The 115343-nt window shown below is 50.9% G+C and carries 101 protein-coding genes, 2 tRNA genes and 7 pseudogenes (1 of these 110 only partly in view); 85 read left to right on the plus strand and 25 right to left on the minus strand.

Going from position 1 to position 115343, the window contains the following annotated elements; translation table 11 throughout:
• Positions 1-69 precede the first annotated feature (69 nt).
• The 10 genes and pseudogenes from IG609_RS20590 to cml all read left to right on the plus strand — a co-directional run.
• Positions 70-191 (plus strand): annotated as a pseudogene (locus IG609_RS20590) (LysR family transcriptional regulator); the annotation flags it as partial.
• Positions 187-381 (plus strand): annotated as a pseudogene (locus IG609_RS06050) (LysR substrate-binding domain-containing protein); the annotation flags it as partial. The pseudogenes IG609_RS20590 and IG609_RS06050, both read left to right, overlap by 5 nt.
• A gap of 90 nt (positions 382-471) precedes the next feature.
• The gene (locus IG609_RS06055) at positions 472-858 is read left to right on the plus strand and encodes a hypothetical protein (protein WP_193399334.1); all 387 of its coding nucleotides are present in this window, start codon (positions 472-474) and stop codon (positions 856-858) included.
• Between the two features lie 362 nt (positions 859-1220).
• Entirely contained in the window at positions 1221-2357 is a 1137-nt protein-coding gene (locus IG609_RS06060) for a D-alanyl-lipoteichoic acid biosynthesis protein DltD (protein ID WP_193399333.1), read from the plus strand.
• 129 nt (positions 2358-2486) lie between these two features.
• On the plus strand, positions 2487-3605 hold the full coding sequence (locus tag IG609_RS06065; RefSeq protein WP_193399343.1) for a membrane-bound O-acyltransferase family protein: 1119 nt from the start codon (positions 2487-2489) through the stop codon (positions 3603-3605).
• The gene (locus tag IG609_RS06070; RefSeq protein WP_180785144.1) at positions 3602-5035 is read left to right on the plus strand and encodes an AMP-binding protein; all 1434 of its coding nucleotides are present in this window, start codon (positions 3602-3604) and stop codon (positions 5033-5035) included. The genes IG609_RS06065 and IG609_RS06070 overlap by 4 nt, the downstream gene beginning before the upstream one ends.
• 17 nt (positions 5036-5052) lie before the next feature.
• Entirely contained in the window at positions 5053-5274 is a 222-nt protein-coding gene (locus tag IG609_RS06075) for an acyl carrier protein (protein ID WP_010300175.1), read from the plus strand.
• Between the two features lie 241 nt (positions 5275-5515).
• Positions 5516-6394 carry a TauD/TfdA family dioxygenase gene (locus tag IG609_RS06080; protein ID WP_039316352.1) on the plus strand — a complete coding sequence of 293 codons (879 nt, stop codon included), beginning with the start codon at positions 5516-5518 and terminating at the stop codon, positions 6392-6394.
• Positions 6391-7815 carry an FAD-binding protein gene (locus tag IG609_RS06085; protein WP_193399332.1) on the plus strand — a complete coding sequence of 475 codons (1425 nt, stop codon included), beginning with the start codon at positions 6391-6393 and terminating at the stop codon, positions 7813-7815. Before IG609_RS06080 ends, IG609_RS06085 begins: the two co-directional genes overlap by 4 nt.
• A gap of 276 nt (positions 7816-8091) precedes the next feature.
• Complete coding sequence (gene cml / locus IG609_RS06090; protein ID WP_193399331.1) at positions 8092-9294, plus strand: CmlA/FloR family chloramphenicol efflux MFS transporter; 1203 nt, start codon at positions 8092-8094, stop codon at positions 9292-9294.
• A gap of 104 nt (positions 9295-9398) precedes the next feature.
• On the opposite strand, the pseudogene IG609_RS06095 reads toward cml, so the two are convergent.
• Positions 9399-9524: pseudogene (locus IG609_RS06095) on the minus strand (Arm DNA-binding domain-containing protein); the annotation flags it as partial.
• 452 nt (positions 9525-9976) lie between these two features.
• On the opposite strand from IG609_RS06095, the gene IG609_RS06100 reads away from it, so the two are divergent.
• A complete protein-coding gene (locus IG609_RS06100; protein ID WP_193399330.1) occupies positions 9977-11239 on the plus strand; it encodes an N-6 DNA methylase in 1263 nt (420 codons plus the stop codon).
• Between the two features lie 45 nt (positions 11240-11284).
• Here IG609_RS06100 and IG609_RS06105 read toward each other — a convergent pair whose 3' ends face one another.
• The 5 genes and pseudogenes from IG609_RS06105 to IG609_RS06125 all read right to left on the minus strand — a co-directional run bounded on the left by IG609_RS06105 (position 11285) and on the right by IG609_RS06125 (position 15328).
• A complete protein-coding gene (locus IG609_RS06105; RefSeq protein ID WP_095700131.1) occupies positions 11285-11935 on the minus strand; it encodes an MAE_28990/MAE_18760 family HEPN-like nuclease in 651 nt (216 codons plus the stop codon).
• Positions 11932-13053, minus strand: coding sequence for a DUF262 domain-containing protein (locus tag IG609_RS06110; protein WP_193399329.1), 1122 nt, complete (start codon positions 13051-13053; stop codon positions 11932-11934). The genes IG609_RS06105 and IG609_RS06110 overlap by 4 nt, the downstream gene beginning before the upstream one ends.
• A gap of 187 nt (positions 13054-13240) precedes the next feature.
• A protein-coding gene (locus IG609_RS06115) for an IS5 family transposase (RefSeq protein WP_250116837.1) occupies positions 13241-14085 on the minus strand; the annotation gives its coding sequence in 2 pieces (ribosomal slippage) (positions 13241-13740 and positions 13740-14085; 846 coding nt in all).
• A gap of 248 nt (positions 14086-14333) precedes the next feature.
• A pseudogene (locus IG609_RS06120) lies at positions 14334-15074 on the minus strand (tyrosine-type recombinase/integrase); the annotation flags it as partial.
• Positions 15075-15251: 177 nt separating this feature from the next.
• A tRNA-Arg gene (locus tag IG609_RS06125) sits at positions 15252-15328 on the minus strand.
• A gap of 396 nt (positions 15329-15724) precedes the next feature.
• Between IG609_RS06125 and IG609_RS06130 the strand changes: the two genes are divergently transcribed.
• Positions 15725-18178: a DUF3772 domain-containing protein gene (locus IG609_RS06130; protein ID WP_193398561.1), complete on the plus strand. Its 2454-nt coding sequence runs from the start codon at positions 15725-15727 to the stop codon at positions 18176-18178.
• Between the two features lie 80 nt (positions 18179-18258).
• Here IG609_RS06130 and IG609_RS06135 read toward each other — a convergent pair whose 3' ends face one another.
• A complete protein-coding gene (locus IG609_RS06135; RefSeq protein WP_193398560.1) occupies positions 18259-19119 on the minus strand; it encodes a D-amino-acid transaminase in 861 nt (286 codons plus the stop codon).
• A gap of 42 nt (positions 19120-19161) precedes the next feature.
• Positions 19162-20142: an N-acetyl-D-Glu racemase DgcA gene (gene dgcA, locus IG609_RS06140; protein ID WP_193398559.1), complete on the minus strand. Its 981-nt coding sequence runs from the start codon at positions 20140-20142 to the stop codon at positions 19162-19164.
• A 382-nt stretch (positions 20143-20524) separates the two neighbouring features.
• Here dgcA and alaC point away from each other — a divergent pair, with 382 nt between their 5' ends.
• On the plus strand, positions 20525-21766 hold the full coding sequence (alaC, locus tag IG609_RS06145) for an alanine transaminase (RefSeq protein ID WP_193400296.1): 1242 nt from the start codon (positions 20525-20527) through the stop codon (positions 21764-21766).
• Positions 21767-21883: 117 nt separating this feature from the next.
• Positions 21884-22297, plus strand: a complete 414-nt coding sequence (gspS, locus tag IG609_RS06150) for a type II secretion system pilot lipoprotein GspS (RefSeq protein WP_116227303.1) — start codon at positions 21884-21886, stop codon at positions 22295-22297.
• Here gspS and gspB read toward each other — a convergent pair.
• Positions 22294-22863, minus strand: a complete 570-nt coding sequence (gene gspB / locus IG609_RS06155; protein WP_193400294.1) for a type II secretion system assembly factor GspB — start codon at positions 22861-22863, stop codon at positions 22294-22296. The genes gspS and gspB overlap by 4 nt on opposite strands.
• A gap of 522 nt (positions 22864-23385) precedes the next feature.
• On the opposite strand from gspB, the gene IG609_RS06160 reads away from it, so the two are divergent.
• The 15 genes from IG609_RS06160 to IG609_RS06230 all read left to right on the plus strand — a co-directional run bounded on the left by IG609_RS06160 (position 23386) and on the right by IG609_RS06230 (position 39354).
• Positions 23386-24954 carry a pectate lyase family protein gene (locus tag IG609_RS06160; protein WP_193398556.1) on the plus strand — a complete coding sequence of 523 codons (1569 nt, stop codon included), beginning with the start codon at positions 23386-23388 and terminating at the stop codon, positions 24952-24954.
• 143 nt (positions 24955-25097) lie between these two features.
• Positions 25098-27077: a glycosyl hydrolase family 28 protein gene (locus IG609_RS06165; protein WP_193400292.1), complete on the plus strand. Its 1980-nt coding sequence runs from the start codon at positions 25098-25100 to the stop codon at positions 27075-27077.
• 50 nt (positions 27078-27127) lie between these two features.
• Positions 27128-28006, plus strand: a complete 879-nt coding sequence (gene gspC / locus IG609_RS06170) for a type II secretion system protein GspC (protein ID WP_193400289.1) — start codon at positions 27128-27130, stop codon at positions 28004-28006.
• Positions 28007-28094: 88 nt separating this feature from the next.
• On the plus strand, positions 28095-30047 hold the full coding sequence (gene gspD / locus IG609_RS06175; RefSeq protein WP_193398553.1) for a type II secretion system secretin GspD: 1953 nt from the start codon (positions 28095-28097) through the stop codon (positions 30045-30047).
• On the plus strand, positions 30044-31540 hold the full coding sequence (gene gspE, locus IG609_RS06180; protein ID WP_193400287.1) for a type II secretion system ATPase GspE: 1497 nt from the start codon (positions 30044-30046) through the stop codon (positions 31538-31540). Before gspD ends, gspE begins: the two co-directional genes overlap by 4 nt.
• Position 31541: 1 nt before the next feature.
• Entirely contained in the window at positions 31542-32768 is a 1227-nt protein-coding gene (gspF, locus tag IG609_RS06185) for a type II secretion system inner membrane protein GspF (protein ID WP_039284723.1), read from the plus strand.
• Between the two features lie 32 nt (positions 32769-32800).
• Positions 32801-33256, plus strand: coding sequence for a type II secretion system major pseudopilin GspG (gspG, locus tag IG609_RS06190; RefSeq protein ID WP_193398551.1), 456 nt, complete (start codon positions 32801-32803; stop codon positions 33254-33256).
• A gap of 100 nt (positions 33257-33356) precedes the next feature.
• The gene (gene gspH, locus IG609_RS06195) at positions 33357-33923 is read left to right on the plus strand and encodes a type II secretion system minor pseudopilin GspH (RefSeq protein WP_193398550.1); all 567 of its coding nucleotides are present in this window, start codon (positions 33357-33359) and stop codon (positions 33921-33923) included.
• Positions 33920-34285 carry a type II secretion system minor pseudopilin GspI gene (gspI, locus tag IG609_RS06200; protein ID WP_039284733.1) on the plus strand — a complete coding sequence of 122 codons (366 nt, stop codon included), beginning with the start codon at positions 33920-33922 and terminating at the stop codon, positions 34283-34285. Before gspH ends, gspI begins: the two co-directional genes overlap by 4 nt.
• An 89-nt stretch (positions 34286-34374) precedes the next feature.
• The gene (gspJ, locus tag IG609_RS06205; protein ID WP_240348976.1) at positions 34375-34935 is read left to right on the plus strand and encodes a type II secretion system minor pseudopilin GspJ; all 561 of its coding nucleotides are present in this window, start codon (positions 34375-34377) and stop codon (positions 34933-34935) included.
• Entirely contained in the window at positions 34932-35918 is a 987-nt protein-coding gene (gene gspK, locus IG609_RS06210; RefSeq protein ID WP_193398548.1) for a type II secretion system minor pseudopilin GspK, read from the plus strand. The genes gspJ and gspK overlap by 4 nt, the downstream gene beginning before the upstream one ends.
• The gene (gene gspL / locus IG609_RS06215) at positions 35915-37192 is read left to right on the plus strand and encodes a type II secretion system protein GspL (RefSeq protein WP_193398547.1); all 1278 of its coding nucleotides are present in this window, start codon (positions 35915-35917) and stop codon (positions 37190-37192) included. The genes gspK and gspL overlap by 4 nt, the downstream gene beginning before the upstream one ends.
• Complete coding sequence (locus IG609_RS06220; protein ID WP_193398546.1) at positions 37189-37683, plus strand: type II secretion system protein M; 495 nt, start codon at positions 37189-37191, stop codon at positions 37681-37683. The genes gspL and IG609_RS06220 overlap by 4 nt, the downstream gene beginning before the upstream one ends.
• On the plus strand, positions 37673-38419 hold the full coding sequence (locus tag IG609_RS06225) for a type II secretion system protein N (RefSeq protein WP_193398545.1): 747 nt from the start codon (positions 37673-37675) through the stop codon (positions 38417-38419). Before IG609_RS06220 ends, IG609_RS06225 begins: the two co-directional genes overlap by 11 nt.
• 89 nt (positions 38420-38508) lie before the next feature.
• Entirely contained in the window at positions 38509-39354 is an 846-nt protein-coding gene (locus tag IG609_RS06230; RefSeq protein WP_193398544.1) for a prepilin peptidase, read from the plus strand.
• Between the two features lie 139 nt (positions 39355-39493).
• Here the strand turns inward: IG609_RS06230 and IG609_RS20595 are convergent, their stop codons facing one another.
• Together IG609_RS20595 and IG609_RS06235 are read right to left on the minus strand one after the other, a co-directional pair.
• Complete coding sequence (locus IG609_RS20595) at positions 39494-39553, minus strand: membrane protein YpdK (RefSeq protein WP_226373383.1); 60 nt, start codon at positions 39551-39553, stop codon at positions 39494-39496.
• A 398-nt stretch (positions 39554-39951) separates the two neighbouring features.
• Positions 39952-40144: pseudogene (locus IG609_RS06235) on the minus strand (LLM class flavin-dependent oxidoreductase); the annotation flags it as partial.
• 129 nt (positions 40145-40273) lie between these two features.
• On the opposite strand from IG609_RS06235, the gene dbpA reads away from it, so the two are divergent.
• A complete protein-coding gene (dbpA, locus tag IG609_RS06240) occupies positions 40274-41656 on the plus strand; it encodes an ATP-dependent RNA helicase DbpA (protein WP_193398542.1) in 1383 nt (460 codons plus the stop codon).
• Positions 41657-41716: 60 nt separating this feature from the next.
• Positions 41717-42289, plus strand: coding sequence for an alpha/beta hydrolase (locus IG609_RS06245; RefSeq protein WP_193398541.1), 573 nt, complete (start codon positions 41717-41719; stop codon positions 42287-42289).
• Between the two features lie 104 nt (positions 42290-42393).
• On the opposite strand, the gene IG609_RS06250 is transcribed toward IG609_RS06245, so the two are convergent.
• On the minus strand, positions 42394-42933 hold the full coding sequence (locus tag IG609_RS06250) for a hypothetical protein (RefSeq protein WP_193398540.1): 540 nt from the start codon (positions 42931-42933) through the stop codon (positions 42394-42396).
• A gap of 522 nt (positions 42934-43455) precedes the next feature.
• Between IG609_RS06250 and IG609_RS06255 the strand changes: the two genes are divergently transcribed.
• The 4 genes and pseudogenes from IG609_RS06255 to IG609_RS06270 form a co-directional block, all read left to right on the plus strand.
• Entirely contained in the window at positions 43456-43722 is a 267-nt protein-coding gene (locus IG609_RS06255; RefSeq protein ID WP_193398539.1) for a hypothetical protein, read from the plus strand.
• A 124-nt stretch (positions 43723-43846) separates the two neighbouring features.
• Entirely contained in the window at positions 43847-44608 is a 762-nt protein-coding gene (locus IG609_RS06260) for a hypothetical protein (RefSeq protein ID WP_193398538.1), read from the plus strand.
• A 246-nt stretch (positions 44609-44854) separates the two neighbouring features.
• Entirely contained in the window at positions 44855-45646 is a 792-nt protein-coding gene (locus IG609_RS06265; protein WP_193398537.1) for an NPP1 family protein, read from the plus strand.
• Between the two features lie 38 nt (positions 45647-45684).
• Positions 45685-45922: pseudogene (locus IG609_RS06270) on the plus strand (IS5/IS1182 family transposase); the annotation flags it as partial.
• A gap of 46 nt (positions 45923-45968) precedes the next feature.
• Here the strand turns inward: IG609_RS06270 and IG609_RS06275 are convergent.
• Positions 45969-46043, minus strand: a tRNA-Arg gene (locus IG609_RS06275).
• 724 nt (positions 46044-46767) lie between these two features.
• Between IG609_RS06275 and mlaA the strand changes: the two genes are divergently transcribed.
• From mlaA to mqo, 3 genes and pseudogenes are all read left to right on the plus strand, one after another.
• Positions 46768-47529, plus strand: coding sequence for a phospholipid-binding lipoprotein MlaA (gene mlaA, locus IG609_RS06280; protein ID WP_193398536.1), 762 nt, complete (start codon positions 46768-46770; stop codon positions 47527-47529).
• A 121-nt stretch (positions 47530-47650) separates the two neighbouring features.
• Positions 47651-48651 (plus strand): annotated as a pseudogene (locus IG609_RS06285) (transposase domain-containing protein).
• 358 nt (positions 48652-49009) lie between these two features.
• The gene (gene mqo / locus IG609_RS06290; protein ID WP_193398535.1) at positions 49010-50593 is read left to right on the plus strand and encodes a malate dehydrogenase (quinone); all 1584 of its coding nucleotides are present in this window, start codon (positions 49010-49012) and stop codon (positions 50591-50593) included.
• 72 nt (positions 50594-50665) lie between these two features.
• On the opposite strand, the gene IG609_RS06295 is transcribed toward mqo, so the two are convergent.
• Entirely contained in the window at positions 50666-51568 is a 903-nt protein-coding gene (locus IG609_RS06295; RefSeq protein ID WP_116162661.1) for a LysR family transcriptional regulator, read from the minus strand.
• A gap of 142 nt (positions 51569-51710) precedes the next feature.
• Here IG609_RS06295 and IG609_RS06300 point away from each other — a divergent pair, with 142 nt between their 5' ends.
• The gene (locus tag IG609_RS06300; protein ID WP_116162659.1) at positions 51711-52463 is read left to right on the plus strand and encodes an SDR family oxidoreductase; all 753 of its coding nucleotides are present in this window, start codon (positions 51711-51713) and stop codon (positions 52461-52463) included.
• Positions 52464-52671: 208 nt separating this feature from the next.
• On the opposite strand, the gene fadL is transcribed toward IG609_RS06300, so the two are convergent.
• Entirely contained in the window at positions 52672-53973 is a 1302-nt protein-coding gene (fadL, locus tag IG609_RS06305) for a long-chain fatty acid transporter FadL (RefSeq protein WP_193398534.1), read from the minus strand.
• A 382-nt stretch (positions 53974-54355) separates the two neighbouring features.
• Between fadL and IG609_RS06310 the strand changes: the two genes are divergently transcribed.
• From IG609_RS06310 to sixA, 5 genes are all read left to right on the plus strand, one after another.
• Positions 54356-54652, plus strand: a complete 297-nt coding sequence (locus IG609_RS06310) for a YfcZ/YiiS family protein (protein ID WP_193398533.1) — start codon at positions 54356-54358, stop codon at positions 54650-54652.
• A 266-nt stretch (positions 54653-54918) separates the two neighbouring features.
• The gene (fadI, locus tag IG609_RS06315; RefSeq protein WP_193398532.1) at positions 54919-56232 is read left to right on the plus strand and encodes an acetyl-CoA C-acyltransferase FadI; all 1314 of its coding nucleotides are present in this window, start codon (positions 54919-54921) and stop codon (positions 56230-56232) included.
• Positions 56229-58445: a fatty acid oxidation complex subunit alpha FadJ gene (gene fadJ / locus IG609_RS06320; protein ID WP_404825833.1), complete on the plus strand. Its 2217-nt coding sequence runs from the start codon at positions 56229-56231 to the stop codon at positions 58443-58445. Before fadI ends, fadJ begins: the two co-directional genes overlap by 4 nt.
• A 178-nt stretch (positions 58446-58623) precedes the next feature.
• A complete protein-coding gene (locus IG609_RS06325) occupies positions 58624-59325 on the plus strand; it encodes a GNAT family N-acetyltransferase (RefSeq protein WP_193398531.1) in 702 nt (233 codons plus the stop codon).
• A 489-nt stretch (positions 59326-59814) separates the two neighbouring features.
• A complete protein-coding gene (gene sixA, locus IG609_RS06330) occupies positions 59815-60297 on the plus strand; it encodes a phosphohistidine phosphatase SixA (protein WP_116162653.1) in 483 nt (160 codons plus the stop codon).
• 89 nt (positions 60298-60386) lie between these two features.
• Here the strand turns inward: sixA and smrB are convergent, their stop codons facing one another.
• Positions 60387-60929 (minus strand): endonuclease SmrB, encoded by a 543-nt coding sequence (gene smrB / locus IG609_RS06335; RefSeq protein ID WP_180785552.1) that lies wholly within the window; start codon positions 60927-60929, stop codon positions 60387-60389.
• Between the two features lie 171 nt (positions 60930-61100).
• Between smrB and prmB the strand changes: the two genes are divergently transcribed.
• From prmB to IG609_RS06365, 6 genes are all read left to right on the plus strand, one after another.
• Positions 61101-62042: a 50S ribosomal protein L3 N(5)-glutamine methyltransferase gene (gene prmB, locus IG609_RS06340; protein WP_116162649.1), complete on the plus strand. Its 942-nt coding sequence runs from the start codon at positions 61101-61103 to the stop codon at positions 62040-62042.
• A gap of 234 nt (positions 62043-62276) precedes the next feature.
• A complete protein-coding gene (gene aroC, locus IG609_RS06345; protein WP_039471277.1) occupies positions 62277-63362 on the plus strand; it encodes a chorismate synthase in 1086 nt (361 codons plus the stop codon).
• A 5-nt stretch (positions 63363-63367) separates the two neighbouring features.
• On the plus strand, positions 63368-64213 hold the full coding sequence (mepA, locus tag IG609_RS06350; protein WP_193398530.1) for a penicillin-insensitive murein endopeptidase: 846 nt from the start codon (positions 63368-63370) through the stop codon (positions 64211-64213).
• A gap of 9 nt (positions 64214-64222) precedes the next feature.
• Complete coding sequence (locus tag IG609_RS06355; RefSeq protein WP_193398529.1) at positions 64223-65023, plus strand: sulfite exporter TauE/SafE family protein; 801 nt, start codon at positions 64223-64225, stop codon at positions 65021-65023.
• Between the two features lie 27 nt (positions 65024-65050).
• Entirely contained in the window at positions 65051-65596 is a 546-nt protein-coding gene (locus IG609_RS06360) for an elongation factor P hydroxylase (protein ID WP_193398528.1), read from the plus strand.
• Between the two features lie 34 nt (positions 65597-65630).
• Positions 65631-65915, plus strand: a complete 285-nt coding sequence (locus IG609_RS06365; RefSeq protein WP_193398527.1) for a YfcL family protein — start codon at positions 65631-65633, stop codon at positions 65913-65915.
• A gap of 89 nt (positions 65916-66004) precedes the next feature.
• Here the strand turns inward: IG609_RS06365 and mnmC are convergent, their stop codons facing one another.
• The gene (gene mnmC, locus IG609_RS06370) at positions 66005-68032 is read right to left on the minus strand and encodes a bifunctional tRNA (5-methylaminomethyl-2-thiouridine)(34)-methyltransferase MnmC2/FAD-dependent 5-carboxymethylaminomethyl-2-thiouridine(34) oxidoreductase MnmC1 (protein ID WP_193398526.1); all 2028 of its coding nucleotides are present in this window, start codon (positions 68030-68032) and stop codon (positions 66005-66007) included.
• A 173-nt stretch (positions 68033-68205) separates the two neighbouring features.
• Here mnmC and fabB point away from each other — a divergent pair, with 173 nt between their 5' ends.
• The gene (gene fabB / locus IG609_RS06375) at positions 68206-69423 is read left to right on the plus strand and encodes a beta-ketoacyl-ACP synthase I (RefSeq protein ID WP_039532308.1); all 1218 of its coding nucleotides are present in this window, start codon (positions 68206-68208) and stop codon (positions 69421-69423) included.
• A 159-nt stretch (positions 69424-69582) separates the two neighbouring features.
• On the opposite strand, the gene flk is transcribed toward fabB, so the two are convergent.
• Complete coding sequence (flk, locus tag IG609_RS06380) at positions 69583-70842, minus strand: flagella biosynthesis regulator Flk (protein ID WP_193398525.1); 1260 nt, start codon at positions 70840-70842, stop codon at positions 69583-69585.
• Positions 70843-71155: 313 nt separating this feature from the next.
• Between flk and pdxB the strand changes: the two genes are divergently transcribed.
• The 14 genes from pdxB (at position 71156) to hisP (ending at position 84957) form a co-directional block, all read left to right on the plus strand.
• Positions 71156-72292 (plus strand): 4-phosphoerythronate dehydrogenase PdxB, encoded by a 1137-nt coding sequence (gene pdxB / locus IG609_RS06385; RefSeq protein WP_193398524.1) that lies wholly within the window; start codon positions 71156-71158, stop codon positions 72290-72292.
• A 113-nt stretch (positions 72293-72405) separates the two neighbouring features.
• On the plus strand, positions 72406-73416 hold the full coding sequence (locus IG609_RS06390) for an aspartate-semialdehyde dehydrogenase (protein WP_102117703.1): 1011 nt from the start codon (positions 72406-72408) through the stop codon (positions 73414-73416).
• Positions 73416-74267, plus strand: a complete 852-nt coding sequence (gene truA, locus IG609_RS06395) for a tRNA pseudouridine(38-40) synthase TruA (RefSeq protein WP_193398523.1) — start codon at positions 73416-73418, stop codon at positions 74265-74267. Before IG609_RS06390 ends, truA begins: the two co-directional genes overlap by 1 nt.
• A gap of 194 nt (positions 74268-74461) precedes the next feature.
• Positions 74462-75124 (plus strand): DedA family protein, encoded by a 663-nt coding sequence (locus tag IG609_RS06400; protein ID WP_193398568.1) that lies wholly within the window; start codon positions 74462-74464, stop codon positions 75122-75124.
• A 224-nt stretch (positions 75125-75348) separates the two neighbouring features.
• The gene (gene accD / locus IG609_RS06405; RefSeq protein ID WP_193398522.1) at positions 75349-76266 is read left to right on the plus strand and encodes an acetyl-CoA carboxylase, carboxyltransferase subunit beta; all 918 of its coding nucleotides are present in this window, start codon (positions 75349-75351) and stop codon (positions 76264-76266) included.
• 92 nt (positions 76267-76358) lie between these two features.
• Positions 76359-77627 carry a bifunctional tetrahydrofolate synthase/dihydrofolate synthase gene (folC, locus tag IG609_RS06410; protein WP_193398521.1) on the plus strand — a complete coding sequence of 423 codons (1269 nt, stop codon included), beginning with the start codon at positions 76359-76361 and terminating at the stop codon, positions 77625-77627.
• Positions 77617-78396: a cell division protein DedD gene (dedD, locus tag IG609_RS06415; RefSeq protein ID WP_193398520.1), complete on the plus strand. Its 780-nt coding sequence runs from the start codon at positions 77617-77619 to the stop codon at positions 78394-78396. The genes folC and dedD overlap by 11 nt, the downstream gene beginning before the upstream one ends.
• Before the next feature lie 176 nt (positions 78397-78572).
• Positions 78573-79073: a colicin V production protein gene (gene cvpA, locus IG609_RS06420; protein WP_193398519.1), complete on the plus strand. Its 501-nt coding sequence runs from the start codon at positions 78573-78575 to the stop codon at positions 79071-79073.
• Positions 79074-79094: 21 nt separating this feature from the next.
• A complete protein-coding gene (gene purF / locus IG609_RS06425; RefSeq protein ID WP_010285044.1) occupies positions 79095-80612 on the plus strand; it encodes an amidophosphoribosyltransferase in 1518 nt (505 codons plus the stop codon).
• Positions 80613-80865: 253 nt separating this feature from the next.
• Positions 80866-81438, plus strand: a complete 573-nt coding sequence (locus tag IG609_RS06430) for a UbiX family flavin prenyltransferase (RefSeq protein WP_193398518.1) — start codon at positions 80866-80868, stop codon at positions 81436-81438.
• Between the two features lie 410 nt (positions 81439-81848).
• On the plus strand, positions 81849-82628 hold the full coding sequence (locus IG609_RS06435) for a lysine/arginine/ornithine ABC transporter substrate-binding protein (protein ID WP_193398517.1): 780 nt from the start codon (positions 81849-81851) through the stop codon (positions 82626-82628).
• 140 nt (positions 82629-82768) lie between these two features.
• Complete coding sequence (hisQ, locus tag IG609_RS06440; protein ID WP_193398516.1) at positions 82769-83458, plus strand: histidine ABC transporter permease HisQ; 690 nt, start codon at positions 82769-82771, stop codon at positions 83456-83458.
• Positions 83451-84167, plus strand: a complete 717-nt coding sequence (locus IG609_RS06445; protein WP_014916041.1) for an ABC transporter permease — start codon at positions 83451-83453, stop codon at positions 84165-84167. Before hisQ ends, IG609_RS06445 begins: the two co-directional genes overlap by 8 nt.
• A 16-nt stretch (positions 84168-84183) precedes the next feature.
• The gene (gene hisP / locus IG609_RS06450; RefSeq protein ID WP_010278951.1) at positions 84184-84957 is read left to right on the plus strand and encodes a histidine ABC transporter ATP-binding protein HisP; all 774 of its coding nucleotides are present in this window, start codon (positions 84184-84186) and stop codon (positions 84955-84957) included.
• Between the two features lie 179 nt (positions 84958-85136).
• Here hisP and IG609_RS06455 read toward each other — a convergent pair whose 3' ends face one another.
• The 3 genes from IG609_RS06455 to yfcG all read right to left on the minus strand — a co-directional run bounded on the left by IG609_RS06455 (position 85137) and on the right by yfcG (position 87181).
• Positions 85137-86042: a TIGR01777 family oxidoreductase gene (locus tag IG609_RS06455; RefSeq protein ID WP_193398515.1), complete on the minus strand. Its 906-nt coding sequence runs from the start codon at positions 86040-86042 to the stop codon at positions 85137-85139.
• A 15-nt stretch (positions 86043-86057) separates the two neighbouring features.
• A complete protein-coding gene (gene folX, locus IG609_RS06460; protein WP_010278945.1) occupies positions 86058-86429 on the minus strand; it encodes a dihydroneopterin triphosphate 2'-epimerase in 372 nt (123 codons plus the stop codon).
• 125 nt (positions 86430-86554) lie between these two features.
• Positions 86555-87181: a GSH-dependent disulfide bond oxidoreductase gene (gene yfcG, locus IG609_RS06465; RefSeq protein ID WP_193398514.1), complete on the minus strand. Its 627-nt coding sequence runs from the start codon at positions 87179-87181 to the stop codon at positions 86555-86557.
• 262 nt (positions 87182-87443) lie between these two features.
• On the opposite strand from yfcG, the gene yfcE reads away from it, so the two are divergent.
• Complete coding sequence (yfcE, locus tag IG609_RS06470) at positions 87444-87995, plus strand: phosphodiesterase (RefSeq protein WP_193398513.1); 552 nt, start codon at positions 87444-87446, stop codon at positions 87993-87995.
• Between the two features lie 248 nt (positions 87996-88243).
• Entirely contained in the window at positions 88244-88897 is a 654-nt protein-coding gene (yfcD, locus tag IG609_RS06475; RefSeq protein WP_193398512.1) for an NUDIX hydrolase YfcD, read from the plus strand.
• Between the two features lie 109 nt (positions 88898-89006).
• Here the strand turns inward: yfcD and pta are convergent, their stop codons facing one another.
• A complete protein-coding gene (gene pta, locus IG609_RS06480; RefSeq protein WP_102117717.1) occupies positions 89007-91145 on the minus strand; it encodes a phosphate acetyltransferase in 2139 nt (712 codons plus the stop codon).
• A 79-nt stretch (positions 91146-91224) separates the two neighbouring features.
• Entirely contained in the window at positions 91225-92427 is a 1203-nt protein-coding gene (gene ackA, locus IG609_RS06485; protein WP_116166183.1) for an acetate kinase, read from the minus strand.
• A 458-nt stretch (positions 92428-92885) separates the two neighbouring features.
• On the opposite strand from ackA, the gene yfbV reads away from it, so the two are divergent.
• The 4 genes from yfbV to IG609_RS06505 all read left to right on the plus strand — a co-directional run bounded on the left by yfbV (position 92886) and on the right by IG609_RS06505 (position 96708).
• Positions 92886-93341: a terminus macrodomain insulation protein YfbV gene (gene yfbV / locus IG609_RS06490; RefSeq protein WP_102117719.1), complete on the plus strand. Its 456-nt coding sequence runs from the start codon at positions 92886-92888 to the stop codon at positions 93339-93341.
• A 165-nt stretch (positions 93342-93506) separates the two neighbouring features.
• The gene (locus tag IG609_RS06495) at positions 93507-94001 is read left to right on the plus strand and encodes a YfbU family protein (RefSeq protein ID WP_010295396.1); all 495 of its coding nucleotides are present in this window, start codon (positions 93507-93509) and stop codon (positions 93999-94001) included.
• A gap of 21 nt (positions 94002-94022) precedes the next feature.
• Complete coding sequence (locus IG609_RS06500; RefSeq protein ID WP_193398511.1) at positions 94023-94679, plus strand: sugar phosphatase; 657 nt, start codon at positions 94023-94025, stop codon at positions 94677-94679.
• A gap of 196 nt (positions 94680-94875) precedes the next feature.
• Positions 94876-96708: an SLC13 family permease gene (locus IG609_RS06505; protein WP_193400285.1), complete on the plus strand. Its 1833-nt coding sequence runs from the start codon at positions 94876-94878 to the stop codon at positions 96706-96708.
• 13 nt (positions 96709-96721) lie between these two features.
• Here IG609_RS06505 and yfbR read toward each other — a convergent pair whose 3' ends face one another.
• A complete protein-coding gene (gene yfbR, locus IG609_RS06510) occupies positions 96722-97321 on the minus strand; it encodes a 5'-deoxynucleotidase (RefSeq protein WP_116166186.1) in 600 nt (199 codons plus the stop codon).
• Between the two features lie 133 nt (positions 97322-97454).
• Positions 97455-98669 carry a pyridoxal phosphate-dependent aminotransferase gene (locus tag IG609_RS06515; protein ID WP_039491522.1) on the minus strand — a complete coding sequence of 405 codons (1215 nt, stop codon included), beginning with the start codon at positions 98667-98669 and terminating at the stop codon, positions 97455-97457.
• Between the two features lie 502 nt (positions 98670-99171).
• Between IG609_RS06515 and lrhA the strand changes: the two genes are divergently transcribed.
• From lrhA to nuoN, 14 genes are all read left to right on the plus strand, one after another.
• A complete protein-coding gene (gene lrhA / locus IG609_RS06520; protein ID WP_193400302.1) occupies positions 99172-100122 on the plus strand; it encodes a transcriptional regulator LrhA in 951 nt (316 codons plus the stop codon).
• A 676-nt stretch (positions 100123-100798) separates the two neighbouring features.
• On the plus strand, positions 100799-101239 hold the full coding sequence (locus IG609_RS06525) for an NADH-quinone oxidoreductase subunit A (RefSeq protein ID WP_010278904.1): 441 nt from the start codon (positions 100799-100801) through the stop codon (positions 101237-101239).
• A 17-nt stretch (positions 101240-101256) separates the two neighbouring features.
• The gene (locus tag IG609_RS06530; protein ID WP_005969846.1) at positions 101257-101931 is read left to right on the plus strand and encodes a NuoB/complex I 20 kDa subunit family protein; all 675 of its coding nucleotides are present in this window, start codon (positions 101257-101259) and stop codon (positions 101929-101931) included.
• Between the two features lie 98 nt (positions 101932-102029).
• A complete protein-coding gene (nuoC, locus tag IG609_RS06535) occupies positions 102030-103829 on the plus strand; it encodes an NADH-quinone oxidoreductase subunit C/D (RefSeq protein WP_039484051.1) in 1800 nt (599 codons plus the stop codon).
• A gap of 2 nt (positions 103830-103831) precedes the next feature.
• Positions 103832-104377, plus strand: a complete 546-nt coding sequence (nuoE, locus tag IG609_RS06540; protein WP_226373369.1) for an NADH-quinone oxidoreductase subunit NuoE — start codon at positions 103832-103834, stop codon at positions 104375-104377.
• The gene (gene nuoF, locus IG609_RS06545; RefSeq protein WP_193398509.1) at positions 104374-105723 is read left to right on the plus strand and encodes an NADH-quinone oxidoreductase subunit NuoF; all 1350 of its coding nucleotides are present in this window, start codon (positions 104374-104376) and stop codon (positions 105721-105723) included. Before nuoE ends, nuoF begins: the two co-directional genes overlap by 4 nt.
• A 187-nt stretch (positions 105724-105910) precedes the next feature.
• On the plus strand, positions 105911-108637 hold the full coding sequence (nuoG, locus tag IG609_RS06550; RefSeq protein WP_193398508.1) for an NADH-quinone oxidoreductase subunit NuoG: 2727 nt from the start codon (positions 105911-105913) through the stop codon (positions 108635-108637).
• The gene (nuoH, locus tag IG609_RS06555) at positions 108634-109608 is read left to right on the plus strand and encodes an NADH-quinone oxidoreductase subunit NuoH (protein ID WP_102117728.1); all 975 of its coding nucleotides are present in this window, start codon (positions 108634-108636) and stop codon (positions 109606-109608) included. The genes nuoG and nuoH overlap by 4 nt, the downstream gene beginning before the upstream one ends.
• A gap of 17 nt (positions 109609-109625) precedes the next feature.
• Positions 109626-110168, plus strand: a complete 543-nt coding sequence (gene nuoI, locus IG609_RS06560) for an NADH-quinone oxidoreductase subunit NuoI (RefSeq protein WP_010278884.1) — start codon at positions 109626-109628, stop codon at positions 110166-110168.
• A gap of 9 nt (positions 110169-110177) precedes the next feature.
• Positions 110178-110738, plus strand: a complete 561-nt coding sequence (nuoJ, locus tag IG609_RS06565) for an NADH-quinone oxidoreductase subunit J (RefSeq protein ID WP_193400283.1) — start codon at positions 110178-110180, stop codon at positions 110736-110738.
• Complete coding sequence (gene nuoK / locus IG609_RS06570; protein ID WP_005969835.1) at positions 110735-111037, plus strand: NADH-quinone oxidoreductase subunit NuoK; 303 nt, start codon at positions 110735-110737, stop codon at positions 111035-111037. Before nuoJ ends, nuoK begins: the two co-directional genes overlap by 4 nt.
• A complete protein-coding gene (nuoL, locus tag IG609_RS06575) occupies positions 111034-112881 on the plus strand; it encodes an NADH-quinone oxidoreductase subunit L (RefSeq protein WP_193400281.1) in 1848 nt (615 codons plus the stop codon). Before nuoK ends, nuoL begins: the two co-directional genes overlap by 4 nt.
• A 100-nt stretch (positions 112882-112981) precedes the next feature.
• On the plus strand, positions 112982-114517 hold the full coding sequence (nuoM, locus tag IG609_RS06580; protein ID WP_039484058.1) for an NADH-quinone oxidoreductase subunit M: 1536 nt from the start codon (positions 112982-112984) through the stop codon (positions 114515-114517).
• Positions 114518-114523: 6 nt separating this feature from the next.
• Positions 114524-115343 carry the 5' portion of an NADH-quinone oxidoreductase subunit NuoN gene (nuoN, locus tag IG609_RS06585; protein WP_039280199.1) on the plus strand. The gene runs 638 nt beyond the window's last position, so only the first 820 of its 1458 coding nucleotides appear in the window; the start codon lies at positions 114524-114526; its stop codon lies beyond the right edge, outside the window.

Consider the following 115343-nt stretch of genomic DNA (forward strand, 5'->3'; position numbering starts at 1 on the left):
GCGTGGCTTAATGAGCGATTGACCGTTTCACATGGACATCATTCATGACACCACTCTTCGGACACGTAGATGTTAAAAGGAAACTTTAATGGCCTCATTTCATTCCTTGTGGTGGCAAGAGAACGTAGTTTACCAAAGCGGCGGCGAAGCTCGGGCTTTCCCAGTCGGCACTAAGCCATTCGATTAGCGGCACTTATCGGGCTCGGTCTGGCCTATGTACCGGAAGATTCGGTACGAGATGACATTGCCAGCGGGCGCCTGATGCGGGTACTAACGGAATGGTGTCCGCCGTTCCCTGGTTACTACCTGTATTATCCCAGCAGCAAACAGCATACCACTGCCTTCTCACTGTTTGTGGAAGTGCTGCGCTACCCGCGTTAGGATTGAGTTCTTGGGCTGTAAGTCAGGCGATTAAAAAGCGTTTGAGATAATCGGTTCCACCGACAAATTTTGAATATTCAAGGAAATGAAATGTGTTCTGATAATAATGACGCGCTTTTAGCGATTTTTTCTGGTGAGTTTTGCGTCAGCGACGATGTCTGGACGTTGGATGCCGTGCGGTGGGGTTTTGTTGAGAACAAAAAGATTATCGCCAGCTTGAAAGGGAAAATGGGGAGCGGCCCGTTTAATGCAGAGATAGAGTTATTATGGCGGGAAGAACTCAAAGACTATTTCGGCAGAGGCGAGATTACCTATGATAATTTCCGCTCGGAATACAAAACTAATGGTTTCGCAATAAAAATAATGGCATCAGATATTTATGTAGAAGATGATGTTTGTGTTATTGACGATGCTGAATGGCTGGAAAATGGCCATCCATATTCATTTTATGGCGATCTAGAGCGGGTAGCGAACTGAAGTAAATAGCGGTTGTTTTCAAAAGTGATCCCTATTCACATAACGTCTAAAGCGCTTGAGCCCCATCCCTACAGTCACGAGTAAACGCAGCTTCACGGCGTTGCTGCCTCCGAACCTTGCTACCTCATATTTTGGTCGTGTAAGCAAGTGCGGATGCCTTAGAACCCTTCTCCTGTCTCGATCTCGTGGGGCTCGTCAGCCTTATTCTGTGACGGACATAAACACTGTACATACCGTTACACAGCAACGCTCATCATCCAAGATAAGCCTGGTATATAATCCGAAAATACGGGGATAGATTTACTGTGAACATAAAAATTCACAAATTTCAAACAATAAATATCATGTAGTCTTACTTTATAATGAAAATCAAAAATACTCTCTGCCTACATATCCTGATGGCTACCCTCGCCATCCTGTTTCTTAGCGTTCCCCCGCTGGTGAAGAGCATTGATCCGGCGCTAACGTTCCAGCCTCTGATTAACACAATGGAAGGGACGACAAAGGAACAAAAGGAAAAGATAGCCACCATTTCCCATGCGTTACAGGGGAATGCGATTTTCTTTCTCGGTGCTTCTGAGGTCTCTACCTCTGAAGATGAACATTACGCAGTCTATAATTACTTTAATAACCAGTTACATCGTCCGGTAGTGGCGTATGGCGATAGTTATGTCGATAGTGTCACACATTTTTTACTGCTCTCACGCTTTAAAAACGAGCTTAATGCTAACAGTAAGGTTGTTTTGCTGCTGGCACCGGATAGCTTTTATTCAGACGGTATTCCCCCAGCTATTTTTGCCAACAATTTCCCGGCATCTATTTTTGATCCGCTGATGCAGGATGATCAGGCGCGCCCCTTTTTGGTCAATTACTTACAAGATATCGATAAAGAAGAGATAAGCCATTTAACGTTCGGCCAAATGAAAGTCTATGGCTGGCACCCGCAAATTATCTGGCAGGAAGTGAGTTATCAATTTGCTAATTTCTGCGAGCTGATAAAAAACGACTGGCTGGCAATGTTACGTATTGTTCCTCAGCCCACACAACCGTGGCCTCAGCAACCCGCCTCCAACATGATTCCAGACTGGAATCGTGAGTTGGCGCAGGCTCATGTGCTGAACCAGTCTCGCCAGCAAAGTGCAGAGACATTGTGGATGGATAAAGCTGTGTTTGCAGACGATCAAACGCCGGAAGAGTGGGATAACGCGCCGATTGTTCCGGCGCAGATGGAGGCCTTAAGGGCGACGGTCAAGCTGCTGAAAGCGCGCAACGTCCAGTTTGTGGTCATTGTCGATCCGATTAATCCATGGGCGATTAATAACTCCCAGAAATTTCAGCCAGTCGACAGACAAATCAGGTCGATGCTGGAAGAAAATCAGGTGCGCTATTTTGATATGTATGCGCAGCCTTATCAGAACGGTTGGAATTGGGATCGCCTGCATCCAACTGAACCGGCATGGGTCGCCATGGATCAATTTATTGCGGAGAGTTTTAAATGATGAAAACTGCCATTCGCCTTTTTTTCCTTTATCTCTTTCTGGCAGTCACCATTGTCGCGTGGACCTCTGTTGATGAAAGCATGAGTTTAAAAGTGCATTTTGAATATCAAAAATTCTGAAGGATGAATGATGTACAGCTCCGGAATGTTTTTTTTCCTTCTGTTTTCATCAGCATTACTGTTTGCGCTGGTTAATCGCGTATTCCGTTATCGGCTGACGTATTTATCTGCCTTCTCCGTATTGGCGGTGTTCGGCTGGGGATATATTTTCCAGGGTGACTACGTTGTTCCCGTGGCGGTGTTCCTGAGCTTTTATCTTCTCGTCACCTTAAAAGAGAAAGGGTGGTTAAAAACTTGGCAGGCGGTCAGCCTGACGTTGCTCCCGTTGTTTTTGGTGAAATTACACCTTAATAACCACTGGGGCATGATCGGTCTGTCCTTTATGACCTTCCGCGCCATTGATGTCCTGCTTTATCGCAGCAAAAAGGATGGTCGGAATATCTTGCACTACTTCTGCTACCTCTTTATGCCTTTTATTATTCTGGCTGGCCCGATGTATCGCTGGCGGACGTGGCTTAGCGACATTAATAAACCTGTATTCACGATGACCCGTGAGCAGTTTTTAGTGGCGATGGAGCAGATTTTCACCGGCATTATTCAAAAATTTTTATTCGCCATGCTGATCAATAACCTGGTGATTGAGTCGTGGAGCCAGCGCCCGTTTACGTTAAGTGTGGGTGTCGTGATGTCGCTGGCTTACAGCGCTTACCTTTACTTTGATTTTGCTGGCTACAGCAATATGGCTATCGGGGCTGGGCGCTTATTTGGTCTGAATATCCCAGAGAACTTCAATATGCCTATTCTGGCGAAAAACCCGCAGGATTTCTGGCGACGGTTCCACATCAGCTTGTCTGAATGGCTGAGGGATGTGGTCTTTATGCCGATTTATATGAATCTGATGAAGCTCGATTTTTTCCGACAAAACAAAACGTTGGCACAGAATGTTGGCATCTTCTGCACCCTGTTTTGTATGGGGGCATGGAACGGGCTTGAACGACACTATGTTATCAGCGGCGCGCTGTTTGGCGCCATTTCGGTTGCTCACAACATGCTGCAGTGGTCAGCCAAACGCAGTCCGGCACTGAGCAATTGTCTACACCATCCGGTTATTGTGTTCATCGGTCGAATTCTGACGCTGGCAAGCGCCGCGGCCTCCCTCTACATCTTTAGCGGAATGTCCCCACTATGAACCTTCACTCAGAGCTTCAGGAACTACAAGATTTCCTCCGGGCGGCATTACTCGATCCCGCGAACCCACAGCAGTTGGCGATTAGTGGCAGCGATGACGTGATGACCTGGCAACAGCTCTCCGTCGCCGTGACAGACTGGTCGCATCGTTATCAGCACTACCAGCAGCCTGATGGCGCGCCGGTCGTGTTATATGGTCATCAGCAGGCCGAGTTTGCCGTGGCAATCTATAGCTGCCTGCTGCACAATATTCCGTATATCCCGGTGGATTGCATCTATCCACAGGAGCGGCTCAACGAGATTTGTCATCTGGCGAGCGCCCCTTATTATTACGATGTGGCGACCCGACAGTTCATTGCGACCGGTGAGGAAGGGCAGGCGCTGGTCGAGCAAGATCTTGCCTATATTATGTTTACCTCCGGCAGTACCGGAAAGCCGAAAGGGGTGCAGATCGGGCGTGAAAGCCTGTGGCACTTTATGAAGTGGGTGCGTCAGGACTTTTCGCTGCCAGACGTGCCGGTGCTGATGAACCATGCCGTGTTCAGCTTCGATCTCTCCTTGATTCCGCTGCTGGCGAATCTGGCAACGGGAGGGCATATCGTCCTGAATGCGAAAGAGGATATCGCGGCAGAAAACTGGCTCGATCGCCTGAAAGACAATGGCGTTTCCGTCTGGGTGTCAACGCCCTCTTTCGCCTACCAGAGGCTGCTTTCCCCTCAGTTCAACAGTGAATATTTACCTGAACTTAACGTCTTCGTGTTCATTGGCGAAGTGCTCAACAAAGCGCTGGTCAAACAGTTACGCCGTCGCTTCCCGCATGCCAAAATTCTCAACTCCTATGGCCCAACGGAAGCGACCATCGCGACCACCGTCATCGAAATTACCGATGAAATCCTGCACAGCGAAAATGATCTGCTGCCGGTGGGTACGATGATGCCGGACTCCAGAATGGAAATTACGTCTGAGGGCGAATTGATCATTTGGGGCAAAAATGTGATGCGCGGTTACCTTGGGCTGGCGAAAGAGAATGCGGAAAAATTGCTGCATCGGGAGAGCGAAGCATTCCGAGGCTACAGAACTGGCGATCTGGGATACGAGGACGGACTGCTATACTGTCAGGGTCGCAATGACAGCCAGATCAAACTGAATGGCTATCGTATTGAAATCAATGAGATTGAAAATCGTCTGCTGGCGATATCCGACATCAGCGAAGCGGTAGTTCTGCCGTTGATGAAATCGGGCGGTGGTGTTCTGCGCATCGCAGCGTTCTGTGTGACGAACTTAGCGCCAGAAGCGATTAAAACATCGCTCTCGAAGGTGATTCCGCCTTACATGGTGCCTTCCCAAATTATTATAAAAGATGCGTTGCCGCTTAACCCTAACGGCAAAATTGATCGTAAACTGCTGGACAGCCATGCCCGAACGATCTAATGACTCAGGAAAAAATGATGGAACAAGAAATACTCGCGCTGTTTGAAAAGATCTTATCCCGTAAAGTGGGCTTTAACGACGAGCTGATTGAGTCTGATATTCTCGACTCTATTCTGGCGGTCGACTTGGTGCTGGAAGTGCAGGACGTTTACGGCTGCGTGATCCCGCCAACCGAAGTCGCCACCGTTCTGAAAACCCCAGCAGATTTGGCTCGCTACATTGAAGAGAACCGCGGCTAAGCCTGAAACGGCGACGATTTTTTCTCGTTATTTAAAGACCCCAGATAGGTTTATCTGGGGTTTTTTAATTGGGGGGAGTATCAAGGTCCATTACATCATTAGATAGTAGTGAAAAGAGGAGGGCAGTGATTCTCTATTCAAACCCTCCTAATTATTAAAATTGTATCCGTGGTGTTGAATATTTGTTGCCGATATTATCTGAAAAGATCTTTCAGCAATGGATAATACACGGAGAAGTAAAATGGACTCATTCACTTTAGAAGATCGCTTTGATTATCAGCCTTTAACCCATTCCCAAGGTGAAACCTGTCATTTTGGTGTGCGTATTGAGCCTAAACAGTCAGGCGTGCATATTGGTGAATTATCACCTACCTGGCTGCGTACATTAGTAGAGAATGAACAATTAGTGGTACTGAGAGGCTTTGATAGCTTTACGAGTGCAGAAAATTTAACAACATACTGCGCAGCCATTGGTGACATTATGCAATGGCCATTTGGTGCCGTGTTGGAGCTGGTTGAACAACCCGATGCGACCGACCATATCTTTGCTAATAACTATGTTCCCTTGCACTGGGACGGCATGTACCTTAAAACCGTGCCGGAACTACAAGTCTTTCAATGTGTCTCAGCCGTTGGCGAAGGGCAGGGTGGGCGAACCACGTTTTCGAGTACCACTACGGCGTTACGTCTGGCGTCACCCGAAACCAAAGCGCTGTGGCAGCGTGCCACAGGTCAGTATCAGCGCGCCGTCGAGCTATACAGCAGTACCGCGCAGGCTCCTATTATCGAGCAACACCCTTACCGCACTCATCCCGTCATTCGTTTTTGTGAGCCACCGATTGCTGGTGATAAAGAATTCTTGAACCCGTCCACTTATCACTTCTCCGGTATTGAACCTGAAGAGCAAGAGCAATTACTCAGCAGCTTGCAGCATGCCTTATATGATCCACGTGTTCAGTATGCTCACCAATGGCAAAGCGGCGACATTGTCATTGCAGATAATTACTCGTTATTACATGGCCGTGAATCTTATGCCAGCCAGAGTGGCCGTCATCTGCGCCGAGTGCATATCCATGCTAAACAGCCGCTGACTAACCCACATTTGGTGCAGCCGTCATGAAACCACAGCATGTTGATCTCATGATTATCGGCGCTGGGCCTGTTGGCCTGGCCTGTGCCTATCTTGCTCAGCTGTCAGGTTTAAGTACCGTCATTATCGATAAATCATCAGGGCCACTAACGGTAGGCCGTGCTGATGCGCTAAACGCCCGCAGCTTACAGCTGTTTGAAATTATCGGTTTATTCGACGAGCTTTATCCCTTGGGCAAAACCTGCAATACCAGCTCAGTCTGGTCAAAAGGTCAATTTATTTCACGCCAATCTACCTGGTGGGATGCTTTAGAAGGCTGTTTCCACAAGCATTTTTTAATGATTGGTCAGGCTTATGTAGAACAAGCGCTCGATAATAAGCTCACCGCGCTAAATAGCGCTGTGCGCCGTAATACTTCTGTGGAAGATATTGTGCTGGAGGACGACGGCTGTCTCACCACGCTCACCAGCGGTGAGACCGTGCGTTCCCGGTATTTGATTGGTGCAGATGGTTCACGATCGTTTGTGCGCCAACACTTTGCTATCCCGTTTGAGATCACGCGGCCACAAATTACCTGGGCAGTGATTGATGGCGAAATAGAAACTGATTTCCCAAAAGTACCGGAAATTATTGTTTTCCAAGCAGAAACCGCGGATGTCGCCTGGATACCACGTGAAGGTAAGATTGATCGTTTCTATATCCAGATGGAGAGTGAGGACTTCACGCAACAGCAGGCGATAGATAAAATTAACCATGCTCTGCAACCACACCGTCTGTGCTTCAAGTCTATTGAGTGGTATTCACAATTCTCGGTTAAAGAGTCTGTAGCAGAACACTACATCCTTGAAAATAAATTATTTATCGCTGGTGATGCGAGCCATATTCACTCGGTAAATGGTGGGCAAGGGTTAAATACGGGGTTGGCCGATGCATTTAACCTCATCTGGAAAATGGCGATGATTACCCATCATCATGCGCCCCAAACGCTATTACAGAGTTACGAAACGGAGCGAAAAGCGGTCGCGCTGGAAGTGGTAAAAACGTCAGCGGAGCTCGTGCGTTCAACCAAAACCTCAGAGACAGGCACCCATGCCGATGATTACGTCAAGATTGTCGAAAAACGTGCGGGTTACATCACGGGGATGGGCGTTCGCTATGGAACAGACGGGCGTGTTGGCGAAAGGTTGCATGATTTTATGTGGCGTGATTCTCAATCTAGTCAGCCAGGCAGAATTTACTCACATTTAAATTATCGCAATTACAGTTTGCTCATCATTGGTGCGGCGATTGTCCCTGCATCACTGCCTGATATCGTCAATGTCCTGCACGTTGAAACGGGAAGTAGCCCCTATTCCGATCAATACCTATTAGTGCGGCCAGATGGCTATATCGCCGCCACCGCTCCTCTCGACCAACCTTCAGTCATCAGTCATTACTTTAGCGGCTGGTGAGTTCAATAGCGTAAACGTTGCCGGCTCAGTGATTGTTGCACTGAGCTGGTTTTTCTCTGTCGAATATGATGTATGCGCGCCTGTTACAGCCTATTATCGCCAACAATCACCCAATTCGTTACTATACGAAGCTGCCCCTGAATAATGAAAACTGAGAGCATGACCAAAAAAGCAGATAACTAAGCCGCAACAACTCCCATTTACGTTGTTGCGGCGTTCTCAACGCTCCCTTTGCTCTTAGAGCGCCGCTAAATCCTTTATTCAGGAGATAATCTGGTGCGCTCAAATCACACTATCTGGCCTTATTCGCTTACCGCAACGTTATTACTGCTATCCCCCTTTGATCTGTTGGCTTCACTGGGCATGGATATGTATCTGCCCGTTGTACCCTATATGCCGGATGCTATAGGTACGACCCCGGAAGTGATTCAGTTAACATTATCGATTTATCTTGTCATGATCGGTGCTGGGCAGTTGTTATTCGGTCCGCTGTCTGACCGTTTTGGCCGTCGCCCAATATTGCTGTGGGGCAGTTTTGTTTACCTGCTTGCGTCATTTGGGCTTGCTGTCTCGTCTTCAACAAATCTATTTTTGGTCTGTCGTTTCGCGCAGGCATGTGGGGCCTCAGCTTGCTTGGTAGCGATGTTTGCAACTGTGCGCGACATCTACGCAGGCCGTGAGGAAAGTCATGTTATCTATGGAATTCTGGGATCAATGCTCGCCATTGTACCGGCGGTTGGACCTATTATCGGGGCATTAATCGATATGTGGATGGGATGGCGGCTAATTTTTGCCATCCTTGGTATTTTGATGACAATTGCTTATGTATCTGCATGGCGATTTTGGCCTGAAACCCGACATCAGCGAACCGCTGATTTACGCTGGTCACAGCTTTTACTCCCGCTGAAAAAAATGAACTTCTGGCTTTATACCTTTTGTTACAGCGCAGGGATGGGGAGCTTTTTTGTTTTTTTCTCAACCGCACCACAAATAATGATGGGTAGACAAGGCCTGTCACCGCTTTTATTCAGCATGGTTTTTGCTACTGTCGCTATCGCAATGATGATCGCGGCTCGAATGATGGGGAAATTAATTCCTGTCTTGGGAAGTCTTAAAGTCATGCGAATAGCGATGGGATGTCTTATTTTAGGCGGAGTGGTGCTGATAATCAGTGAATTATTGTTTCCATCTTCGGTGCCTGGCTTTATTACGCCAATGTGGATAATAGGAGTAGGTATTGCTATGTCGGTTTCCATTGCCCCTAATGGTGCCTTACAGGGATTCGATGAGATTGCAGGAACGGTTACTGCGGTTTATTTCTGTTTAGGTGGAATAATATTAGGGATTATTGGGTCGCTCATCATCTCTATTTTCCCGGTTGGCACAAGTTGGCCGATTGTCACTTTTTGCTTCATACTCGCGGCGATTGTCATCGTGTTGTCCAGCATACTTGCGTCAGCTAATCGTATTGGCAATTAAGACCCTGTTAGCTATTTGATTTTTATCCTTGTACGCAATGGAAATATCTTTGCGTACAAGGTGTCATCGATAACTACCTGGAATGTTAATATTCCCGGATAGCTTTTTTCTATTTCCAATACACAATACTTCAAACGCCAATATTTTTCGCCGTTAGGCTTAATCAACAGATATAGTCCTCCGTTATCCGCCAGTTTGTATTCTCTTTCTCTTGATTTGGTAGTCTCGATCTACCGTGCATCGAGTGGCAGGATAATTCTCAATTTCTATTGAGTGAGAAGCAGTCTGCAAGTCCCCTAGAGTCCATTTATTTGGGTAAAACGGTTGAGCTTTCGACAAAAAAACCAGCAATATTAGGGGGTAAAGCAGAGGAAACCGAAATGACTTGATCTCTTAGCTCTGAAACCTTGCTAAAGTTGGTACTGAATAAAGGGAAGATCTCACTTTCTTCTCCGTAAACAGAGCATCAGTTCGCCACTATAGGTTATATGGGCTATTTATAGAGTGAGCCTGATAAGCTATTAATTCTTAGAACGCTGGTCTAAGTCTATGTTTTATCTGCAGAATAAGGTTGTTTTTGGATTGAACTAATCCTTTTATATCAGTGCGTTATGATGTTTTCTATAGAGTTTTTTTAAAAAAAAAGCTATAGTGAGCATAATTCACTATATAGATTAAGATTATGAATCAGTTAGCCCCTTACAATAATAAATTAAAGCAGAGTATAGATTCATTTAAGGAAAATAAATCATTTTCAAACATTGATTTAGACTCTATGGATAGTGTATTGCGAGATTTATTGTCTATTGAAGTAATGAGACAGGCAGGTGCATTCTTTACAGGGCGAAAGTTGGCAACGGAAGCAATTAGTTCGTTTCCGTTGGAAATCACATCAAAATCGGTGATTTTGGATCCTACTTGTGGTGCCGGTAATTTATTGGTTGAGTGTTCGAGAAAATTAAAAGTAGAAGAAAAACTCTCTGACACACTTAGACTATGGGGGAACATATTAAGGGGATATGATTTATATGATGAGTTTGTAGAGGCGTCGAAGCTTAGAATAATAACCGAAGCATTATCTCGAGGCGCGATAAAAGATTGTCCTCTTGATGAGGCTCTAGGGTATTTAAGGCATTTTAAAGTAAAAGATGCTATGGACGTAACAATTGATGAGTTATGTGACGTTACGCATGCAATCATGAATCCTCCATTTATAGGTTGGGATTCCCCCCAAGAAAATTATTGGAAAAAGGGGAAAGTAAACTCGGCAGGAGTTATCTTTGACCATTTTATTCGTTTACTGCCAGTTAATTGTAATATAAGTATAATTCTTCCTGATGTGTTAAGGTCAGGAAGCCGATATCATGATTTTAGAACATTTATTTCTTCAGAAATGAATGCTAAATGTCGGGTGTGGGGAAGGTTTAACGATCAAACTGATGTTGATGTATTTATTCTTTCAGGAACAAAAGGAAATTTTTATAAAAAATCAATAGGTTGGTATACTGATCTGGGTAAGTATACTAAGCTATCGGAATATTTTCATGTTCGAGTCGGCCCATTGGTTGCATATAGAGACCCTGATTCTGGGCCCAAGTATCCTTATTTTCATCCAAAAAACAGTCCTGTTTGGTGCACAATAACTGTTGCAACAGAATATCGCTGCTTTGAGGGAGTAGTACTTACACCACCTTTTATTTTAATTAAAAGGACTTCTAGTCCTTCTGACAGGTATCGTGCATCAGGAACTATTATAAATATAAATGAACCTGTGGCTGTTGAGAATCATATGATTATCTTAATGCCTAAGAGTGGGAAATTATTTGACTGTAAGAAATTGTTGAAAGTATTAAAGTTAGAACGGACTAATGATTTTTTAAATGATCGCGCTAGAATGAGGCATCTTACAGTTGGAGTGGTAAAAGATATTCCTTTATCTTGGTAGGAAATACTAACTATAGCTGCTTTAGCTATAGTTAGTATATTGTTTTTAACTCGACTTCAAAAACCCACTATTTGATGCTGTAGCTTTAATCATATTGTGAACTGTTTGAATCATAGATAATAAATTATTTGAAATATCATCATACGCTTCTTCTAGTTCCCGTTCACTTACTTTTTCTCCGTGAGCAATTGCATTTCTATTCTTTATTAGTTTTTGGTCAATAAAGTTTTTCCTTAATTCAAACGGCGTGGTATCTAAACCCAGTTGATACATCAGATTTAAGAAAACTTGAGATTTTAAATTTGACTCTGTATCGACAACTTTATCGCAATTAACTTTAAAATTGCAATTTAGCCCAGAGGATATATATTCAAATATTTCTTTTTGTGATGTATATCTTTTAATTGAAAAACCCTCTTCGAATTTTTCATATAAACTAATGTGACAAAAATTATCCTTCATTTCTGAGTATTTTGGTGCTTTATGATTTAAAAACGTAAGGTAAATCTGTGCAGATTTTTTTACATGCCCCTCCCAGTGAGCATACATTAAAGTTATAGCGGCTCTAATTAAGGTTGATCTGATCTTATTTTTAGACTTAGATACTTGGCCTGTAATTAGCGATATCTCATGCTTTCTCCATGCAAGATCGTTATCTAGAGCCTCTTCTAGTTCGAGTAGGCTTCTAATCTTCACTTAATGAGCTCCTTCCCAATGGATATCATCGCTATCATTCTGTCTAGAGGGCGAACAGACTTATCTATCACATCCAAAAACTCTTGTGTTTGAGTCAATAATTTGCTGGCAGTATTAATCTTCTGGATGGTTTGCGTTTCATCGTGTTCGGGGTTGGCTTCAATATATAGTGACAATGCGGTGGCCAAAGCCTCGTAGACAGGAATTGAAATAGCACCTTCTAAGCGATTTTTCTGGTGGTTGAATTTTTTAAATGAATTATCCTCTAAAGCTAAATTAAATAGTTTAAATGTTTTTTCAAAAACAGCTCTTTCGTTTCCGTAATCAATAATAGGTTTTTCCTGAGAGAAAATACGACCTAATTCAGCATTAAGGTAAGGGCCAACATCTGAATGAGCTTTGCGCAGTTCTTCATCATAATGACGCTGTACAATCAGGCGAAAAGCGAGTTCTTGCGCATAGCATTCTTGTATTTGTTTACTTGATAATGGAGTTGTAATACGGAAATTATCATCTTGTGCAATAGTTTGTAGCCATTCAAATGCTTCTGCATTAAGCATCAAAAGCATACAGTTACGTACTTCTTGATCTGAAAGTTTTGAACCTCCAGTGTTCAATCGTTGAAAAAGTTCAAACTTAGTATCTCCCTCGCTTTCTCGTTTTATTATTTTTATATCAAGTTTTTCGCGTTTAAAAACGCGTTTTATTTCCATATCAACTTCACGTGCAGGGTTTTGTGGATCATCCCATACCTTCCCCTCCAATGATGGTAGGTATTTAGTAGCTCTTAACTCTAAGGGTTTTGCTAAAGAGCCATCTGTTTTTTTTAACTCTCCAAGAAAAGAAAAAATTGTTGACAATCTTTGCAAACCGTCAACAACATCCCATACTCCATCTGGGCGCTGTGAAACAAATATTGAAGGTAATGGGATACCTAACAAAATGGATTCTATAAGTTTACTTTTTTGCTCTTCACTCCACCTATAAACTCGCTGAAATTCTGGATGTATATCTAAATCGCCATCTCTGTATAAGTTGACCATTTCGCCTATCGACATAGGGTATGAATCGGTGTGTACTTGCAGTCTAGCTTTGTTTATTTCATCGATCAGAGACATTTTATATCCTTGAAAAGTAGATGATACTAATATGCTATAGGTTTTTATGATTTATAAAATACGACGTATTTTTACGAGTGGTCATACAGATAAGTGTTGTCTGACTAAACCAATTGCATCTACATCTTTTTATTATCAGCTTAAAACCACCTCTTGAAGAAGTGGTTTTAAGGCTAGGGTGTGTCCCTTAACTTAACAACCGCTTCAAAAATAACCTGATCGCCGCCAGTTTTAGCATACTCAGGTAGTTTCTGGCTGTTTTCTCCGAACGGGTAGCGATACGGCGATTTTCTTTGAGTATCGCAAAGCAACGCTCCACGACATTGCGTTTTTTGTACAGACTCGTATTGAGAGGCCGACGTCCGTCCTGACTGGCCTTCTCATTCGATTTAAACGGAATAACCGCTTTTATTCCTTTTATTTTCAAATAAATGCGAATACGTCTACTGGAGTAACCCTTATCCGCCAGTACTGCTTTCGGACGTGATTTCAGGTTCCCGCTTTTTCGGATAACCCCGACTCGGTTAAGCAAGCTTTCCGCATATCGGCTTTCGTGGGCTTGTCCACCGCTCAGGCAAAAACTCAGCGGTAATCCTGTGCCATCTGTCGCCAGATGGATTTTGGTGCCAAAGCCGCCGCGAGAGCGACCCAGCCCATGGTCCTCGTGTTCATCGGGATGTTTTTTTTCGCACCGGCCGCCGCTTTCAGGGCGCGAACGTTACTGCCATCCAGCGCGATAACATCCCAGTCAATCAGTGCTTTTTCATCCAAGAGTTGGAGTAATTTATTGAAAATACTGTTCATTACTCCGGCTTTAGACCACCGGTTAAAGCGGTTGTAAATGGTTTTCCATTGACCATAACGCTCTGGTAAATCCCGCCACGGCGCGCCGGAGCAAAGTACCCAAAATATGCCATTCATGACATGCCTGTGAGCAAAGTAAGGACGCCCGCCTCGGGAAGAGCCTCTTTCAGGCGGCAGCATAGGAGAAATCAGTGCCCATGCATCATCGGGAAAATCGTAACGAGCCAAATTGAAGCACTTTTTATGGTGAAATCATGCTCCTGATTGTACAAAAAATAGTTACGGGACACAGCTTAACTAAAATTTACGATAATGAAGTGTGGATTTCAATTATCCATATTTTTATAGAGTTGAAACGAAATCCTAAGCTAGCATTGACATTTGTCGATATCATGATCTTATGCTTTTTTTCATCGTTATGACACTCTCATTACTGTCCAATCTATCCACATGAGCAAGCTGCAATTCGTATTGCCTTGTCGTAATTCGATGGTGCGAACGCCGGTAAGCATCAGGATACGTGTAGCCAGTTGTGTGACCTTACTACCTGAGTAAGTTGATAACGCGCGTAGAAAATCCGGCAGTTCATCAGGCAACAGGTGAGGGTAGTGTGTAGCTTTTGGTGGGGGAAGGGCGCTTGCCAGTTCTGATGCTGGGTTGTTTTCCGCCCGGCCAGTGACAATCGCATAACGGAACACCTGGTTACAGGCTTGGCGGATTTTACGCAACTTGTCGAGTACGCCGCGTTTTTCCAGCTTGCGCAGTGAGGTTAGCATCTCCAGTGGTTTGATCTCAGCAATAGGGCGTTTGCCGATATCAGGGAAGATGTCGTTCTCAAAGGCTTCCATCAGGTCTTCAGCGTAACCCTTCGACCAGTTAGGGCGTTTGTATTCATGCCATTCGAGAGCAATGGCTTTGAAGGTGTTATCGATGTTGATTTTCTTAGCCTGTCTTTCGACCTGCTTTTGTTCACTAGGATCGCCACCTGAGGCGCCGATTTTTCGAGCCTCTTCCTGTTTTAATCTCGCTTCTGCCAGCGAGATATCAGGATAAACACCGATAGATAATTTTTTCTCTTTACCTGCAACGCGGTACTTCAAGCGCCAATATTTGGCTCCATTCGGCTTTATCAGAAGATAAAGGCCTGCGCCGTCAGTGAGTTTGTACTCTTTGTCTTGTGGCTTGGCGGTTTCTATCTGTCGAGCATTAAGTGGCATGGTGGGGGCCCCTAATAGTCATTGAACAAGAAGAGCCCCCATAGAGGCCCCCAACATCGACTTGATTTCCGGTATGCTGGGTTGACCTCGGTAGAGCTCAGCGACAGAAAATCCTAGTGGTATCAATGAATATAACGGGGTTTTGTTGAATTCGGTAGAGTCTGGGAGAACTTAAAATGGTACGCCCTACAGGGCTCGAACCTGTGACCTACGGCTTAGAAGGCCGTTGCTCTATCCAACTGAGCTAAGGGCGCATTTCAAAAAGAAATGGCTGTTGCGTGTTACAACAGTGGGCTGGATTATACCCACACGTCCCAGTGAGTCAACGGGTTGGCGCTGGATTTACGCTATACGGTGAATCCCTGTACAACTTTGGTGAATGTCGCTTTCTCTTTGTGTGACTTTTTGCACAATTGCGAGCCTCGTTCACATGAACTACACGTAGCAATGAAAATTTCAATTTTATCTGCTAAATGCGTTCAGTAATTCTTTTCAAGTTATGATCGGACGTATTCTGCATCCTGTGCTGTTGGTACACTATGCCTGCATTCATGGGTTTTGGATGAATGTGGGCTGCTTTCACGTGCTGGGTTTGTCGCTCGGTTATTTGTGGATCCGCTATCTTGTCGAACTTTGGAACTTTTTGATTTATGAACATTCTTTCATCCGCATTCTTGCGCGTTTGTCTGCTGGCAATGTTGATGCTGCCTGTTGGATATGCATCGGCGGCGAGTGCGGATTCTGATCCTGTCCCACAGCCTGCGCAGACCGATGCGCTCGTAAAAATTAATGTTGATGCTGAGTTGATCAAGCTGCAAAAACAGTTAGATAACATTAAGCAGCAGGTTTCAGGTATAAATAACGACAGCAAATTTGGCGCATTGAATGACACAACGCAGGAACTGATGAATAGCGCCAACGAGCTTGCTAATGCGGTGGCACCGCAGCGGGCTCAAATTCAGGCTCAGTTAGATGTATTAGGGCCCGCGCCAGAACCCGGCTCCATTATTAATGAAACCAATGAAGTGACGCGTAAGCGCAACAGCCTGAATGCGCAAAAAGCAAAAATGGACGCGCAGATTGAACAGGTTCAGGCTTTACGCACCAGCGTGGCTAATTTGTCGGCGCAAATCGTTACCTTGCGACGTAGTGCGCTAAAAACGCAGTTGGCATTGAATTCCGGCAGTATTCTGGGTGGCCGTTTCTGGGCCCCCCTTGCCACACCGTTGGCCGAGGATGTTCGTCGTCTGAATGCTTTTCAGGCGCAATTAAGCGACGCTTTTATTGTTTCTTGGGAGCCCGACTGGCGTTATGGTTCTGCATTTCTTATTCTGATTGCAATCGCTATGAGTTCGGCAGGGCGTCGGTATCTGGAGAAATGTCTCGCCTGGGCAGGAATTCACTGGCTGCCAGAAGGGCGGTTGCGGCGGAGTTTTTTAGCCACGGCGTCGGTTATCTCAACCGTGGTCACGATCGGTATTGCAGCGAATTTGATTGACTTTACCTTTACGCGTCATGCTGAGGCTTCGGAACGCGTGGTGTCATTTCTTGATGCGCTGGTGAGACAGGCAATTTTCTGCTCAATGATCGCTGGATTGGGGCGCGCATTCCTTTCGAATCAGCGCCCTTCATGGCGCTTGCCCGCGATTGCTAACCCTGTTGCAAAAGCGATGAAGCCGTTTCCCGTGGTTGCCGCTGGCATTATTCTGATCTTCGGTTTTATTGAACAAATCACGGCGACGGTAGGGACATCGGTCGCCGCAACCATTATGGTGAACGGCTTATCTGCACTGTTCCTGGCCTTTACTGCGGGGACGATAACGCTGAAAAGCGATCAGATCCGTCGGCAGATGGTGCACTCAGGGGAACAGCCGGAAGCGCGTTCGACATTATCTGGTATTATTCATCTTGCGGTATTGGCGACAGCGTTTGCTATTTTGGTGTCGCTGATCATCGGTTATATCTCACTGGCTCGCTTCCTGGCGTTCGAACTGGTGTGGATTGGTATGGTGTTCTCCTGCCTGTATTTGTTCTCAACGTTTATTACCGATATCTGCGAAAGCCTCTTTTCTCCCAACAATGCCTGCGGCAAGCGAATGAAAAATTCGCTTAATCTGGACGATCGGCATTTGGCTCAGGCCACATTGATTCTGTCGGCCGGTGGTAAAGTCCTGTTAATTTTAATGGCAGCCGTCGCCTTACTGAACGGGACGTTTGGCACCACTACTCCGCTGGAACTGGTGCAAAAAGCCGTTGAAATCTGGGGCGGAAAAGGGCTTGAAACCTTAAGTATCGTGCCAGCGCATCTGGTCAATGCTGTTCTCTTTCTGGTTGTGGGGGTTTATGTTTTACGCTCATCAAAACGCTGGCTGGAAGATGAATTCCTTCCTAAAACGACGTTAGAACGCGGAATCCGAGCGTCTCTTGTGACGCTGTTCAGCAATATCGGCTACATCCTGATTATCCTGCTGACGTTGGCGACATTAGGGATTGAATGGAACAAACTGGCATGGATTGTCAGCGCGCTGTCGGTGGGTATCGGTTTTGGTTTACAGGAGATCGTGAAGAACTTTATCTCTGGCCTGATTTTGTTGACAGAGCGCCCGGTGAAAGTAGGCGACTCGGTCAGTATCAGCGGGGTTGAAGGGGATATCCGGCGGATTAATGTGCGTGCAACGGAAATTCAGCTGGGCGATCGTTCGACGGTGATCGTGCCGAATTCCCAATTTATTTCGCAGAATGTGCGCAATATTACGATGGGGAATCCGTTTGGGGTTGCCACGCTGGCGCTGACGTTCCCGCTGGATATCGACCCTGAAGAAGTTCGGACGCTTTTGCTGGATGCTTATATCAGCCATGAGGCGATTCTGGAAACACCCGCACCGTCAGTGAAGTTCAGTCAGTTGAACCCAACGGGCATGGTGCTGAGCGTCACGGGCTATGTCAGTAGCCCGAGAATGGTATCGGAAGCGAAGAGCGATCTGCTGTTTGAGATTATCAAGCGGTTACGGGCATCAAACATTCCGCTGGCCGTACCGCAGAAGATGGTGCTGGAAAACTCAGGGCTTACGCTGCCTGATAGCATTTCGGGTGAGGATAAATAATATGCTCAGCCATCCGTTATCCGGCTGTGAACGGGTAACGGATGAACATCGAAGCCGTGCTTACAGAGCGTGAGGCGCGGCTATTCTCCCTGCTGTTTAATCATATCGAGATAAATTTCACGTAACCGCTGAGTAATTTTTCCAGGCTTGCCGTCGCCGATTGTTTTTCCATCGAGCATCACGACGGGGAGAACAAGCATGGTGGCTGAACTGACAAAAATCTCTTTGGCGTGATACGCCTCTTCCGGCGTAAAAAAGCGTTCTTCCAGCACAATGCCATCCTTTTCTGCCAGCTTGAGCAGAGACTGACGTGTAATGCCGTGCAGAATAGCGTTGCTCAGTGGGCGGGTCACAACCGTATTGTCATGCAGGACGATGTAGCAGTTGCAGGAACTGCCTTCGGTAATGAAACCTTCTTCAACAAAGAAAGCATCGTCGGCTTGGTTGGCATGGGCATACTCTTTTGCCAGGCTGGCGGCGAGCAGGCTGACGGTTTTGATGTCCCGACGCTGCCAGCGAATATCCTCGGTGGTGACAACGTGCAGGCCGGTTGTGGCCTTCGGATTGCCGACCAGCGAACGTGCCTGAGTGAATAACACCAGCGTGGATTTGACGTCGGCAGAAGGGAAATAGAAGTCACGATCGCCGGTATTGCCGCGGCTAAGTTGTAAATAGATCGCACCTTCTTTCAGATCGTTTTTATTGATCAGCTCATCGTGAATGGTTTTGAGTGCCTCAGGAGTGACGGGCAACGTGAGCGACAGCTCGCGGCAGGAGCGTTGCAGGCGAGTAATATGATCGGGGAAATCAACCAGCTTGCCATCGATGACCGCCGTCACTTCATAGACGGCATCGGCAAACAGGAAACCACGGTCAAATACAGAAATTTTTGCTTCATTTTCTTCCAGATACTGTCCATCAACATAAACAAGACGTTGCATCACAACACTCCTTAATAGTTGCTCAATGCAGGTTAACACGCGTTATCCCCACAATAATGCGTTGGGCGGTAATATTTCGCTACCGTTATAGTGCAACCCGTTAGGGCGATCGCGCTGCAAGAGCAGCGGGCCATCCAAATCGACCACGGCGGCACCTTGTGCCACGACAAATGCAGGTGCCATCGAGAGCGATGTACTCACCATGCAGCCGACCATAATTTTTAAACTTTGTTCCTGCGCATATTGTCGCAGACGCAGGGCTTCCGTTAGCCCGCCGGTTTTATCCAGCTTGATGTTGATCATGTCATAGCGACCGACCAGAGCGGCCAGCGACTGACTGTCATGGCAGGATTCGTCGGCACAGACAGGAATCGGGCGGGGCAAGTCTGCCAGCACATCATCTTTGCCTGCTGGGAAAGGTTGTTCGATCATCGTTACGCCAAACGCGGCGAGTTTAGGAACCAGTGCCAGATAGCGCTCGATATCCCATCCTTCATTGGCGTCCACAATCAGACGTGACAATGGCGCGCCTTCGCGCACGGCAGCAACTCTGGCCAGATCGTCTGCATCAGCCAGCTTTAGTTTGAGAAGAGGGCGAGTAGCATGATGTATTGCGGCGTGGCGCATACGGTCTGGCGTATCCAGAGATAGCGTATAGGCCGTCTCCAACGCCGTAGGCGAAGGGAGATTCAAACGCTGCCAAATGCGCTGTTGGTGCTGTTTGCAGTCCAGATCCCAGAATGCGCAATCGAGCGCATTGCGCGCTGCGCCTGCAGGCAAGATGGTTTGCAGCGTCTCCCGATCTAAACCGTTACGGATGTCGCTGTGCAGTGAGGCAATCTGTGCCATCACGCTGTCGAGGGATTCGCCGTAGCGTGAATAAGGAACGCATTCGCCGTAGCCTGTCACGTTGCCGTACTGGAGTGCCACCACAACGATATCAGCCTGACGTTTGCTGCCGCGTGAAATGGTAAATGCGCCTTCTATTGGCCAACTCTCGGTGAAATATCGCATCTCAGTCATAAGCTAATTCTCGGATTAACTATCTTGTGCCTCACTGGCATCAGTGCCTTATTTACAAGGCCTGAGCGGGTCATAAAGTGTAATGCTTCTTTCGGTGCGTATTCTCCATTTTTCGCGATCTTAGCCAGAAATAGGTGAGGCTTAATTCCGAGCTGGAAAAATTTATGAGCACGGTATCGACAGGGCGAATTATCTGAGATAGCTTGAATAAGCTCATCACGCTTCAGGTCGCCTGTACCCCTGTGGTTAACGAAAGTTGTGGTTAACGAAAGCTGTCGTCAACAAAACGGGTTCCTGCGATTTGAATGATGTTGAGTAGAGTGCCTCTACAGGCACTGCGTCGCTCGGACGGTCCGGGCGCTCACGTTAATTCGAGGATGTTATGGCTGATTCACCTTCTACGCGCCGTTTTACGCGCATCGATCGTCTTCCCCCGTATGTGTTTAATATTACTGCTGAATTAAAAATGGCTGCGCGTCGTCGCGGCGAAGATATTATTGATTTCAGCATGGGTAACCCTGACGGCCCGACACCTCCTCATATCGTGGAAAAACTCTGTACGGTTGCACAACGCGAAGATACTCACGGATATTCGACATCCCGAGGCATTCCGCGCTTACGCCGTGCGATCTCCCGCTGGTACGCCGATCGTTATGAAGTTGATATCGATCCTGAAAGCGAAGCTATCGTCACGATTGGTTCCAAAGAGGGGCTGGCGCACCTGATGCTGGCAACGTTGGATCATGGCGATACGGTACTGGTGCCTAACCCCAGCTACCCGATTCACATTTATGGTGCGGTGATTGCTGGGGCGCAGGTGCGTTCTGTGCCGCTGGTAGAAGGCGTCGATTTCTTCAATGAATTAGAGCGCGCTATCCGCGAGAGTATCCCGAAGCCGAAAATGATGATTCTCGGTTTTCCGTCGAACCCGACAGCGCAGTGTGTCGAGCTGGATTTCTTTGAACGCGTTGTGGCGTTGGCGAAACAGTACGGCGTGTTGGTGATCCACGATCTGGCTTATGCCGATATCGTGTATGACGGCTGGAAAGCGCCGTCGATCATGCAGGTTCCCGGCGCGAAGGACATCGCGGTAGAGTTCTTCACCCTATCAAAAAGCTACAATATGGCGGGCTGGCGCATCGGCTTTATGGTCGGCAACCCAGAGTTGGTTAACGCGTTGGCGCGGATTAAGAGCTACCACGATTACGGCACGTTTACGCCGTTGCAGGTGGCAGCGATTGCTGCGCTGGAAGGCGATCAGCAATGTGTACGGGATATTGCCGAGCAGTATCGCCAGCGCCGTAACGTTTTGGTACGTGGTTTGCACGAGGCTGGCTGGATGGTTGATGAGCCGAAAGCGTCAATGTACGTCTGGGCGAAAATTCCTGAAGCCTATGCGCATATGGGGTCGTTGGAGTTTGCCAAGCGACTGCTGTCGGAAGCGAAGGTTTGCGTCTCCCCCGGTATTGGCTTTGGCGATTATGGCGATACCCATGTTCGGTTCGCCTTAATTGAGAATCAGGATCGTATTCGGCAAGCGGTGCGCGGTATTAAAGCTATGTTCCGTGCTGACGGTCTCTTACCGACCACCAAATCCTTATCCGGCAAGGGTACGGCTGCCTGACGGTGATTTCTTGATAACTGCGGCTCCCGGCTGACTGGGAGCTCATAAACATGCCGTGACAGCAGCTTATCATTTGCTAGAATGCCTACCGTTAATCTCAATCAGGATGAGTTTGTCATGTCATTATCTCTGTCTAAAATTTCTGCATTAACGCTGCTTTGCGTCACGCTGGCCGGGTGCCAACAAACAGGAACGTCTGCCCAAAAAGGAACGGTGGCTGGTCAGTCTTCTGCGGTAACGGTTTCTCCTAACGATCAAATGAATCAACTGGCGTCGCTGGTTGCTGCCACCCGCTATCTCAAATTGAAGTGTAACCGCAGCGATCTGCCCGATGATGCGACGATTGCTAATGTCGCATTGGCTGTAGCGAAACAACGAGGCTGGAATATCGCGAGCTATCAGGCTTTACCGCAGCGCAGTGAAAGCCTGTATCAAGGGTTATTGAAAGACAGTACGCCAAAAGAGGCGCAGTGTTCGGAATTTAACCGTACGCTGACGCCATTTATTGACGCCATTCGCAGCCGGGGCTAAGGTGTAGCGTTTCCACTTTCATCGTCGGCGGAACGTTCATTCTCGTTGAATTTTCCGCCCGGCCAATCTTCCAGTGCTTCTAGAATAAACACCTCACCCTCTACGCTGAAAATGGACATATCCTGCTGGACCTGCTCTAGGGTCAGTCCTTCTACTGGCGAATCCCCTTCACGGAATTGCAGACCGTTGAGCGTGATGCTGCGCTTTGCTTCATCCGACGTATAGACGTGCGCGCTGTAGGTCAGCGGTGGAATCTCACCATGGCTGACGGCGGGTAACGGCAGTGTGGTCCTTTTCTCTGTGGGAACAGGTGTATCGGTATGGGGCGCTTCTTGATGAGGCGGAATCGCAGGAACCGTTGGCGTTTGTTCCTCTGCCGTAGGCAAGGTAGCCGCTTGAGCCGCTAAAGTGGTTGTCGGAGACGTGAGGCTCCCCCATCGCTGGTGGCTGAACCAGCCGAGTGTGATAAACAGTAGAGCATAAATAACCATCAGATAACCGGGCATCGGGTATCTGGCAAGCAGCGCTGGCTGTGGGGGTGTCGGTGCGTCCGGTGCGTTATCCACGCGCTCATCCTTAATTATTTAGGGGGGCTTAGGTCGTGTAGCATCCATCATAAACCAAAGTCGGGTGGCTAGGATGGTGCCATCTGCCTTATTTTGCAAAAAATAGAAAGAGCCAGAAAACTGATTCTTTCGGTTATGTGACAGTTCCTCCATTTTGATTAAAAACTATTACAGTCAAAATAATCACAGATGGAATCTTGATGCGAGTCGCAAAAAAAACGTGTGAATTTGCTTTAATGAAACCATGTTTTACCATTGTAGGTATTGCGTTTCTTTTTGGTGCTCGATAATCAATCATTGTGGGGGGCATCATCATTTAATGAACAGTCCCGAGCGTTAAATAAGCAGTACTATTATGTGGTTTTTACTACAGATAGTGCCCTGCTTTTTTATCAATAAGGGACGAGCCAATCTGCCACGACATTAAAAATAAAAGTACTTTTAAAGTATGCGATTAATATTGCAGGGTTTTGTGCGGATTTATTTTTCTATTTTAATAATTAAGAAATACTAAGGGATAACATGTTTAGAACGGTTATTAGTACTGGTCGTTTACGCACCTGTGCGGTAGCTATCGCCCTTTCCGGATTCGTGCTTTCTGGGTGTGATAATAGCCAGCAGCCAGTGGAAGAAACAGCTCCGCCAGATTTGCAGGTGAAAACAGCACCGTTTGGCTGGGCTGCGCAATATCAGAATACGGATGGTAAATTTTATGCGACAACAGGGGGCGAGGGCGCGCATGAAAATAGCATTTATGTCGTCACTAATCGTCAGGAATTAAAAGACGCATTAAATAATATCCGCAGCCCTCGTTATATTGCCGGTGATGCCGATGCGGAATTGAAGGCAAAGTTAGAACCCAAGATTATCTACTGGCAAGGGACTATCCGTGGCGATGATTTAGGCAATGGACGCTATGCCAATGCTGAGGATTATAAAACCAAACCGAATAAAACGACATTTGATTTTGATTTATATGTCAAAGCGTTCGATCAGGATTACATGGCGCAGTTGAAAGCGACGGCGGATGCCGGTGGAAGCGATGCAGCGACGGCCAGTACACAGCTTAACCTGTTGAAAAAACAGAATGGTCAACGTTCGCAGTATGCCAACAACCAGAAGGCGCAGATTCAATTTCAGGTACCGCCAAATACCACGATTTTAGGTGTGGGTAGCGAAGCAAAATTGGTGGAAGGCTATTTATCCCTCAATACCCTGAGCCACACGTTCGGCAAAACGGATAACAGCAACATCATTATCCGTAATATTACGTTTCAGGCACCGCGTGACTTTGCCCCAGCCTGGGATGCGGGCGACGGTGATAAAGGTAACTGGAATGCGCGTTATGATTCCGTGTCGATTAATGCCAGTAAAAATGTCTGGATCGATCACTGCACGTTTACGGACGGTGACTATCCAGATCATTTAGAACCAGTGTTATTTGGCAAGCCTATCCAGCGCCACGACGGCTTACTGGATATCGAAGACGGTGCTGACTACCTGACGATTTCCTACAACATTTTCTCCCAACATGACAAAACGGTATTAATTGGCTCTGGCGATGGTGATAAGGGGGAATACCGAATCACTTTTGAAGGCAATTTATGGGACAACAGCGTGCAGCGTTCGCCGCGTGTACGGTTTGGTCAGGTGCATTTGCTGAATAACTACCATCGTGGGGCAACGGATACGAATTACCCCATTCTGTATGCCATTGGAATGGGCTTCGATTCATCCATTCTTTCCGAAAGTAACGTCTTTAATTTCCAGGGCGGCGGGGCGGATGAAACTCTGAGCATCGGTGCCTACAAGGGAAGCAAATTTAAAGACAACGGCTCTTGGTTCAATGGCAATCCGGCAAGCAATTTGAATCAAATCGCAGTAGATAAATGTGTCGCATTGCAAGAAGCCGAGAAGGCCACAGCTACAAACTCTGGGAAAGCCGTACCAGCGTGGGCGCTGGAAACCTGCACCAATGAACTGGAATGGAGCCCGCCTTATGCGTATAGCGCAGGGAAATCCATTGCTGCCGTTGAGAAATACGTCCTGGAGAATGCCGGCGCGGGGAAACTGGATATTGCTCTGCCGTAGATCGTCTGATTCAACCCGTTATTTTTTTATTTGATTTTTATCTGTAAACCCTCTGCCGATGTGTTTCGCCTTGTGGCAAGGCTCCTGCCACGGGGGAAATTCATCGAGCGAAATAAAATAATAGTAAAAATACAGGAAATGCTATGACTGACTTTTTACCTCGTACTCGTCTTACGCTCTGCGCGACATTAGTCCTGAGCGGCCTGATTGCCGGATGCAGCGATAATGACTCAACGCCCGATGTTGGTGTTGATCGTTCCGCCGCACCACAAAATCTTAAAGTGCCGACGTTGGCTTATGATGACAGTAGCGTGGTACTTGCCTGGGAAAAACCAACCCAACCTGCTGCTGGCATTAAGGATTACCGCGTCTACATGAATGGAACCTTACTGGGTGGAACCATTGATAACCAGAACACCCACTCGCCAGCCAAGCCCTATATCGATAACTTCTACAATTCGATTGATACCGATAACTGGCATGTCCGCGTCAGTTTCCATAATTTCAAGGTGGCTAATCTGTCGCCGGAAACGGAATACCGCTTCACGGTGCGTGCGCTTTATGACGACGGCAAAGAATCCGTTGATAGCGAAACCGTCGTGCAGAAAACGACGGCGACGCCAGCTTCACTGAATGTGACCAACTACGGTGCGAAAGGCGATGGCTTAACCAACGACACGGTGGCGATTCAGAAGGCGATTGATGACTGTACGCCAGCAGCGTACCCGAAAGGGTGTAAAGTCGTGGTTGACGGTGGAACGTTTAAAACGGGGGCGCTGTTCCTGCACAGCGATATGACGTTTGAAGTCGCGAAAGGCGCCATATTGCTGGGGTCAGCAAGCGGTGACGATTATCCGCTCGCCCGCGGCTACTATCTCTACCCTTACAGCTCACCTAAGTTGCCGAAGCGTCCGCCTTCTCTGATTAACGTACTGGAAGCGGACGATCAGGGCAGTAGCCATGCAGGCACCTTTAAAAATATTCGTATCGTCGGGCAAGGCACGATTGATGGCAACGGCTGGATGCGTGGCATTAAAGCCAGCGATACAAACATTACTGAAATTGATGAATTAAAGAATGAATTGCCGCTCTACCGTGCGAGCAAAGCAGCTAATGTCAGCAGTGACGGTATTCTGGCAAAAGACCAAACGGCAAAAGCCGTTGCTGAAGGAATGCTACTGGATGAGGCGTACAAAAACCGACGCTCCAGCCTGATGACGCTGCGTGGTGTGAGCAACATGTACTTGGAGGGGCTGACGATTCTGAACCCAGCTTACCACGGTGTGATGGTGCTGGAATCCGAGAATGTGGCAATGAATGCGCTGGTACACACGACGTATGATGCCAATAATGCGGATGGTATTGAATTCGGTAACAGCCAGAACGTCATGGTATTCAATAACTTTTTTGACACAGGTGATGACAGCGTAAACTTTGCAGCGGGATACGGTGCCGAAGTGGCAACGCTGGGGCAAAAAGCGCAGAGCGGTGCCTGGATCTTCAATAACTACTTCCGCCGTGGGCATGGTGCGGTGGTAACGGGTAGCCACACGGGTGCCTGGATTGAAAAAATTGTTGCTGAAGATAACGTAATGAATAAGACGGATGTTGGCCTGCGCATGAAGAGTCGACCCTATTATGGGGGTGGCTCGCGTGACGTGGTATTCCGTAATAACGCGATGCGTGATATTGTCAACGAGCCGTTTGTGTTCACGATTAAATATAAAGCGGACGTGAACGATACCCAGCCAGCGGCAGAACCCGCGCAGTTCCGTGATGTAACTGTTTCTAACGTGACAGTTGATGGTTCACCGAAGAAAAACAGCATCATGGTCGATGGGATGACCGTGGCTGAAATGGCTGATGCATATAAGTTCTCTTTTGGACGTGATGCCTATCACCAAGGCTTACATTTTGAGAATGTAAAATTCAAAAATGTAAAAGCTACTGACATCACATTCCTGAAGAACAGTGAATTTAAAAATGTCATTTTTGAGAATGTACCGGGAGCCTGGAATTTCGGTCATATTGAAAATATCAGGCTCGAAGACCGTGTAAATAATGATGCCGCGCTGACGACCAGCGGTGATGAGACCATCACCCGGGAAGCCGCAACGGAATAAGGCATTTTCCCCACGCTAATCGGCGTGGGGAGTATTATGGATGATTACCTATGGCTCGATTGCAAGTTTTCAAAGATTCGTCTTTTAATTCGTTGGTTGCCACTTTTCGGTCACTGCCTGCTCCACTGATCCGACGTATCGTATTGGGGCTGATTTTGTTGCTGATTTGTCAGCAGTTGGCCGTATTGACATGGCGCTTTATCCTACCTGAAGACTCACGCTTTGCTGGCGTGTCGGTTGCGCCTGCCCAAGCGAAAGAAAAACCCACTACGCTTGGTGATTTTACCTTATTTGGCCATGCCCCCGATGACGATGCCTCTGTGGTTAACGACGCTGCATTATCCGGCGATATTCCGCTGACCTCGTTAAACATCAGCTTGACTGGGGTGTTGGCGAGTGGCGATGCCAAGCGGTCGATTGCCATTATCGCTAAAGATAGTCAGCAATACAGTCGCAACGTCGGCGATGCCATTCCAGGCTATGAAGCTAAAATTGTGACTATCTCTGCCGATCGTGTCGTGCTCCAGTATCAGGGGCGCTACGAGGCATTGCATTTGTATCAGGAAGACTTATCTCAGGAAAGAAAAGCGACTGATACGCCGTCGTCTTCTGGCGCATTTAATCAGGTGAAAGATGAGATACAAAAAGATCCCTTCTCGGCGCAGGACTACCTGACTATTTCTCCCGTCACCGAAGAAGAAGTCCTGAAAGGATATCAGTTAAACCCCGGCAAAAATCCCGATCTTTTCTACCGCGCAGGCTTGCAGGATAACGATCTCGCTGTGTCATTAAACGGCATGGATTTACGCGATGCGGATCAGGCACAGCAGGCGATGGCGCAACTGGCAGGGATGAGCAAATTTAATTTGACCGTCGTACGTGATGGTCAACAGCAGGATATATATCTGGCACTGGATGGAGACCACTAATTTGTTTAGCAAGGGACAGGGATTTTTTAAGCGTCAGGTTTTTTCGAAGAATAAAAACCAGTGGCTTGATCATTTACGCCGCAAGAGCATGTTGTTGCTCAGCGGGAGTGTTTTGCTGATGGCGTCATCATTGGCGTGGAGCGCCGAATTTTCCGCCAGTTTTAAAGGCACGGATATTCAGGAGTTTATTAATACCGTCAGTAAGAATCTGAATAAGACGGTTATTATCGATCCGTCGGTCAGCGGAACGATTACCGTACGCAGTTATGACATGATGAACGAAGAACAGTATTACCAGTTCTTCCTAAGCGTGCTGGATGTCTATGGATTTACTGTGATTCCGATGGATAACCACGTCCTGAAAATTATTCGCTCGAAGGATGCGAAATCGACGTCTATGCCGCTGGCCACTGATGAACAGCCTGGTATTGGCGATGAAGTGGTGACGCGTGTTGTACCCGTCAACAACGTCGCCGCACGTGATTTGGCACCGCTGCTGCGCCAGTTGAATGACAACGCCGGTGCCGGGAGTGTGGTGCATTACGAACCGTCGAACGTGTTGCTGATGACCGGCCGCGCGGGGGTGATCCAACGGCTGATGACGATTGTCGAACGGGTTGATCAGACGGGCGATCGGAATGTGACCAGCATACCGCTGTCTTATGCTTCCTCAACGGAAGTGGTTAAGATGGTGAATGAATTGAACAAGATGGATGAGAAATCCGCTTTGCCCGGCATGTTGACTGCCAACGTGGTGGCTGACGAGCGAACCAACTCGGTGCTGGTGCGCGGCGAGCCGAATTCACGCCAGCGTGTGATTGATATGATCAAACAGCTCGATCGTCAGCAGGCGGTGCAGGGCAACACCAAAGTTATCTACCTCAAATACGCCAAGGCTGCCGATCTGGTCGAAGTGCTCACCGGTGTCGGCGACAGTATCCAAACCGATCAGCAAAATGCGTTGCCTGCTCTGCGTAAAGACATCTCGATTAAGGCACATGAGCAAACCAACTCCCTGATTGTGAATGCGGCACCGGACATCATGCGCGATCTGGAACAGGTGATTGCCCAGTTGGATATCCGCCGTCCACAGGTCTTGGTCGAAGCGATTATCGCGGAAGTACAAGATGCTGATGGGATGAATCTCGGTGTGCAGTGGGCCAATAAAAATGCAGGGGTAACACAGTTCACCAATACAGGATTACCGATCACGACAATGATGGCGGGAGCAGATCAGTACCGACGTAATGGTACGCCTGGTACGGCAGCAACAAATGCGCTTGGTAGCTTCAACGGGATTGCCGCAGGTTTCTATCAGGGTAACTGGAGCATGCTGATGACCGCGCTGTCCAGCAACAGTAAGAACGACATTCTGGCGACGCCCAGCATCGTGACGCTGGATAATATGGAAGCAACGTTTAACGTTGGTCAGGAAGTGCCCGTATTGGCGGGTTCGCAGACGACATCCGGCGATAACGTTTTCCAAACGGTGGAACGTAAAACGGTCGGTATCAAGCTGAAGGTGAAACCTCAAATCAACGAAGGTGACTCCGTTCTGCTAGAAATTGAGCAGGAAGTCTCCAGCGTGGCAGATGCGGCCTCCAGCAGCAGCACAGAATTGGGGGCAACATTCAATACGCGTACCGTCAATAACGCGGTGTTGGTCAGCAGCGGCGAAACCGTGGTAGTGGGTGGCTTGCTGGATAAAAGTACCAATGAGTCGGCAAGTAAAGTGCCTTTGTTGGGCGATATTCCTGTGCTGGGACACCTGTTCCGTTCCAACAGTCAGGAAACGAAAAAGCGTAACCTGATGCTGTTTATCCGTCCTTCCATTATTCGCGATCGCAGCCAATACCAGAGTGCCTCTGCTGGTAAGTATCATTCGTTCAATGCTGAAGAAGAGAAACAGCGAAATGTGAACGGCAGCGAAGGAGGGCTTTTGAATAACGACTTACTGCGCTTGCCGGAAGGCGGAAACGCCTACACGTTCCGTCAGGTGCAGTCCTCCATAGTGGCGTTTTATCCGGCGGGCGGGAAATGAGTGACGTTGCCTCCCAGATGATAGAACTACGCCCCATACTCCCTTTTGCCTATGCGCGATCGCAGCAAATTCTGCTGTTGCAGAGGGAAAATGATGCGAGCCTGCAGACGATTTGCGTCGCGCAAACGCCGCCAGCCGCTTTGCTGGAAGCCCGTCGGATTGCGGGCTGTTCGCTCAAGATTGAGCGCGTTACGGATGAAGAATTTGAGCGGCAATTAGTCATTAGCTATCAGCGCGACTCGGAAGAGGCACGTCGTATGATGGAGGACATCGGTAATGAGATGGACTTCTATACGCTGGTGGAGGAATTGCCAGACAGCGACGATCTGCTTGATGCCGACGACGATGCGCCGATTATCCGCCTCATCAACGCCATGTTGACCGAAGCGATTAAAAATAAAGCGTCAGATATTCATATCGAAACCTATGAGCGTTATTTGCTGATCCGCTTCCGCGTTGACGGCGTATTGCGTGAAATTTTGCGTCCACAGCGTAAGCTGGCTTCGCTGCTGGTGTCGCGTATCAAAGTGATGGCAAAGCTGGATATTGCCGAAAAGCGTGTCCCGCAGGATGGACGTATGGCGCTGCGAGTGGGGGGGCGGGCGATTGACGTTCGTGTCTCCACGCTGCCGTCGAACTACGGTGAGCGCGTCGTGCTGCGTTTGCTGGATAAAAACAGCGTTAAGCTCGATCTTGAACTACTGGGGATGTCGGAACGCAATCGACAACTGCTGGACAGCCTGATCCATCGTCCCCATGGGATTATTCTGGTGACCGGCCCGACAGGATCGGGGAAGAGTACCACGCTTTACGCCGCGCTCAGCCGCCTGAATGCCTCGGAACGTAACATCATGACGGTGGAAGATCCCATCGAGTATGAACTGGAAGGTATCGGGCAAACGCAGGTCAATGCCAAGGTCGATATGACGTTTGCCCGCGGGCTACGTGCCATTCTGCGTCAGGATCCGGACGTCGTGCTGGTGGGGGAAATTCGTGATGGTGAAACGGCACAGATTGCCGTGCAGGCCTCGCTGACCGGTCACCTCGTGTTATCCACGCTGCATACCAATAGTGCGCTGGGTGCACTGTCCCGTTTGCAGGATATGGGCGTCGAGCCATTCCTGCTGTCAACTTCTCTGCTGGGCGTACTCGCGCAGCGTCTGGTCAGGACGCTGTGTTCTGACTGTAGTCAACCGCAGCCGGTCGATCCGGTTCAGGCTGAACAGATGGGGATCGCGCCTGGTACGCTACTGCATAATCCCGTTGGCTGTCCGCAGTGTAGCTTTACTGGCTACCGGGGACGTATCGGCATTCATGAGTTGGTGCTGATCAATGACGACGTCCGCGCTGCGATCCATCGCAGTGACGGTGAAATGGCGATTGCGCAGATTTTGGGGAGGAGTCGAACCACCATCCGTCAGGACGGGTTGGACAAGGTACTGGCGGGGCTCACAACTTGGGAAGAAGTGATCCGCGTAACCAAAGAGGAATGATATGGCACAGTACCACTATCAGGCGCTGGATGCGCAGGGGAAAAAATGCCGTGGCGCTCAGGAGGCCGACTCTGCCAGACAGGCGCGTCAGCTATTGCGGGAGCGTGGGCTGGTGCCACTGTCGGTTGATGAAAACCGAGGCGACCAGCAAAAATCCGGTTCTACAGGATTCTCCCTCCGTCGCAAAATTCGGATCAGCACCTCAGATTTGGCGCTACTGACTCGCCAGTTGGCCACGCTGGTGGCCGCGTCGTTGCCGCTGGAAGAAGCGCTGGATGCGGTGGCGAAACAGAGCGAAAAGCCACAGCTGAGCCAACTGATGGCGGCGGTGCGCAGCAAAGTCATGGAAGGTCACTCGCTGGCCGATGCCATGAAATGCTTCCCCAGCAGCTTTGAACGGCTGTATTGCGCGATGGTCGCCGCAGGCGAGACGTCCGGTCATCTTGATGCCGTGTTGAACCGGTTAGCGGACTACACCGAACAGCGCCAGCAGATGCGCAGCCGCATCCAGCAGGCAATGATTTATCCGTGTGTGTTAACCGTGGTTGCGATTGCGGTGGTCAGCATTTTGCTGTCCGTCGTGGTGCCGAAAGTCGTTGAGCAATTTATTCATATGAAGCAGGCGCTGCCGCTTTCAACCCGCGTTTTGATGGGGATGAGCGATGCCGTACGCACGTTTGGGCCGTGGATGCTACTGGCATTGCTGGCTGGGTTTATGGCATTCCGAGTGATGCTGCGGCAGGAAAAGCGGCGCATCAGTTTTCATCGCCGCTTGCTGCATTTACCGCTGATCGGCCGCATAGCGCGCGGCTTAAATACGGCACGCTACGCGCGGACGCTCAGTATTCTTAACGCCAGTGCGGTGCCGCTGTTACAGGCGATGCGCATTAGCGGCGATGTGATGAGCAATGACTATGCCCGCCATCGGCTTTCTCTAGCGACGGATGCGGTGCGAGAGGGGGTTAGCCTGCACAAAGCGCTGGAACAGACGGCGCTCTTTCCCCCCATGATGCGCCATATGATCGCTAGCGGTGAACGCAGCGGTGAGTTGGACAGCATGCTGGAGCGGGCGGCGGATAATCAGGATCGGGAATTCAGTTCGCAGATGACGCTGGCGCTGGGGCTATTTGAGCCTCTGTTAGTGGTCAGCATGGCGGCGGTGGTGTTGTTTATCGTACTCGCGATTTTACAACCGATTCTGCAACTGAATACGTTAATGAGTTCGTAAGAGAACCAACAATTGAATGAGGAAAAGTAAGGATGCAACAGTCTCAGCGTGGTTATGGTCAGCGTAGTTGTGGTCAGCGTGGTTTTACCCTGTTGGAAATTATGGTGGTCATCGTCATTCTCGGCGTACTGGCGAGCTTGGTCGTGCCTAATCTGATGGGAAATAAGGAAAAGGCGGATCGGCAAAAAGCCGTCAGCGATATTGTGTCTCTGGAAAGCGCACTCGACATGTACAAGCTGGATAACAACCGCTATCCGTCCACAGAGCAGGGACTGAAGGCGCTGGTGACGAAGCCGACGGTACAACCGGAACCGCGTAACTACCCAGCCGATGGCTATATTCGTCGCCTGCCGCAGGATCCGTGGGGTACGGACTATCAACTGCTAAACCCCGGCCAGCACGGTAAACTGGATATCTTCTCTCTGGGGCCTGATGGTATGCCGGGAACGGAAGATGACATCGGTAACTGGAATCTTGATAAGAAATAAATGCATGCGGTGCTCTGCCTGTCTTTATTGATGACGGCTGTGGATGACTGTTGTGGGTAGTTGATATCAATGGCGGCGGGAAAAGGACGGCAAAAGCGCAATGAAGCGATCAACGAGGAAGCAGCAGGGGTTCACCCTGCTGGAAATGATGCTGGTCGTGTTACTGGCGGGCATCGCAGCTAGCATGGTCGTCATGGCGTTTCCTCCCGAGCGCCAGAATGACAGCGCCTGGCAGTTGGCTCGTTTTCAGGCGCAGCTAGAGTTTGCCGCTGAAAGCAGCCAGGTGAACGAATACATGCTGGGTGTTCGTATCTATTCCGATCGCTGGCAGTTTTATCAACTCCAGCGACCCGCTGCATCGGAAGGGACGCCGATCCCGAGTGGCGATCGCTGGCAGGGCTACAAGTGGCAGCCGTGGCAACCGCATCGGGTGAGCGCATCGGCGTCGCTGCCCGAGGCATTACGACTTGAGCTACTGCAAGCCGATGGGAAAAAAGTGGATAAAACGCAGAGCGGTGACGATCCGGATATCCTGATTTTGCCCGGTGGCGAAATCACGCCTTTCCGTCTGCTCGTTAAATCTGAAAACAAAGCGCTCTCGAATTGGCTCCAGGTGGATAACACCGGACGATTTGTGACGTCGATGAGTCAGGGTAAGAAACGATGAGACGACAGAAAGGGATGACGCTGGTGGAGGTGCTGGTCGCGCTGAGTGTTTTTGCGCTGGCAGGTATTGCCGTTTTGCAAACGACAGCCAGACAGGCAAGCAGCCTGAGCCGGCTGGAAGAGAAGACGTTTGCAGGCTGGGTGGCGGAAAACCAGCAGGTTCAACTGCGACTGGAACAACGCTGGCCGGAAGCGTCGTGGGTGAGAGGCGAGACGCAGTTCGCTGGCCTGCGCTGGCATTGGCGTTGGCAGGGCGTAGAGACCGGTGACCCTCAGACCAAAGCGCTGGATGTGGAAGTGCGACGTAATAAAGACGCCTTTGCCGCCGATGCTTCCCTGCGCACCTATGTGGTGAAACAATAATGTTTAGTAAAACAAGGATGTGTAGCCAAATACGAAGGGGGCGAGAGCCCGCGCGACAGAAGCGCCAGCGGGGGTTTACGTTGCTGGAGATGATTCTAGCGATCGCTATTTTTGCGGCGCTGAGCCTCAGCGCGTTTCAGGTGCTGAACGGCGTGATGCGTAATGATGACATTTCGCAGCGTAAAGCCGAGCGTCTGGCTGAAATACAGCGCGCATTTTCACAAATGGACAACGATTTCTCCCAGATGATCGCTCGTGGCAGCAGAGGAAGTACCTCAATGTTTTACGCTGGTCGCGATCAATTAAAAAGTGATGACTGGGGCGTTAGCTTTATGCGCAATGGGTGGCAGAACCCGTTTGGCATTCTGCCTCGCTCTGAACTTCAGCCCGTGGCCTATCGGTTGCGGGAACACACGCTGGAACGGTTAACGCATGTGACTCCCGACCCAATTGAAGGTCTTGAACCTGGCGTAAAGCCGCTTCTCACACAGGTTGACGGTTTCCGCCTGCGCTTTTTCAGCAATAAAACCTGGCGCGATCGCTGGGACAACAGTACGCAATTGCCACAAGGGATTGAAGTGGTGCTGACCTTAAGGGATTACGGCGAGATGTCGCGTATATTTTTGATTACCACTGGGCCGGTTAAATGAGGTCGCGTCAGCGCGGTGCGGCGCTGCTGGTGGTGCTCCTTATTCTGGCATTAATGGTGACGATTGCCGCAGTGATTACGGAGCGTACAGGCAAAGCGTTTTTGCGCACCGAAAGTCATTTGAGCCGTCAGCAGGCGAAATGGTACGCATTAGGCGCGGAAACGCTAAGTGGGCAGATATTACAGCGCGATGCGCGGAGTATGCCGGGGCGCACGTTTGCTGGACAGAACTGGTCGCAGCCGGAGCAGCGTTTTCCCGTGGACGGTGGCGAAATCACTGGCCAGATTAGCGATGCGCGTACCTGCTTTAATGTGAATGCGATCAACCAAGGTGTAGATAACGAAAGTACGCTGGTGAAAACGCCTTATCCGGCGCAGGTTTTCCGTTTGCTATTGAAAAATCTGGGTGAGGAAACGGATCGTGCAGAAAAAATTACCGCGGCGGTGCGTGACTGGATTGATGCAGATAACTATCCGTCGGCGAACGGTGCGGAAGACGATGTCTATGCCACGCTGCCGGTGCCTTATCGTACGGCCAATCAGAGAATGAGTGAGATCAGCGAATTGCGTTCAGTGTATGGCATTGACAGCGATCTCTATCGTCGACTATTGCCCTACGTCTGTGCGCTGCCGGTGGATGCGATGTCCATTAATATCAACACGCTAACCGAATTTGATGCCCCGCTGTTGTCCGCTGTGTTCCTGAACGAAATGACGATGTCGCAGGCAAAAGCGCTGGTGCAGCAGCGGCCACGTATGGGGTGGGCAAGTATTGAAGTTCTGCAACAAACTGGGCTATTGCCCCCGAATAGTAAAAATACCGCGCAGCGAGTGCTGGCAGTAAAAAGTGAATGGTTTTTTGTAAAACTCCAGGTGCGTGTCGGCGACAGCGATTTCCATCAACGTAGCTTGCTTCATCTGAGTGGACAAAAGATAGAGGTCGTGCAGCGGCAATATGGAGGATATAGGACGGTGAATCCATGAAAATAGCGGGAAGATGGAAGCGAAAAGCCGCAAAAAAACCATTAAATCGAGGCGCGGTCGTTCGACATCCGTGCCTCATTGTTCGTCTTCCGGTGGAAGAGCAGGGAGAGATCGAATGGCAGGTGCGTTCATCTAATGGGGAAAGTTTACTGAGTCAGGGTTGCGGTAGCATCGAACAGGTTCGTCAGGCGCTGGTAGCTTATCCGTCTGTGGTATTTACCCGCATTCTGGTTCCGGCCACTGACGTAACGTTCTATACCCTGACGTTGCCCCGACAGGCCCGGCGTCAGCTGACGCAAGTCGTGCCGTTTATGCTGGAAGACCAACTAGCGACGGAAATTGAAAAGCTGCATTTTGCTGTGCTGGAAATTCATGGCGATGACGGTACGGTTGCTGTGGTGGAAAAAAGCCGGATGCAGCGTTGGTTGGCACAGTGTGATGCGTTGGGGCTCAGCGTCGATACGTTATTGCCTGACGCCCGCGTATTGCCGAAACATCAGGATGGCTGGAGCGCGTTGCAGCATGATGACATGTGGTTGTTTCGCCAGCCGACGGGCTATGCCATGGCGGCGGAGTCTTCCTGGTGTGGTGATCTGCTGAAAGCCGCTATGCCGCTGCCTGCGATATACAGCTACAGCGCGACATCGGTTGGTGGTGAACTGGCGCAATATGAATGGCAGGAGGAGGGCGAGTGGAAGGTACAACCGGAAACGGATCTCTTCACGCTGGCGGCAACGGCGCAGCTACCTGCTTCGGTCGATCTGCGGCAAGGCGATTATGCGCCGGAGAAAGCCTGGCAAAATACTCTGCTGCCGTGGCGCGGCGTCGGGATCGCGTTTGCCTGTTATCTCCTATTGGTTATGGCGGATGCTGGCTGGGCGCATTACCAGCTTTATCAACAGGCCGAGCATTGGCGACAGGAAAGTGTACGCGTCTATCGACAAATTTTCCCGTCTGAGACGAATGTCGTTAACCCGCGCGCGCAGATGCAGCAGCACCTGCAACGTACGGCAGCCGGAGGCACAGGGAAAGCACTGCTGGATCAATTGAACCCCTTACAGCAGCTCATGACGCAGAATAGCGCGATCAAAATTCAGTCGCTGTCTTACGATGGCGCAGCGGGTGAATTTCGGCTGGCGTTGCAGGGCACGTCATATCAGGAACTCGAGCAATTTCAGCAGCAGGCTGCCGCTTATTATCAGGTACAGGCGGGAGAGATGCGGCAGGAAAACGATCGGGTTGAAGGCCGCTTAACGTTAAGGAGCCAGCAATGAATGAATTACGGCAACGCTGGCAGGCGATGAGCCCACGCGAGCGTCAGCTTATGGTCGTGTGCGCAGTGCTGCTTCTGCTCTGTCTGGTGTATTACGCTATTATCCAGCCTTGGCAGGCGCGGGAAGATCTGTGGGAGCGCACAATTTCCCGCGAGCAGCAGACTGTCAACTGGATGCAGAAACAAGCTTCATTGATTCCGCAGGGAAATCAGGCGCAAGGGGACAATAGTCAGCGCGACGTCAGTCTGCCGATTTTGATTTCGCAAAGTACCAAGCGTTACGGACTCAGCGTTGTTCGTTTGCAGCCGCAGGGCAGTCAGGCATCGGTGACGCTGGGGCAGAGTGATTTTAATAGTCTGCTGCGTTGGCTTGGCGAACTGGAACAGAAAAATGGCGTAAAAGTGATGTCGCTGGATGTGAATGCCGTCGAGCAAAGCCCCGGAATGGTGGATGTTACCAGACTGATGCTGGAACGGGCAGATGAAGCTTAAGTCCGGTATTGGCGCAGGTATCGCTATGGTTCTGGCCTACGGACTGTTCCTGGCGAGCTATGTGCCTGCCCGCTTGCTCACCGCCGTGCCACTGCCAACTGGAATGGTGGTTGCAGAGGCAGCCGGAACGCTGTGGCAGGGGAACCTGCAACGGTTTAGCTGGCGCACGTTAACGCTGGACGATGTGCACTGGAACCTCACCTTCTCGGATTTTATGCCCGCGCTGGAGATTGCGTTTAAAAACCCGGAAGGTATTGCAGGCCGCGGGATCATTCGCGGCTGGCAGCAGCCGCAGTTTTATCAATGGCAGCTTTCTGTGCCTGCGGGCTATTTATTCAGCCATCTGCGTTTTATCGTGCCAATTGGGGCTGAAGGAAACGTGCAGCTCAATCTGCAAGAGGCGACGGTCGACCGTTCAGGCTGCCAGTCGTTGGATGCCCATGTAACCTGGCCGGGGGCGCGGGTGAAAACGCCGCTGGGTGGGCTGGTACTTGCTACGCCGCAGGCCACGTTACGCTGCCAGCAAGGCGCGCTAGAAGCGAGCCTGCGGCAGATCTCGTCACATCTACAATTGTCTGGCAAAGGCAGCGTCACCCCGAAAGGCGAATATCGTTTTACGGGGCAGCTTAGCAGCGGAAATGACTTACCCGCGACGATGAAAAAGCTGCTGGCAACCACCGGTAAAGCCGATGAACAGGGTGCCAGAACGCTGAATTTTCAAGGTCGCTTGCTGTAATAGCGGTAAGCGCTGCCGGTGCTGCGTAGTCGAGCGTAAAAATAAACCGCTTACTCATACCGTTTCTTTATCAACAATCAGGGACTAACGTGGACGATTTAAGGGAATTCGCACAACTGTTTCCGGCGTGGTGGTTTGGGGCACTGGGCGTGTTGGGGTTGATTGTTGGCAGTTTTCTGAACGTGGTGATTTACCGTTTGCCGATTATGCTGGAACGTCGCTGGCGGAAGGACATCGAGCTTGAAACGGGCATGGACGATTCCGGTCCTGATACGCGCTACAATCTATGGTGGCCGCCTTCATCTTGCCCACACTGCCAGCAGACAATTGCGGTGAGAGACAATATCCCGCTGTTCAGTTGGCTCTGGCTACGTGGGCGCTCCCGCTGCTGTCATCAATCGGTGTCTGTGCAATATCCGCTGGTGGAAGCGATCGCCATGCTGGCTTTTCTGACGGCGGGTTTGCTCTGGTTGCCCGGTATGGCGCTGTGGGGGGCGTTGATTCTGCTGTCCTTCCTGTTGGTGCTGACCGTTATTGATATAAAAACGCTGCTGCTGCCGGATGTGCTTACGCTGTCGCTTCTGTGGATTGGGCTGCTGTTTAATCTGTCGGAGACGTTTGTCCCATTACATGATGCCGTGGTGGGGGCGATGGTCGGCTATTTGTCTCTTTGGCTACTTTATTCGGTATTTAAATATGCCACGGGTAAAGAAGCGCTGGGGCACGGTGATTTTAAGTTACTTGCCGCACTGGGTGCCTGGCTGGGCTGGCAAGCATTGCCGAATCTGGTTCTGGTAGCCGCATTGAGTGGACTTGTCTTTACTCTCATTTGGCGAGGATTACGTAAAGAAGAGGCGAATAAACCGCTGGCCTTTGGCCCCTGGCTGGCAATCGGCGGCGTGTTTGGCGTGATAATGAACGGATTCAATTTGTAGAGAATGACAAAGACAATACGAATCATCGGCTGAACGTCGATCGGCGGGCATAAAAATAGGCTGAGGGTATAAATACCATCAGCCTTTTTTATCTCTCTATGCCCTTCAGCGAATAAAGCTTTGTCAGGCAAATGACCGGTTATTCTACCATCAGCATAAAGGCACTCACCCAAACGACTAAACAGAATGAGATACCCATAAAAAAATACTTCACCGATTTATTCTCCAGCAGAAACCACGCCAGCAACGATCCCGATTGTGCGTTTTATTATGGAAGGAAATAATTACGCTGCCGATGATGTCACCGAAGGGTAATCTTTCCCGTTGTCATCACCAGAGTCACACCAGTTATGACGGGATCGGCGCTAAATCTACGCCGAGTGAGGGGGGGAATTCAAGAGGTCCAGAAACTATATTTTCAAAATAGCATTAAAAAGCGTTGAGCTGTTTCAGAGGCTAAAAAAACGGGGAGATACGAGTGAAAATAGCCCCTCAATTTCCCCGATTTTGACGCTGTTATCGTCGATTTACGCCTACTGGATCGGTTTTCATTTTTAGACCGCATGTCTAATCCAGTCCCCCATCGCGGGCGCGATATGTTTCATCATCCTTTAGCGTGGAGCTTTGCAGTTTCATACCTAGCTTTACTGCCCATACTGCCGCGGCATTCGATCCAGAACCCCACCAGATTCGGTCACGTAACTCAGTTGAATGAGGTTCCAGACGCAAAGGCTGGTGAATTTGGGAACATGAAGGACAAGGCTTTCTGACGAGCAAAGGATTCGCTTCGCGGTTTTAGTCGCAGAACGGGAGGTAAATCGGTCAACGATGACGAACTCTGCTATGATTGCGGCATATCTGCGCCGCTTTTTAGCGCGGCGTCACCTTTCGTTATCTCGTCCTTGGTAGAGTAATCACTGTGAGTACAACCTCTTTTTCTTCCCTCGCGCTGCCCGCAGAGCAGTTATCCAATCTTAATGAACTGGGCTATACCGACATGACGCCAGTCCAGGCGGCGACGTTGCCAGCCGTTCTGAGCGGTGCAGACGTGCGAGCCAAGGCGAAAACCGGTAGCGGTAAAACGGCGGCATTCGGCATTGGGCTGCTGGATCGTATTGTCGTGAGCGACTTTACTACGCAGGCGCTGGTGCTGTGCCCGACGCGTGAACTGGCCGATCAGGTCAGCAAAGAGCTGCGTCGTCTGGCTCGTTTTGCACAAAACATTAAGATTCTGACACTGTGCGGCGGTCAGCCGATGGGCCAACAGATCGATTCGCTGGTTCACGCTCCGCATATTGTTGTCGGGACACCGGGACGTATTCAGGACCATTTACGCAAGCGGTCGCTGTCTCTGGATAGCCTGAAAGTGCTGGTGCTGGATGAAGCGGATCGCATGCTGGATATGGGCTTCACTGACGCGATTGATGATGTGATTTCCTACACGCCGTCCGATCGCCAAACTCTGTTATTTTCCGCTACGTATCCAGAAGAGATCGAGCAGATCAGCGCGCGCGTTCAGCGTCAGCCGCAACGTTTTGAGATTGCGGATGGTGTGGAAGAGCCGACTATTGAACAACGTTTCTATGAGACGACGAAAGATCAGCGCCTGCCGCTATTGATTGCCATTTTGGGCGATTATCAGCCTGCGTCCTGCGTGGTGTTCTGTAATACGAAACGTGATTGCCAGAGCGTATTTGATGCGCTGGACATGCGTGGGATTAGCGTATCCGCGCTGCATGGCGATCTGGAACAGCGCGATCGCGATCAGGTTCTGGTGCGTTTTGCTAACCGCAGTTGCCGTGTGCTGGTGGCAACTGATGTTGCGGCTCGCGGTCTCGATATCAAAGAGCTGGAGCTGGTGGTGAATTTTGAGCTGGCTTTCGACCCTGAAGTTCACGTTCACCGCATTGGCAGAACGGGACGCGCGGGTACAAAGGGGCTGGCGGTGAGCCTGTGTACACCACAGGAAATGAACCGCGCTAATCTGATTGAAGACTATCTCGGTATGCGCATTAAATGGACACCAGCGGATGAGATTGGCCGCGGTGGTGAAATTGCCCTTGAACCTGAGATGATGACGCTGTGTATTGATGGTGGCAGAAAAGCCAAAATTCGTCCCGGCGATATCCTCGGGGCGTTAACCGGTGATGCAGGATTAACGGCAGCGGAAGTGGGGAAAATTGATATGTTTCCGATGCATGCCTATGTGGCAATCCGTAAAGCCAGTGCTAAGCGTGCGTTACAGCAGCTCCAGAAAGGCAAAATCAAAGGAAAAAGCTGCAAGGCTAGATTGTTAAAGTAACCAGTGGCTGATATACCAGACAGAAGGGGCACGGGTAACGGACAGGAGTGTTAAGGGCGGATGCAGACAACAGAAATCGATCGGCGGCTAACGGAAGTGAGCCAGCAGCTAACGATGGTGCTAGTGCCGGGACTGCGGGACAGCGATGACGAACACTGGCAAAGCCATTGGGAACGGCGTTTCCCTGACTGGCGTCGTATACGCCAGCGGGAATGGTATCAGGCCGATCTGGATCGCTGGGTGTTAGCGATCCGTCGTGAGCTTAGCGTCTGTACACAGCCCGTGATTCTGATCGGCCACAGTTTTGGCGCGCTGTCTTCCTGTCATGTGGTGCAGCAGGGGCAGGAGGGAATTGCCGGTGTGATGCTGGTGGCACCTGCCGAACCGATGCGCTTTGAGATTGACGATCGCATTCAGGCTGCACCGCTGTCGGTTCCGACGCTGATATTTGCCAGCCATAACGATCCGCTGATGAGTTTCACTCGCGCCCAATACTGGGCGCAGGCGTGGAACAGCGAGCTGGTTGATGTTGGTGAGGCGGGGCATATTAATGCAGAAGCGGGATTTGGTCCCTGGGAATATGGTCTGACAAGATTAGCTGAGTTTTCAGAGGCGCTCATTGATACTCGTTAATCGGACAGTTTCCATCAAATAGCCATAGTATCTTATTAAGATAACGTTATATTTTTCTTTAATGCCAGGGCAATGACTACATTTGTCTTGGCATCTATTTTTTATTAAGACAGCTCTTCTTGATCGCCTGAACTATGTAGCATTTCCTGAATCTGCTGATAAACTTCGGCAGCGGACAAATTGCTATATGACGTTTTGCTCTCAAAATGTAATACCTGCTCGCCACCAGAACTATGAAGTGCGCCCATGAGTGCTAGGTCTTCTTGTGTTATACGCTGCCCAGTAAAGGCATCGAACATTTCAGAATTACCATCTGGGTATTTAACCACGGAGATGAGCTTGCCGTTGTACAAAGGAATCCCCGTCATTGCCAGCGAGTATTCGCTAGCGGCTTTCTGCTGTGCTTTAACTTGTTCAGTTGGAGGCGCATCTTTCTCTTTAGCGGCGCGCTTCTTTTGAGAAGACAGCGTGACTTTGGTGCTCTCGTTCGAGCTCGGCATATTTTGAGAGTCGGAGTTTGTTGATGTGTCGGTTTTATTTCCCGGACTGATGGCCGCAACCACAGTTGGGTTAGCTGCCGCGCCAATCGGAGGCATGGTTGCCGGAGTCGTCGCATTCACGAGTTGAATATCTGGGATCACCACAGTATAACTCCTTCTTATATCTATTTAATGCTGGTAATGGTTTTACCAGTGAGTTACTTCAGTGTGTTAAAACCACAGGCGTTAATACCGCAGTCGTTGAAATTCAGGTCACCAACACCTGCAGGATAATTATCTTCCGTTAAAAACGGATCAATCTGCTGGGGATAATTTCCTATTATTCAACACGATGACGTTAACGAAATGGTTCAGTGAAAACACGGTTAATGTAAAACAGTATTTATGCCAAACACTATTTATGCAAAATGCAATTGCATTAAAAAATACCCTATCACAAAAGGTATCGGCTGTTTTTTCTGCTTCATTAATATCCAAAAAGCATAAGATTTAACTTTTTGATTACCAATCGTGCGAACTTATGTGACTAAACCTCTCCATTTTTAGAAAATATAACGCTATCATAATATTAGCGTGATGCAGTGATAACCCTTTCCTCATATCTGCTCTACAAGCGCGGGGGAACGCGATACACTGTTTTCTTGTTTTCACCTGTAAAGAAGTGCTATGCCCAGTATTAAACTGACGGTTAATTATTTGTATCGGCAAGTCGGCGAAACGCGCAAAGCCTCACAGGCCACTGCCCGCGTTTTTGTTGGTGATGAGCTCATCGCCACCGAGGTGATTACCGGGATGACGGAAAGCCCTGTCGAGAAATATTTGCACCACTCAGGGCGAGAAGCGCAGCCCGTACGTGTCGAATGGGATTGCGAAGGCACAATAGCCATGACGGTGTCTGAGGTAGAAATCTGCCCCTGCTGCCACCATGATTAGCCTGATATGCTAAGCCGTTTTTGAATGATTCGGTGCCATGATTGACACGCTAAAATACAACGCGAGTTGCAGAAAAACCAACATATCAGTAGCTTGAAGTATGACGGGTAGACAAGGTGAATGTATGAGAGCAGCGGTATCAACCTTAATAGCCTGTGGACTGTGGACGGCAACATGGGGAGCGCAAGCCGGCTGGTATGTCGTGAGCAATTACGAAGGTCACATTGGTCCTTATCCGGTACATTTTTCATTGCAGAAATACAGTATTGGCCAAGATAAAAATCTGCTTGGGAGCTACTTTTACGATAAATACAGAGCGCCGATCCCTCTGTATGGGCGACTCTCCGAAACCTCGCTTGAAATCTGCGAAATCCATACCCCACAGGATTATGATAAATATATCGTTCAGGGCGTTAAGTCCGGCATCGATATGACGCACTGTCCCTTTAAATTAGCCGAGGTAGGAGAAGAACTCCGCGGCGAGTGGTCAAACGGAAAGGCGCGTTATGATGTTAGCTTACGGCGCGTGGCATCCTTTGACGATAGCGAGCAGCCCGCCAAGGTCCAAGGGCAGGTTGATATTCCTTTCTGGGGGCAAACGGCGACTCACAGTTTCGTCGGCGTGTATCAAAACAGTGATGCAGGTATGGTCGTTGAGGGAATCAAGGCGATTAACAAGAAGAGTGGCAATGTCGATCAGCTTCTCCAGCCTGATTTTCAACAATGCCAGTTTGGCTTTTTCATGACTCCGGTTTATATGAATATTGAAAATGGCGGAGATAATCGCAGCATCATGCTGAATTGCTATTCCCACGGCGGAGGCGATATTCTGCTGGAATACCGTTTTGATGCGACAAGCCAGCGTTATGATGTGGTCGGTGAGTAAAATTCTAACGGATTAGGATCGTTAGCAATTTTTAATAGATAAATCCTCAGCATTATTTTGCAGGCTAAATATATTGGCGTTCATTGTTGGAAATAAATGTTTTTTATTTCCACGTCTTTCTTGTTAAAAATATTCCCACCTTCATTTTTTATCAATGCTGTGTCTTATCAATATTACGTTTTAACTTCATTGTAACCGCAAGGGTACGAGTCCATAAAAGGGCTATTTTCTGCTAAAGGAGTGAAAATGCTTTCAGGAAAGAAAACGATCATGGCGACATCCATATTATGTGTCGCTTTTTCTGCGCATGCGGATAATTTCTCTAAGTTAGATCAAGCGCTACCGTCCGGCATTAATGCGCTTGCGATTGCGCCGGTATTTGATTTCGACAGTGATGGTTGTTTACCCAGTGCCGGTTTTAGTCGGGGCGGGATACAAAACGGTGGCTTGACGCCGACAGGAAGTCTGACAGGCGGGTGTCGATGGGGTAACTTTCTTGACTCGTCAAATACATTGCACCGATACGCCTGTGTTGATTCCGGTGGGGCTCGCTATTGTGGTAGCTTCTATGCGCTCTATTTCTTAAAAGATCAGGTACTGGGCGGTTTGAACACGGGTCATCGACATGACTGGGAGCATGTTGCTATCTGGACTAAAAACGGTGCGGTAACGCACGGCAGCTTCAGTGCGCACGGCAAACTGACGACGGAATCCGCAGCGAATATCGATAAGCAGGGCGGTCGCCTAAAATTTATCTACCACAAAGACGGTGCATTAACGCACGCTTTCCGGTTTGCCAAAACGAATGAACAGGCGGAAAACCCTTACGGCAACTTTGTGACGCCGGATATTGTCAGCTGGTATGCGATGTCGGGTGACGGTATCAGTAACGAAGAGCTGCGTAACCGATTAAATGCGTTTGACTACGGTTCTGCCTCGATTCCGCTTAAAGACAGTAATTTCCTGACTAACCTGAATAATGGCCGACCGGCCGGTTATCCAGAATTTACGGCGGCTAGTCTAATCGCATCGAAATAATCATCAGGGGCTATCTGTCCTTGAAATGATGCCCACCTGGTGGTTTTGGTACCCAAATCCATCGGGCGATAGACGGAAGTAGCCTCCCGTTAAACATTGTGCTAAATCCAAGACAGGCGCACGAAAGCCAGTTCTCCCTGCGCCCTCTCGACGGAAATTGGTGTTCAGCGGCTTAACGGTAGCATGGGGCGTCGTGGTGGGTGCTAAAGCTTACTCGGGAGAGGGGGTACGTAACGCATTGAGAAAAAGGGTATAAAAGCAGTTATCACCCTAAAATGTGTTGACTGCAATAGATTGTAGTAGACGTTGCGAGAAGTGTGAATGGTGTCCCCGACTGGAATCGAACCAGTAACTAGCCCTTAGGAGGGGCTTGTTATATCCGTTTAACTACGGGGACGTGAAGCGGAGCCATTATACGCATTTTTGCTCTGAGAATAAGCGCTTAACGGCGCATTTGCTCAAAGTGTCGGCAATCAGCGTTTCTACTAGTGTTTTTCTACATCATTCTCATGCGTCTTTTGGCGTTTGCCTTGTGATGAATGACTCATATCGTTGCGGATTTGTCTGGATTCTGGAGGTGGGTTCATAGAGATTCTCTCGACGAGTGGGCCGGTTGGTGCCTTGCTAACGGTACTGACGTTGAGGGGCGAGCACCGCCCCTGTCGATAACCGTAGTCAGTTTTTATAACATGGGGCGTTGCATGACTCACTGATTTAGGCTGGCAGTGCTAAGCTGTGAGGGGAACAAGGGAATACCGTGCTGTCGCCCACGCTGGAGCGCGTGTCGCAACGATGCAGCATGTTGTCCCCATAAGAAAAATGGCAAACCTCTGAAAATGCAGTAATGCGTAAGCCAACGTAGCGATGGAGCGATAAAATGTTACACTGTTGGCTGATATCCCGTCCTTGTCGCTCAGCCTGATAGGCTGGAGCTGATACTGGGAATACCCATTTTCGGTCGCGGGTATGTACCCTAAATAATTCGCGTTGCAGGAAGGCGGTAAGTGAAGGAATCCCGATGAGCTTACCCAAGTAAGTGATTCGGGTGAGTTAACGTAACCAACACACATGCAACGTGAAGTATGACGGGTATAGCACACTATAAATCAGGGAGAACAGATATGAATTACCGCCTGAGTGGGGTGGTGTTTGCCAGCGTATTACTGATCGGCTGCGCCAGTTCCGGGGATCGAGCTCAAGAAGGACGTTCAGATCCGCTTGAAGGCTTTAACCGTACCATGTTCAGCTTTAACTATGACGTTCTGGATCCTTATCTGGTGCGTCCTGCGGCTGTGGCCTGGCGCGATTATGTGCCGACGCCCGCGCGTAACGGACTGGGGAACTTCTTCAGCAACCTGGAAGAACCTGCAACGATGGTGAACTACTTCGTTGAAGGAAAGCCGTATAAAGCGATGATTCACTTTAACCGCTTCTTCCTGAATACCTTGCTCGGGATGGGCGGCCTGATTGACGTGGCCTCAATGGCGAACCCGAAACTGGCGAAAGAAGAGCCTCGCCGCTTTGGTAGCACATTGGGTCATTATGACGTGGGCTACGGGCCTTATCTGGTAGTACCCGGCTACGGTAGTATGACACCTCGTGAAGACGGCGGTGGCGTCGTAGATACGTTGTATCCGATGCTGAGCTATCTGACGTTCTGGATGTCCGCAGGCAAATGGGCTATCGAAGGGATAGAAACGCGAGCACAGCTGTTGGATTCCGACGGTCTGCTGCGTAACTCTTCCGATCCATACCTGATGGTGCGTGAAGCCTACTTCCAGCGGCATGATTTCCTTGCCAGTGATGGACAACTCACCCCGCAGAAGAACCCGAATGCGGCAGCGATTGAAGACTCTCTCGACGAGATCGATTCAGCGAAATAGTGTCGCGTCACATCGCTCATTTAACAGGCACCTGCGGGGTAATGCCGATCGTTTAAGGATCGGTTGAACGATCCAGTGGCTAGTGTAAAAGGGTTCATGTCTCTACATGGACCCTTTTAAAATGGAACTTTCTCAGACTCTCGGCATTATTAATCTTACCGCCCCAGATGACGTTCAAACTCTTGCCGACCTGCTTTCCCCTGACCTCATCCAGCAAGCTTTTTCTCTCACTGATACCGTAACACTGCGCAAGCGCAAGCTTCCTCTCGAGTCCATGGTCTGGTTGGTTATTGGCATGGTGATTTTCAACAATAAGCCGCTTTCCCACATCGTTAATCTGATGGATATCGCTGACCGCACTGGAAGCCCCTTTACAGCACCCAGTTCTGTTGTTGCACGCCGAAAAACACTGGGTGAGGATGCCGTTCGGGTGCTCTTCGAGCTCACACAGCAACATTGGCATGAAGAGGCCAGACATCCGCTCTGGCACGGACTGACTCTGAATGCGGTTGATGGTGTCGTTTGGCGCACGCCGGATACGCCAGATAACGCGAATGCTTCGGTAAAGCGAGTAATCAGCATGGTGAACGCGGATATCCGTAGGTGCGCATGGTCTGCCTGATGGAACTGAGTAGTCACCTGCTGCGTGCCAGCGTCATGGATAGCTACGATGTCAACGAGATGCGCCTGGCTGCCAGATTGGCAGAACTGTATAAACACCGATGGGAAATCGAACTGGGTTACCGTGAAACTAAGCAGTTTTTAATGGGTAATAGGTGGACGCTACGAAGCAAACTGCCGGAAATGGTGAAACAGGAGCTATGGGGAATACTGCTGACATATAATCTGGTTCGCTATCAAATGGTAAAAATGGCGTTCAGTCTTAAGGGAGAATACCGGCCCTATCAGTTGAGCTTCAGCGGAGCTATATCAGAAATATTAAGACTCTTGATCAGCCTCCCATGGGCATCGCCGGGAGCAATCCCGGGCCAACTGAAACAGTTTTACAGCAATGCCGCAATGCTGATATTGCCCCCGAGACGAGAACGGGAATATCCTCGGGAGGTCAGAGAAAAACGGTCAAAATATCCGTTAAAAAACAATGCCAGTCACCTTAAGTGACTGGCATTAACCTGCGGGTGCCTTTTGCTTTTATAAAACTTTGCTTTTATAAAACACTGCTAAACTTATTTTTACCATGATGATTCTGTGGTTTGTTTCTTAAAAGTTATTACTTTGTTGTCCATTTATTTACTTACTAAAATTTATTTCCTTTCGTCAGATAACAATAATGCTACGTCGTTAACCGCTACCGTTGCCCATCCTGGTTGAAATGTGTCTGCACGCTGATTTTTTTGTTAGCAAGGTGATTAACAAAAAGGTCATAAGAATGATGTTTTTTACGGATGATAGCGTGGTCGTGTGTTAATGAATGCCCAGAATTCTATTTACCTGCACTGATAAAAATAGAGATATAAGCATGAAAAAACTACTTGCTATGTTCTTCTGCCTCAGCGTGGTGGTTAGCGCCCCACTGGCGATGGCTGAAGAGGCTAAAACGACAGAGAAGACAACGGATGTGGTACTGATCGGCGGGGGCATTATGAGCTCTACGCTGGGCGTGTATTTACAGGAGCTGCAACCAGACTGGTCTATCGATATGGTTGAGCGGATGGATAATGTGGCGGAAGAGAGCTCGAACGGCTGGAATAATGCCGGTACGGGTCACTCGGCTTTCATGGAACTCAACTACACGCCGGATAACCCCGACGGCCCAATCAACATCAGCAAAGCGTTGGAAATCACTGAAGCGTTTGAAGTCTCGCGCCAGTTCTGGTCCTATCAGGTGAAAAACGGCGTACTGAACAATCCGCACTCTTTCATTAACAGTGTGCCGCACATCAGCTTCGTCTGGGGTGACGAGAACACGGCTTTCCTGAAGCATCGTTATGATGCGATGCAGCACAGCACGCTGTACCGTGGCATGGAATTCTCTGACGATCCCAATACGATCAAAGAATGGGCGCCGTTGGTGATGGAAGGTCGCGATCCGGCTCAGAAGATTGCGGCGACTCGTATGCCTATCGGTACCGACGTGAACTACGGTGAAATCACGCGTCAACTGGTTGGTGCGATGAAAACCAAACCCAACTTTGCGCTGCACCTGAATTCCGAAGTGCGTGATATCAAACGCAATGCGGACAACACCTGGAGCGTGGTTTACGCCGATCTGAAGAACGGCGAGAAAGAAAGCGTGATTAAGGCGAAATTTGTCTTTATCGGTGCGGGTGGGGCGGCGCTGCAACTGTTGCAGAAATCCGGCATTCCTGAGGCCGACCTGTACGGTGGCTTCCCGGTTGGTGGTGAATTCCTGCTGACAGAAAACCCGGAAATCGTGAAGCGCCACATGGCAAAAGTTTACGGTAAAGCTTCCGTCGGTGCGCCACCGATGTCCGTTCCTCATCTGGATACCCGTATTTTTGATGGTAAGCCAGTGCTGCTGTTCGGGCCGTTTGCTACATTCTCCAGCAAGTTCCTGAAAAACGGTTCGCTGTGGGATCTGATCGGTTCCGTGACATTTTCCAACGTGATGCCGATGACGCACGTCGGTCTGGATAACTTCGATCTGGTGAAGTATCTGGTTGGTCAGGTCATGATGGATGACGACGATCGTTTCGCCGCGCTGCAGGAATACTTTCCGAACGCCAAGAAAGAAGACTGGAGACTGACGATCGCCGGCCAGCGCGTTCAGGTTATCAAGAAGGATGATGATAAAGGTGGCGTGCTGAAGTTGGGTACCGAGATTGTTAGTTCACAAGATGGCTCGATTGCCGCGCTGCTGGGTGCCTCTCCGGGCGCGTCTACCGCAGCGCCGATTATGCTGAGCCTGCTGGAAAAAGTGTTTAAAGATAAAATCGCGACGCCAGAATGGCAGGGCAAGCTGAAAGAGATCGTTCCATCTTATGGTCAGAAGCTGGACGGTAATATTGAAATGACCAATAAAATCCGCAGCTACACCAGCAGCACGCTGGGCCTTGACTACATTGAGGTTAAGCCAGAGTAATCGGGGTTAGTTGGAAGTTACGATATAAGGCCGTGCAAGCGGCCTTTTTTGTGCCTTCAAGCCCAATGCGCACTAGCGGTAGTGATAGCCAGTGTTGAGCCCTGGGATCCTGGAAAACGCTTCAGCAATGAAGTCCATGAATACAATGGCTCGCTTCGGTAGCAGGCGATTAGCGACATAGAGAAACTGTATGGGCGCCGGCGGTGCTTCGTAGTCGCACAGTATCTGACACAGCTTGCCGCTCTTTAATCCATCCTCGTATAACCACTTTGGTCCGCTTGCGATACCAAGGCCAGCGATGACGGCTTCCTGTACGGCCTGAGGTGAGTTGACTCGGAATCGCCCCGAAACGTTGATTTCGGTATCTCGAAATGCCCATGTATTACCCGTGTTTAACAGCGAGTACAGAATGCAGTCATGATCGCGCAGATCTTCTGGTGTTTGCGGTATGCCGCGACGACTCAGATAGTCTACCGAGGCGACATACACGCGTGTAAAAAGACCAATCCGGCGGGCGCGTAGTGCGCTATCGTTGGGATGACCTATTCGGATCGCCAACTCTGTTCCTTCTTCCACCAGATCGACGAAACGATCGCTAAGCTGCAAATCCAGCGATAAGCCGGGATAGCGTGCCAGAAAAGCGGGTATGTGTGGCATAAGGAAAGCATGAGCCATTGCAGTCGGGCAGGCCACTCGCAGGAGTCCCGTGGGTTCAGTCTCATTGCTCAAGGACGATTCGGATTCTGCAACCGCATCGAGAATTCGGCTGACATCCGCGTAGTACCGCTCACCTTCGGGCGTCAGTACAAGTTGGCGCGTTGTCCGCTGAAGTAATCTGACGCCCAGATGTTCTTCTAAAGCGGCAACGTATCGACTGACGTTGGGTTGCCCCATATTCAGGTCGCGTGCTGCTGCAGAGAAACTGCCTGTTTCGACAGTCCGTTTAAAACAGGTCATGAGCAGAAAACGATCCACGTGAAGACTCCTAGATTCATGCGATTTTGGAATGAAATATATGCAAAAGTAGAATCTTATCATTTTTTCTACATATACGTATGATTAGCGCTGTCTCAGGCAGCACATTGCTGCATCCCGCTATGATTATCAGGAGTTCCTTATGTCTCGCTTACACAATAAACGTACCCTTATCACCGGCGGCACCACCGGTATTGGACTGGAAACCGCAAAGCAATTTCTCGCTGAAGGGGCTCGTGTCATCGTTACCGGGGTCAATCCCGACTCTATTGCAGCGGCAAAAGCCGAGCTTGGTAGAGAAGTGTTGGTACTGCGCGCCGATTCGGCCAGCGTGAGCGCACAAAAGGAATTGGCTCAGGCCGTGGAGGCCCATTATGGAAAGGTTGACGTCGTTTTCCTTAACGCTGGTGTTTCCGTTTGGCAATCGATCGAAGAATGGACAGAGGACATGTTTGATCGCTCCTTCGACATTAACGTCAAGGGGCCGTATTTCCTGCTCCAGTCGCTGCTGCCCGTGTTCGCCAACCCTGCTTCAGTCGTGCTCAATACGTCGATTAGTGCGCACGTAGGATCGAGCCGCTCCTCGGTTTATTCTGCGACCAAAGCGGCTTTCCTTAGCCTGTCAAAGACGCTGTCGAGCGAACTGATGGCGCGTGGTATTCGCATCAACGCGGTTAGCCCTGGGCCAATCGATACCCCGCTATATGACAAACTTGGTATTCCCGACAGTTATCGCAAACAAGTCAATGAGGAGATTGTCAAAAGCATCCCTTCAGGCCGTTTCGGTACGGCGGAGGAGATTGCCAAGGCGGTGTTGTACCTGGCTTCAGATGAGTCCCGATGGACCATCGGTAGTGAAATCGTCGTGGATGGCGGGCGTCTGTTGAACGACTGATCTGGCATGACGATTGGCGTGCGGTGTTTATCATTAGCTAATCACTGCGCCAGTAAGAAAGAGACAAATGCCTTGTGATGAGCAATAAAAAGCAGGTAAGTCGCCTTACCTGCTTTATCACGTTGTGACTGCTAGCAATGAGAACGTATGCTTTATTTATAAACTCGTACGTTATTTAGAACGCCATTCTTTATTTAGAACACATAATTTAGAACACATAGTTAAAGTTCACGCCGTATAGCCAGGCCTTACCTTTAGAACTGAAGTTGTAACTTGGAGAGCCAGCTCTATCAGAGAGAGGTTCGCTGATATCAACTTGCTTACCATGCATATAGGAAACGCCAATATCCACTGACGCGTCTTTATTGAAGGCGTAGGTGGTACCTGCGCTTAACCAGAAACGATCCTGATCGGGGATAGAGATAGAACGTCTGTCGGCTGGTATCGGGCTGTCATCAAACGCGATACCACTACGGAACGTCCAGTTATCGTCATGATAGTAGGTGGTGCCGAGTGCGAGACGGTAGGCATCACGGAAGCCTTCCTCTTTCTGGAACAGCGTGTTGCCAGTGTTACCTGTCGCTTTCAGTTCCTGGAAATGGCTCCAACTGGTGTAAGTTAGGCTGTAGTGAACCGCCCATTTCGGTGCAACACGGTGGTAGGCGGACGCTTCCCACATTTCTGGCAGATTGAGTGTCAGCTTACCGGGAATGGTTGCACCATTGAGGGCACCAGGTCCAGCGGACCGTTGGTTACTGTAATCGCCATTGAAATCGATATCGACTTTGGAACGATAGGTCAGGCCGAAGCGGTTATTTTCATCCACTTCATACAGAATCCCGGCGTTCCAGCCGTATCCCCATTCTTTACCTTCCAGACGAGCCATCTCTGAAGATGGACCAGCAACAGCACCCTGAGCGCCACCCGCACCAGCAGGAACATTAGCCAGTTCACCAGCGCGCCGAATAAATTTGGCATCGGCATAAACCGCGTTAACCCCTAAACCAAAACTGAAATGTTGGTTCAGGCGATATGCGGCGCTCAGGTTCAGGTTTGACGTCAACAGGTCGGTTTCACCGCCGATAGAACCTGCTGCATAGTTATCATTAAATTTAGTCGCCAGACCATAGTTAGTGGTGGCGGAAGCACCAATCGCCCACTGTTCATTCAGCGGCATGATGAAATGCAGGTTCGGCACCCAAGCGTGCGGCGCGATGTTTTTAGCGCTGGTATCTTGCCCAGTCAGGGAATTTTTCCCCTGAACATCGATATCTGGGTTGATATAGGTGACACCACCGGAGAAAGACGGACGGTCAAACATGGTCATGGTCGCTGGGTTACGGCTACCTGAGGTCGCATTATCGGCTACCGCACCTTCACCAGAAAACGCACGTCCCAGACCCGATGATGAGTATTCATTTAGCTGGAAACCAGCTGCGGACACATTTGCTGAAAACAGGGCCACCGCAACAGCAATTGTGGATTGTTTGAACAGGTTTTTCTGGTTCATGACCAAAACCTCTTTATATGCTTGTTATTTAACGTTGTTACACGGGGTAACAAGGGACGCGCATTGTAGGGGGCGCACTCAGCCTGACAAATCAGACCAGTTGCCAAAGTATAAGTGGGGAATACGACAATGTTGCATTTGTGTATTGGAAATATTTCCAAAATGATGCGAAATTTAGATCTGCTTAACGTTTTAGTTAATTTGTGTGAAGCGATATTACTCGATTTTTACTGCTGCATAACACCGTAATGTGATTAATATCAATAAAATTACGGTCGAGCATGAAGTGCTGGTACTGCTTTGGGATGAGGGAGTAAAATATAAGGAAGATAAAAATATTTGAACTGGATCATATCTCCCCGCGTTTTAAGAGGAAAGTAGCATGACGAACGTAATCAACAAATGCAGTGCTGAAGAAACCGCAGCCTGCTGCTGTGTCGATGTCGGCACAATTATGGATAACACGGATTGCACGGCGTCTTATAGCAACGTTTTCGGCGATCGTGCTGAGGCGGAAGCGGCACTGGCCGCCCTGACGGAAAAAGCGCGTGCGGTAGAGTCTGAACCTTGTGAAATCGCCAGCACGCTGGAAGAGGTAGACGGCGGTGTTAAATTGGACATCGATTTCTCGTTCAGCTGCCAGGCTGAAACGATGATTTTCCAGCTCGGCCTGCGTTAAGCTCATCTCTCACAGGAGCCTTGATTGGCTCCTGTGCTTTTCACGTATTGATCTGCATTTCATTATTACTCTCCAAATCTTGCTGTTTTCATTCCCGCCTATTATTCATTACGCAAAAGGTCACACTTTTGTGTGGCGCAGCTTTGCGTAATGTAACTATTTGGTTAACAATAAAATCAGGTCTGACCTGTTGTGCGCGTACTTTATTTTTGGTTAACGGAAGTATTTTTGGTTAACGGGAGTATTTTCGGTTAACAGGAGCGTTTATGAGCGAGGTATTACCTCTGATAACCCGCCGTGGCGATCGCATTGCGTTCGTGAGCGGATTACGCACCCCATTTGCTCGGCAGGCAACGGCCTATCATGGCGTACCTGCCATCGAATTAGGGAAGCTCGTCACCAGCGAATTACTGGTCCGCACTGGGATCGATCCTGAGTTGATCGAGCTATTGGTCTTTGGGCAGGTGGTCCAAATGCCCGAAGCGCCGAATATCGCCAGAGAGATCGTGCTCGGCACGGGCATGAGCGTGCATACCGATGCCTACAGCGTGTCGCGCGCCTGCGCCACCAGCTTTCAGGCGGTTGCCAACGTGGCGGAAAGCATTATGGCGGGTATGGTGGAGGTCGGCATTGCCGGCGGGGCGGATTCCTCTTCCGTGCTGCCGATTGGCGTCAGTAAAGCGTTGGCCAGAACGCTAGTGGATATGAACAAGGCTCGGACGCTGAGCCAGAAGTTGAAACTGTTAAGCGGCCTGCGCCCAAAAGATCTGCTGCCGGTTGCGCCCGCCGTGGCGGAGTATTCCACCGGGCTACGCATGGGCGATACCGCCGAGCAAATGGCAAAAACCTACGGCATAACGCGTGAAGAGCAGGATGAACTGGCGCATCGCTCACACAAGCTGGCGGCTCAGGCCTGGGAATCCGGCGTGCTGCGCGATGAAGTGATGACGGCTTACGTCCCGCCTTATGACAAGGCGCTGAGCGAAGATAACAATGTGCGTCATGATTCCGCACTGGATCAATATTCCCGCTTACGCCCGGCGTTCGATCGCCGACACGGTACGGTCACGGCGGCGAACAGTACGCCGCTCACGGATGGTGCGGCGGCGGTGTTGATGATGAGTGAGTCTAAGGCCAAAAGTCTGGGGCTCACGCCACTAGGCTACCTACGCAGCTATGCATTCAGCGCTATCGGTGTGCAGCGTGATATGTTGCTGGGGCCGGCTTACGCCTCCCCGCTGGCGTTGGCAAGGGCTGGCGTGACGCTGAGCGATCTGACGCTTATTGATATGCACGAAGCCTTTGCCGCCCAAACGTTGGCAAATCTCAAACTGTTTGCCAGCGATGAGTTCGCCCGTAATCAACTGGGTAGAAACGCCGCACTGGGTGAGGTAGATCGCGCTAAGTTCAATGTGTTGGGGGGATCCATTGCCTATGGACATCCCTTTGCTGCCACTGGCGCGAGGATGATTACCCAAACGCTGAATGAACTGCGCCGTCGTGGCGGCGGACTGGGGTTAACCACCGCCTGCGCGGCTGGCGGGCTGGGTGCGGCAATGGTACTGGAGGTGACGCCATGAACGATCAACAGCCTTTCTCCGTCACAACATCGTCTGCAATGGAAACAACATCGTCTGTGACGGCAAGCCCCTCAGCCTTTTCCCTAACGATTCGGTCGGACAATATCGGTGTGATTTGCATTGATGTTCCCAGCGAGAAGGTGAACACGCTAAAGCGCGAATTTGCAGAACAGATTCTTGCGGTCTTCGAGCAGGCGCGGCAGCATGCGACGCTCAGGGGGCTGATTTTTATTTCCGCCAAGCCTGATTCGTTTATCGCCGGTGCGGATATCACCATGTTGAACCAGTGCAGCAGCGCCGAACAGGCAGAAAATCTGGCGAAGCAAGGGCAGGAAACGTTCGAGCAGGTAGCCGCGCTGCCGTTCCCCGTAGTGGCCGCGATCCACGGTGCCTGTCTGGGCGGTGGGCTGGAGTTAGCATTAGCCTGCGACTATCGCGTCTGCTCGCTGGATGAAAAAACGGTGTTGGGGCTACCGGAAGTGCAGCTTGGTCTTCTTCCCGGTTCAGGCGGAACGCAGCGGTTGCCACGGTTAATTGGTCTGGATAGCGCGCTGGAACTCATTCTGACCGGCCGCCACCTCCGCGCGAGTCAGGCATTACGACAAGGACTGGTTGATGAGGCTGTCCCGCACGATATCCTGCTGGAGACGGCAGTCGAGATTATCAAAAAAGGAAAACGCAAAGCCGTGCCGCTAGGCTGGCGTTCGCGTTTGCTGAGTAGCCCAGGTATTCGCGATGTATTGTTCAAAATAGTGAAACGCAAAACGCGAGCGAAAACACACGGCAACTATCCGGCCACGGAAAAAATCATTCAGGTGGTGCGTCGGGGCATAGAAAAAGGTCGTGAGGAAGGGTATCGGCACGAGGCGCGAGCGTTTGGCAAACTGGTGATGACGCCGGAATCTGCCGCGCTACGCCATCTGTTCTTTGCCTCCAATGCATTAAAGAAAACCGCCGGTGCGGACTCTGAAGCGAAGCCGATCCACCGCGTTGGTATTCTCGGCGGTGGGCTGATGGGCGGTGGGATCGCCAGCGTGACGGCGACGCGCGGGCAGTTACCGGTGCGTATTAAAGATATCAATGAACAGGGCATTAACCATGCGCTGAAGTACAACTGGCAGTTGCTGACCAAACGCGTTCAGAGTAAGCGGATGAAGCCGACGGAGCGTCAGCGGTTGATGACGTTGATTTCCGGTAGTACGGACTATCGCGGTTTTGAACATGCGGATATCGTCATTGAGGCCGTTTTTGAAGATCTGGCGCTGAAGCGGCAAATGGTGGCGGAAATTGAAGAGCACGCTGCGCCGCACACGATTTTCGCATCGAATACTTCCTCGTTGCCGATCCATCAGATTGCAGAGGGCGCGCGCCGTCCGCAACAGGTTGTGGGTCTGCACTACTTTAGCCCGGTGGACAAAATGCCGCTGGTGGAGGTGATTCCTCACGCGCACACCAGCGCAGAGACGGTCGCAACGACGGTGGCTCTGGCGAGAAAGCAGGGGAAAACCGCGATCGTCGTGGGCGACAGCGCTGGTTTTTATGTGAACCGCATATTAGCGCCTTATATCAACGAAGCGGCTTATTGCCTGCTGGAAGGGGAGCCGATTGAATCGATCGATTATGCGCTGGTGCGCTTTGGCTTCCCTGTCGGTCCGCTTGCGTTGCTTGATGAGGTCGGTATTGATGTCGCGACCAAAATTGTGCCGGTGCTGAGTGAAGAACTGGGCAAGCGCTTCACCTCTCCACCCGCGTTTGATGCGATCCTGAAAGATGGACGCAAAGGGCGCAAGAATGGGAAAGGATTCTATCGATACAATAAAACGCGCCGTTTCTGGCAGGCGGGCAGAGAGGTGGATAGCTCGGTTTATCCGCTGCTGGATGTGACGGCGAAAGCCCATATTGACCCTGCGCTGATCAGCCAGCGTGCCGTGATGATGATGCTGAACGAGGCCGCGCGTTGTCTGGATGAAGGCGTGATCCAGTGCGCCCGCGATGGCGATATCGGCGCGGTATTTGGCATTGGCTTCCCCCCTTTCCTCGGCGGGCCGTTCCACTATATGGACCGTTTGGGAGTGGAAACGGTCGTGAAAACGCTGCTGGTGCTGCAACAACAGTATGGCGATCGGTTCGCACCCTGTGAACGTCTGCTCGCGATGCGGGAAGGGCGACAAACGTTTTATCCGCTAACTGATGAAGACCAGAGTGCTCGTTGATCGTGACGGCATTTTTATAAGTTCGAACTGACTGATTTGTCTGACTAATATTCATTAGGTTGGTGAAGTGATTTAGGCTGTTTTCTATATTACGTGGCTAGGACAGCAACGGGTAATACCCAATGAATACCTTTATGGTTTTTTATTAATGTAATTATACGAAAAAGGCGGCGTTATCATGACAGAGTTCAATGTTTATGGTCAGGAATTGGGTAAATCATTGCCTGAGTGGCAACCACGATCGCTTCCGCAAAAAGTGGTGCTTAAAGGAAAGCACTGTTTTCTTGAACCCATTGATCTTAAGCATAGCCAGGATTTATTTGATGCTTGGCACAGTATTGATGACGAGCGAGACTGGACGTATTTTCACATCAAACGCCCAGTGACCATTAGACAGAGTGATCACTATATTGCTTCACTTGCCGCGAGCAAGGATCCACTTTTCTTCGCCGTTATCAGCCTTTCTACGGGTAAAGCAGTGGGGTTTATCGCATTACAACGGATGGATCCGGATAATGGTGCTGTAGAGATTGGTTGGATTAACTGGTCTCCTCTGATGAAACGAACGTTATCTAGCACCGAGGCCATTTTTCTTTTACTCAATTATATTTTTGACACGTTACAATACCGTCGATGTGGCTGGAAATGTGACAGCTTGCATCAGTCTGCAATCAGTGCAGCGGAGCGACTGGGGTTCAGATATGAAGGAACTCTCCGACAAACTCAGGTTTCCAAAGGGCATAGCCGTGATGTCCGCTGGTATTCAATTATTGATAGTGAATGGCCCGCTATCTCTCAGGCTATGCAATGGTGGCTACATCCATCCAATCTGGATGATCTAGGCAGACAAAAAAAGCGTCTGTCGGAATTTATGCCTTAATCGGAGCATGAATAATATTCAAACTAGCCTGATAATACGTTGAAAAATTAGGCAATACTTTCAACTAGTCGATTAGATAACCTAAATAATTCGAGTATCAGGTAAGTGAACGCTGCTTACCGTGGCACTGATGGGGCGGTGCAACTCGTTAATGTGCGGAGTCGCGCCGCCAACGCACAGGAAACTTGACGTATGACGGAATATGTCCCTCTTGATTTTGTGAATATACCTTTCCAATAAGATGTGTTCGACTAGGAGACATTAAACTTTTATTTATCATGGTATTACCATTGGAAAAGTAGGAACAGGACGTGCGTGATATTGAAACCAGCGTCAGGTGAGTTTATCAGAACGAGAAACTCAGGTAACCTACAAGAATAAGACGATTTATACCCTACATAATTTGAATGGCATATGCAGGATAATCCCTGCATATGCAGCTTGAATTATAGAAAATACATAATCATTTCATTTACATAGCGGTGTAATATGCAAGTGTTGATAATGCGTCATGGTGATGCGGTACTTGATGCAGCGAGTGATGCCCTTCGGCCGTTGAGCGACGCTGGTTGTGATGAATCCCGCCAGATGGCATGTTGGTTGAATGAGCAAAATATCGATATTGAGCGCGTTCTGGTGAGCCCTTATTTGCGCGCCCAGCAAACGCTTGAGGTGGTGAAAAAAGATCTGCCGCTGCCGGAAGAGGCGGATTGCCTGAATGAGCTGACGCCCAGTGGTGATGCCCAGCTTGTCAGTTATTACCTGCAAACGCTGGCGAGAGAAGGCGTGGGTGCAGTCTTGGTTGTGTCGCATCTGCCGCTGGTGGGTTATCTGGTTGCCGAACTATGCCAGAATGAAACCGCGCCGATGTTTGCCACATCTGCTATTGCCTGCGTGACGGTGGAAGCGGAATCCGGTCATGGCCTTCTGCACTGGCAAGTCAGCCCAGCGCAGTTGAGCGCAAAATCCTGAATGCTAACCTAACTTCAACGCCTGAATTTATATGGTATGAGGCGTGTAATGGACTGACACGCCTTGTCGTTCTTCGAAGAAGGGCGGGATTACTCAAGCAAAGGCGCCTCTAACGCCACCAAAATCAGCAGCGCGGCATTCCCACCGAACTCTTTCGGAGCCTGATGAAAAGCCAGCACGTCAGGGTGCTGTGCCAGCCAGAGCGGCGTTTGCTGCTTAAGGATATGCTTGCCGTGCCCGTGCATCACACAGGTGCAGTAAACGTGCTCCCGCCGACAGGCCGCCAGCAGCGCGCCCAGTTCCTTCTTTGCCTGAAGCTGCGTCAGGCCATGCAAGTCCAGAAACAGCTCCGGTGAATAATCCCCTCGTCGAAGTTTCTTCAATTCATAATGGCTGGCACCTGGGCGCACATAGCGCGTCGGGCCTTCCGCATCCAGCTGTGGCTGAAATTCATCCGAAAAATAGAAACTGGCATCAACCTGCTCCTGCAATACCCGTTTGGCGGGCAATTCGCCCAGTTTTTTGCGCAGCGGTTTGTGGGTATAGGTATCCTGACGCAATTTTTTTGTGCCAGTGATTGACGTGCGAAAAAGCTGTAATTCGTCGTCATTTAGCGAATATTTATTACTCATGTTTCATTCATCTTGCGTCAACATTCGATCAGTTTACCTTGTCTCCCCGCTGTCGCTAAATAAAAGTCTGTATCGGAGCGCGTTCAGTCGGTTATATCTGCTGATTTGTCGCAGGCTTCATGGCAAACTAAGCGCCAATTTGCCATTCAGAACTGTCTGCGGAGGACACCCTTGGACAAAATTTTCGTCGATGAGGCCGTCAGTGAACTTCATACCATTCAGGATATGTTGCGCTGGGCTGTCAGCCGGTTTAACGCAGCCAACGTCTATTACGGTCACGGGACGGATAATCCCTGGGATGAAGCCATACAGCTCGTCTTGCCTAGCCTGTATCTGCCGCTCGATATTCCTGAAGATATGTACACGTCGCGTTTGATCACCAGCGAACGGCAGCGCATTGTTGAACGTGTGATCCGCCGCGTCAATGAGCGTATTCCTGTCGCCTATTTGACCAACAAGGCCTGGTTCTGCGGCCTGGAATTCTACGTGGACGAACGCGTGCTGGTGCCGCGCTCTCCCATCGGTGAGCTGATCAATAACTATTTTGATGAGCAACTGCCAAAAACGCCAAACCATATTCTGGATCTGTGCACGGGCAGCGGCTGTATTGCTATTGCCTGCGCTCAGGCGTTCCCGGAAGCGGAAGTCGATGCGGTCGATATCTCCAGCGAGGCGCTGGCGGTAACCGAGCAAAATATTCAGCAGCACGGTCTGGAATACCGCGTGACGCCGATTCGCTCTGATCTGTTCCGCGATTTACCGGCGATTCGCTATGATCTAATCGTGACCAATCCACCGTATGTGGATGAAGAAGATATGTTCGATCTGCCGCAGGAGTTCCGTTTCGAGCCTGAGCTGGGGCTGGCGGCGGGCAACGACGGCTTGGATCTGGTTCGCCGTATTCTGGCTTGTGCGCCAGACTATCTGAGCGATGACGGCGTGCTGATTTGCGAAGTGGGCAACAGTATGGTGCACCTTATCGATCAATACCCAGACATCCCGTTCACCTGGCTGGAGTTTGATAATGGCGGTGACGGTGTGTTTATGCTAACGCAATCACAACTGGCCGATTGCAAAGCGCATTTCAGCGCTTACCGTGATTCGGATAGCTGATAAACCTACTTGCGAAGTGAGGGCGGGAGTAACGGAATAGAAGAGTAAAGCGTTTGCGCCAGGGATGGCGCAATCCGAGCTTACAGGGATGTACTTGCAGCGTCTTTACGATCTATCCGTTACTACCGCTCAACGACTTTTGTCAGCAGCCGTGATTAAACGGTCATAACGATATTTATTCGCCTTACCGTGTAGACGGTAAGGCAGAAACAGAACACATGCGAAGGAGTTGTGATGGCAGGCAACAGTATTGGGCAATTTTTCCGCGTCACTACATTTGGTGAATCCCACGGTCTTGCCCTGGGATGTATTGTTGACGGTGTACCGCCGGGGATCCCACTGACGGAAGCGGATCTGCAACACGATTTGGATCGCCGCCGTCCGGGAACATCCCGCTATACGACGCAGCGCCGCGAACCCGATCAGGTCAAGATTCTGTCCGGTGTTTTTGAAGGCGTAACAACAGGAACCAGCATTGGCCTGTTGATTGAAAACACCGATCAGCGTTCTCAGGATTACGGTGCGATTAAAGACGTCTTTCGCCCAGGTCACGCTGATTACACCTATGAGCAAAAATATGGCCTGCGCGATTACCGTGGCGGTGGCCGCTCTTCCGCGCGCGAAACTGCGATGCGCGTTGCCGCAGGGGCGATTGCGAAGAAATACCTGCAACAGCAACATGGTGTGAAGGTACGCGGCTATTTGTCGCAGATTGGCGATGTCACCTGCGAGCTGAAAGATTGGGAACAGGTTGAGCAAAACCCATTCTTCTGCCCCGATATCGACAAGTTGGAAGCCTTAGACGAACTGATGCGGGCGCTGAAAAAAGAAGGCGACTCCATTGGCGCGAAGGTTAGCGTCGTCGCGGAGTCGGTGCCTGTCGGATTAGGCGAGCCGGTCTTTGATCGTCTGGATGCTGATTTGGCTCACGCACTGATGAGCATCAACGCCGTGAAAGGCGTTGAAATTGGCGATGGCTTTGCCGTTGTCACCAAACGTGGCAGTGAAAACCGGGACGAAATCACGCCGGACGGTTTCCAAAGCAATCACGCTGGCGGCATTTTGGGCGGAATCAGCAGCGGTCAGAACATCGTTGCACATCTGGCGTTGAAGCCGACCTCCAGCATTATGGTGCCGGGGAAAACGATCAACCGTCAGGGCGAAGCGACTGAAATGGTCACGCGCGGGCGTCACGATCCTTGTGTGGGTATTCGCGCTGTGCCGATTGCCGAAGCCATGATGGCGATTGTGTTAATGGATCACCTGCTGCGCCAACGCGCACAGTGTGGGGATGTAAACAGTCAGGTTCCTCGCTGGTAAAAATCATGAAACAAGGGTTAATCGGGGTTCTCGCGCTGGCACTGAGCGCGCCGCTGTTATCGAACGCCGCGTGGGCGAAAACGCCCTGGCAGGAGATCGCGCATCCGGTTGCGGGTACGCCGCAGTCAATTGGTAGCTTTTCCAATGGCTGTATCATCGGTGCCCAGCCGCTGCCTTTGCAGTCGCAGGATTATCAGGTGATGCGCATCGATCAGCGGCGCTATTTCGGTCACCCCGATCTTCTGGCGTTTATTCACCGCCTAAGCAACGAGGTCAAGCGTACGACCTCCGGTAATGTGCTGGTGGGGGATATGGGCATGCCTGTCGGGGGACGTTTCAGCAGCGGCCACGCCAGTCACCAATCCGGGCTGGATGTCGACATCTGGCTGCAATTGCCCAGACAGCGCTGGAGCGAGCAGCAGTTGCTGAAACCGCAGCCTATCGATTTGGTTAACGCCAGCGGGCTGAACGTTAACCCCCGCGTTTGGCGACCGGAAATCACCACCCTGATCAAAACCGCTGCGTTGGATAGCGACGTAACGCGCATCTTCGTTAATCCGGCGATTAAAAAACAGCTGTGTGTTGAAGCAGGCCACGATCGTGACTGGCTGCGCAAAGTTCGCCCTTGGTTTGCACACCGTGCGCATATGCATGTGCGCCTGCGCTGCCCAGCGGATAGCCTTGAGTGTCAGGATCAGGACGAACCCCCTGTCGGTGATGGATGTGGTGCCGAGTTAACCAGCTGGTTCCAGCCAAAACAGCCGAGTACCGAAGCCCCGGAAAAAACCACGCCGCCGCCGTTGCCTCCTTCTTGTCAGGCACTGCTCGACAGACATTTTGCCGCGAGATAACGAATAACGATGGACTGGTTAGTTCTTGGGCCAGAAATGCTGGCCGTACTGTTTTTTGTCGGGGCGTTGGCAGGGTTTATTGATTCGATTGCGGGCGGGGGCGGTTTATTAACGATCCCCGCCTTGCTGGCGGCGGGGTTATCCCCAGCGCAGGCGCTGGCAACGAATAAACTTCAGGCCGTTGGTGGATCCTTTTCCGCCAGCCTGTATTTCATCCGCCGCCGTGCGGTGAATCTGGGCGAGCAGAAGCTGGCGATTGCGTTGACCTTTGTCGGTTCGACCTTTGGTGCCTGGCTGATCCAGCAAATTCACGCCGATTTTCTACGTCAACTGCTGCCGGTGCTGATCATTGGCATTGGCCTCTATTTTTTATTAACGCCCAAAATCGGTGATGAAGATCGGCAGCGTCGCCTGTCGCCACTTCCGTTTGCGATTGTGGCAGGCTGTTGTGTCGGTTTTTATGACGGCTTCTTCGGCCCCGGTGCTGGGTCATTTTACGCACTGGCGTTTGTCACCCTGTATGGCTTCAATCTGGCAAAAGCGACGGCTCACGCCAAAATCCTGAACTTTACCTCCAACTTCGGCGGGCTACTGTTTTTCATTCTGGGCGGTCAGGTTGTCTGGGTGGTCGGCGGCGTCATGCTGATCGGGCAGATCCTCGGTGCGCGGCTGGGAGCCAAAATGGTGATGACGAAAGGGCAAAAGCTGATTCGTCCTATGCTGGTGATGGTTTCCGCCATCATGAGCGGTAAGCTGATTTATGACAGCCACGGGCACGAGATTGCCATCTGGCTGGGACAGTTTTTATAACAACAAATGATGATAACAACAGATAACATGACTACGACGCACCATTATCAACAACTGATTGATATTTTTAATGATTGCTTTGGCGATGAATACAATACCCGTCTGGTAAAAGGCGATGATGAGCCGATTTATCTGCCCGCGGATGGTGACATTCCGTATCACCGGATTGTGTTTGCCCACGGTTTTTATGCCAGCGCGCTACACGAGATTTCTCACTGGTGCATTGCTGGTGCCCAGCGGCGCTTGCAGGTCGATTTCGGCTACTGGTACTGCCCAGATGGCCGCGATGCCTCGACGCAAAGCCAGTTTGAGGTGGTGGAAATCAAACCGCAGGCCTTCGACTGGCTGTTCTGCGTGGCCGCAGGCTTTCCGTTTAACGTCAGTTGTGACAACCTGAACGGCGACTGCGAGCCGGACCGCATTGATTTCCAGCGACGCGTGCATGCGCAGGTGATGCAATATCTGGAAGAGGGTATTCCCGCACGTCCCGCCAGCTTTATTCGTGCATTACAATCATTTTACAATACGCCACCGCTGACGGCGGCGAGCTTCCCGTATCCAGCCGATCTGTGATGCACGGGAACCGCAAAAAATTTGAGGATAAGAAATGATCGCAGAATTTGAAACGCGCATTCTGGCGCTGATTGATGACATGGTAGAGCATGCCAGCGACGATGAACTGTTTGCCGGTGGCTATTTGCGCGGTCATCTGACGGTGTCGGTGGCAGAAGCGGAAGATCATGGGGAACACACGCTTGAAGCACTGCATCTGCGCGTTAGCGACAGCATCAATAACGCCATCAAAAACGGTGAACTGTCACCGCCAGATCAGGTACTGGTTAACGGGATGTGGGAACGACTGTTTCAGCAGGCGCAGGATAGTACGCACTGATTTCCCTGTGGGCTAATTGTCACTCTGTCAGTGCTGGCCCAGTCGAGCCAGCACATCTTCTTTCCCGATTAATCCTTCGCTATTCTCAGTTAATCCTGAGCTACAGGCTTACCTTTCAGCAGTTTCCTTATCCAGAAACGATTCGGGTTTAGCGCGGCGAGCGTATCGCGGTCCAGCGGTAGCGGTTCGCCATACATCTGTGATGCTAAAATTTCCGCCGCGAGTGGGGCGGAGCACAGGCCGCGTGAGCCTAACGCACCGATGATAAACAGATCCTGCCAATAGGGTGCGCGTGGCACCGTGTCGGTACGGTGTTGAGGGTGCAGCCGATCTTCATACTCGGCCAGCGTTTGTTCATAGTCCGGTACCGCTCCTAATAGCGGTAGATGATCGCGTAGCGCACAGCGGACGCCCTGACGCGCCTGCGCATCGCTGATATCGATCGTTTTCGCCCAGTCTGCGTCAGGCAAACAATTCAGCAGGCGCTGGCGATTTTCTTGCTGCTCGTCTTCCCGATAATCACAGTGTGTTTCCCCCCGTAAATAGCTCGCCCCGATGCAGTGCGTCTGATGCTGCGGACTCACCGGCGTCAGATAGCCGTCGTAGCACAACACCTGTTTGAGCTGACCTAGCTCCGGGTTGGTCGGAATATGGCTGACCTGTCCGCGCACGGCGTAAGCGGGTAACTGGGATGTCTGTGCCCAGTCGGTAATGTGGTGACCATTTGCCAGCACCACGACGGCATGATTTATCCGCTGGCCGGTGCTCAGGGTGAGCGCCCAGCCGCCGTCCGTTTTCTCCAGTGCGGAAACGGCGGTACTCATCTGTACCGACAGACCGTTTTGCTGTGCCAGTCTCAGCGCAGAAGCCGTCAGTTCTGCCGGGCACAGCCAGCCGCCGTCAGGATAAGTGATGCCATTTACGCCGATATTCAGGCCGCTTTGCGTTTCCAGTTGCTGCGCATCCACGTTAACGACCAGCTCTTGCGGCCATTCGCCTTGCAGAATCTGTTCGATTTTACGCGCACTTTTTTCATCCCAGGCAAGCTGGCTGACGCCACACCATTGGTGTTCAAACTCCAGACCCTGTTGCGCCAGCGCGGTATAGCTGCGGTGGGCAAAGTCAAAGGCGAGCGAGAAAAAGCGGGATACCGCATCGTGTCGGTTATTCAGTAGAGGATAAAGCGCCCCCTGACGATTGCCGGATGCGCCTGTGGCAGGCAGCGCGTCCGCGCAGTAGAGCGTGACGTTTCCACCGCGACGTTGCAGAGCCAGCGCGGTGAGCACGCTGGCGATGCCGCCGCCAATAATCGCGATATCGTCAGTCGTGCTGGCTGCGGGGCGGGCATACCACGGTGTTGGCGACGTGACGGGAAGCGCGTCAAGAAGGATGCCGCTCAGCATTTCCCGTTTTTGCCCAAATCCTTTGATTTTACTGACCTGAAACCCCGCCTGTTGCAGACCGCGACGCACAAAGCCTGCGGCGGTAAAGGTAGCGAACGTGCCTTCTTTACGGCACAAACGTGCCATTGCCTGAAACAAATTTTCCGTCCACATGTCTGGGTTTTTGGCAGGCGCGAAGCCATCCAGAAACCAGACGTCGACCTGATGGTTCTGCGTATCATCCAGCTCAGGCAGTAAGACGTTCACGTCACCGAACCATAAATCAAGCGTGATACTACCTTGCGCCAGAATCAGGCGATGGCAGCCCGGCAGCGGTAGCGGCCATTGAGCGCGTAGTTCATCCGCGAAGGCTGCCAGCTCCGGCCATTGTGCGTGTGCGGCAGCCAAATCATGCTGACGCAGGGGGAATTTCTCGAAGCTAATGAAATGCAGGTGGCGCAATGTCGCCGATGGTTGCTGTTGACGAAAATCGGCAAACGCCTGCCACAGTGTCAGAAAATTCAGGCCCGTGCCAAAGCCGGTTTCTGCTATCACGCAGGCTGCACGCGGGTGCGTGGTGAAACGCTCAGGAAAGTGATTGCCCTTTAAAAACACATAACGGGTTTCTGCCAACCCATCCTGATTCGAAAAATAGACGTCATCAAACTGTTGCGATACAGGTGTACCCTGAGCGTTCCAACTTAACGACGCGTGTTGGATGGGGAGGTTGGTCACGACAAAAAGCTCATTATTCAAGTGATGATGAGATTCTATCGGGCTGAATATTGTGGCGCAAATTTAGCAATGATTTCGCGATACTTTGGCTGATCGGACTTGTTCAGCTTACAACTGTACGCTAAAGTGCGAAGCGAAGTCCCAAACTCTATAAGTGGAAGAAGAGGTATTACATGAAACGTGCAGTGATTACTGGCCTAGGGATCGTATCAAGCATCGGTAATAACCAGCAGGAAGTTCTGGCATCATTGCGAGAAGGCCGCTCGGGCATTACTTTCTCTCAAGAGCTGAAAGATTCCGGCATGCGTAGTCACGTCTGGGGGAATGTCAAACTGGACACCACTGGCCTCATCGATCGCAAAATTGTGCGTTTTATGAGTGATGCATCGATCTATGCCTACTTATCCATGGAGCAGGCGATTCAAGATTCCGGGCTGTCTGATGAGGTTTATCAGAATAACCCACGCGTTGGCCTGATTGCTGGCTCAGGCGGCTCTGCTCGCTATCAGGTGTTCGGTGCTGACGCGATGCGTAGCCCGCGCGGTCTGAAAGCCGTTGGCCCTTATGTGGTAACCAAATCCATGGGTTCTGCGGTATCCGCATGTCTGGCAACGCCATTCAAAATTCACGGCGTGAACTACTCTATTAGCTCTGCCTGTGCGACCTCTGCACACTGCATCGGTAACGCGGTTGAACAAATTCAGATGGGCAAACAGGACATCGTTTTTGCTGGTGGTGGCGAAGAGTTGTGCTGGGAATTGGCCTGTGAATTTGATGCGATGGGCGCACTGTCAACCAAATACAATGAGACACCAGAGAAAGCGTCCCGTACTTATGACGCCGACCGTGATGGTTTCGTCATTGCTGGCGGCGGCGGTATGGTTGTCGTAGAAGAACTGGAGCACGCGCTGGCGCGTGGCGCGCACATCTATGCCGAAGTAGTCGGCTACGGCGCGACGTCTGATGGTGCGGATATGGTTGCCCCGTCAGGTGAAGGCGCGGTACGTTGCATGAAGATGGCGATGCAGGATATCGATACACCGATCGATTATATCAACACGCACGGCACCTCTACGCCAGTGGGTGATGTGAAGGAACTGTGGGCGATTCGCGAAGTCTTCGGTGACAATGTTCCGCCGATTTCTGCGACCAAAGCGATGACCGGCCACTCTCTGGGCGCAGCTGGCGTTCAGGAAGCCATCTATACGCTGTTGATGCTGGAACACGGGTTTATTGCGCCGAGCATCAACGTGGAAACACTGGATGAACGTGCTGAAGGCATGAATGTCATCACTGAAATGACCGAACGCGAACTGAAAACGGTGATGTCTAACGGTTTCGGGTTCGGTGGCACCAACGCCGCGCTGGTAATGAGAAAGCTCGATAAGTAATCGGTTTATCATTCGAACATTTTCATTCAAACGTTCTCATTGAAATAAATAAAACCCCACTGGCGCAAGCCGCGGGGTTTTTTGTTTGTACTGGTTTGCTTGATGATGATCAGTTAGCGATAGTCATGAGCGATAAGCTTGGTCTTAACGGTATTAGTGCTAGATCAATACCCAAAGTAGAAAGGCAGCCACGCAGGTGCTTACAATCACCAGAAACATCGGCTTATGGAACAGTGACTGCCAACTGAGCGGTAGCGAAGCAATCAGCGGGTTAAACAGCGGATGCAGCAACTGTGAGGTCGTGGTCCAGTCCGTTTCCTGTGAGCGCTGAATGCGCTGCGTAAACAGGAACGTCAGCAGATCGCTAACCTGCATCGGTGTCAGCGGGGTTTGTAATCCGATATTGAAGCGATTCTGCGTGTAATCCACCAATAATTGCTGTTCCTGCGCGGTCATAGGCTGTTGTAGCAGAGCTTGCAACGGCGCGAGATTCGGCGAAAGCAGTGCATTCTGTGCCGATAGCGGCTGTGATGGTAGATTTGCTGTGGATGACGGATTCGCATTCGCTGTATTGGTGGTGTTGGCTGTCAGCGGTTCTGACGCTGCGCCTGCCGTGCCTGCATGGGTCGGTGTTCCCTGCTGTGCTGGCGGGGTGGCGCGCAGCAGCGTTTGTGTCTGTTGCAGCTCAACCTGTGCTTGCAGGAACTGCGTGATCAGCGGCAGATGTTTTAACGGGATGGCGTCGCCCGGGCTAAGATTCTGCATCATCATCAGATTGTTCAGCACCCTTGCAGGCTGTTCCCCAGTCATGGTCGCTAATCGGGTAACTAACTGATTCAAGCCGCGCTGTTCCGCAGGAGAGAGCGGGCGATCGGGCAAGTTGGCGGCCTGAGCGGTTTGCGATGCTGTGGTTGATGCCGTTGACTGCGGAATTTGCCCGTTTTGCAGCAGCGTAACCACCTGCTGTAGCTGCGTTTTAGTCAGCGCGCTTAGCGTGGTGCTACCGAACTGTTGCTGGATGAAATTGCTGACTGCCTGACGATTATTTCCCTGAGACAGCATATCTGTCAGGCGCTGAAGCAGTTGCTGACGTCCACCGCTATCTTGCGCCTGCGTTAAACGCGTCTGGAGTATCTGCTCGGCAGGCTGGTAGTGGCGGGACAGCAGTTCATTATTTTCTGCCAGTCCTACCCCCTGTTTTACCGTCGTCCAGACTTCCGCTGCCTTTGACGTAGTCAGCGCGGCAACTTTAAGCACCAGATTTTCCAGCGTCGTGCGCTGCGCCAACGTCAGCGGTCGATCGCCATTGGCGGAGGAACCCGCGGCGTTAGCGGATGAGGTAGAGGTAGACGATGTGGTGGTCGGCGTCACCGAACGTTCGCCGGGCAGCGGGGCACCTGGGCCACTTACAGGTTGCATATCGGTTATCCTTACTGCCGTCATGATTGAGATGAATCATAGCAATCTCCCGTGACGGTCGATAGTCAGACGTCGCCTAAAACGGCACTAATCTAATGGTAGGGTTGTATGATATTCGTACCAACGCCGGAGGTAGACACTCGCTAGGCTACCGTCAACCCCATATCTCTAATGTTGGAATAGCTGTGGCGGGATATTGATACACCCCCGCGAAGAAAAGGCTGTGCAGTGTAATTGCCTTGGGTTTCTGCACCATTCGGTGGCAGAATATCTCCCCACTTTTTTTGGCTGGCTACCGATGTCGGAGAAGACAATGAAGATTCTGGTTGATGAGAATATGCCGTATGCCCGCGAGCTATTTAGCCGTCTGGGTGAAGTGCAGGCCGTGCCGGGACGTCCTTTGCCGCGCGATCTGCTGGCAGACGCGGATGCGTTGATGGTGCGCTCGGTCACGAAGGTGAACGCGGATTTGCTGTCTGGTTCAGCGGTAAAATTTGTCGGCAGCGCGACGGCAGGCACCGACCATGTTGATGACACCTGGCTTAACGCCAACGGGGTCGCGTTTTCTGCTGCCCCCGGCTGTAATGCCATCGCGGTAGTGGAGTACGTCTTTTCTTCTTTGCTGATGCTGGCCGAGCGTGATGGTTTCCAACTGCGTGATAAAACCGTCGGGATTGTCGGCGTGGGTAATGTTGGCAGACGTCTGGATGCGCGTCTGAAGGCCTGGGGCGTTAAAACGCTGCTGTGCGATCCGCCGCGTGCCGATCGCGGTGAGGTGGGCGATTTCCTTCCGCTCGACACGCTGGTACGTGATGCCGACATTTTGACGCTGCATACGCCGCTATATCTCGACGGCCCGTATCGTACTCACCATCTGGTTGATGCCGCCGTACTGAGCGCGTTTGCGGACGGACGTATTCTGATTAATGCCTGTCGAGGCCCAGTGGTGGACAATGCTGCACTGCTTGAGGCGCTGCAACAGGGTAAAAAACTCAGCGTCATTCTTGATGTATGGGAGCCGGAACCCGCGTTATCGACCGATCTGCTGGCGCGGGTAGACATCGGCACGGCACATATCGCCGGTTATACCTTGGAAGGAAAAGCGCGCGGCACCACACAGGTGTTTGAGGCGTGGAGCGAGTTTATCGGAACCCCGCAGCAGGTGGCGCTTTCGTCGCTTTTGCCTGCGCCAGAGTATGCCGAAGTGACATTGACCGCACCGCTGGATGAGGCGCTGCTAAAACGTCTGGTGCATCTGGTGTATGATGTGCGCCGGGACGATGCACTGTTGCGCCACGTTGCGCATCAGGAAGGCGGGTTCGATCGTCTGCGCAAACATTATCAGGAACGACGCGAATGGTCGTCACTCCATGTTATCTGCGCCGATGCTGACAGCGCAGATTGCCTGAACGCGCTGGGATTCACGGCGTCAGTGCGGGACGCACGCTAACGGCGTTTCGCGCGAGCATCACTTTTTTATTCATAAACTGACAGACAGCATCACCATCGTCTGTCGGTTCCATTCATGATTTGAGTTTCATTCAAAATTTGGGAGAGAACCAAATGTCTGACGGCTGGAATATTGCTCTGCTGGGCGCAACGGGCGCAGTAGGCACGGCGTTACTGGAATTATTGCAGGAACGCGAATTCCCAGTGGGTGAACTGTATCCGCTGGCCAGTGAACGTAGCGCGGGTGAAACCATACGTTTTAACGGCAAATCTTGCCTGGTCACCGATGTGGCTGATTTTGACTGGTCACAGGCGCAACTGGCATTTTTTGTCGCCGGTCAGGATGTCAGTGCCCGCTATGCGGAAGACGCAGGGGACGCGGGCTGTCTGGTTATAGACAGCAGCGGTCTGTTTGCGCTGGAACCGGACGTCCCGCTGGTGGTGCCCGGCGTGAATACGCATACGCTGGCAGATTATCGTAACCGCAATATTGTTGCAGTGGCCGACAGCCTGACCAGCCAACTGCTGACGGCGATTAAGCCGTTGACCGATGTGGCTGGGCTTTCGCGTCTGCATGTCGTCAATATGCTGTCCGTTTCCGCATTCGGTAAAGCGGCGATAGACGATCTGGCGGGACAAAGTGCTCGTCTGCTGAACGGTGTTCCGCCTGAGGCCGGGCTGTTCCCGAAACAGCTGGCATTCAATCTGTTGCCTTTACTGCCTGATGATGTGGGCAGCGTGCGCGAAGAACGCAGTCTGGTCGATCAGGTGCGTAAAGTTTTGCAGGACGACGGATTGCCGATTTCAGTGACCTGCATTCAGTCCCCCGTGTTCTATGGCCACGCACAGGTTGTTCATCTTGAATCACTGCGTCCGCTGTCTGCGGAAGAAGCGCGCGATGAACTGCGCAATGCTGGGAATATTGAGGTCAGCGATGAGCAGGATTACCCGACGCAGGTTGGCGATGCTTCGGGCAATGGGCAACTGAGCGTCGGCTGTCTACGTAATGATTACGGCATTCCTGAGCTACTGCAATTCTGGTCGGTCGCCGATAACGCTCGCTTTGGCGGCGCGCTGATGGCGGTGGAAACGGCAGAATGTCTGGTGCAGGAGTATCTCGGGTAATGTCGGAAACCACTCAGGCGGAGGCTACTCAGGCCGATGCCGCTGCGGAAAACGAACGCGCCCCGCTGAAAATCGCGCTAGGTATTGAGTACGATGGTAGCCTCTATTATGGCTGGCAGCGCCAGTCTGACGTTGCTAGCGTGCAGGCCTGTCTTGAAAAAGCGCTGAGCAAAGTGGCGGATGAGCCGATAGAGGTGTTTTGCGCCGGGCGAACCGATGCTGGGGTTCATGGCACCGGGCAGGTGGTGCATTTCACCACACGCGCGATCCGAAAAGACGCCGCCTGGACGATGGGGGTGAATGCAAATTTACCGCCGGATATCGCGGTGCGCTGGGTGAAAACAGTGGATGAGGATTTCCATGCGCGCTTCAGCGCGACGGCACGCCGCTACCGTTATGTCATCTACAATCACCGCTATCGTCCTGCGGTGCTTTCGCGTGGTATGACGCACTTTTATCACCCGTTAGACGTGGAACGTATGGAGCGTGCTGGGCAGTGCCTGTTGGGGGAGAATGATTTCACCTCTTTTCGTGCGGTGCAGTGCCAGTCGCGCACGCCGTGGCGCTATGTAAATCATTTAAAGGTTACACGTCACGGTGACTATATCGTGGTAGATATTAAGGCCAATGCGTTCGTGCATCATATGGTGCGTAATATCGTTGGCAGCCTGATGGAGGTCGGTTGTGGCAATCGTCCAGAATCGTGGATTGCCGAGCTGCTGGCGGCCAAAGATCGTACGCTGGCTGGTGCAACAGCCCGAGCCGAAGGGCTGTATTTGGTGGCGGTAGATTATCCCGCACGTTTTGCTTTGCCGCAGCCTACGATGGGGCCGCTCTTTTTAGCTGATTGACGTTTTTTGTTGTAACGAGTGCGTCTTTTATCTGTTGCTCGCTGCCAGATGGCCGTAGGCCAAAGGTGGCGTGCGATGCGTATTAAGGACGAGGCTATTGAGCGTGCTATATGCAAGGCAACACGGAGAGTGCGGCTGCTTTGCGTCTATCGACCGCGTGCGTTCAATAGACACGTTGGGGAGAAGAAGTTGTGATGGAGTTTATACAGTTTATTATTGATTTTATTCTGCACATTGACGTCCACTTGGCGGAACTGGTGGCGCAATATGGTGTCTGGGTTTATGCCATTTTGTTCCTGATTCTGTTCTGTGAGACTGGGCTGGTGGTGACGCCGTTTTTGCCGGGAGATTCGCTGCTGTTTGTCGCAGGGGCGCTGGCGGCACTGCCGTCGAACGATTTGAATGTGCACACGATGGTGTGCCTGATGATCGTTGCCGCGATTACGGGCGATGCGGTGAACTACACGATTGGACGACTGTTCGGTGAGAAGCTGTTTAGCAACCCGAACTCAAAGATTTTCCGCCACAGCTATCTGGATAAAACGCATGCGTTTTACGCGCGTCACGGTGGCAAGACGATAATTCTGGCGCGTTTTGTCCCGATTGTGAGAACATTTGCGCCGTTTGTTGCTGGGATGGGGCACATGAGCTATCGGCATTTTGCGGCCTATAATGCCATTGGTGCGCTGCTGTGGGTGTTGTCGTTCACCTATGCGGGCTACCTGTTTGGCGATTTGCCGATGGTGCAGGAAAATCTGAAATTATTGATTGTCGCGATTATTTTTCTCTCTATCCTGCCGGGCATGATTGAGATTGTCCGTCACCGTAGAGCGGCCTCGCGCGGCAATGTGAAATAAGTGAAGTATTTTAACATCCGGTTTGACCAGTTTTTTATCCACAGTACCGGAACGTTATGGTTTAATGGGCAGCATTTATGGTCTGTTCTTGGGAACACCCTGGGTGCCGATGCCTTTGTACCGCGATTGTCGTGCGTCTCAGGCATTTTTTCATTGGCAATGTTGTCAGGGAATAACATGAACAGCGGACTGGCATTTGCCAGGTTCAAGCAGAAAGGTTATCAATGAGCTGGATTGAACGAATTCTTAACAAAAGCAATATCACACCGACCCGTAAAGCGAACATCCCTGAAGGGGTCTGGACAAAATGTGATAGCTGCGGCCAGGTTCTTTATCGTGCCGAGTTGGAGCGCAATCTGGGTGTCTGCCCGAAGTGCGATCACCATATGCGCCTTTCCGCGCGTGCCCGTCTACAGGCTTTTCTGGATAAAGAAAACACTGTCGAGTTGGGAAGCGAACTGGAGCCGAAGGATGTCCTGAAATTTCGGGATTCCAAAAAATATAAAGATCGTCTGGTTTCTGCACAGAAACAGTCCGATGAGAAAGACGCGCTAGTCGTGATGAAAGGTACGCTTTACGGCATGCCGATTGTCGTCGCGTCGTTTGAGTTTGCTTTCATGGGCGGTTCAATGGCGTCTGTCGTGGGGGCGCGTTTTGTGCGTGGCGTTGAGCGGGCACTGGAAGATGGTTGCCCGCTAGTGTGCTTCTCCGCCAGTGGCGGTGCGCGTATGCAGGAAGCGCTGATGTCGCTGATGCAAATGGCGAAAACCAGTGCAGCATTGGCAAAAATGCGCGATCGTGGTTTGCCTTATATTTCTGTGCTGACTGACCCAACCATGGGTGGTGTTTCCGCGAGTCTGGCGATGCTGGGCGACCTGAACATTGCGGAACCAAAAGCGCTAATCGGTTTTGCCGGTCCACGCGTTATCGAACAAACCGTGCGTGAAAAACTGCCGCCGGGCTTCCAGCGCAGTGAATTCCTGATTGAGAAAGGGGCGATTGATATGATCGTTCGTCGTCCGGAAATGCGCTACAAGCTGGCCACCATCCTTGCCAAACTGACGAACCATCCAGAACCTGGCAACGATGACGTGGAAATTCGCAGCGATGCGCCGTCTGAATCATCACAGGATGACGCATAATTGACATGATGGGCAGGGCGCGTGGCACGACCACGTCGTTGGCAATGCGCACGCTCTGCCCGTAATGAACCGTAAGCGAGTGAACGGGACTCATGGATACTCTTCAAATACCCCAAGCCACGTCACCTTTGGTCACGTGGCTTCATTATCTTGAGCACCTGCACGCTCAGGCCATTGATCTAGGCCTGGAGCGCGTTAAGCAGGTTGCCGAACATCTCCAACTGCTCCAGCCTGCAGCCACGATTTTCACCGTCGCGGGGACAAACGGCAAAGGAACGACCTGCTGTACGCTGGAATCCATTCTGTTAGCCGCTGGTCTGCGGGTGGGAGTGTACAGTTCTCCCCATCTGCTTCGCTATACCGAGCGAGTGCGCATTCAGGGTAAAGAATTGCCTGAAGCGCTCCATACGCAGGCGTTTGCGGATATTGAAGCAGGGAGAGGGGCGGTATCGCTCACCTATTTTGAATTTGGCACGCTGTCGGCACTGCAACTCTTCAAGCAGGCGAATCTGGATGTCGTTATTTTGGAAGTGGGGCTAGGCGGGCGGTTGGATGCTACCAATATTGTGGATGCAGATGTATCTGTGGTAACCAGCATTGCTATCGATCATACCGATTGGTTAGGTAACGATCGGGAAAGCATTGGTCGCGAGAAGGCGGGGATATTCCGACAAGGGAGACCTGCGGTTGTTGGCGAGCCAGATATGCCAGGAACGATTGCCGACGTTGCCGCGGAGAAAGGCGCGCAACTTCGCCGCCGTGGTCGAGACTGGGAATATTCAATGCAGCGCGAGACGTGGAGCTGGCAGGATAAACAGCGCGAACTGTCACGGTTGCCGTTACCCAACGTCCCGTTAGCCAATGCCGCCACGGCACTGGCTGCATTGCACTATTCTTCACTCAACGTGAGTGAAGAAGCGATTCGACAAGGTTTGCAGCACGCCGCATTACCCGGTCGTTTTCAGACTGTGCAGGTGTCACCGCGATTGATTCTTGATGTAGCACACAACCCTCATGCGGCGGCGTATCTGGCAAATCGTTTGGCTGGGCTGCCGAAAACCGGAAAAGTGCGAGCTGTTGTCGGCATGCTGTCGGATAAAGACATTGTTGGTACGCTGGCCCACTTAACGCCGTTAGTGGATGAGTGGTATTGCGCGTCGCTGGAAGGACCGCGTGGTGCTACGGCGCAGCAGATTGCCGAGCACCTGACGCGAAGCCAATCATTTTCCGATGTCGTTGCCGCTTGGCAGCAAGCAATGTCCGAGTCGACGGAGCAGGATATCGTCATTGTGTGTGGATCTTTTCATACAGTAGCGCATGTGATGGACGCGCTGGATGAGGAGAAGGCGAATGGCGAGTAAATTTCAGAATCGATTGGTCGGTACGGTTATTCTGGTCGCACTGGGCGTGATCGCCTTACCGGCCCTGCTGGATGGCAAGAAAAAGCACTACGAAGACGAGTTTGCGTCGATTCCGCTGATCCCTAAGCTGGGTGACAGCAATGAGATGGAAGCGCTGCCTGCGCTGAACCCGCCGCTGCCGAGTCAGCCTCCGGAAGGGGCAGAAACGGCGATGCAAAATAGTGCGGAAGCCGAAGCTGCTGAAGCGAGATCGTCTGCATCATCTGCAACTACGTCATCTACAACGACAGGACCTGAAACCACGACGCACACGCCGCCATCGTCCCATTCTGGCACGAATACGCCAGCCATGACGGCACCGCCTGTGGTGGTTGAGCGTCCGCCGGTTCAGACGCCAGCACCAGTGACGCTGAAGCCTCAGCCAAAGCCTGAGGTGAAGCCAGAGGTGAAACCGAAACCAGAGCCTAAACCGGAACCCAAACCGGAAGTGAAGCCTGAAACGCAGCCGACGCAGCAAGCGCCTGTCGGACAGGCCTATATTGTGCAGCTTGGTGCGTTGAAAAATGCCGACAAGGTGAACGAAATTGTCGCTAAGCTTCGTCTCTCTGGCTACCGCGCGTATACCGTGCCATCCACGCCGGTTTCAGGCGAAATCACCCGCATTTACGTGGGGCCAGATGCCTCGAAGCAGAAGCTGGAGTCTTCACTGGGCGAGCTGAAACAGATTAGCGGGCTAAGCGGGCAGGTGCGAGCGCATTCCGTTCGTTAAGATGCTGAGAGTTAATAGAATCAGGTATGACGTCTTGTCGATTTTTTCGCCTGATTATCTATCGATGAAATCGGCGGAAATACGCTACGCAAACGTTTTCTTTTTCTGTTAGAATGCGCCGCGAACAGGATGACGTAGCGGCTTATCGGTAGCATCGTTCATTATTAGGATAGTTCATGGTTTGGGTTGATTACGTCATTATTGGTATCATCGGATTTTCGGCTCTGGTTAGCCTAATCCGGGGGTTTGTTCGCGAAGCGCTGTCGTTAGTAACCTGGGGATGTGCTTTTTTTGTTGCCAGTCATTACTACGCTTACCTCGCGGTCTACTTCACCCGTTTTGATGATGAGCTGGTGCGTAACGGCATTGCGATTGCCATTCTGTTTATTGCAACGTTGATTGTGGGAGCTATCGTCAACTATGTGATTAGTTCACTGGTTGAACGTACCGGATTATCCGGCACCGATCGTGTTCTGGGCATCTGTTTTGGTGCACTGCGCGGGGTGCTGATCGTTTCCGCACTGCTATTCTTTCTGGATACGTTTACTGGTCTTTCACAAAGTGATGACTGGAAGCAGTCTCAGTTAATCCCGCAGTTCAGTTATATTATCAGGTGGTTTTTTGACTACCTGCAAAGCACGTCAAGTTTCTTGCCGCAGCATTTACCGCTGCGGTAGCGCTGATGAGGAAAAGACACCATGTGCGGTATTGTCGGTATCGCCGGTTTTACACCGGTCAACCAGTCGATTTATGACGCGTTAACGGTGTTGCAACACCGTGGGCAGGATGCTGCGGGTATTGTGACCATCGATGCCTTTAATTGTTTTCGCCTGCGTAAGGCCAATGGCCTGGTGAAAGATGTGTTTGAAGCGCGGCACATGCAACGCTTACAGGGAAACATGGGGCTTGGCCATGTGCGTTATCCGACCGCAGGCAGTTCCAGCGCCTCGGAAGCACAACCTTTCTATGTTAACTCACCGTTCGGTATCACGCTGGCTCACAATGGTAACCTGACTAACGCCCACGAACTGCGTAAAAAGCTGTTCGAACAGGAGCGCCGTCACGTTAACACCACGTCTGATTCTGAAATTCTGCTGAATATTTTCGCCAGAGAGCTGGACCGTTTCCAACACTACCCGTTGGAAGCCGATAATATTTTTGCGGCCGTTGCCGCAACGCACCAGCAAATTCGCGGTGCCTATGCCTGTGTTGGCATGATTATCGGTCACGGTATGGTCGCTTTCCGCGATCCAAACGGGATTCGTCCTCTCGTTATCGGTAAACGTGATCTGGAAGATGGCCGCAGCGAGTATATGGTAGCGTCAGAAAGTGTCGCGCTGGATACGCTGGGCTTTGAATTTTTACGCGATGTAGCGCCGGGAGAAGCGATCTACATTACGGAAAAAGGGCAGTTGTTTACCCGCCAGTGCGCAGAGAATCCAAAGAGCAATCCGTGCCTCTTCGAATATGTCTACTTCGCTCGCCCGGATTCTTTCATCGATAAAATATCGGTCTACAGCGCACGCGTTCGTATGGGCCAGAAACTCGGTGAGAAAATTGCGCGCCAGTGGGAAGATCTCGATATTGATGTTGTGATCCCGATTCCTGAAACCTCTTGTGATATCGCGCTAGAAATCGCGCGTATCATCAACAAGCCGTATCGTCAGGGATTTGTGAAAAACCGCTATGTTGGCCGCACGTTTATCATGCCAGGGCAGCAAGCACGTAAGAAATCGGTACGCCGTAAGCTGAATGCCAACCGTGCTGAGTTCCGTGACAAGAACGTGCTGCTGGTGGATGATTCCATCGTGCGTGGTACAACGTCAGAGCAGATTGTAGAGATGGCGCGTGAAGCAGGAGCCAAGCGTGTTTATCTGGCCTCCGCGGCACCGGAAATTCGCTTCCCTAACGTGTACGGCATCGATATGCCAAGCGTCAATGAGCTGATTGCCCACGGTCGAGAAGTGGATGAAATCTGTAAGATTATTGGTGCCGATGAGCTAATATTCCAGGATCTCGACGATCTGATTGAAGCCGCGCGTGAAGATAACCCGGACATCGCTCAGTTTGAATGCTCGGTGTTCAACGGGATTTACGTGACTAAGGACGTCGATCAAGGTTATCTGGATTATCTGGAAGTCTTGCGCAATGACGATGCCAAAGCGCTGCGTAGCCAGAATGAAGTTGAAGATCTGGAATTGCACAACGAAGGTTAACAGCTAGTCGCACATTAAGGCTGTGTTGAAGGGGGAGGACGCGAAAGTGTCCTCCCCCTTATTGTCTGTAGAGAAAAACTTTGTATGTAGAGAAAAACTTTGTATGTAGAGAAAATTTTGTATGTAGAGAAAAATTGCATAGAGAAAACAGGGTTTCGGTGCTTATCCTTGCTTATCGCTAATCAATGCGGCAAAGTTTGCGCAGATGATTTTTCCGCGTTTCTGCTTACGCGGCCAGCCAGAGGCAGTATGAATGAAGCGACTCATTGTAGGAATTTCCGGTGCCAGCGGCGTCATTTACGGCATCCGGCTGCTACAGGTTTTACAGACGCTGGAAGGTATCGAAACGCATCTGATTATGAGTCAGGCCGCCCGGCAGACGCTGGCGTTAGAAACGGAATTTAGCCTGCGTGACGTGCAGGCGCTGGCCGATGTGGTACACGACACGCGTGATATTGCTGCCAGCGTCTCTTCGGGGTCGTTTAAAACAGCGGGGATGGTGATTTTACCCTGTTCGATAAAAACCCTTTCCGGCATTGTGCACAGCTACAGCGACAATCTATTGACCCGTGCGGCTGATGTGGTGCTGAAGGAGCGTCGTCCTCTGGTGCTGGGGGTACGTGAAACGCCGCTGCACTTAGGGCATTTGCGATTGATGACCACTGCCGTTGAGCTGGGGGCGATAATTATGCCGCCAGTGCCTGCGTTTTATCATCGCCCAGAAAGTGTGCAGGATATTGTCGATCAGACAGTAAATCGTATTCTGGACCAGTTTGACATCGACCTGCCAAAAGATCTCTTTATCCGCTGGCAAGGTGCGTCGTAGCAGGGTAGAGATTCAGGTACGCTATTTCTCTCTCGGGGGGGTAAACTTTTACTGCCCCTTTTTTGTGCTTTTTTATTGCGCCGCACTAATTTTGTGCGTAAAAGCACTGAGATGGTGCAAGTGAGTTTTGGTATTCATGGCACTGTTATCTATTGTTATTACTATGTGCAAAAAAATATTCTGAAAATATCTGATAATCAATCAGTTAACCCTTATTTTCTGTGCTATTCGCTCATGGTTTTTTTACGACGTCTCTGCGTTCATTGTGGCATGAAAACTGCTAGAAAAACTGTAATAGTCGGTGCAGAAAACAAATAGCACTCATATCGTTCATTTTTAAAGCAATACACTCTAAATAATTCCGACATTGACGACACATGACATCAATCACTCACGATAAGGGTAGCAATATGAAGAAACTGATCAAAGTCTTACCGTTGGCACTCATTCTAGCTGCGGGTAGCGCGATGGCGGAGATTCCGAAGAATATTAAAATTGGTACCGATCCTACCTATGCTCCCTTTGAATCCAAAAATGCCAGCGGCGAACTGGTTGGGTTTGATATCGATCTGGCGAAAGAGCTATGCAAGCGTATTCAGGCTAACTGCACGTTTGTAGAAAGTGACTTTGATGCGTTAATTCCGTCCCTGAAAGCGAAAAAAATCGATGCCATCATCTCTTCTCTGTCTATCACCGAAAAACGCCAGCAGGAAATTGCCTTCACTGAGAAGCTGTATGCGGCCAATTCACGCCTGATTGCGAAGAAAGGGACGAGCATTGAACCCACGTTGGCTTCTCTGGGCGGCAAACGTGTTGGCGTATTGCAGGCATCAACACAGGAGGCCTTTGCTAATGCTAACTGGCAGCCTAAAGGCGTTGACGTTGTCGCTTACCAAAATCAGGATCTGATTTATGCCGATCTGGCCGCAGGCCGTATTGATGCAGCCTTTCAGGATGAAGTCGCAGCAAGTGAAGGTTTCCTGAAGTTGGACGCGGGTAAGGGCTATGAGTTTGCCGGCCCGGCGGTAAAAGATGACAAGTTCTTCGGTGTGGGAACTGGTATGGGCTTGCGTAAAGCGGATACTGAGTTGAAAGCCGCGCTGAATAAAGCCTTTGAAGAAATGCGTAAAGACGGTACCTACGATACCTTCGCGAAGAAATACTTCGATTTTGACGTCTACGGTGGCTAATGTCACCAAGGTGACGCTCATTTCTTTATCACATATGTAGCGAGATCATAGGGCATGCGGCACGGGATCGTTCCTCCCGTGTCGTGTTCCTGACTGATGACGCAGCGTGCCATTAACCGCTATTTCAACGGATATCATTGATGTTCTATGGCTATTCCCAGCTAATTCTGGATGGTGCCATCATGACGCTGGAGCTGGCCGCGAGTTCTTTACTGCTGGCGTTGGCTATCGGCCTGATTGGTGCATCGGCGAAGTTGTCTTCCAACCATCTGCTGGCGGGATGTTTTTCCTGCTATACCACGCTGATTCGTGGCATTCCCGATCTGGTACTGATGCTGCTGATTTTCTATGGTCTGCAAATTGTCTTAAACGGCGTGACGGAATCGATCGGCCTGGAGCAAATTGACATCGATCCGTTGACTGCTGGGATTATTACTCTGGGCTTTATTTACGGCGCCTATTTCACGGAAACCTTTCGTGGAGCCTATCTTGCCGTGCCGCGCGGGCAAATCGAAGCTGCCGTCGCGTTTGGGTTCTCTCCCATGAAGGTGTTCCGCCGTATTCTGTTTCCTTCCATGATGCGTTTCGCACTGCCGGGCATCGGTAACAACTGGCAGGTGATCCTGAAAGCGACGGCGCTGGTGTCACTGCTTGGCCTGAACGATGTGATTAAGGCGACGCAACTGGCTGGCAAGGGCACACACGAACCGTTTTATTTTGCGCTGGTTGCTGGGGCGATGTACCTGATTTTTACCACCGCTTCTAACGGTGTGTTGTGGTGGCTGGAAAGGCACTATTCGCAGGGAGTCAAAAAAATAAATTATGAGTGAGATCCTGCAACAATATTGGCAGCCGCTCCTGTGGAGCGATGGCTACCGCCTGACGGGGCTGGCGATGACACTCTGGCTGCTCATTTCTTCGGTGGTTATCGGCGGGCTGATGGCGCTGCCGCTGGCGATTGCCCGCGTATCGCCACGACGCCGATTCAGCTTTCCGGTTTGGCTATTCACCTATGTGTTCCGCGGCACGCCGCTCTACGTACAGCTTCTGGTGTTCTATTCTGGCGTGTATAGCCTGGAGATTGTACGTGGCACCGACATGCTGAATGCCTTTTTTCGCAGCGGACTAAATTGCGCCATTTTGGCGCTGGCGCTGAATACCTGTGCGTACACGACAGAGATTTTCGCGGGGGCAATCCGCTCAGTACCGCATGGGGAAATTGAAGCAGCCAGAGCATACGGTTTCTCCCGCTTTAAGCAGTATCGCTGCATTATTTTGCCAAGTGCACTGCGTATTGCGCTGCCTGCCTACAGCAATGAAGTGATTCTGATGCTGCATTCAACGGCGTTGGCCTTTACCGTAACGGTGCCGGATATTCTGAAAATCGCCCGTGATATCAACGCGGCAACCTACCAGCCGTTTTATGCATTTGGCATCGCGGCGGTTATCTATCTGGCGATTTCGTTTGTGTTAATTGGGCTGTTCAGAAGGGCGGAACGGCGCTGGTTACGTCATCTTTATACCCGTTCATCTCATTAAACGCAGGAAAAAGAGCATGTCGAATAACAAACTGATGGTGACGGAACTGCGTAAACGCTATGGCCAGCATGAGGTGCTTAAAGGGATCTCACTACAGGCGAAAGCGGGTGACGTTATTTCGATTATTGGATCGTCCGGTTCGGGGAAAAGTACCTTACTGCGCTGTATTAATTTTCTGGAAAAACCCTGTGAAGGGGCGATTTACGTCAGCGATCAGGAAATTCGCATGGTGCGTGATACTGACGGGCAACTGAAAGTTTTTGATAAAAAGCAGCTTCAGATGCTGCGGACGCGTCTGACGATGGTGTTTCAGCACTTTAACCTGTGGAGCTTCATGACGGCGTTGGAAAACGTGATGGAAGCGCCGGTTCAGGTGTTAGGACTCAGTAAAGCGGAAGCGCGTGAGCGTGCGGTGTTCTACCTGAACAAGGTCGGGATTACGGATGCTGCTCAACAGAAATATCCGTCGGATCTCTCTGGTGGCCAACAGCAGCGCGTTTCCATTGCACGGGCGCTGGCGATGGAGCCGGAAGTCTTGTTGTTTGATGAGCCAACGTCAGCGCTCGATCCCGAACTGGTCGGCGAGGTATTGCGCATCATGCAGCAGCTTGCGGAGGAAGGGAAAACGATGGTGGTGGTGACGCATGAAATGGAGTTTGCCCGCCATGTTTCGAGCCACGTTATCTTTCTGCATCAAGGTGTGATCGAGGAAGAGGGGCCACCGGATCAACTGTTCGGGAGCCCGAAAAGTGCACGTTTGCAGCAGTTTTTGTCGGGTGCGCTGAAGTAGGTTTTGGGGGATAGTCATGTGAGTTGAGCGATGATAATGGGTAGATCGTAAAGACGCTGCAAGTACATCCCTGTAAGCTCGAGCCGCGCCATTCTTGGCGCGGACGCTTTACTCTTCTATCCCATTATCATCGTTCCCGTTCTGCGAAAAGGCTACCAGCAACCTGAAATGGATAGTTATCAGCTCGGTTTCTTGATGACGTCCTGCAGGGCTTCTTCCAGCTCAAAGAAACGGAAACCAAAGCCTGCGGCTTCTAATTTCTTTGGGATGGCGCGCTGTCCACCCAGTACTAGCGTCGAGGCTTCCCCCATTAGTAGTTTGATCGCGAAAGCAGGTGCTCGTAGAAAGCCTGGACGATCCAACACATGTGCCAGCATGGCGGAAAATTGTTCATTATGAACCGGATAGGGCGCAACCATATTGAAGGGGCCGCTCAATATCGGCTGATCCAGCAAATAGATAATGCCGTTAACCAGGTCATCAATATGAATCCACGGCATATATTGCTTACCGGAACCCATCGGCCCGCCAAGCCCGAGGCGGAAAATCGGCAGCATTTTTGCCAGCGCGCCTCCTTGTGCAGAAAGAACAATGCCAGTGCGCAACAGGCAGACGTGGGTTTTATCGCTTTCGGCAGACTGGGCCAACGCTTCCCAGCGGGCACATAGGTGGTGTGTGAATTCATCGACTGGGGATTCATCTTCCGTGACCAGCGCTTCCCCCTGATCGCCATAATACCCGACAGCGGATCCTGAGATGAAAACCGCTGGCGGCTCACTGCTGGCTTTTATCAGCGTGGCAAGCTGCTCGGTGATGTTCCAGCGGCTCTGTGCCAGACGCTGTTTTTGCTGTGGCGTCCACCGTTTGTCGGCGATAGGTTCACCCGCCAGATTGATGACGCCGTCAAAGTCGTTCAGTGAGGTGACATTACTCAGCGTGGACCAATATTCTACCTGATTACCGAGAACGCCTCGGGCACGCTCAGGATCGCGTGTCAGCACTGTAATGTCATGGGAAAGCAGCTGTAATCGCTGAATAAGATGGCGGCCAATAAGGCCGGTTCCGCCTGTTATAAGTAGTTGCATCGCTTCCCCTTATCTTTATGCCTTGTGATAACGCAGGGTCATGGAAACCGAATCGGCGTATCGCAGGGCAAACGGTTTATCGACTTCTACTTCAGCATAGGTGATCCATTCGTGATCGCTGGCGATGTTGAGCACATCCTGCGTTAATTTTTCCAGCAAAGCGAAACGGTTATCTTCCACGTGGCGAATAATGCTCTTGGTGATGGTGCGGTAGTTCAGCGCGTCAGCGATATTTTCGCTGTTGCGTGCCTGTTCTGCTGGGTAGTGAATCACAACGTTGATGATCACATCCTGCTTATTCGTGATTTCTTCATCTTTGATACCGATGAAGGTGCGCAGCCGCAGATTTTTTATACGAATAATGGCGTCAGAATAGTGATGTGGCATTGTTCGGCCCTCGGTAGCTTCTGTTACTGCGACTAAACCGCAGCGTCAGGGGGTATCGTTAACGACAATATGTTGATTACCATAGCAGAAGATACCCAAAGGCCGAATGAGATGATGCCAGAATTTTATTGCTCGGCGAGCTGATAGGCCCGTTGCGTTGCCGGACGTTCGCTGATACGCGTATACCACGCTTTCACTGCTGGGTAATCATCAAGGTCGACGCGCTGACGGGCATAAGGAAAGACCCACGGGTAAGTCGCAATATCAGCGATGCTATAATTTTCACCTGCTAGCCAAGGGTTGTCTTGCAGATGTTTATCCAGCACGCGATACAGGCGCTGCGTCTCCTGCTGATAGCGTTCAATGGCGTAAGGCACGGGCTGAGGCGCATAGTGGTTAAAATGATGATTCTGCCCCAGCATCGGCCCGAAACCAGATACCTGCCAGAACAGCCATTGTAGTGTTGCCGTGCGCTCACGTAGTGACGAACTCAGCAGCACGCCGTGTTTTTCCGCCAGATAGAGCAGGATCGCGCCGGACTCAAACAGGCTAATCGGCGTGTCACCTTCCGCGGGTTGCGTATCGACAATCGCGGGGATTTTGTTGTTAGGCGAGATAGCCAAAAACTCCGGTTTGAACTGTTCGCCTTTGCTGATATTCACGCGGTGGAGCTGGTAGGGGAGATTAGCTTCTTCCAGAAACAGGGTGATCTTGTGCCCGTTAGGGGTTGGTGCGTAATACAGGTCAATCATGAATCAAGTCTCCGTTTTAATTCAGAAAAACATCATGGACTGTATGGCAGTTGATCGCTTCAGAGAGCGATGCACTGTCAGAATAGCGTATTGAGGAACGGGTTCTTACCCTACCACTTCTGCGAGTGAAAAATAAGCGATGACGCACCTCGTTGCACGATCTTTACCGGAAGCGTGTTGCCAACTTTGGTAGACTACGACCGATAAACGATGCGGGCGCTATAGGTCTAGCATGGTTGATATAGACGTTGTGGAGATAACGATGAAGTTAATGTTTGCGTCCGATATACACGGTTCTCTCAGCGCGACGGAGCGCGTGCTGGAAATCTTTGAGCAGAGTCAGGCCGACTGGCTTATTTTGCTGGGCGATTTTCTCAATCACGGCCCGCGCAATCCGCTGCCGGAAAAATATCAGCCTGCGGAAGTGGCTGTCCGGTTGAACGCCTATGCATCACGCATCATTGCCGTGCGAGGGAACTGCGACAGCGAGGTGGATCAGATGCTGTTGACCTTTCCGATGACGGCACTCTGGCAACATGTGCTATTGCCGCAGAATCGCCTTTTCCTGACACACGGTCATCTTTATCATCCTGATAATCTGCCGCCGCTACACGCGGGGGATGTATTGGTATATGGTCATACCCATATCCCAGTTGCTGAGCAACGCGGTGAATATTATTTTTTCAATCCCGGCTCAGCGAGCTTGCCGAAAGGGGGATACGCCGCGAGCTACGGTTTACTGGAACAAGACGAGCTGCGAGTTCTGCCGTTACACGGCGGCGAGCCTATTGCACGGGTCACGATTAGGCACTAATTTAGCGTATACTCGTCATACTTCAAGCTGCATGTGCGTTGGCTGCGTTCAGTCACCCGAATCACTTACTTGAGTAAGCTCATCGGGACTCCCTCTCTTGCCGCCTGCCTGCAACTCGAATTATTTAGAGTATATATCCTGTTTTTGACCTTGAATAACGGCAAGGCAGCAGGGAATATTCACAGCAAAGTTTGATTATTTAAAACAGACGCGCGTAGCAACGTGCCAATACTAAAGGGTTTCAGAGGATGGCGGAACAAAGTCAGGCAGCAGGCACAGAATGGGTTGATATCGTCAATGAAAACAACGAGGTAATTGCTCAGTCAAGTCGTCAGCAGATGCGTGCGCAGAGTCTTCGTCATCGTGCTACTTACATTGTTGTGCATGATGGAATGGGTAAAATTTTGGTGCAGCGCCGGACCAAGATAAAAGACTTCTACCCTAGCTGGCTGGATGCAACCGCTGGCGGTGTAGTGCAAAGCGGTGAGCAAATGCTGGAATCCGCACGTCGTGAAGCGGAAGAGGAGCTTGGCATTGCGGGCGTGCCATTCGCAGAACACGGCTTGTTCTATTACGAAGGCGAAAATTGCCGGGTATGGGGCGGGCTGTTTAGCTGCGTTACCCACGGGCCGTTTGCGCTGCAGGAAGAAGAGGTTGATGAGGTCAGTTGGCTGACGCCGCAAGAAATCACCGCACGCTGCGATGAATTTACGCCGGACTCGCTGAAAGCGCTGTCGCTGTGGCTAACGCGCCATAGCGATCAGGAATATGGCAAGCCGATTTCACGCCAGCCGAATGTAGTCGTCGAGGCCGCTGCGACACCTGTTGTGAGTCATAAAGAGGTTCATGATGAAAATGACGGTAACGTCGTTGCTCCATCGGAAATGGGGTCGCAGAAATAACCCGTTCCGGCCTGACGCCGCTGTTTTCCGCTGTGGCATCTTTTCTTGTTCTCCTTCCAAATAAAAAATGCCAGCCCGAAGGCTGGCATTTAACGTCATCAGAAGATGATTAGAGCTGTGTAGCTTGAATGGCGGTCAAGGCAACGGTGTAAACGATGTCGTCTACCAGTGCGCCACGAGACAGGTCGTTAACTGGTTTGCGCATGCCTTGCAGCATTGGCCCGATGGAGATCAGGTCGGCAGAACGTTGTACCGCTTTGTACGTGGTGTTACCAGTGTTCAGGTCAGGGAAGATGAACACGGTGGCTTTACCTGCAACGGGTGAGTTCGGCGCTTTGGACTGTGCAACGTCAGCCATAATAGCGGCGTCGTACTGCAACGGACCATCGATGACCAGATCAGGACGTTTTTCCTGAGCCAGACGCGTTGCTTCACGCACTTTCTCAACATCGCTACCCGCACCGGAATTACCGGTAGAGTAAGAGATCATCGCAACGCGTGGGTCGATACCGAAGGCGGTAGCGGAATCAGCAGACTGGATAGCAATTTCAGCCAATTGCTCTGCCGTTGGATCTGGGTTGATGGCGCAGTCGCCGTAAACCAGAACCTGCTCAGGCAGCAGCATAAAGAACACAGACGATACCAACGAGCTGCCCGGTGCTGTTTTGATCAGTTGCAACGGTGGACGGATGGTGTTAGCGGTGGTATGAACGGCACCAGAAACCAGACCGTCAACTTCACCCTGTTCCAGCATCAACGTACCCAGAACCACGTTGTCTTCGAGCTGTTCGCGCGCAACCACTTCGGTCATGCCCTTACTCTTACGCAGCTCAACCAGACGCGCAACATAGCGCTCACGCACAACAATTGGATCGACGATTTCGATGCCTTTGCCCAGCTCTACGCCCTGAGCGGCAGCAACACGTTGAATCTCTTCTGGGTTACCGATCAGCACACAGTGAGCAATACCACGTTCAGCACAGATAGACGCTGCTTTAACGGTACGTGGTTCATCACCTTCTGGCAGGACGATACGTTTGCCTGCTTTACGCGCCAGCTCGGTAAGCTGATAGCGGAACGCTGGCGGAGACAGACGACGTGAACGCTCAGATTCTGCGCTCAGTGAATCAATCCACTGGGTGTCGATGTGGCGTGCAACATATTCCTGCACTTTCTCAACACGTTGACGGTCATCAGGCGGTACTTCAAGGTTGAAGCTTTGCAGGCTGAGTGACGTCTGCCAGGTATTGGTGTCGACCATAAATACCGGCAGGCCAGTTTGGAAGGCACGTTCGCACAATTTGGCAATGCTTGGATCCATTTCATAGCCGCCAGTCAGCAGCAGGGCGCCGATTTCCACGCCATTCATGGCAGCCAGACAGGCAGCAACCAGAACATCAGGGCGGTCAGCGGACGTCACCAGCAGTGAGCCTGGACGGAAATGTTCCAACATGTGAGGGATGCTGCGTGCGCAGAAGGTGACAGACTTAACGCGGCGCGTCTGAATGTCACCTTCGTTGACGATACGCGCATTCAGGTGCTTCGCCATATCGATGGCACGCGTAGCAATCAGGTCAAAGCTCCACGGGATGCAGCCCAGAACCGGCAGCGGGCTGTTAGCGAACAGCTGTTTCGGATCGATGTTGGCAACGCTGGCTTTCGTGGAATCATCAAAGATTTCAGACAGGTCAGGGCGAGTACGTCCCTGCTCGTCTACTGGCGCATTCAGTTTGTTGATGATCACGCCTGTGATGTTTTTGTTTTTGCTACCACCGAAGCTGGAACGCGCCAGTTCGATGCGATCTTTCAACTGTGCTGGGGAATCGTTACCCAGCGCCAGTACGAAGACGATTTCTGCGTTCAGCGTTTTGGCGATTTCATAGTTCAACGCATTAGCAAACTGATGCTTACGGGTAGGAACCAGACCTTCAACCAGAACGACTTCAGCGTCTTTGGTATTTTCGTGGTAGCGCGCGATGATCTCTTCCATCAGCACGTCTTGTTGGTTGGAGCTCAGCAGAGCTTCAACGCGGCTCATCGCCAGCGGCTCGGCTGCGCTGATGGCGGAATTAGCACGAATAATGGTAGTCGTTTGATCTGGCGTATTGTCGCCACTGCGCGGCTGGGCGATAGGTTTGAACACGCTCAGGCGAACGCCTTTCTGTTCCATGGAGCGGATGACACCCAGGCTGACGCTTGTCAGACCAACGCTGGTGCCAGTTGGGATCAACATGATTATACGGGACACGGCCGAACCTCTTTACGGTTGCTCGTTAGTCAAAAACAACACCGTCAGCCTTGGCTGACGGTGTTGGGAGTTACGTGTTTTACGCGGTCAGACGGTAAGCGTCTTCGGCGATGACCAACTCTTCATTGGTCGGGATAACCAGCGCCGCGCGGGTGCCATCTTTAGCGATGTTGCCACCTTTACCGAAGCGTGCGGCCAGGTTGCGCTCGTGGTCGACGTCAAAGCCCAGCAGACCCAGTTTTTTCAGCGTCAGTTCGCGCACCATCGCTGCGTTTTCACCGATACCACCGGTGAAAATCACTGCGTCCAGACGACCTTCCATCAGGGCAGTGTAAGATCCGATGTACTTAGCCAGACGGTGGCAGTAAACGTCCATTGCACGTTTAGCGTCTGCTTTCGTCTCGTAGTTATCTTCAACGTAGCGGCAGTCGCTGGTCACTTCAGTCAGGCCCAACAGACCAGATTCTTTGGTCAGCATTTTGTTGATAGCATCAACACTCATGCCCATTGAGTCATGCAGGTGGAAAATGATCGCCGGATCGATATCGCCACTACGCGTACCCATCACCAGACCTTCCAGCGGCGTCAGACCCATAGAGGTGTCAACGCATTGGCCGTTACGGATTGCAGTAACGGAACCGCCGTTGCCGAGGTGGCAAGTTATGACGTTCAGCTCTTCTACAGGTTTGTTCAGCACTTTAGCGGCTTCACGAGAAACAAAGTAGTGGCTAGTACCGTGTGCGCCATAACGGCGGATGTGGTTTTCTTTATACAATTTGTACGGCAGTGCATAAAGGTAGGATTCTTCCGGCATGCTCTGGTGGAATGCGGTGTCGAAAACAGCGACGTTCTTATCAGCTAGGTGCGGGAAAGATTTCAGTGCTTCGTCGATACCGATCAGGTGAGCTGGGTTGTGCAGAGGTGCAAAAGGTACGGAATCTTTGATACCCTGAAGAACATCATCAGTGATGATCGCGGATTGGGTGAACTTCTCACCGCCGTGAACGATACGGTGACCAATAGCAACCAGTTGAGCTGACAACTCCGGTTTCTGAGACAGAATGGTATTGACGATGAAGTTCAGCGCTTCGCTGTGAGCTGCACCGGCACCCAGTTCGGCGTCGTGTTTACCGCCGTCCATTTTCCATTTGATGCGGGCTTCAGGCAGGTTGAAACATTCGGCTAAACCAGACAGGTACTCTTCTCCGTTAATCGCATCGATGATCGCGAATTTCAGTGATGAACTACCGCAGTTAAGAACCAGTACTAACTTACTCGACATGGAAGTACCTACTTGTTATACATGGTTAAAAAAATGTCATCAGGGCATATAGCGTATCGCATGCCGCCGCTGGCATTTATGATTAACATCATACCTTGGTGTGATACACCAGACACGATGATGAAATAGGGTCGATATGATGCCGTAGGTTATATCGGATAATCGATACAACAATTAATCGATATAACTAATCTCTACAACAACGTGACATCGACCTGATGTAAACCGCAGCTTTTAAAGCGATGGATAACCGCGTTATGGCCGTTGGCTGCGCTTATGTTGCGAAGGAATTATACTCCTTGCGTGTAGTCATACTACTTTAGGTATACAGCGGCCAAAAGGCCGATCTAGGATACCGATAGCGCAGGCTAAACACAAAATATATTTTAACCTTATCAACTTGAGTTGTTGATTTGTGCAAAAGTTTTATTTTTTATCTGTAAAGTTGAGGTGTGGCTATGGCGACGAAACCAGACAGTAGAATTAGTTGGCTACAGCTACTCCAATGTGGGCAGCATTACATGAAAACGTGGCCAGCAGATAAGCGGCTGGCGCCCGTGTTTCCTGAAAATCGCGTGGCGCGAGCGACGCGGTTCGGTATCCGCATTATGCCGCCGCTGGCGGTGTTTACCTTAACGTGGCAGATTGCGCTAGATGGGCAGCTCGGCCCAGCCATCGCCACCGCGCTGTTTGCCTGTAGCCTGCCGTTACAGGGGCTCTGGTGGCTGGGTCGCCGTTCTGTGACGCCTTTACCGCCGACGCTGGCACAGTGGTTCCATGAGATTCGCCATAAGCTATTGGAGTCAGGACTGGCATTAGCACCCTTGGAAGAAGCGCCGACTTACCAAGCGTTGGCGGATGTGCTGAAACGTGCGTTTAACCAGCTTGATAAAACCTTCCTGGATGATTTGTGATCGGCGTCAGGCTGTGTGCGGGTTGATGGCTATTTTGTTCTTTCCCCTGTTTCAAATCAAAGAAGCGGTGGCTACCGCTACCGTGACACGATTCAGTATGCGATTCTGGGGTAAATACCTATTTAGCGATATTGGCTTACCCCAAAAAGGGTTCAGGAGAGCAACATGGAAATGACAAATGCCCAGAGATTGATCCTTTCAAATCAATATAAAATGATGACGATGCTCGATCCCGACAATGCTGAGCGCTATCGCCGGTTACAAACCATTATCGAGCGTGGTTATGGTTTGCAGATGCGCGAACTGGACCGTGAGTTTGGTGAGCTGACTGAAGAGGTTTGCCGCACTATTATTAACATCATGGAAATGCATCATGCCTTGCAGGTGTCGTGGACCAATCTGAAAGATAAGCAGGATTTGGATGAGCGTCGCCTGACCTTCCTAGGCTTTGATGCCGCAACGGAAGCGCGTTACCTCGGTTTTGTACGCTTTATGGTACATGTCGAAGGTCGCTATCCCCACTTTGATGCAGGTACGCATGGGTTTAACGCTCAGACAAAAATGTGGGAAAAATACAACAGAATGCTGGCTGTCTGGCAATCCTGCCCGCGCCAGTATCACTTAAGTGCGGTTGAGATCGCACAGATCATCAACGCCTGATTAATGACAAAGGGGCTTTCTGTGGAGTGTAAAGGTTTTCTGTTCGACCTCGATGGTACGCTGGTTGATTCACTGCCTGCCGTAGAACGTGCGTGGATTAACTGGGCAAAAGATCACGATATTGAACCACAGGAAGTGCTAGATTTTATTCATGGCAAGCAGGCAATCACCTCCCTGCGTCACTTTCTTCAGGGACAGAGCGAAGAAACGATTCAACAAGAGTTTGATGCACTGGAGAAAACAGAAGCATCTGATACGCAGGGCATTGTTGCCATGCCAGGGGCGAAGGTGCTGTTGGAACGTTTGGATGCACTGGAGATTCCCTGGGCGATTGTGACATCCGGCACGGTGCCGATTGCTAGCGCCCGTCATCATCATGGAGAACTGCCCGCTCCTCGTGCCTTTATTACCGCGGAGCAGGTTGCCAAAGGTAAACCTCACCCTGATGCCTATTTACTTGGCGCACAGCAGCTAGGGCTGAAGCCGGAAGAGTGTGTCGTCGTTGAGGATGCACCTGCGGGCGTGCTATCTGGCCTAGCTGCTGGCTGCAAGGTCATTGCGGTGAAGGCACCTGCGGATACGCCGAAACTGGATCAGGTCGATCTGATTCTTGATTCGTTGGAGCAGATAGAAATAGAGCCATTACCGAACGGCGTTGAGGTGCTTCTGCGCCAGTAGGTGGTCTGTAACATCATGACAAAATTGTAAATAAATATGCTCAAACCTCGCATTCGCGAGGTTTTTTTATGGCAGACTATCCCTGTCTGCCACCCTTTGGGCCACCGCTGCGCGGTGTTGAAAAATGCGCCTGCATTTTTTATGGCATGCTGAAACTTCACCTCTCAATATGCATTTTTCCGTCAGGGGAACCGTTTTGAATAGCGAACTTCTCTGGGTTTTATCCCTGTTGCTGATCGCCATTGTGTTGTTTACCACCAATAAATTACGCATGGACGTCGTCGCGCTGTTGGTCATTATCGCGTTTGTACTGAGCGGCACACTGACGCTATCTGAAGCGTTGGTGGGGTTCAGCGATCCTAACGTGATACTGATTGCTGCCCTGTTTGTGATTGGTGAAGGGCTGGTTCGTACCGGTGTCGCTTATCAGGTCGGTGATTGGCTGGTTCGGGTGGCGGGCAGCAGTGAGATGAAGATGTTGATCTTACTGATGGTTACCGTTGCGTTGCTAGGTGCTTTTATGAGCTCCACCGGCGTTGTCGCGATTTTTATTCCCGTGGTACTGAGTGTTTCCTCTCGGATGAAAATTTCCCCCGGAAGGCTGATGATGCCGCTGAGTTTTGCTGGATTGATTAGCGGCATGATGACGTTGGTCGCAACGCCGCCGAATATGGTGGTGAGCAGTGAGCTGATGCGTGAAGGTGTTGCGGGCTTTGGTTTTTTCAGCGTGACGCCGATAGGGATGGTGGTATTGCTGCTGGGCGTGGCGTATATGATGGTGGCGCGTTACTGGCTTGGCGATGCCGAGACGGCAACAGCAAAAGAGATGTGGAAGAGAAGAACGTTTCGCGATCTGATTCGTGATTACCGGCTGACGGGCAGGGCACGTCGGCTGGCGATTCGCCCAGGATCGCCTTTTATCGGTCACCGTCTTGATGATTTACGCCTGCGTCAGCGCTTTGGGGCGAACGTGGTCGGGATTGAGCGCTGGCGTAAGTTTCGCCGTGTGATGATCAGCGTGGCGGGCAATACCGAACTTCGCCTGAATGATGTTTTACTGATCGACATGTCGGCCTCTGAGGTGGATTTACGCGAATTTTTCACCACGCAGCGGCTTGAACCGATGGTACTGCGCGGTGAGTATTTCTCCGAGCAGGCGCGTGATGTGGGAATGGCGGAAGTCTCGTTGATCCCTGATTCCGAATTGTTGGGGAAAACGCTGTACGACGTCGGGTTTCGAAGCCGCTATGGCCTAAGTGTCGTGGGGATTCGCCGGTCAGGTGAAGCAATGGACGGTATCCTTGCCGATGAACGGCTCCAACTCGGTGATATTCTGCTGGTGATGGGTGACTGGCGCATGATTCGACAACTGCACACGCAGAAAAACGATTTCCTTTTGCTTAATCTCCCTGCCGAAGTGGATGATGTTGCGCCTGCGGTGAGTCAGGCACCCCACGCGCTGTTTTGTCTGGCACTGATGGTGGCGATGATGCTGACGGATGAAATACCGAATGCGATTGCCGCGTTGATCGCCTGTTTACTGATGGGAAAATTCCGCTGCATCGACATGGAAAGTGCTTATCGTGCTATTCACTGGCCGAGTATTATTCTTATCGTCGGGATGATGCCGTTTGCGCTAGCGTTGCAGCAAACTGGCGGTGTAGCGCTAATCGTTAAAGGGCTGATGGATGTTGCTGGGAACGCCGGGCCACATGTGATGCTGGTGTGCTTGTTCGTACTCTGTGCCGCGATCGGTCTGTTTATTTCCAACACGGCGACGGCGGTGCTGATGGCACCCATTGCGATTGCCGCGGCGAAGCAGATGGGCGTGTCGCCTTATCCCTTTGCGATGATCATCGCCGTGGCGGCATCTGCCGCGTTTATGACCCCAGTGTCGTCACCAGTGAATACGTTGGTTCTGGGGCCGGGCGGCTATAAATTCGGGGACTTTGTGCGCATTGGCGTCCCTTTTACCGTGCTGGTGATGTTAGTCAGCGTGGTGATGGTGCCGTGGCTGTATCCGTTCTGACAATGTTAGGCCGCTATAGCGGCGAATCCTGGCTTATTTCGTCGAGCGACAGGCTGAAACTGGGAACGAACACCGTCATGAAATAGTCCATTTCCGGGCTGTGGCGCAACTGCAAGGTTTTTTCTAACCGCGCTTTGGCAAGCGTGAATTCCGCGTTTCCTGCGGATAATTCTTCTAGGCATTTCAGGTAGGCGCAGAGCGCGTCTGCTTGCTTAACGATAGCGCGTTCTTCTTCGCTGGTATAGGTATCATCCAGCAGCATTCGATAATCCTGCTGGAGTTCTTCCGGCAACATCTCAACCAGTTTCTGCTGTGCAATCTTTTCTATCTTCTTGTACTCATGCGCGATCTGCGCGTTGTAGTACTTGATTGGCGTTGGCATGTCACCGGTCAGCACCTCGCTGGCATCATGGTACATCGCCAGCAGCGCGATGCGTTCTGCGTTCAGTTTACCGTCGAATTTACGGTTTTTGATGACTGCCAGTGCATGCGCGACAAAAGCGACCTGAAGGCTGTGCTCGGAGACGTTTTCCGTGCGTACATTGCGCATGAGCGGCCAACGGCTGATGAGTTTTAGACGAGATAAATGGGCGAAAAAGTGGCTCTGATTCATGGCGATCTCTCAGACAACAGCACGGTGAAATAACGATATCGTGGGCGTCTATTGTGGGCACTTGCTGGGGATTATGCAAACGAAGGTCAGGTTTTCGCCGAGCGATGACTGCCCGGCGAAGAGCGGTGCTGGGCTATTGGTGATAGTGCCCGAGGAAACGCCCTAATTTGTGGATCGCCATGTCCAGTTCATCAATACGCGGTAGCGTGACGATACGTACATGGTCTGGGTAAGGCCAGTTAAATGCAGTTCCTTGAACCAGCAACACTTTTTCCTGTAACAGGAGATCCAGAACTAGTTTTTGGTCGTCGTGGATATTAAAGCGTTTGGCATCAATGCGTGGGAACATATAAAGCGCGCCACGTGGTTTTACGCATGACACGCCGGGGATCTGATTGATCAATTCCCAGGAGCGGTTGCGCTGTTCGTACAGACGTCCACCGGGTTGAATAAATTCACTGATGCTTTGATAGCCGCCCAAGGCGGTTTGAATCGCATGCTGCATTGGCACGTTGGCACACAAACGCATGGAAGCCAGCATTTCCAGCCCTTCAATATACCCTTTGGCGTGTTTTTTCGGGCCGTTCAGTACCATCCAACCTTGACGGAAACCTGCCACACGATACGTCTTGGACAGGCCATTAAACGTGACTGTCAGCAGATCTGGGGCGAGTGCGGCAATCGAGTGGTGCTGCGCATCGTCATACAGAATTTTGTCGTAAATTTCGTCGGCGAAAATGATCAGGTTGTGTTCGCGTGCAATTGCCACGATATCCAGCAGCAGCGCTTTGCTGTAGACCGCACCCGTTGGATTATTAGGGTTAATGATGACAATACCGCGCGTATTGGACGTGATTTTTTTACGGATATCATCCAGATCGGGGAACCAATCGGAGGATTCATCGCAGAGATAGTGAACGGCATTGCCGTTAGACAGGGAAACTGCCGCGGTCCAAAGCGGGTAGTCCGGTGCAGGTACCAGCATTTCATCGCCCGGGTTAAGCAGAGCCTGCATGGATTGCACGATGAGTTCGGAAACACCGTTACCGATATAGACGTCTTCAACCGTCATATCGCGCATATCCCGCGCCTGATAGTGCTGAACAATGGCTTTGCGAGCGGAATAGAGGCCTTTGGAATCACAGTAGCCCTGTGCCGTTGGCAGGTTACGGATGACATCGACCAGAATTTCGTCCGGTGCCTCGAAGCCGAAAGGGGCAGGGTTGCCAATATTCAGTTTAAGGACTTTATTACCTTCTTCTTCAAGCCGCTTGGCTTCCTTTAAGACTGGGCCACGGATGTCATAGCATACGTTCTCCAGCTTCTTGGATTTTTCAATCGGAGACATAAATAGTACGAACCTTTTTGCAGAGAGCGCATATTCCCAGACGGAATAGCATAACCTGCTTAATGTACTCCTCCTATAGTACCTTTTGAAGAATGATTATCGCTTTCGCTGCAAATGATTGCGCATCTGCACTATATGGTTGTGTACTCGTTGGATGGTGCGATATGGTAGGGGGCGGACGACTGTTCATGCTGCACCTTTTTAGCGCCAAAATAGGGTGACAGGGAGATCGCGTTTATTTAAGTGTGGAGCGTATTTATTTCGCAAGATGAAATAAAGGGAAGGTGCCGTTGTTATTGAATTAAGGATTAAGGCTGGTGAGCCATTTAATTATATGATGTCTTACCAATGGAAAGGCGATAGGGGTAACGAAATATAAGTATTTTTTTGCCCTTATCGTGCGTCTGCGATAGTGTCTTTAAATGTATCGGTCATTACCTGTACATGTAATAAAACACCAGGAATATTTTGTTAAAATTAAAATAGATAAGTGAAAAATCGTATGACCAGTGCAAATCGACCAGTACTTAATCTCGATCTTGATTTACTGAGGACGTTTGTCGCCGTTGCAGATTTAAATACGTTTGCAGCTGCGGCGGCCGCAGTTAATCGAACTCAATCGGCTGTCAGCCAGCAGATGCAGAGGCTGGAGCAACTCATCGGAAAGGAGCTATTTGCCCGGCACGGGCGCAATAAATTGCTGACCGAACATGGTGTTCAGTTTCTGGGTTATGCCAGAAAAATATTACAATTCAATGATGAAGCCTGTATTTCATTAATGTACAGCGATATTCAGGGTATGTTGACCATTGGAGCGTCTGACGATACTGCAGATACTATCCTTCCTTATATTTTACATCGGGTGACATCCGTATTTCCTAAACTTTCTGTCAATGTCTGCGTAAAGCGTAGCGCTGAAATGATGGAGATGCTGAATGAGGGAAAAATAGATCTGGTCATTACTACAATGAACGGTGTGGTGTTTCCTCATGTGTTATTGCGTAGTTCTCCAACGCTATGGTACTGCGCCGCGGATTATCAGTTCCGAGCACAAGAACCCGTGCCTCTGGTTGTTTTGGATGAACCGAGCCCTTTCCGTACGCTGGCTATGCAGCAACTGACGGCTGCGGGGATCCCTTGGCGAATTGCTTATGTGGCTTCAACGCTGTCTGCGGTACGTGCTGCGGTGAAGGCTGGCATGGGTATCACCGTACGTTCAGTAGAAATGATGAGCCCAGAACTGCGGGTGTTGGGTGAAGAAGAGGGGTTGCCGAGATTGCCTGAAACACGTTATTTCCTCTGCCAGAACCCTAACCAGGAGAACGAACTGGCGACGGCAATTTTCAATGTGATTGAATCAGGGAAGCCCTCTCACATTACGCCTGTCAGCCTGTTAGCAAACAGCGCGAATGCAAAACTGTCTTCTGATCCGTCACTGAAGGATGCGATCTAATCGTAATGGGAAGTTAACTATCATTCGGGGAGGGTAGGGATGCACCCCGAATGATGATGATTTATAACTAATGTGTTAAACCGAAATCGGCAGCGCCTTCTTGGCCTGATTTCTTCATGCCGATCCCACTTTGCGTTTTCCATTTCACATCAATAGGCTAGGTGTGCGGAGATTAAGGATTCTTTCCATTTTATAAAACACCGGTTCTATTTTTTTAAAATAATGTTATGGAAAATGGCATCAAACCTTGTTCAGCATCAGCTTGATTTTTTTACTAACTAAATTGATAAAAATGTGTGCTGGATCAAAAAATACCCCTAATAACCCCATGGGGGAACAGGCATTTTCTGTGAAAATGGTATAGTGACGTAGTGAACTTGCTTCCTGTGCTGCTGCACACTGGTTAACTGACAAAAGTACTGATTCGATTTAGCTGCGGATGAGAACACAAAATGTTAACAAAACAGCGTGCATGTAAAGTAATGTACTGTTATTTTTAGTAAGGTTGAAAAAAGGTTACAAATTTAGGGGCTCAACCATACCAAGCAAGGCTTACCTGATACGTTTCCATGCTTTTTTGTGGTTATTAATCCTTCCTTTTAATCGATGTGGCGCATTAACTGCCGATAATAGAGCAGAGATGTTACCCGCCACTTTTGATGAGTAAGCAAAGAGAATGTCAACAACTACTGAAATCCTCGCCCATCATTGGGCATTTGGGCTATTCCTTATCATTGCCGTAGGCCTTTGCGTCTTCATGCTGACCGGTGGGTTCTTGCTGGGGGGAAGAGCAAAAGGCAGGGCCAAAAACGTACCTTATGAATCCGGGATCGACTCCGTAGGCTCAGCACGGTTACGCCTGTCTGCTAAATTTTATCTTGTCGCTATGTTCTTCGTTATCTTCGACGTTGAAGCCCTCTATCTCTACGCTTGGGCTGTGTCTATCAAAGAAAGCGGCTGGATTGGCTTCATTGAAGCAACCATTTTCATTTTGGTGCTGTTGGCTGGTTTGATTTACTTGGTTCGCGTTGGGGCACTTGACTGGACCCCAGTACGTTCCAAGAGACAAGTCGTTAAATCAGACATCATCAACACTACCAACAATCATCCGCAGTAACAGCGAGGCATTTTAAGATGGACTATACGCTCACCCGCATAGAGCCGGACGGTGAGAATGACCGTTATCCCCTGCAACGTCAGGAGATCGTTTCCGACCCTCTGGAGCAACATGTTCACCGCAGTGTCTACATGGGCAAACTGGAACATGCATTACACGATACGGTTAACTGGGGTCGTCAGAACTCTCTGTGGCCGTACAACTTTGGCCTGTCCTGTTGCTACGTAGAAATGGTGACATCATTTACCGCCGTCCATGACGTCGCGCGTTTTGGTGCTGAGGTTCTGCGTGCGTCGCCACGTCAGGCTGACTTCATGGTAGTCGCGGGAACCTGTTTTACCAAAATGGCCCCTGTGATTCAGCGTCTGTACGAGCAAATGCTGGAACCTAAGTGGGTTATCTCCATGGGCGCATGTGCTAACTCCGGCGGTATGTACGATATCTATTCCGTTGTTCAGGGCGTAGATAAATTCCTGCCTGTTGATGTGTATATTCCGGGCTGTCCTCCGCGTCCTGAAGCCTACATGCAAGCGCTGTTGCTGCTGAAAGAATCCATCGGTAAAGAACGCCGCCCTCTGTCATGGGTGGTGGGTGAACAGGGCGTTTACCGCGCCAACATGCAATCTGAGCGTGAGCGCAAACGCGGCGAGCGAATCGCTGTGACCAACCTGCGTTCGCCTGATGAGATTTGACCTGTAGATGATAAACCCGGTGGCCGTGTAATACCCCGATAATAGTGTGCGGTCATTATCAGCTACAGAAATAGCACATTTAATGTGGTGACATATTTATGACAGATTTAACGACACACGATCTCGCTCAGCCAGGCTGGCAAACCCGCGATCATCTTAACGATCCGGTCGTTGGCGAACTGTGTAACCGTTTTGGACCAGATGCATTTACTGTACAGGCAACCCGCACAGGTATCCCTGTTGTGTGGGTCAAACGTGAGCAATTACTGGATGTTGTCGCATTCCTGAAAAAACAGCCGAAGCCTTATGTTATGCTGTTTGACCTGCACGGTATGGATGAGCGCCTGCGCACTCATCGTGAAGGTTTACCCGCCGCCGACTACTCCGTCTTTTATCACCTCATTTCCATTGAGCGTAACCGCGATATCATGCTGAAAGTCGCGTTAGCTGAAAATGATATGCATTTGCCGACCGTGACCAAGCTGTTCCCGAATGCCAACTGGTATGAACGGGAAACGTGGGAGATGTTCGGTATGACCTTTGATGGTCACCCGCACTTGACGCGTATCATGATGCCGCAGACGTGGGAAGGGCATCCGTTGCGTAAAGATTATCCGGCGCGTGCGACCGAATTCGATCCTTTCGAGCTGACCAAGCAGAAAGAAGATCTGGAGATGGAATCGCTGACGTTCAAACCGGAAGAGTGGGGAATGAAGCGCGGTACTGAAAACGAGGACTTCATGTTCCTCAACCTCGGTCCGAACCACCCGTCTTCACACGGTGCATTCCGTATTATCCTGCAATTGGACGGCGAAGAAATCGTCGACTGCGTGCCTGATGTGGGTTACCACCATCGCGGTGCGGAGAAAATGGGCGAGCGCCAATCTTGGCACAGCTACATTCCTTATACTGACCGTATTGAATACCTCGGCGGCTGCGTTAACGAAATGCCGTACGTACTGGCCGTGGAAAAACTGGCAGGTATTGAGGTGCCGGATCGCGTCAAAACGATTCGCGTCATGCTGTCTGAGCTGTTCCGTATTAATAGCCACCTGCTGTACATCAGTACCTATATTCAGGACGTCGGTGCGATGACACCGGTGTTCTTTGCGTTTACAGACCGCCAGAAAATTTACGATTTGGTTGAAGCGATTACCGGTTTCCGTATGCATCCGGCGTGGTTCCGTATTGGCGGTGTGGCGCACGATCTGCCACGCGGTTGGGAACGTCTGCTGCGTGAATTCCTTGATTGGATGCCAGCGCGTTTGGATACCTATGTCAAATCTGCATTGCAGAATACCATTCTGAAAGGCCGTACTCAGGGCGTTGCTGCCTACAATGCGAAAGAAGCATTGGAATGGGGCGTAACGGGTGCAGGTCTGCGTGCTACAGGTATCGGTTTCGACGTACGTAAATGGCGTCCGTATTCCGGCTATGAAAACTTTGACTTTGAAGTGCCAGTAGGCGACGGCATCAGCGATTGCTATAGCCGCGTGATGCTGAAAGTTGAAGAACTGCGTCAGAGCTTACGTATTCTGGATCAGTGCCTCAAGAACATGCCTGAAGGCCCGTTCAAAGCAGATCACCCGCTGACGACGCCGCCGCCAAAAGAGCGCACGTTGCAGCATATCGATACGCTGATCAACCACTTTCTTCAGGTTTCTTGGGGACCGGTTATGCCTGCCAATGAATCATTCCAGATGGTCGAGGCAACGAAAGGCATCAACAGCTATTACCTGACCAGTGACGGCGGCACGATGAGCTATCGTACCCGTATTCGCACGCCGAGCTATGCGCATCTGCAACAGATTCCTTCTGTCATTCGCGGATGTTTGGTATCCGACCTGATCGTTTACCTCGGCAGTATTGATTTCGTAATGTCAGATGTGGACCGCTAATTATGCATGATCACAACAATCACGATCATATTGACGCTCAGGGACAGCCTGCTGCCGATTCGCTGACAAAAGACACTGCTTTTGTATTGAGTGACGCCGAACGTGACGCTATTGAGCACGAAAAACATCACTACGAAGATGCACGCGCCGCGTCAATCGAAGCACTGAAAATTGTGCAAAAAGAACGTGGCTGGGTGCCGGATGGGGCTATCCACGCGATTGCCGATCTGCTGGGTATCCCGGCCAGTGACGTGGAAGGCGTGGCAACGTTCTATAGCCAGATTTTCCGTCAGCCTGTCGGGCGTCATGTTATCCGCTATTGCGACAGCGTTGTGTGCCACATCAATGGCTATCAGGGCGTTCAGGCCGCGCTTGAGCGTAAGCTCAGCATCAAACCGGGACAGACAACGTTCGATGGACGTTTCACGCTGTTGCCGACCTGCTGCCTGGGGAACTGCGACAAGGGGCCGTCAATGATGATTGACGATGATACCCACAGCCATGTGACGCCGGAAGGAATTGAATCGTTATTGGAGCAGTATCAATGAGTAAAGACATTGTTCTGACTGCTGAGCAGCATCCTCTGACCTGGCGTTTACGTGCGGACAAACAGCCGGTATGGCTGGATGAATATCGCAGCAAAAACGGCTATGTCGCCGCGCAAAAAGCGTTAACCGGCATGGCACAGGATGAAGTGGTCTCACTGGTTAAAGACGCTGGCCTGAAAGGGCGTGGTGGTGCGGGTTTTTCGACGGGTTTGAAGTGGAGCCTGATGCCGAAAGACGAAAGCATGAACATCCGCTACCTGTTGTGTAACGCGGATGAGATGGAGCCCGGTACTTATAAAGACCGCCTGCTGATGGAGCAAGAGCCCCATCTGCTGGTTGAAGGTATGCTGATCAGCGCCTTTGCGCTGAAAGCCTACCGTGGCTACATCTTCCTGCGCGGTGAATACATCGAGGCTGCCGTTCACCTGCGTCGCGCAATCGAAGAGGCAAAAGCCGCGGGCCTGCTGGGTAAAAATATTCTGGGCAGCGGGTTTGATTTCGAGCTGTTCGTGCATACGGGCGCTGGGCGTTATATCTGCGGTGAAGAAACTGCACTGATTAACTCACTGGAAGGCCGTCGTGCTAACCCTCGCTCCAAGCCGCCGTTCCCAGCATCTGCGGGTGTTTGGGGCAAACCGACCTGCGTCAACAACGTGGAAACGCTGTGTAACGTACCGGCGATTATCGAACACGGTGCGGCGTGGTATCAGGGGTTGTCTGCGGGTAAAAGTAAAGATGCAGGCACGAAACTGATGGGCTTCTCCGGCCGTGTCAAGAATCCGGGGCTGTGGGAACTGCCGTTCGGTACGACTGCGCGTGAAATTCTGGAAGACTACGCGGGCGGTATGCGCGATGGTCTGAAGCTTAAAGCCTGGCAACCGGGGGGCGCCGGTACGGATTTCCTGACGGAAAGCCATCTCGACCTGCCAATGGATTTTGAGCACATTGCGAAAGCCGGTAGCCGTATGGGTACTGCGCTGGCGATGGCCGTCGATCACGAAATCAATATGGTTTCGCTGACGCGCAATCTCGAAGAATTCTTCGCCCGTGAATCCTGTGGCTGGTGTACGCCGTGCCGCGATGGTCTGCCGTGGAGTGTGAAGATTCTGCGTGCGCTGGAGAAGGGTGAAGGCCAGCCTGGCGATATTGAAACGCTGGAGCAGCTTTGCCGTTTCCTCGGACCGGGTAACACCTTCTGTGCGCATGCGCCGGGTGCGGTCGAGCCGCTGCAAAGTGCCATCAAGTATTTCCGGGAAGAATTCGAAGCGGGTATCTCTAAACAGTATTTAGGCAACCTCAAAGCGATTGGCGGTATTCAGCCTAACCTGTTGAAAGAGCGCTGGTAAGCTATCGCTCAATACGTGCGAGATGCAGTGAATGTATCCGCAGGGTGGCGCAAATAAGCCACCCTCATAAACCCAATAGATTTCAAGGCGCAGGCAGCAAACGCATCGGCGATTTGAAAAATGAGGGTATACAGAATTTTTGATTAGCGCCCGTGGTAACACGGGCCATTATGGAAGCATGCTGACTATGGCTACTATTCATGTAGACGGCAAAGAGTATGAAGTAAACGGAGCGGACAACCTTCTGGAAGCTTGCCTGACTCTGGGACTTGATATTCCTTACTTTTGCTGGCACCCCGCGCTCGGGAGCGTCGGATCCTGCCGCCTCTGTGCGGTAAAACAGTACCAAAACGCGGAAGACACCCGCGGTCGTCTGGTGATGTCTTGTATGACACCGGCAACCGAAGGAACGTTCATCGCGATTGAAGATGAAGAAGCTAAGCTATTCCGTAAGACGATAGTTGAGTTTCTAATGACCAATCATCCGCACGACTGTCCAGTGTGTGAGGAAGGCGGTAACTGTCATTTGCAGGATATGACGGTTATGACGGGGCAGAACTTCCGTCGCTATCGCTTCACCAAACGTACCCACCGCAATCAGGATCTCGGGCCGTTCATTTCCCATGAGATGAACCGCTGTATCGCATGCTACCGCTGCGTGCGTTACTACAAAGACTACGCGGATGGCAAAGATCTCGGCGTTTACGGCGCACACGACAACGTCTACTTCGGTCGCCCAGAAGATGGCACGCTGGAAAGCGAGTTCTCTGGCAACCTGGTTGAAGTGTGTCCTACTGGTGTTTTCACCGATAAAACGCACTCTGAGCGCTATAACCGTAAATGGGATATGCAGTTTGCACCGAGCGTCTGCCAGCAGTGCAGCATCGGCTGTAATACCAGTCCCGGTGAGCGCTATGGCGAACTGCGTCGTATCGAAAACCGTTTCAACGGTAGCGTAAACCACTATTTCCTGTGTGACCGCGGCCGTTTTGGTTACGGCTATGTCAACCAGAAAGATCGTCCGAATCAGCCTCTGCAACGTCGTGGTAATGACTGGATCGCGCTGAATGCCGATCAGGCATTGCAAGGTGCGGCAGATGTGCTGCGTCAGGCGAAGAAAACGATCGGTATCGGTTCTCCGCGCGCCAGCATTGAGAGCAACTTCGCGTTGCGTGAGCTGGTGGGTGCAGAAAACTTCTACACCGGTATCGCGCAGGAAGAACAAAATCGTCTGCAACTGATCCTGAAAGTGCTGCGTGAAAGCGGTGTGAGAACACCGGCGCTGCGTGAGATCGAAGGCTACGATGCGGTTCTGATTCTGGGTGAAGACTTGACGCAGACGGGGGCGCGTATCGCACTGGCTGTTCGTCAGGCCGTTAAAGGTAAAGCTCGCGAAATGGCAGCCGCACAGAAAGTGGCTGACTGGCAGATTGCGGCGATCATGAACATCGGTCAGCATGCCAAGCACCCGCTATTTGTCACCAACGTCGATAACACCCGTCTGGACGACATCGCTGCATGGAACTACCGTGCGCCGGTTGCCGATCAGGCTCGTCTTGGCTTCGCCATTGCACACGGTCTGGATAGCAGCGCACCAGCAGTTACCGATCTGGCTGCGGGCCTCGACCAGAAAGTCGATATCATCGTACAGGCGCTGGCCGGTGCGAAAAAACCACTCATCATCTCCGGTACCAATTCAGGTAGCGAGGAAGTGATCTCTGCGGCGGCAAACGTTGCCAAAGCGCTGAAAAATCGCGGTTCTGACGTCGGCATAACCTTTGTTGCTCCTGCTGCTAACAGCATCGGGTTGTCAATCATGGGGGGCGGTTCGCTGGATGACGCGCTGGCGCAGTTGGAAAACGGTGACGCTGATAGCGTGGTGGTTCTGGAGAACGATCTCTACCGTCATGCCCCAATCGCTCGCGTTGACGCGGCGCTGGAAAAAGCGGAAAACCTGATTGTGGTTGACCATCAGCGTACTCGCATCATGGATAAGGCCAGCATCATTCTGTCTGCTGCTAGCTTTGCTGAAAGCGACGGTACGTTGGTGAATCAGGAAGGCCGCGCTCAGCGTTTCTTCCAGGTTTATGACCCAACGTACTACAACGACAAAATTGTGATGCTGGAAAGCTGGCGCTGGCTGCACTCGCTGTATATCACCTATAACAGCCGTCAGGTTGACTGGACGCAGTTGGATAATGTGATTGATGCGTGTGTTGCTGAATTGCCGCAGTTGGCTGGAATTAAAGACGCTGCGCCTGACGCCTCATTCCGTATTCGTGGTCAGAAACTGTCGCGTTCACCGATTCGCTCCAGCGGCCGTACTGCGATGCGTGCCAATATCAGCGTGCATGAACCGCGTCAGCCCGTCGATAAAGACACCATGTTTGCCTTCTCGATGGAAGGGAACAACAGCCCGACGGCTAATCGTCAGCAGATTCCTTTTGCCTGGGCACCAGGCTGGAACTCACCGCAAGCCTGGAACAAATTCCAGGACGAAGTGGGCGGACATTTGCGGCATGGCGATCCGGGGGTGCGTATGATCGAAGCCGGAGAAGGTTCGCTGGCGTATTTCGATAACATTCCTGCGGCTTTCGTCCCACAAGCGGGTCAATGGCGCGTTGCGCCGTATTATCACCTATTTGGTAGTGATGAAATGTCACAGCGTTCTGACGTGATTCAGCAGCGTATGCCAGAGCCTTACGTGATGGTGAACCCGGCTGATGCGGCAACGCTGGGCGTGAACGCCGGTGCGTTGCTGGAGTTGACCTGTGCAGGACAAACGTTACGTCTGCCACTGCGCTTAAGTGCGGCATTGAGTCAGGGACAGGTTGGTTTACCGCTGGGCTTACCGGGTATTGCACCGGTGCTGGCGGGTGCAACCGTTGAAAATCTGCGGGAGGCCGCACAATGAGTTGGTTAACACCGGAATTAATCGAAATTCTGATCTCCGTCGGAAAAGCGATCGTGATTCTGCTGGTTGTGGTGACCTGTGGCGCATTCATGAGTATGGGTGAACGTCGACTGCTCGGCCTCTTCCAGGGACGCTATGGGCCGAACCGGGTAGGTTGGGGCGGTTCATTGCAGCTTGTCGCTGACATGATCAAGATGTTCTTCAAGGAAGACTGGGTGCCGAATTTCACCGATAAGGTGATCTTCACACTGGCACCGATGATCGCGTTTACGTCAATGCTGATTGCCTTTGCGATTGTGCCGATCACGCCAACCTGGGGTGTCGCCGATCTGAACATCGGTATCCTGTTCTTCCTGATGATGGCGGGTTTAGCCGTTTACGCGGTGCTGTTTGCCGGCTGGTCGAGTAACAACAAATACTCGCTGCTGGGTGCGGTACGTGCTTCTGCTCAGACCGTGAGCTACGAAGTGTTCATCGGCCTGTCGCTGATGGGGGTTGTCGCGCAGGCGGGCTCGTTCAACATGCGTGACATCGTCGATTCTCAAGAACACCTGTGGAACGTTATTCCGCAGTTCTTCGGCTTTATTACGTTTGCCATCGCAGGCGTGGCGGTGTGTCACCGTCACCCGTTTGACCAGCCTGAAGCTGAACAGGAACTGGCAGATGGTTACCACATTGAATACTCCGGTATGAAATTTGGTCTGTTCTTTGTTGGTGAATATATCGGGATCGTGACGGTTTCCGCGCTGATGGTGACCTTATTCTTCGGTGGCTGGCATGGTCCAATCCTGCCTCCGTTTGTCTGGTTTGCGCTGAAAACTGGCTTTTTCATGATGATGTTCATCCTGATTCGTGCTTCGTTACCCCGTCCGCGTTATGACCAGGTGATGTCTTTCGGTTGGAAAGTCTGTCTGCCGATAACGCTTTTGAATCTGCTGGCGACAGCGGCCGTCATTTTGTACAACGCTTAAGAAGGGGTGAATAAACCATGACATTGAAAGAGTTAGTGGTTGGTTTCGGCACCCAGATACGCAGTATCTGTATGGTGGGATCGAATGCTTTTAAGAAGCGCGAAACCAGAATGTATCCAGAAGAGCCTGTGAATCCACCGCCGCGCTACCGTGGTCGTATCGTGCTGACGCGCGATCCTGATGGTGAAGAGCGTTGCGTTGCCTGCAACCTGTGTGCGGTGGCCTGTCCGGTCGGCTGTATCTCATTGCAGAAAGCGGAAACCAAAGATGGTCGCTGGTATCCGGAGTTCTTCCGCGTCAACTTCTCGCGCTGCATTTTCTGCGGCTTCTGTGAAGAAGCCTGCCCGACAACCGCTATCCAGCTGACGCCGGATTTCGAGATGGGCGACTACAAACGTCAGGATCTGGTGTACGAGAAAGAAGATTTGCTGATATCGGGGCCGGGTAAATATCCGGAATACAATTTCTACCGGATGGCTGGTATGGCAATCGATGGGAAAGACAAAGGCGAAGCTGAAAACGAAGCCAAACCCATTGATGTCAAAGGCCTGTTGCCCTAAGGAGCTAGCATGGAATTCGCTTTTTATACCACAGGCTTGATTGCTATACTGGCGACATTGCGCGTCATTACGCATACCAATCCTGTGCATGCATTGTTGTATATGGTCACCTCGCTCATGGCGATTGCGGGCGTATTTTTCTCGCTGGGGGCTAATTTTGCCGGCGCGCTGAGCATCATCGTGTATGCAGGTGCCATAATGGTGCTGTTTGTGTTCGTGGTCATGATGCTCAACCTCGGTAATTCCGTAGAAGAACAAGAGCGGAATTGGCTGAAGCCCAGCGTCTGGATCGGTCCGGGTATCCTTTCACTGGCATTACTGGTGATTGTCGTCAACGCCATCCTTAGCCTGAAAGAGCAGGGCATCACGGGTACGCCAGTTGAGGCGAAAGCCGTGGGTATCAGCCTGTTTGGTCCTTATGTTCTGGCCGTTGAATTGGCATCAATGCTGCTGCTGGCGGGATTGGTTGTCGCTTTCCACATTGGTCGTGAAGATAAACGTGGTGACGTTGTCAGTAAAGAAGGCGCGAACCAGGACGTTGAGAAGAAAATAACGGGGGAACGCGCATGATTCCGTTACAACATGGGTTAATTTTAGCCGCTATCCTGTTTGTCCTCGGGCTGACTGGTCTGTTGATTCGCCGTAACCTGCTGTTTATGTTGATCAGTCTCGAAATTATGATCAATGCTGCCGCGCTGGCTTTTGTCGTCGCAGGCAGTTACTGGCAGCAGCCGGATGGTCAGGTGATGTACATTCTGGCGATTACGCTGGCAGCGGCTGAGGCCAGTATTGGTCTGGCACTGTTGCTACAAATGTATCGTCGTCGTCAGACCCTGAATATTGATACAGTCAGTGAGATGCGCGGATGAACTTACTCTATTTAACAATACTCTTCCCGCTGCTCGGCTTTCTGTTGCTGGCATTTTCCCGCGGTCGCTGGTCGGAAAATACGTCCGCGACCGTCGGTGTTGGCTCGATTGGTCTGGCAGCGTTGGTTACCGCTTGGGTTGTGGCTGATTTCATGGGCCAACAGCACGGTGGCGTGACCTTCTTTAATCAGCATCTGTGGACATGGATGGCCGTCGGCAACTTCGATATCAGCGTAACGCTGACGCTCGATGGCCTTTCGGTGACGATGCTGTCCGTTGTAACGGGCGTTGGTTTCTTTATCCACCTGTTTGCCTCCTGGTACATGCGTGGGGAAGAGGGATATTCCCGCTTCTTTGCCTACACCAACCTGTTTATCGCAAGTATGGTCGTTCTGGTACTGGCTGATAACCTGTTGTTGATGTACCTCGGCTGGGAAGGGGTGGGGCTGTGCAGTTACCTGCTGATTGGTTTCTACTACACCAATCCGAAGAACGGCGCGGCGGCGATGAAAGCTTTCATCGTTACGCGTGTGGGTGACGTCTTCCTCGCCTTTGCCCTGTTCATCCTTTACAAAGAACTAGGTACGCTTAACTTCCGCGAGTTGATGGTATTGGCACCGCAGAAACTGGCTGAAGGTTCACCGGAAATCACCTGGGCTACGCTGATGTTGCTGGGTGGTGCGGTCGGTAAATCGGCACAGCTGCCGCTGCAAACCTGGCTTGCGGATGCAATGGCCGGTCCAACTCCAGTATCTGCACTGATCCACGCCGCGACGATGGTTACCGCGGGCGTTTACCTGATTGCGCGTACAAACGGCCTGTTCCTGATGGCACCGGATGTTCTGCATCTGGTGGGGATTGTGGGGGCAGTAACGCTGGTGCTTGCAGGTTTTGCCGCTTTGGTTCAAACCGACATCAAGCGCGTCTTGGCCTACTCCACCATGAGTCAGATTGGTTACATGTTCCTGGCGCTGGGCGTTCAGGCATGGGATGCCGCGATTTTCCACCTGATGACGCACGCGTTCTTTAAAGCGCTGCTGTTCCTTTCGTCTGGTTCGGTTATTCTGGCCTGCCACCACGAGCAGAACATCTTCAAGATGGGCGGCCTGCGTAAAACGATTCCGCTGGTTTATGTTTGCTTCCTGGTCGGAGGCGCGGCGCTGGCTGCACTGCCGCTGATTACCGCAGGCTTCTTCAGTAAAGACGAGATTCTGGCTGGCGCATGGGCAAATGGTCACGTCAATCTGATGGTAGCTGGCTTGGCCGGTGCTTTCATGACCTCGCTGTATACGTTCCGTATGATTTTCATCGTGTTCCACGGTGAAGAGAAAACCAAAGCGCATGCAGGAAAAGGCATTTCTCACCACTTACCGCTGGTTGTGCTGATGATTCTGTCCACCTTTATTGGTGCGATGATTGTTCCGCCGTTGCACGGTGTATTGCCGGCGACGACTGAGCTTGAACACGGTCAGTTGATGACGCTGGAAATTACCTCTGGCGTGGTGGCGATTGCCGGTATTCTGCTTGCCGCTGTGCTGTGGCTGGGTAAACGTCAGGCGGTGAATAGCATCGCGAAGAGTGCTCCGGGTCGTTTCTTCTCGACCTGGTGGTTCCACGCGTGGGGTTTCGACTGGTTGTACGACCATGTCTTTGTTAAACCGTATCTGGCTATCGCGAAGCTGTTGCAGCGTGATCCGTTAAATGCATTGATGACGCTTCCTGCTACGATTACCCGTTGGGGTAACCGTGGGCTGGCGCTCAGTGCGAATGGTCAGTTGCGCTGGTACGTTGCTTCTATGGGCTTTGGTGCCGTGCTGGTGCTGGCCTTGTTACTGCTGGTCTAAGGCAGTATCCGGTAACGTATAAAAGGTAGGGCATTCTGCAGATAGGAATGCCCGCCACGGCAAGTTTTCAGATTTCTTTAATTTAGGGACACAAAACGCCATGCTACTACCTTGGCTAATTCTTCTCCCCTTTATCGGCGGTCTGCTGTGCTGGCAGTTAGAGCGTTTTGGTACGAAAGTACCGCGCTGGATAGCGTTGATTGCAATGGGGCTGACACTCGCACTGTCTCTGCAACTATGGTTGCAAGGCGGTTACTCACTGACGGCGCCGACAGGCGTACCACAATGGCAATCCGAGTTTTATGTGCCATGGATCCCACGCTTCGGCATCGGCATCCATCTTGCGCTGGATGGCCTGTCGCTGCTGATGGTAGTGCTGACGGGGCTGCTGGGCGTGTTGGCAATCCTCTGTTCCTGGAATGAAATTCAGCGTTATCAGGGCTTCTTCCACCTGAATCTGCTGTGGATTCTGGGCGGCGTTATCGGCGTGTTCCTTGCCATCGACATGTTCCTGTTCTTCTTTTTCTGGGAAATGATGCTGGTACCGATGTATTTCCTGATTGCGCTGTGGGGGCATAAAGGCTCCGACGGTAAAACCAGAATTACGGCGGCAACCAAGTTCTTCATCTATACCCAGTCAAGCGGCCTGATCATGTTGATCGCGATTCTGGCGCTGGTTTTTGTGCATCACAATGCCACCGGCGTTTGGACGTTCAACTATGAAGACCTGCTGAAGACGCCGATGTCATACGGTGTTGAGTATCTGCTGATGCTGGGCTTCTTCATCGCGTTTGCTGTAAAAATGCCTGTCGTGCCGTTGCACGGTTGGCTGCCAGATGCACACAGTCAGGCGCCAACTGCGGGTTCTGTTGACCTGGCAGGGATCCTGTTGAAAACGGCGGCCTATGGCCTGCTGCGCTTCAGCCTGCCGCTGTTCCCGAACGCCTCCCATGCTTTTGCACCGATCGCTATGTGGCTGGGTGTGATTGGTATCTTCTACGGTGCCTGGTTGGCGTTTAAACAGACGGATATCAAACGTCTGATTGCTTATACCTCTGTGTCCCACATGGGCTTCGTGATGATTGCCATCTATTCCGGTAATCAGTTGGCTTATCAGGGTGCCGTGATTCAGATGATTGCGCACGGCTTGTCCGCTGCTGGTCTGTTCATTCTGTGTGGTCAACTCTACGAACGTCTGCATACCCGTGACATGCGTGAAATGGGTGGCCTGTGGTCGCGCTTGAAGTTCCTGCCTGCGCTGTCCCTGTTCTTTGCTGTGGCAACCTTGGGGATGCCGGGCACAGGTAACTTTGTCGGCGAATTCATGATTCTGTTCGGCAGCTATCAGGTTGTGCCGGTGATTACGGTGATCTCAACCTTCGGTCTGGTATTTGCGTCGGTCTACTCACTGATCATGATTCAGCGTGCTTATTACGGTACGCCTAAATCTGATGAACCATTGAAGAGTATGTCGCTTCGCGAATTGTCTATCGTGATGCTGTTGGTGGTATTACTGGTGTTGTTAGGGGTTTACCCGCAACCGATTCTGGATACCTCCAGTGCCGCGATGTCAAATATCCAGCAGTGGTTTATGTCGTCTGCTCCAGATTCAATTATTTCAACAACAAGGCCGTAATTCGCCATGACAATAACTCTTCAACAACTAATTGCGCTATCGCCGCTGTTGATCGTCGGATTGACGGTAGTGGTTGTGATGCTGTGCATTGCGTGGCGACGCAACCATTTTGTCAACGCAACCATGACGGTTATCGGCCTGAATATTGCGTTGCTGTCACTGTACTTTGTCGGTCAGGTTGGCCCAACGGACGTGACGCCGCTGCTGCGTGTTGATGGCTTCTCGATGTTCTATACCGGACTGGTTCTGCTTGCCAGTCTGGCAACCAGCACGTTTGCCTATCCGTGGCTGCAAGGCTACCCGGACAACCGTGATGAGTTCTACCTGCTGGTTCTGATTGCTGCGTTAGGTGGGATCCTGCTGGCGAGCGCTAACCATCTGGCTTCGTTGTTCATCGGGATTGAACTGCTTTCTCTCCCGCTGTTTGGTCTGGTCGGCTATGCCTTCCGCCTGAAACGTTCGCTGGAAGCCAGTATTAAATACATGTTGCTGTCGGCTGCGGCGTCTTCCTTCCTGCTGTTTGGTATGGCGCTGATTTATGCTGAATCAGGCGATATGAGCTTTGCCAGCCTTGGTAAGAGCCTGAGCGATCACCAAATCCATGAGCCGCTGTTGCTTGCAGGCCTGGGGATGATGATTGTCGGTTTGGGCTTCAAGCTGTCTCTGGTTCCGTTCCAGCTGTGGACGCCTGATGTGTACCAAGGGGCACCTGCGCCTGTGTCTACGTTTCTGGCGACGGCCGGTAAAATTGCCGTTTTCGGTGCAGTCATGCGTTTGTTCCTGTACGCGCCGATGGCTGACAGCGAGTCCGTCAGAATCGTTCTGG

The organism is Pectobacterium quasiaquaticum (genome assembly GCF_014946775.2).
GTDB classification, from domain to species: Bacteria; Pseudomonadota; Gammaproteobacteria; order Enterobacterales; family Enterobacteriaceae; genus Pectobacterium; species Pectobacterium aquaticum.

What these genes read in the sequence shown, in the direction of transcription:
- gspK (WP_193398548.1), top strand. Translation starts at nt 34,932, where the DNA reads ATGAGGTCGCGTCAGCGCGGTGCGGCGCTGCTGGTGGTGCTCCTTATT.
- yfbR (WP_116166186.1), bottom strand. Translation starts at nt 97,321, where the DNA reads ATGAATCAGAGCCACTTTTTCGCCCATTTATCTCGTCTAAAACTCATC.
- yfcG (WP_193398514.1), bottom strand. Translation starts at nt 87,181, where the DNA reads ATGATTGACCTGTATTACGCACCAACCCCTAACGGGCACAAGATCACC.
- hisP (WP_010278951.1), top strand. Translation starts at nt 84,184, where the DNA reads ATGTCGAATAACAAACTGATGGTGACGGAACTGCGTAAACGCTATGGC.
- IG609_RS06300 (WP_116162659.1), top strand. Translation starts at nt 51,711, where the DNA reads ATGTCTCGCTTACACAATAAACGTACCCTTATCACCGGCGGCACCACC.
- IG609_RS06430 (WP_193398518.1), top strand. Translation starts at nt 80,866, where the DNA reads ATGAAGCGACTCATTGTAGGAATTTCCGGTGCCAGCGGCGTCATTTAC.
- IG609_RS06400 (WP_193398568.1), top strand. Translation starts at nt 74,462, where the DNA reads ATGGAGTTTATACAGTTTATTATTGATTTTATTCTGCACATTGACGTC.
- gspJ (WP_240348976.1), top strand. Translation starts at nt 34,375, where the DNA reads ATGATTCTAGCGATCGCTATTTTTGCGGCGCTGAGCCTCAGCGCGTTT.
- IG609_RS06435 (WP_193398517.1), top strand. Translation starts at nt 81,849, where the DNA reads ATGAAGAAACTGATCAAAGTCTTACCGTTGGCACTCATTCTAGCTGCG.
- IG609_RS06515 (WP_039491522.1), bottom strand. Translation starts at nt 98,669, where the DNA reads ATGTCTCCGATTGAAAAATCCAAGAAGCTGGAGAACGTATGCTATGAC.
- IG609_RS06055 (WP_193399334.1), top strand. Translation starts at nt 472, where the DNA reads ATGTGTTCTGATAATAATGACGCGCTTTTAGCGATTTTTTCTGGTGAG.
- IG609_RS06080 (WP_039316352.1), top strand. Translation starts at nt 5,516, where the DNA reads ATGGACTCATTCACTTTAGAAGATCGCTTTGATTATCAGCCTTTAACC.
- IG609_RS06100 (WP_193399330.1), top strand. Translation starts at nt 9,977, where the DNA reads ATGAATCAGTTAGCCCCTTACAATAATAAATTAAAGCAGAGTATAGAT.
- nuoM (WP_039484058.1), top strand. Translation starts at nt 112,982, where the DNA reads ATGCTACTACCTTGGCTAATTCTTCTCCCCTTTATCGGCGGTCTGCTG.
- yfcE (WP_193398513.1), top strand. Translation starts at nt 87,444, where the DNA reads ATGAAGTTAATGTTTGCGTCCGATATACACGGTTCTCTCAGCGCGACG.
- dgcA (WP_193398559.1), bottom strand. Translation starts at nt 20,142, where the DNA reads ATGACTGAGATGCGATATTTCACCGAGAGTTGGCCAATAGAAGGCGCA.
- nuoI (WP_010278884.1), top strand. Translation starts at nt 109,626, where the DNA reads ATGACATTGAAAGAGTTAGTGGTTGGTTTCGGCACCCAGATACGCAGT.
- nuoL (WP_193400281.1), top strand. Translation starts at nt 111,034, where the DNA reads ATGAACTTACTCTATTTAACAATACTCTTCCCGCTGCTCGGCTTTCTG.
- IG609_RS06110 (WP_193399329.1), bottom strand. Translation starts at nt 13,053, where the DNA reads ATGTCTCTGATCGATGAAATAAACAAAGCTAGACTGCAAGTACACACC.
- IG609_RS06355 (WP_193398529.1), top strand. Translation starts at nt 64,223, where the DNA reads ATGGACTGGTTAGTTCTTGGGCCAGAAATGCTGGCCGTACTGTTTTTT.
- gspC (WP_193400289.1), top strand. Translation starts at nt 27,128, where the DNA reads ATGGCTCGATTGCAAGTTTTCAAAGATTCGTCTTTTAATTCGTTGGTT.
- IG609_RS06220 (WP_193398546.1), top strand. Translation starts at nt 37,189, where the DNA reads ATGAATGAATTACGGCAACGCTGGCAGGCGATGAGCCCACGCGAGCGT.
- gspL (WP_193398547.1), top strand. Translation starts at nt 35,915, where the DNA reads ATGAAAATAGCGGGAAGATGGAAGCGAAAAGCCGCAAAAAAACCATTA.
- IG609_RS06225 (WP_193398545.1), top strand. Translation starts at nt 37,673, where the DNA reads ATGAAGCTTAAGTCCGGTATTGGCGCAGGTATCGCTATGGTTCTGGCC.
- ackA (WP_116166183.1), bottom strand. Translation starts at nt 92,427, where the DNA reads ATGTCGAGTAAGTTAGTACTGGTTCTTAACTGCGGTAGTTCATCACTG.
- accD (WP_193398522.1), top strand. Translation starts at nt 75,349, where the DNA reads ATGAGCTGGATTGAACGAATTCTTAACAAAAGCAATATCACACCGACC.
- nuoC (WP_039484051.1), top strand. Translation starts at nt 102,030, where the DNA reads ATGACAGATTTAACGACACACGATCTCGCTCAGCCAGGCTGGCAAACC.
- gspF (WP_039284723.1), top strand. Translation starts at nt 31,542, where the DNA reads ATGGCACAGTACCACTATCAGGCGCTGGATGCGCAGGGGAAAAAATGC.
- fadL (WP_193398534.1), bottom strand. Translation starts at nt 53,973, where the DNA reads ATGAACCAGAAAAACCTGTTCAAACAATCCACAATTGCTGTTGCGGTG.
- yfbV (WP_102117719.1), top strand. Translation starts at nt 92,886, where the DNA reads ATGGCGACGAAACCAGACAGTAGAATTAGTTGGCTACAGCTACTCCAA.
- IG609_RS06245 (WP_193398541.1), top strand. Translation starts at nt 41,717, where the DNA reads ATGCAGACAACAGAAATCGATCGGCGGCTAACGGAAGTGAGCCAGCAG.
- gspH (WP_193398550.1), top strand. Translation starts at nt 33,357, where the DNA reads ATGAAGCGATCAACGAGGAAGCAGCAGGGGTTCACCCTGCTGGAAATG.
- IG609_RS06075 (WP_010300175.1), top strand. Translation starts at nt 5,053, where the DNA reads ATGGAACAAGAAATACTCGCGCTGTTTGAAAAGATCTTATCCCGTAAA.
- IG609_RS06160 (WP_193398556.1), top strand. Translation starts at nt 23,386, where the DNA reads ATGTTTAGAACGGTTATTAGTACTGGTCGTTTACGCACCTGTGCGGTA.
- IG609_RS06325 (WP_193398531.1), top strand. Translation starts at nt 58,624, where the DNA reads ATGACAGAGTTCAATGTTTATGGTCAGGAATTGGGTAAATCATTGCCT.
- dedD (WP_193398520.1), top strand. Translation starts at nt 77,617, where the DNA reads ATGGCGAGTAAATTTCAGAATCGATTGGTCGGTACGGTTATTCTGGTC.
- truA (WP_193398523.1), top strand. Translation starts at nt 73,416, where the DNA reads ATGTCGGAAACCACTCAGGCGGAGGCTACTCAGGCCGATGCCGCTGCG.
- IG609_RS06525 (WP_010278904.1), top strand. Translation starts at nt 100,799, where the DNA reads ATGTCAACAACTACTGAAATCCTCGCCCATCATTGGGCATTTGGGCTA.
- nuoH (WP_102117728.1), top strand. Translation starts at nt 108,634, where the DNA reads ATGAGTTGGTTAACACCGGAATTAATCGAAATTCTGATCTCCGTCGGA.
- nuoG (WP_193398508.1), top strand. Translation starts at nt 105,911, where the DNA reads ATGGCTACTATTCATGTAGACGGCAAAGAGTATGAAGTAAACGGAGCG.
- nuoJ (WP_193400283.1), top strand. Translation starts at nt 110,178, where the DNA reads ATGGAATTCGCTTTTTATACCACAGGCTTGATTGCTATACTGGCGACA.
- pdxB (WP_193398524.1), top strand. Translation starts at nt 71,156, where the DNA reads ATGAAGATTCTGGTTGATGAGAATATGCCGTATGCCCGCGAGCTATTT.
- IG609_RS06060 (WP_193399333.1), top strand. Translation starts at nt 1,221, where the DNA reads ATGAAAATCAAAAATACTCTCTGCCTACATATCCTGATGGCTACCCTC.
- fadI (WP_193398532.1), top strand. Translation starts at nt 54,919, where the DNA reads ATGAGCGAGGTATTACCTCTGATAACCCGCCGTGGCGATCGCATTGCG.
- IG609_RS06390 (WP_102117703.1), top strand. Translation starts at nt 72,406, where the DNA reads ATGTCTGACGGCTGGAATATTGCTCTGCTGGGCGCAACGGGCGCAGTA.
- IG609_RS06495 (WP_010295396.1), top strand. Translation starts at nt 93,507, where the DNA reads ATGGAAATGACAAATGCCCAGAGATTGATCCTTTCAAATCAATATAAA.
- nuoF (WP_193398509.1), top strand. Translation starts at nt 104,374, where the DNA reads ATGAGTAAAGACATTGTTCTGACTGCTGAGCAGCATCCTCTGACCTGG.
- IG609_RS06260 (WP_193398538.1), top strand. Translation starts at nt 43,847, where the DNA reads ATGAGAGCAGCGGTATCAACCTTAATAGCCTGTGGACTGTGGACGGCA.
- IG609_RS06130 (WP_193398561.1), top strand. Translation starts at nt 15,725, where the DNA reads ATGAACATTCTTTCATCCGCATTCTTGCGCGTTTGTCTGCTGGCAATG.
- hisQ (WP_193398516.1), top strand. Translation starts at nt 82,769, where the DNA reads ATGTTCTATGGCTATTCCCAGCTAATTCTGGATGGTGCCATCATGACG.
- folC (WP_193398521.1), top strand. Translation starts at nt 76,359, where the DNA reads ATGGATACTCTTCAAATACCCCAAGCCACGTCACCTTTGGTCACGTGG.
- gspE (WP_193400287.1), top strand. Translation starts at nt 30,044, where the DNA reads ATGAGTGACGTTGCCTCCCAGATGATAGAACTACGCCCCATACTCCCT.
- IG609_RS06445 (WP_014916041.1), top strand. Translation starts at nt 83,451, where the DNA reads ATGAGTGAGATCCTGCAACAATATTGGCAGCCGCTCCTGTGGAGCGAT.
- fadJ (WP_404825833.1), top strand. Translation starts at nt 56,229, where the DNA reads ATGAACGATCAACAGCCTTTCTCCGTCACAACATCGTCTGCAATGGAA.
- flk (WP_193398525.1), bottom strand. Translation starts at nt 70,842, where the DNA reads ATGCAACCTGTAAGTGGCCCAGGTGCCCCGCTGCCCGGCGAACGTTCG.
- mlaA (WP_193398536.1), top strand. Translation starts at nt 46,768, where the DNA reads ATGAATTACCGCCTGAGTGGGGTGGTGTTTGCCAGCGTATTACTGATC.
- IG609_RS06365 (WP_193398527.1), top strand. Translation starts at nt 65,631, where the DNA reads ATGATCGCAGAATTTGAAACGCGCATTCTGGCGCTGATTGATGACATG.
- purF (WP_010285044.1), top strand. Translation starts at nt 79,095, where the DNA reads ATGTGCGGTATTGTCGGTATCGCCGGTTTTACACCGGTCAACCAGTCG.
- yfcD (WP_193398512.1), top strand. Translation starts at nt 88,244, where the DNA reads ATGGCGGAACAAAGTCAGGCAGCAGGCACAGAATGGGTTGATATCGTC.
- nuoE (WP_226373369.1), top strand. Translation starts at nt 103,832, where the DNA reads ATGCATGATCACAACAATCACGATCATATTGACGCTCAGGGACAGCCT.
- IG609_RS06265 (WP_193398537.1), top strand. Translation starts at nt 44,855, where the DNA reads ATGCTTTCAGGAAAGAAAACGATCATGGCGACATCCATATTATGTGTC.
- IG609_RS06070 (WP_180785144.1), top strand. Translation starts at nt 3,602, where the DNA reads ATGAACCTTCACTCAGAGCTTCAGGAACTACAAGATTTCCTCCGGGCG.
- aroC (WP_039471277.1), top strand. Translation starts at nt 62,277, where the DNA reads ATGGCAGGCAACAGTATTGGGCAATTTTTCCGCGTCACTACATTTGGT.
- mepA (WP_193398530.1), top strand. Translation starts at nt 63,368, where the DNA reads ATGAAACAAGGGTTAATCGGGGTTCTCGCGCTGGCACTGAGCGCGCCG.
- gspD (WP_193398553.1), top strand. Translation starts at nt 28,095, where the DNA reads ATGTTGTTGCTCAGCGGGAGTGTTTTGCTGATGGCGTCATCATTGGCG.
- IG609_RS06310 (WP_193398533.1), top strand. Translation starts at nt 54,356, where the DNA reads ATGACGAACGTAATCAACAAATGCAGTGCTGAAGAAACCGCAGCCTGC.
- gspS (WP_116227303.1), top strand. Translation starts at nt 21,884, where the DNA reads ATGTCATTATCTCTGTCTAAAATTTCTGCATTAACGCTGCTTTGCGTC.
- IG609_RS06455 (WP_193398515.1), bottom strand. Translation starts at nt 86,042, where the DNA reads ATGCAACTACTTATAACAGGCGGAACCGGCCTTATTGGCCGCCATCTT.
- fabB (WP_039532308.1), top strand. Translation starts at nt 68,206, where the DNA reads ATGAAACGTGCAGTGATTACTGGCCTAGGGATCGTATCAAGCATCGGT.
- gspI (WP_039284733.1), top strand. Translation starts at nt 33,920, where the DNA reads ATGAGACGACAGAAAGGGATGACGCTGGTGGAGGTGCTGGTCGCGCTG.
- sixA (WP_116162653.1), top strand. Translation starts at nt 59,815, where the DNA reads ATGCAAGTGTTGATAATGCGTCATGGTGATGCGGTACTTGATGCAGCG.
- IG609_RS06530 (WP_005969846.1), top strand. Translation starts at nt 101,257, where the DNA reads ATGGACTATACGCTCACCCGCATAGAGCCGGACGGTGAGAATGACCGT.
- lrhA (WP_193400302.1), top strand. Translation starts at nt 99,172, where the DNA reads ATGACCAGTGCAAATCGACCAGTACTTAATCTCGATCTTGATTTACTG.
- gspG (WP_193398551.1), top strand. Translation starts at nt 32,801, where the DNA reads ATGCAACAGTCTCAGCGTGGTTATGGTCAGCGTAGTTGTGGTCAGCGT.
- cvpA (WP_193398519.1), top strand. Translation starts at nt 78,573, where the DNA reads ATGGTTTGGGTTGATTACGTCATTATTGGTATCATCGGATTTTCGGCT.
- folX (WP_010278945.1), bottom strand. Translation starts at nt 86,429, where the DNA reads ATGCCACATCACTATTCTGACGCCATTATTCGTATAAAAAATCTGCGG.
- IG609_RS06065 (WP_193399343.1), top strand. Translation starts at nt 2,487, where the DNA reads ATGTACAGCTCCGGAATGTTTTTTTTCCTTCTGTTTTCATCAGCATTA.
- nuoK (WP_005969835.1), top strand. Translation starts at nt 110,735, where the DNA reads ATGATTCCGTTACAACATGGGTTAATTTTAGCCGCTATCCTGTTTGTC.
- IG609_RS06135 (WP_193398560.1), bottom strand. Translation starts at nt 19,119, where the DNA reads ATGCAACGTCTTGTTTATGTTGATGGACAGTATCTGGAAGAAAATGAA.
- IG609_RS06360 (WP_193398528.1), top strand. Translation starts at nt 65,051, where the DNA reads ATGACTACGACGCACCATTATCAACAACTGATTGATATTTTTAATGAT.
- IG609_RS06255 (WP_193398539.1), top strand. Translation starts at nt 43,456, where the DNA reads ATGCCCAGTATTAAACTGACGGTTAATTATTTGTATCGGCAAGTCGGC.
- alaC (WP_193400296.1), top strand. Translation starts at nt 20,525, where the DNA reads ATGGCTGATTCACCTTCTACGCGCCGTTTTACGCGCATCGATCGTCTT.
- mqo (WP_193398535.1), top strand. Translation starts at nt 49,010, where the DNA reads ATGAAAAAACTACTTGCTATGTTCTTCTGCCTCAGCGTGGTGGTTAGC.
- IG609_RS06165 (WP_193400292.1), top strand. Translation starts at nt 25,098, where the DNA reads ATGACTGACTTTTTACCTCGTACTCGTCTTACGCTCTGCGCGACATTA.
- IG609_RS06085 (WP_193399332.1), top strand. Translation starts at nt 6,391, where the DNA reads ATGAAACCACAGCATGTTGATCTCATGATTATCGGCGCTGGGCCTGTT.
- smrB (WP_180785552.1), bottom strand. Translation starts at nt 60,929, where the DNA reads ATGAGTAATAAATATTCGCTAAATGACGACGAATTACAGCTTTTTCGC.